Source organism: Motilimonas cestriensis (assembly GCF_021295315.1).
Classification (GTDB): domain Bacteria; phylum Pseudomonadota; class Gammaproteobacteria; order Enterobacterales; family CBDFNC01; genus Motilimonas; species Motilimonas cestriensis.
Map to the genome: position 1 here is coordinate 113,982 of NZ_JAIMJA010000005.1, position 115,343 is coordinate 229,324.

Here is a 115,343-nt window from a genome sequence, read left to right on the forward strand (position 1 = left end):
GTTGCCCTTATTGACAGTAGTCGCCCGTGAATTGGCGCAGCAGTATCGCGCCAAGCAAGATGTTAGCGCATTATGTTTTTTACTTTGGCATTGCTATCAAGATTCAGTGCGCGCCTTTAATGCTCGCACTGAATCTTAATGTTATTAGAAGCTATACACTACACCCACTGAGGCACCAGCGCCGTCTTCGTCATAGAAATTGATGTTGGAGTCTTGTTGGCCATAAAAGGCCATGGCGGTGAAAGTTGTGTTATCCCAATTAAAAGGCTGTGCGTAACTATAAAAAAGAAATGCGCCTAAGCTTTTATCTTCCCTTATTTTGTTAAAAATGGGATGGCTCTTATCATAGCTCGCTTGGCTGTAAGACAAGCTACTAACCAGCTGACTTTGTGGTGAAAGTTGACTAATGAATGAAGCCTGAAATTCGCCTTGATCAAAGGCCATGGCTTTACCGTCACTCTCGCCACGGGTGAAGGTTACGCTGGGTTGAATCGCGAACTGTTCATTAAGGGCGTAGGTATAATCTAGATATACTTGATGATAATCCGCATCGCGTTTAAGTAATGCTTGTTGCTGAGAAGAAAGGTTTAGGCTGTTATGCTGGCCGCTATGTTCGTGCTCAAAATTAGCCTCAGCCCATGTGTACTCAAAAGTGAGTGGTTGAGAAAATAGATTTTCAAACCTGACTCGTGCACCTTGTGATTCAACATCGGTTGTTGTGCGCTTAACATTAGTAATAAAGGGATCCTTCCAAGCCTCTGACTTCGCGAGCATTGGAATGTACGCGAGTGTGACGATGGTGCCATTATCAAATTCTTGGCTAATGCCTAATTCCGCTTTGAAATCACCAACCACAACACTGTCTTCGCTATTACCCAAAAAGAACTGCGTCTTCTTATTCATGAGGGTGTAGGAAAGTCTGCCCAGTACAAAAGCGGAAGCGGCAGTTTGCTTTTTACCTGCGTTATTTAAGTCTTTAGTGATGGCGTTATCTTTATCTGTGTTGCTTTGGGATTGGGCCTGACCGCCGCCGCCGTTGATGTTTAAAACAAAATCAACCCCTGGTTCAGCAAGGTCGGCAACACTTTGCTGTGAGGCCAATAATAAACTTGAAGCCAGTAGTGAATGAATTATCCGTGACATATTTTTTCCTTTGATTGGTTACCTTGGGTTGATTTAAAGATTACGCCAATGGAAAAAATATTCTGTCAGGGTATTTTATGCTTTGGTGATAATTTGTAAGTTAAATAATGCTTAGTTTGCTGATGCAAGGCAGTAAAGGGGTTATCTCATTACAATTTCTAACAAAATTATAGTTAAATAGCTCTGAACTAATTATTCTTCTCCCTTATAATCGCGGTATTAGGGTATTTTGTTTTGGTATTATTGACATTATGAATATAAACCAATGGATGGTGGTTGGGCTGTTTTTGTTGGCCATGCCAATGTCATTTTCTTATGCCGGTGAGCCGAATGGTGAACTTGGCTTTTGGGATGAATTTCGCTGGGACGCCAGTGTTGGCGCTGGGATTGATCTAACCGATAACTTTTTATATGTTAAAGATGAGCAAAAAATAAGTTGGTTTTTTGATGCCAACTTATCCATTGAGTATAAAGAATTTTACCTTGATCTTCAGCGCAGTAATTTGCCCGGGGGGGCCATCATGGGCTACCACTTGTGGCAAGGTGAAACATGGCAGGCCGATTTAGTCGCCGGTACGTATACCCTTGGCTTTAATGAAAATGGCAACTATTACACCAAAGAAGCGGGCCCTGCACTAGCTGGAATAAAAAGTCGTAGTGATGATTTTAATCTTGGAGTTAAATTTTTACGTGATTATGATTTTGCTGAATTTAGTACCGAAATCGTCACTGATTTCGGTCGCTCCCATCAGTCTTGGATGGTTCGCTCGGTTTTAAGTCGTCCTGTTCCTGCTGGCAATTGGGACCTGCGCGGTGGCGTAGGGTTTGATATTTATTCGGCTAAAATGGCCAATTATTACTACGGTGTCTCGGCTGATGAGGTCAGTGCCGTTAGGCCCGCTTACCAGCCAGGGTTATCCTTTGGCGGCTACGGCATGTTCGTGGCGGAATACCCTCTTAGTGAAAGCTGGGTGTTTTATTCAGCTGGTTTAGTTGGCGTGGCGTCCAGTAGCATCAAACAAAGCCCTTTAACAAACAGTAATGTAAGAGTTATTGGTTATGCAGGGGTGAAGTATGTATTTTAAACCCTTGTTTTTATTTTTAATGGCGTTCGCTTTAATGAGCTTTATGCCATCTCTTGCTTACTCAAAAACATTGCCAAGTACCGATTATATTAGTGTGAAACCAGAAAAATGTGTGGCGTTACGTGAAGGGCGTCAATGTTTAGCTGATGTCGCCTTTGATTGGCAAACGGCTGTGGTTGGTGATTACTGCTTAGTTGAAAAAGAGGCGCTTACTGTAGTTCGCTGTTGGCAAGGTACGTCTTCGGGGCGGTATCGACTGGCTTTTTCAAAGCAACAAACCACTCAGTTTTTGCTGGTGGTGAAAGATACAAATCGTGTGGTGCTAGAAACGGAAGTTGAAGTCAGCTGGGTCTATAAAACTAAGCACAAAAAACGTCGTTGGCGCCTGTTTTAATTTGGCACGAGTGAAACGTTTGAATGGGAGTGGCAATGGAAGAGTTAGCACGTATTTTGGTGGTTGAGGATGACGTTTCTTTAGCGCAATGGATCATCGAGTATTTAGATAATAAAGGTTTTCAAACTGCTCACTTAATGCGAGGGGATGAGGTGGCGCCTTATGTGCGACAACATCAAGTGGACTTGGTACTGCTTGATCTCATGTTACCGGGTTTAGATGGCCACCAAGTGTGCAAACAGCTTAGGCCTTTTTTTGATGCACCGATCATTATGTTGACCGCACGCGATGATGAATTTGATGAAGTACTTGGCTTAGAGTTGGGTGCTAATGATTACCTACTTAAACCGGTTCGCCCACGTGCTTTATTAACGCGGATTAAAACCGAGTTGCAACAATATAAAGATCAATGTCAGTTAAAGGGTAAAAAAGTTACGTCGCAGCTTAGTTTTGGCGGACTGGTATTAGATGCTCAATCGCAACGTGCGGAGTTACATCAAAACGATCTGGCCTTAACCACCACCGAGTTTGAGCTATTGTGGTTACTAGCAAGTGCGGCGGGTCAAGTGCTTGATCGTGATACTGTGTTTAAAAAAATGAAAGGCTGGGAATACGACGGTTTAGATCGGCGCATTGATGTTCTCATTTCAGGTTTACGGCGCAAAGTTTCCGATAGCCAAGGCAAGGCGAAAAGAATAAAAACGGTCTGGGGTAAAGGTTATTTATTTGTTGCAGATGCTTGGGATTAGTCATGCGTCGCTTATACCTCAGCATTGTAATTATGGCGCTAACATCCTTATTTTTTCTTGGCTGGATGCTAGATCAATTTGAAGCCGCCGACGACTCTCAGGTTAAACAAACGGAATACGCGCTTTATTTTCAATTAATGGAAGGCTTCGCTCAGCAAAGTGCAACACTAACTTTGTCGCAGTTACAATTAAAAGTACCCGAGTGGCATCGCGCTTTTAACTTACCGTTGTCGATGCACCATGTTGATGAGCTAGCATTACCCCAAGAGTTACAACCGCAACTATTGGCACCTGGTGGCTTGTTGTTAGAGTCTGATAGTCGCCCGTATTTGGTTAAGTCGTTAGCTTCTCATCCGCAATATCAGCTCTATCTTGATTTGCCTGAGGCTGACAACGCTTCCCCTCTTGACTTGTGGCTAACCTTAGCTTTTTATCTTGGCGCAGGGCTGTTGATGGCGCTTTGGCTATTTCCTTTGACTAGGCGATTAAGCTTGATCCATAAAATGGCCACAGAATTTGGCAAAGGGCAGCTAGACAGTCGTATTCCTGCCAGCCGTTTCTCTTATATCCATTGGCTTGAAGAAAGCTTTAACCGGATGGCTCAGCAGATTGAAGCCTTGATTGCGGAGAACCGCATGCTAGCAAGTGGCTTATCTCATGATTTACGTACGCCGTTAGCGTGTTTACGTTTTGGCGTAGAAGCTGCGCTCGATGCTGAAGAAGCCAAAGAAAAGGATCTGGTGCTTTTAAGAATGGAGCGTGATCTTGAGCAAATGGAGCAAATGGTCAGTGCCTTTTTGGATTATTCTAGTTTGGACAAACGAAAGGGTAAGCTCGCGATAAAACAGCAACGAATAGATAGCTTGTTAATTGATATTCAAAGGCAGGCACAAATGCTTGCCAAGCAACAAGGAAAAGACATTCGTTTTATTATTAAAACTCAGCAACAGTTAGTCTATGCCGATAAAGTTTGGTTGAGTCGTGCCCTATTAAACATCCTCTCCAATGGAGTGCGATTTGCAAAACATCAACTTGAACTTAGGGTCACGGTAGAAGAGGGGTATTGGGTGATTGAAGTGGAAGATGATGGTCCCGGGATCCCACCTGAAAAATGGCAAAGTGTGTTTAAGCCTTTTGTGCGATTAGAGGCCAGCCGCAGCCGAGAGCAAGGCAATTATGGTTTAGGCTTAGCGATTGCACACAAGGTTGCACTGTGGCATCAGGGCGACATTCAGTTAATGGTGCCAACGCATTTAACCGGGTGTTGCTTTAGGCTGCGCCTTAAGCTTACCGAATAGTTTCGATTTCGCTAAAAGCTGACGGAATACGTCAGCTTGTAATGACTATACCCAATCAACCTGGAGATGCTTGATTTCAGCAAGAATTTACAGGCGTTTAGGCAAGGCATTGATTGCAGGTAATGGCTTTCCCCTTATCAAAATCAATAACGCGGCATAAACGACTGTAAAGCTTGCCCTTTGGGAGCGCCACCGTGTTTCCACTACGTTGTTACGCTAATTTAAAAGGTGCCTACATTCCTGCATTAGCGTGCCTAGTATTGAAAACACGGTGGCGCTCTGAAACATGCATCTTCAAGTTGATTGGGTATAAGTGTAGCTGTGAGTTTTAAAACGTGTAAGCCATGCCTGCTGCAACACTGAGCATCTCTGATTCATAGAACTGAATATTTGAGTCGGTATTAGCCCAAGCGCCAAATAAAGTGAAGCTAGCATCTTGCCAACCAAATGGGGCTTTATAGCTATAAAAAGCGAATAGCCCCCATTTATTATCTTGGCGGTTACGGTTAAAAACAGGATTGCTGGCATCATACTTAGCTTGACTATAAAACGCATTACCCGTAATGCGGTGTTTATCCATTGTTTTAACTAGGCTCAAACGTGTACCGTATTCGTCGTAGCGCATTGCTTGTCCTGTTGCATCGCCTAAAGTATAAGTGAGTGCAGGCTCAAAAAATAAGCCACTGCCCAGTGGTATTAGCATGTCTAAAGTTACGCGGTGATAGTTTGCATTTCTATCGAGTAAACGCCTCTGTTCGTTAGTTAAGGCGAGCGCTGTGCCACTGGTTTCTTCATCCAATTGATTTTTTGCGAAACCGTATTTAAAGCTAAATAAACTGCCACCAATGTTTTCCCATGCCATCCTTACACCTTGCGAGTCTTGGTCAGTCTTGTTTCGAACTTGATTGACTCGATAGGGGTCTTGCCAAGTTTTACTAAAGCTAGGCAATTTTGGGAACCAAGCGAGGGTAAGTTTGCTGTTATCGGCAAATTGATGGGTGCCACCTAATTCCAATTGGAATTGACCTTGAGACACGTTTTCTAAACTATTACCCGCAAACAACTGCGTTTTTAAATCATCAAAGGTATAAGAAAGCCGAGCCAGAGGAAAGACAATGGCAGAATTAACTTGCTGACCAGAGTTGTTTAGATCGGACGTGACTTCATTGTCGTCATCGGTTTTCATTTGTGATGTTGATTGACTAAAGCCACCATTGATATTGAGGGTTAAGCCCCAGCCTGCTTCACTGGCAAGGGGTCGAGCCATGGCTTGGGGTAAATGAAATGCAGTCAAAATAGCCAAGGTGATGGTCGTTTTTGTGGCAAGCATTCTTTTGCTAAACATGGGAGTCGATCCTTGTTATCCGAGACGGGTTTAAAATAGTGTGAATACGCTTAATTTAGCTTCCTTTGAGTAAATAAAACATACTTAAGCGTCGGTTTTACGTTTAATGGATTAATTTAGTTCAAAATCAGGAACCATAATAAATTAACGACTTAACAACTCTATATTACCGCCAATGGCGGTGCAATTTTGGCTAATGCAGGTTTCACTGATAAACGGCAATAAACATTCTGGATGAAAAACCTGCTCTAAGCTGGCTTGGTGGGAAACACTGACTTGGCAGATGATGGGGCCTGTCCGTTGGCTGAGTAAGCGGCGAAACTGCGCTGTTTCATTTGGCTTCGAGTGCTCAATAAAAGCAACGCCAGTTAAACGGCTGTGTCGGTTCATCTGTAGCCAGTCTAAGCGACTTGTTAGTTGTAATAAGTCATTGGGCAGCGATTTAGATAATGAAATAAGTAAGCATTTTTGCCATTTTTCAAGTGGGTGAATGTAGTGCAATAGCACGCTGTTACCACATAACAACGCTGCCACGGTTAAGTTGATTAGCCGAGTAAAATTGCATAATGACGGTTTTGTCTGGTCTAGCTCGCCCACGGTAAAGATACCCTTGCCGTGAAAATGCAGCTCATTTCGTTCGCCAGTAATGCCTGTTAATGTTTGCATGTTGAAATTTAGCTCGGCTAAAGTGCAAAAATACTCACCGCACAGGCATATTTCATCGATGGCTTGTTGTGCTTCGCTGGATAGCTTGAGATGCTCAATGTGACTTGGCAGTTCACTGATCCAACTGCGCAATACATGATCCCTCTGATTTTGAGGGTATTTTCCCCAAATTTGAAATTGTGCGAATGCCGCTTGCCAAGGATCAGACATTAATAGGGCTCCAATTGACTAAATGCAGTTAAGTAAGTGGGTCCACCTGATTTAGGGCCTGTACCAGATAAACCTTTTCCACCAAATGGTTGACAGCCAATTGCGGCATCTGTTTGGCAGTTGTTGACATAAATATTGCCCATTTGTAATTGGCTGACTAATTGGTTAATGGTGGTTTGATTACGGCTATAGATCGCACAGGTTCGCGCATGTCCCATTTGGTTAATTTGTCTTATCAAATTAGGTAACTGGTGTTTTTCATAACGTAACACATGTAGGATGGGGCCAAAACTTTCGCCCCTAATATCGCTTATTTGTTCGATTTCATAAAGGGATGGCGCGATGAAGTAGCCGTTTAAGTCGTGATGCAATGGCGTTTGCCGTATTAAACGGGCATTGTTATTTAAGTGGTTCAAGTATTGTTGCAGTTGCAGCCACGTTTCTTTGTTTATGATTGGGCCTATATCTTGATGAATTTGCTCGGGGTTACCAACTGCAAGCTCTATCATGGCGTCGGATAGCTGCTTGATAATCGAATCGGCAACATCATCCTGCACACACAAGATCCGTAAGGACGAGCAACGCTGTCCTGCTGCGGAAAAAGCAGACCTGAGTGCATCTTTCACTACTTGCACATGAAGAGCTGTGCTGTCCACTAGCATACAGTTTACCCCTGAGGTTTCAGCAATCAGTTTCGCAAAGGGGGCTGCACTTCTATAACAAGCTTGTTGAATATTTTGCGCTGTTGTTAGGCGACCCGTTACCGCTATTCCGGCTAAGTTAGCCTGTTGCGTGAGTTGTTCAGCCACAGTATCAGCACCGGACAATAGTTGAATGGCATAAGGTGGGAAACCTATGCTCAGCATCAATTTGATTACCTGGTAGGCAATTAGGCTTGATTGTGGTGCGGGTTTGGCGATGACGGTATTGCCACAGACCAAGGCGGCGCAAATTTGACCGACAAAAAGGTCGAGCGGTGCGCTACATGGACTAATACATACCCAAACCCCTTGGCCTTTTCTACGCCAGTGAATGGGCGTTAAAGAGGGCATGGATACTGGTACTTGGTGAAATAGCGACAAGCCCTGAGAGGCATAGTAGCGACAGTAATCAACTGCTTTTCTTAACTCATTGTGAGCATCAAATAGCGTTTTTCCGGCTTCCATCATACACATTGCCGTTAATTTAGGAGCCTGTAATTCAAGTTTGTCCGCAAGCTTGTTAAGTAAGCTCGCCCGCAGTTCAATGCTGGTTTGTGACCAAAGGTGAAAGCCATTCAATGCTACCGTACAGGACTGGTTAATATCTTCCTGCGAAGCCTCAATTTGTTTACCGATCACCTCATCAAGTTGGTAGGGTTTTACTACTTCCTTGTGAGTTCGACCGGCGAGGTGGATATCGCCTTCAGCGTTAAGAAATACCGCTTCACCGTCAATGATCGGGCCACTAATGTATTGCTCATCAAAGTAGGGCGCGATACGTTGTTGCCAATGAGCCAGTGTGCGGCTGCAGGCAAAGTTAATGCCGACACTATTTTTTCGTACAGAGCCAAATATATCCGCGGGGAGGGGAAAGCCTGAGTGGCTGGTGTGATGGGAGGCAAAATACTGGTCAACCGGGTGTTCAATCAGCTCACTCATCGGTACGTTTTTATTGGCTATGGCACTTAAAAATGAGCTATTAGCACTATTTTCTAATAAGCGACGAACCAAATAGGGTAGCAGTCTTTGATAACTACCGACAGGGGCATAAACGCGCAAATGAGGTTGAGGGTGGTGGTGGTAAAGTGCTTCTCCCATGCCGAGGAGCTTTTGAAACTCGATATCTTGGCCATTGGCCATGACTTCGATTGCGGCCACTGTATGCGCGTTGTGAGTAGCAAATTGCGCCTGTAAGTGAGGTCGAACATGGCCCGATAACAAATATCTTGCGCAGCAAAGGTAGTTGATATCAGTCGCTGGCTTGCTGGTAAACACGGGATAGTTTACCAATCCTAAGTGCTGACTATTTTTGATTTCGCTGTCCCAATAAGCCCCTTTTACCAGCCTGATTTGAATCGGGGTATGGTGTTTTTTGGCTAGCGCTGTCAACCAGGCGAGTACGCTTAAGGCGCGTTTTGAGTAGGCTTGTACTGCGACACCTAGCTGGCCCCAACCCATTAAATTCGTGGTTTGGAATACTTCCTTAAATACCTGCAGTGATAAATCAAGCCGCTCTGACTCTTCGGCATCTAAAGTGACCGCAACATTGAGGTTTTTTGCCAGCGCGAGTAGCTGTAATAAGTTATCTTTTAGTTCGGTTAATACTCGCTGAGATTGGCTAGGCGCGAATCGGGGATGTAATGCTGAAAGCTTTATTGAAAGTGAATCTTGACGTTGGTTTTGTTGGTTGTGCTTCGCTATATGGTGGATCCCTTGAATATACGTACCCAAACAATGCTGCGCAGCTTCACTGGTAATGGCTGTCTCACCGAGCATATCGAAATTTAAATGTGGTTTATTACGAAAGCGTGAGTCATTTGCATATTTAAGGCCCTGTTGCAGGGCATTAGTAATATTTTGTCCCATGACGAATTGATGAGCCATTAACCGCATTGCATGATTTAGGGCTTTGCGAACAATGGGCTCCGTGAGGCTACTTACTAAAGACTTAATGGTTTGCTTAACACTTTGTGGTGGGTTGTCTAATGGCGTGATCCGGCCGGTCAGCAATAACCCCCAAGTAGAAGCATTAACTAGAAAAGAATCGGAGTGCTGTAAATGTGATGACCAGTCAGAGTGAGTAAGCTTATCTCTAATTAAGGCATCAGCCGTTTCTGGATCGGGAATGCGCATTAAGGCTTCAGCTAAACACATCAGCATCATCCCTTCCTGACTACTAAGGTGGTACTCCTGTAAAAAAGCTTCGGTGAGATTGGTGTGGTGGTGATCAGCTCTAATTTTACCTACGATAGTGGCAGCTAAATGGGTGGTTTTAGACATTTCCCAGCTACTGATGCTGGCATAATATTGCAGTTGTTTTACTAAATGGTGTTCTTCAGTCAGGTAATTATCAGCAATATTTTGCCAAAGGGTGTCGAGATCAAGGTCGACCGATGTCGGGGAAAAGTAATCATCCACTGATAGCATACAGTGCTCCGAATATGACCTAAGTTAACTCATAGTTTAGTACTAAATAGTTAAAATTGGCTGGATATCGGATTTATTTTTGTTTAAAAAACAGTAGCTTTACATCAAATTTAACTCACTCTTACACTGTGGCTCGTTGTAAGAGTGAGTGCTAAAGGCTACTTTTCTGATTTGGCTGCTTTTTTAGCCCAGTTGGGCTTGCCTTTGTCTTTTTTCGATTTACTTTTTACTTTAACGCCGGTTTTTTTCGTATCCACTTTTAGCGGTAAGCGTTTTTTCTTCGCTGGCACTGCGGCTTCTTTATTATTAGGACGTAAACCTTCAATAACACGGCGTTTAATTGGCTCTTTCATGTAACGCTCAACTTTTGCGAGCATTTCTACATCATGGGCTTCAATTAACGAAATTGCGGTGCCCTTGCGACCACCACGAGCGGTGCGACCAATACGGTGTAAGTAAATATCGGCAGTGCGCGGCATGTCATAGTTAATCACATGGCTAATTTCAGGCACATCTATACCGCGTGCGGCAACATCGGTCGCGACCAGTACATTTACCTTGCCGGTTTTAAAACGCATGATGGCAGTGGTGCGTTTTGATTGCTCCATTTCACCACGTAAGAAGCAACACTTTATGCCCGCTTCTTCTAATTTAGTTACCAGCTCAGTTAAGCGATCACGCGTTTTAACAAACACAATAGCGTGTTGTACTTCTTCTTTCTTTAAGGTTGCTTTTAGCAGTTCAAATTTATGGTTAATGTTGTCAGCTAAGTGAACCCATTGAATAATTTTTGCTCGTTCGCTGCGCGGCGCTGCAGATTCGATACTGACGGGCTCTTTTAAGATTTTCTCGGCAAATTGACGCAGCCCTTTGCCTTCTAAAGTTGCTGAGAACAAGAAGGTTTGTTTGCGCCAGCGCGCCTCTTCGGCGATGCGCTCCATGGTGCTGATAAAGCCCATGTCGAGCATGCGGTCAGCTTCATCTAAGGTAAGTATTTCGATTTCGCGGCAATCAAAAGCTTCTTGCTCGATGTATTCCATTAAGCGCCCGGGGGTGGCGACCACTAAATCCATGTTTTTAGTTAACACTTCTTCTTGAGTTTGGTAGCTGATACCGCCGATGATCGCACCGACTTTAAGGCTGGTATCTTTACACAGCTTAGTGGCTTCTACTTGAATTTGTACCGCTAACTCGCGCGTTGGCGTTAGGATCAAAACACGAGGAGAGCCAGGTTTGCGTCTTGGGAAGTTTAGCATGTGCTCGATAGCGGGTAATAAAAACGCTAACGTTTTGCCGGTACCAGTGGGTGAACTTGCCATTAGATCGCGGCCATCCAACGCATGGGGAATGGCTTCTTGTTGGATGGTCGTTGGCTTGTCGAGACCCATGCTGGTTAAGGCATCGACGAGTAGGGGATCTAACTCAAGATCGGCAAAAGACATAGTAATTTCCAGTGTAACTAAATTGGAGGGGGATTATAGAGGATCTCGCTGTACTTGGGTATGACAAGTTAGTGGTTGTTTAATAGCTTTGCTAGATTGTAGCGAAATTTTTATAGGAGCAAGCAAAATGGCTAAAAGTCGCGGATTCACTTTCAAACAATTTCACATTGAACATGACTTATGTGCAATGAAAGTAGGGACTGATGGTATTTTGTTGGGCGCTTGGTCTGAGGTAGGGCCGGCGGGTCGAATCTTAGATATTGGCACCGGAAGTGGACTGATTGCCTTACAACTGGCACAGAAAGCGCAGTCTGACAGTCACATTGTCGCTATTGAAATAGACTCTAACGCGGCTGCGCAAGCCAAAATAAATGTCGCTAATAGCCCTTGGCCTCATAAAGTTGAGGTGCGGTGTGAAACGCTGCAGACGTTTGCGAAACAGGCGCAGCATCAGCAGTCGTTCGACCTGATTGTTTCTAACCCGCCGTATTTTCCGGCTGGGCAAGATTTTCCCGACCAAGCCAGAGCAAAAGCGCGCCATACCGGCAGTTTAAACAAACAAGAATTAATGCAGGCTGTTGCACAACTTTTATCGGCAACTGGTCGCTGTGATTTGGTGTTGCCTTTTGATGTCGCGCTGGATTATATCGAGACGGCTAAAAGCGTTGGCCTGCATTTGCTGCATCGCGTTGATGTGCTGACTAAGAAAAATAGTCCACCTCATCGCATGTTGCTCAGTTTATCTAAGCAGACGAAAGAATCACGCTTATCTCAGTTATTAGTTCACAATGATCAAGGTGGTTATTCTGCTGATTTCATCCAGCTGACTAGGGACTACTATCTTAAAATGTAGTATTTATAGCTTTTATATTGGAAAAGTTTGATCTGAAGTATATTTTATTTCATCTATATGTATCTGCATACTTGAACCTGTGGCTTCTTTCTTTATCCTGTCACCTATATCAATATTAGTTTTTATAGCTGTGTAAACCTCATTGCGTGGTTTTTATGCACATTGGCTTGTGATTGACTAATTTATTATAAAAAATAGGAACACAACAAGATGAATAACAGGTTAAGTAGCCTAGATATACTCAGTCTAGGGCTCATGACGTTTGCCTTTTTTCTCGGGGCGGGCAATATTATTTTCCCTCCTTTAGCCGGCGCCCATGCGGGTGCAGAAATGGTCCCGGCGATGCTGGGCTTTTTAGCCACTGCAGTTGGCTTACCTTTACTCACCCTGATTGCGGTGGCAAAAGCGGGTGGGGGGATTAGCACCATGGCTAAATATTTACCTGCTTCGTTAGCAACCACGTTAGCGTTATCTGTGTATATCATTATTGGCCCTAGTTTCGCTACGCCTCGTACAGGTTTAGTTGCTTATGAAATCGGCGTAAAACCCTTTATTGAGCAAGACTACTTAGCCTCATTTTCTGTGGTATTTTTTGCCTTAGTGGCTTGGCTGTCGATCAAACCGGGCAAGTTACTTGATTATGTAGGAAAATTTATCACTCCTCTTTTGGTATTATTGCTATTAGCGCTGGCTGTTGCTGTCTTTACTGCTCCGTTAGGTGAACTGGGTGTACCTAATGCAGACTATGCCAACGATGCATTTGTTAAAGGTTTTTTGGAAGGCTACAACACCATGGATACCTTTGGTGCGCTGGTGTTTGGTATGTTGATTGTTAATGTATTAACCAGCAAGGGTGTGACAGAGAAGTCTTATATTTACAAATACTTAATCATTGCAGGTTGTATCGCTGCGGCGGGTTTGGCTTTTGTTTATATTTCCCTATTTTACTTAGGCGCAACGAGTCAAGTGGTGGCTGAAGGTGCTAAGTCAGGGTCAGATATTTTGACTATTTATGTGTTTGGCATGTTTGAAGAGCAAGGCGCTTATGCGCTAGCGGCTGTGGTGATGATGGCTTGCTTAACCACCGCTGTTGGCTTGGTCAGTGCAATGACGGCGTTTTTAACCAAGTTGAAGCCGAATTGGAACTACACCTATTTGGTATTAATTAACTGTGTTGTTTGCGCCTTGGTGACGAACGTAGGTTTAACTCAGCTTATAAGCTTGTCGATTCCCGTGTTGTTTGCAGTGTATCCTGTGGCGATCGCGCTTATCGCTTTAACACTAATGCAAGAGAAATTGGGCAACAAAGGCTTGTCATATAAGTTTGTGTTAACCGTTGCACTAATGTTTGGCGTGTTGGATGGTTTAAAAGTGACTGGCTTAGATATGCATACCTTTAACTTCTTACCGCTATTCGATAAAGGACTTGCTTGGGTATTGCCTACCGCTGTTGCGTTGGCAATTGCTTTATTGGCGTTTAAAAAAGCGCCTTGTCAGGCTACCCTGTCGCGCTCATAACTTCAGGCTGTAGGGCTAGGTTGTAATTCTTCTCCTTCGCCTTTAAGTGGTATATGCCAGTGCGCCTCTCGCAAGGCGCGCTGGTCTTCGTTTGTCAATAAGGGTTAGGTTGTTTGAGTATGTCGGCGTCAGCCGCCAGCGATTTATACCAACCTTGATTCCTGTATTTTTTATTCGCTTTATTTTGTGCCTTCATATTGGCTTTGCTGCACTTCACATACTCTTTTGCTGCGTCACTTTGGGTCCACCCCGTCTCATCGGGCTTAACACATTTACTATTTATCTCATCATATTCGGCTTTTGCTGTTTCATATTGCGTTTTGGTTTGGCTCATTACTGAGCTGTAGTACTTTTCTATCACGGCTTGGTTAATGGCGATCCGACACGCAGAGTCTGCCAAATTGCTTTTTAGCGCCGGAAAGCTGTCTCTATTTTCCATGTCTTGATAACGTTGATATTCTTGATGATAAAAGCGCCACTTTTCAGGTAAACCTGCAAGGGCATTCATTAAGGTGTATTTGGGCTCACTTTGGTTTTTAATGAGTACATCACCACATTGGCAAGATTGTGCGCCACATAAGGCTGTTGCCTGTTGCAGCGCAGGTCGCTTAAACCAAGAGGCGTGTAAACCTGTTGCATGTTGCGAAGATTTAAGCTGAATTTCCTTCCCTTCTAAACAGCCCGTTGATTGGTATATGGTTTTACCGCCTACTTGGCATTTATATACCGCACTAAGGGCGGGATAGGAAACGAGCAGTGTTAAGGGTACTAGGCATAATAATGCTGAGTTTAATTTTTTTATTGTTAATTTATTCAATTTCATAAGGATTTTTTAACTTTAATGTCGCGACTTGAGTTGGAAATTTCGGCGCGTTATTACTAGCTGCTTGCTGTTCAATTAGGCGGTCGTTGTCGCGTTTTTCATCGGCGACACATTGGTTAAAGAGCTGCTCAGCTTCATTTAAAGGCATATCATCATCTAATCCTTGTGAACAAAGTTCAGCTAACTTGGCGTTTAATTGTGCTTCCGTGAGGGGGGCTGTTACTTTTGGATTGATGACCTCAAGGTAGGATTGATTGAGTAACGTTTGATGCATGGCGATCATACAGGCGGTATCGGCGATATTGGCTCTTTGGTTTGATATTTTTTGCTCTTCAACCGGCAGTTTTAGGTAGACTTGGTAGAGCTTCTGGTGTTGTTGCCAGTCGTTGATTAAACCTGAGAGAGATTTTTCAACATTGGCTTGGCTATCGGCACTTAAAGGCAGTGTTTGATCGCCACATCGACATATGTCACCGCTGCATATGGCGGTATCGGGCAGCAGTGGTGGCCGTGAAAACCAAGAGGCATGTAATCCGGTGTCATGTTTGGTCGGCTTTAACACCGTTTGTTTACCTTTAAAACAGGTCGAGGATTGATAAACGGTTTTACCGCCTACTTGGCATTTATAGACAGCGCCTTGGGCTGTGTTGTGTATCAACATGCTCGCGATAAGTAAGGTGGTTAATAGCAATAAATGTTGTATTTTTGACAGTCGGTAAGCCATGGCTCTTCCTTGAAAATATCTCTCAATCCTAGTTTGAGTCCGAATCATAACGTTTAAGTGATTCATAGCTAACAAAGAAGTCATCAAAACAGGAGCTGGCTCGAAGATTTTTCAAGTAAAGAGGAGGCTCGCTTTAGTCAGGTGACTTAAAGCGAGTAAAGCAGACTATAACTGTTGCTGAATTTCAGTGAGTACTTGAATTGCCCAGTTTTGAATACGCTCGTCGGATAAATCGTATTGGTTATCTTCATCTAAAGCGAGGCCGACAAATTGACTGCCGTCTGCAGTGAGTGCTTTGGAGGCTTCAAATTCATAGCCGTCAACACTGGTGTAACCGATAAAAGTTGGGCCTTGTGGCAGAAGCTCATCATGCAGCATGCCGAGGGCATCTTGAAACCATTGGCTGTAGCCTTCTTGGTCGCCCATACCATATAACGCAATAATTTTGCCTTGCACTGTCAGGCCATTTAACTGTTGCCAAAGCTCAGCCCAGTCTTCTTGCAGCTCGCCGTAATCCCAAGTGGAAATACCTAAAATTAGCACGTCGTAATCTTGGGTTTTGCTCAGTGGGGTTTCTTTTATATTAAAAAGATCAACCAGCTCCTCACCGATGGCATCGCGAATTTTTTCTGCCGCGATTTCGGTGTAACAAGTTGTAGAACCATAAAACAAGCCAATTTTCATTTTTACCCCCCCTGTTAATATGAGCCGCATTCTAACAAGGAAAAGGCCGCGGAGGCGAGGGTATCGAGCCGACTAACTTTGTATTGAGGAGTATCTGGATTAGAATCTTGACTCATTCAATGATAACAGCGTGATTATGTCCTCATTAATAGACGATTTTTTAGATGCTATGTGGTTAGAGCGCGGGTTAAGTGATAACACTACCTCCTCATATCGTCATGATTTAAACCACTTGGCATTGTGGTGCGATCAAACTGGCCACGCTTTGCTGACATTACAACGTAGTGACATTCAAGACTATTTAACTGTGCGCCAAGACGCAGGTTATAAAGCCACTTCGAGCGCGCGTTTGTTAAGTGCAGTAAGGCGGTTTTACCAGTATTTATGCCGCGAAAAGCTGCGTGAAGACGACCCGACCGCGCTGATTGTGAATCCTAAATTACCCAAATACTTACCAGCCGATTTAACCGAGTCAGAAGTTGACGCGCTATTAATGGCGCCGGAACTATCAGAGGCGATAGGCCTGCGTGATAAAGCCATGTTAGAGCTGCTTTATGCCACTGGACTACGAGTGTCTGAGTTGGTTAATTTAAGTACCGACCGAGTCAGTTTGCGCCAAGGTGTGGTGCGCATTGTCGGTAAAGGAAATAAAGAGCGCTTAGTACCGATGGGCGAGGAAGCGGTGTATTGGCTAGAGCGATTTTTTAATGAAGCCAGAGCCAGCTTATTAAAAGAAACCAGCTCAGATGTGGTGTTTCCGAGTACGCGGGCGCAATTTATGACGCGGCAAACTTTTTGGCATCGGATCAAACATTACGCAAAAGTGGCGTGTATTAGTACCCATCTTTCGCCTCATACTTTGCGCCATGCCTTTGCGACTCATTTATTAAACCATGGTGCCGATTTACGCGTAGTACAATTATTACTCGGTCATAGCGATCTTTCTACCACGCAAATTTATACCCATGTCGCAGGCGAACGCTTAAAAAGCTTACATGAAACTCATCACCCAAGAGCATGATGTGATAATGTTGGCAGCAACAAACAGGAATAAACTACTTGGGCTTTTTATCTTGTTGTGCATAATTGTGCGATACCCATTTTTTGTTTAATGGCCATGAAGGCTCTTAAACTAAATCAACCAGTATTTGGAGTTGTTATGTGGAAGAAAACCTTGATTGCGGTAGCATTAATTGGCGGATTAAACGCCCATGTTATGGCAGAGACTACGGATGGTCAGACCAAGGCTTTACAAGCTCAGCTCAGTTCTGCTGAGCAACGTGTTGCGCAATTAGAGCAAGCACTGAATGAGCAAAATCAAAAAAATAGCGATCTCACCACTGAGCTGCGCGCATTAAAAGCCGAACACCCTGACTTAGAGGCTGCTCGTGAGCAATCACAACACTTTGAGATGATCCGCGAGCAATTAGCGACTATCGAAGTCAAGCCCTTCAGCTTGGAGCGCAGTATTATTCCAAGTATGTATGAAGTGAAAACGGATCGCGGCGTTATTTACAGTAACCCAACAGGTCGATATTTATTGTTTGGTAACCTGTTTGAAGTGGTCAACACAGAAGTCACTAACTTAACTGAGCAATCCCTAGCCAAGTTGCGCGCAGAGCAGCTTAAAGCGTTTGAAAAAGACATGATTGTTTACCCTGCGAAGGACGAAAAGTTTGTGGTTACCGTCTTCACTGATACCGACTGCGGTTACTGTCAAAAATTACATCATGAAATGGCTGATTACAATAAAGCAGGGATTACAATTAGATATCTTGCATTCCCACGTGGTGGTGAGCGTTCACAAACTTATCGTGACATGGTGTCTATTTGGTGTTCTGAGGATCAACGTGCTTCGATGAATGCAGCGAAAAATCGTGAAGATATCCCTGCTAAGACATGTGACAATAATGTGTTAAAACAATATGAATTGGGCGGTATGTTTGGTGTAAATGGTACTCCAGCCATGGTGTTATCGGATGGCACCATGCAGCCAGGATATGTACCAGCGGATCGCTTATCAGCTTTACTTGAGCAAATGGCCGCGAAAGAATTAGCCAACGCGGCGACAGAGACAACGACAGCAACCCAATAAAACCATTTTATTGTGACTTAAATAAGGCGACTTCGGTCGCCTTTTAGTTTTTATTCAAGAGCCCTTTAAATTCATGCCTAAGCTTAGTATTCAGCGCCGCGATCCAGTAGACGCTAGCTTTTTACCTGATGAACTTCACCCCGTGCTAAAGCAGATTTATGCTAATCGGGGCATTAAAGATGCGAGTGAGTTGAACATGGCTGCGAGCGCCTTGTTTACGCCTAAGGACATTATGGGTATAGACAGAGCGTGCGAGCTTTTATATCAGGCCATCAATGCTAAGCAGCGTATTATCATCGTGGGTGATTTTGATGCCGATGGTGCCACCAGTACGGCATTGTGTGTATTGGCATTAAAGATGTTGGGCTGTACTAACGTTGATTTCTTAGTGCCGAATCGTTTTGATTATGGCTATGGTTTAAGTCCTGAAACCGTGCAACTAGCCGCTGACATGGGCGCGGCCATGATTGTCACGGTTGATAATGGTATTTCCAGTATTCAAGGGGTGAGTGCAGCTAAAGCTCTGGGCTTACAAGTAGTGGTTACCGATCATCATTTACCGGGTTTAGAATTACCCAATGCCGATGCCATCGTCAACCCCAATCAACATGGCTGTGGCTTCCCGAGCAAAAATTTGGCTGGGGTTGGGGTCGCGTTTTACTTGATGCTGGCGCTGCGCCAGTACATCAGTCAGCGTGATGGTTTTCATGGTACACCGCCTAACTTGGCTTGCTTGTTAGATATTGTTGCCTTAGGCACGGTTGCGGACGTAGTGCCCCTTGACGCGAATAATCGTATTCTGGTTCATCAAGGTATTGGTCGCATTCGCGCAGGGCGCTGTCGTCCGGGTATTCAAGCGTTGATTGAAGTGGCGGGTAAAAACCAGCAGCAGTTAGTGGCGTCAGATCTAGGATTTGCATTGGGACCACGTATTAACGCCGCAGGCCGTTTAGATGAGATGAGCTTAGGTGTGTCACTATTATTGTGTGATGATTTACCTCAAGCGCGCAGCCTAGCAGTTGAGCTAGACACGCTAAACCGAGAACGCCGCGAGATAGAAACGGGCATGCAACAAGAAGCAATCAATAGCCTGCAAAAAATTGAGCTGGATGAGTCCGATATTCCAACGGCAATTTGCTTATATCAAGAAGACTGGCATCAAGGGGTGATCGGTTTAGTGGCATCGCGTATTAAAGAGCGCTACTATCGACCAACCCTTGCCTTTGCCAGTGCGGGTGAAGGAGAGATTAAAGGCTCGGCGCGTTCAATTCCCGGTATTCACATGCGTGATATGTTGGATCAGGTTGATACGCAAAACCCTGGCTTGATCCATAAATTTGGCGGCCATGCCATGGCGGCGGGATTATCATTGCCCCTTGCTCATTTTGCGGACTTTAAAGCCAAACTTAATCAAGTTATCGATCAGCATATTAGTCCCTCGGTGCTACAAGGTAGCTTATTAAGTGATGGCCCACTGGCGCCACAGGCCTTCAATTTAGAATTGGCTCAATTACTTAAATTTGCCGGTCCTTGGGGGCAAGCTTTTCCAGAGCCTTTGTTTGATGGCAAATTTAAGCTATTGCAGCAGCGGTTAGTGGGGCAAAAGCATTTAAAACTGGTGCTGGAGCCAGAAGCGGGTGGCGTGGCCATTGATGCTATTGCATTTAATGTAGATCTAGCCCTTTGGCCTAACCCTATGGTGCGTTGGGCTGAAATAGCTTATCGCCTTGATATTAATGAGTTTCGTGGTAATCGCAGCGTGCAGTTGATGGTCGATTTAATCAATCCACTTTAAGAGAGTAGTAACAGATGCAACAAATTTTAGTGATTGGTTATGTTTGGCCTGAGCCAAATTCGTCAGCGGCTGGCAGCCACATGATGTCGCTGCTGCGTTTATTTAAACGTCAAGGCTGGCAAGTTACGTTTGCGAGTCCCGCGCAGCGCAGCGAACACATGGTTGATTTAGCCGAAGAAGATATTGCCAGCGAAAGCATTGCCTTAAATTGCAGCTCGTTTGATGCGTTTATTAGTGAATTGCAACCTGACATGGTGATGTTTGACCGCTTTATGATGGAGGAGCAATTTGGCTGGCGGGTGGAAAAAAACTGCCCTAACGCGCTGCGCATTTTAGATACCGAAGATTTACAGTGCTTACGTAATGCACGCCATGAAGCGGTGAAAAAGCAACGCGAGTTGATGCCGCAAGACCTACATTCCGATCTGGCTAAGCGTGAAATCGCGGCCATTTACCGCTGTGACTTGTCTTTGATTATCTCTAGTTATGAAATGACGCTATTGGCGGAGACGTTTAAGGTGCCCAGCGCACTACTGCATCATCTGCCGTTTATGATTGAGCCAAAAACCACATCGCAACCTCGGCTTGGTTTTAACGAGCGCCAGCACTTTATTAGTATTGGCAACTTTCGGCATGCCCCTAACTGGGACGCGGTATTAGTGTTAAGCCAAATTTGGCCTGCGATTCGCAAGCAATGTCCAGATGCACAGCTGCATATTTATGGCTCTTACCCACCGCCAAAAGCCACCGCACTTAATAACCCGAAGGCGGGTTTTTTAGTAAAAGGCTGGGCCGATGATGCCTTTGCTGTGATGGCAAAAGCGCGAGTGTGCCTTGCACCGCTGCGTTTTGGCGCCGGTATTAAAGGTAAATTCATTGATGCTATGCAAATGGGCACGCCGAGTGTGACCACAGATATTGGCGCGGAAGGTATGACCAACGGCATGCCTTGGCCGGGTTTGATTGCCAATAACGATGATGAGTTGATAGCGGCTGCGGTCGCCTTATATCAAGATGAAGCGTTTTGGCAGCAAGCCCAAGATGCCTGCCAGCCATTACTTGAGCAAGTGTATGACGCTAGCGAGTTAGGTAAGAGGCTAATTGCGCGTATTAATGCACTACAAGCTAACTTGCCAGAGCACCGCTTAGCTAATTTTACTGGCGCGATGTTGCGTCATCACAGTATGAAAAGTACACAATATATGTCGCAGTGGATTGAAGAGAAAAATAAGCCTAAACAGTAGATGAGTGATATAAAAATGCCGTCACTAGGACGGCATTTTAATTGATGAAACAGTGGAATTAGTTAGGCAATGACGTTGCTTGGCGGTTGTAAACCGGTGCCCAAGAAGGGTTGTTTTGTTCTTGCATCACCATACCGCGGTTGTTACGCCAGATGATATCGCTATCCGCTGCCAACGAGGAGCCTTTTTCTTTGGCTTTACTGATTACTTTACAAGTATCAAAGCTACCAGCGGGTACGTTAACCGTGTATTTACCTTGGTAAGTTTCACTGAACTCAAATTCTTTTTGGCTCAGTTCTTCAAAGGAGCTGTCAGGCGCTGCGTTATAAAGATCAACGATATTGAAGGTAGCAAAGCTGTAATCATTTGTCTGGTTTAGCTTCATTTTATCTTGGCCTACCAGTGCTATTGGTGCAACTTTTGCCGCTCCCCAGTTCGCAAACTCGCCTTGGCTATCTACACCTTCATGTCCGTAATAAACAGACCCTTTGCTGTAGTTTTCTTCGTAGCCCACACTTTTCCCATCTAAAGTCTGGCCTGACCAAAGTGTTAGCTCAAGCTTTCCGGCTGTATCAGTTATCCATTGCGGAAGTCCGGTTACCTTGTTGTCATTGTGCGGCCACGAAGCAGTCTGGCTAACGAGTTCGAATCTTTCGTTGTATTGCGTAACGCTAGTTTCATTCGTTTTTTGTTTCTGCGCTTTATAGGTAAATACGTCACCTACTTTAAGTTGGTAGCCATTGTCAGGTAGGCTAGCTAAACAGCTGGCTAATGTTGTTGGGTGATAGTATTTATAATCAAATTGACTCAGGATCAGTTCTTGAGTGGCTTGATTAAATACATATTCCCCATCTACTTGATCTGGAATGATTTTCCAAATATTACGAACATAGCCTTCGACAACGGCAAAATAGGCTTTATGATCTTCAGAGCTGAAATTGTTCCACGTGAGATCATCGCGACTGGCGATGGTACCCGGCAGGGTTAGTTCACGTAAGGCTTGGCCGTAAACCGTAATATCTCGCCATGTGCCAGAGCCTACTTTAGTTAAAATGCCATCACTCCAGTTGGTTTTGTAGAAGTTGAGTTTGCCACCTTTTACCATCTCCACCAAGATACCGCCATTTGAGGTGCCCATCATAGGGAACAGATTACTGTTATCCTTAGATCCATCACGGTTAGCTTCGGTCTCAACCATAAAGCTATCTAATTTTTCGGCCCACACGCCTTGGGATTCAACCCCATTACACATACCATTAAGTGCGGTTTTTCTATTTTCATCACACCAGTCACCGGCATTAAAGCCAAAATAACTCGTTAAGGTTTTCTCTGATTTAAGTTGGTAAGCCATGGTGTTAGATGGGAACGTTTTGTCTTTTGGTAACACTTTAGCCCACGCGCCATTACCACTGACCTTACTCATCACCGTTGCTATATTGAGTTCACTAATATCAACCTGCTTAGCAGACACTTTCTCATTCAACGCTGGCGTCTTGGTAACAAGTTCAATTGAGCCATCTTCATTAATGGTAACACTGACAATGGTGTCATCCTCTGCAACCCAACCGTCAGCGGTTAACATACGTTGTAGGTTAGCTTCATCCTGCGCTTTTTGGTTCAGCTCAAAGCCATCCATAGCGTCATTAAGGTTGTATTCCATCTGTATTACGGTGCCATTCGCTTCCAGTTTTAACTTACCATAGTCCAGCTCTACGGCTTGATTAGGGTGTTTTTCACCCGAGAACCAATGAATACCCTCATTTTTGATCAGCTCGCCTAAGTTAGCGGCGGTAGCCACTTTTGCAGCTTCATTTTCTTTAACTTTATCACCAACATTATCGTCGTTAAGGTCGATGTGCTCGTCATCTATTTCTTTGGCAAGACTATCACTGTCAAAGTCTTCGTCGCTGTCTTCAGCCATTTCAACTTTTTGCACTATGTTTTTTAGTGCTTTATTCACTTCTTCGATGATCAGAGAAGTTAGCTTTTCTACCGATATTTGATTGTCTTGCGCGACTTGTTTTAGCGTATCGGTGTTATTTGCGATAACCTTGGCCGTTACCTGGGCAATGCGGTGTAAGCTGGCGAATTCTGCTTTGTCTTGTGCACTTAATTCTGTGGACTCTTTGCCTTCAATATAGTCCTTGGTTATATCTTGAGTTGTACCTAGCTTTTCTTTAACGGCTTCTTGAGCCACTTTTAGTGAACTACCTTTATCTATTTCATTTTGTATTAATGTACTGATTGGGCTGATAAAATCAGAGCCAGCAGGTGCCGTTAATTTATAGCTTTTCGCTAATTTAACGTTTGGGTTATCTTTGTCGATGGTCACGTCTTTGATGATTTCGACGACTATGCCAGCTGAATCAATTTGCGCTTGAGTGACGCCTTCAATCGTAAACTCACCATTGTTGCCAGTTGTCGCTGAAGGCTCACCGGCATCACATTCTTTATTGTTATTTAAGTCTAAACAGGCATTAGCCCCAATTAAGTAACCGTCAGCGGCTTTTGCTGTTAGGCTGGTTGTTACTGGTGCGGGCGTTACTTCAGGGCTTGGGGCAGGAGTGGGGTCTACAACGCTTGAGCTACCTGATCCGCCACATGCTGCCAGTGATGCGCAGACCAAGGTTGCGACTATTGAGCGTTTAAAATTCATGCTTGTTCTCCAAAAAAATAAATCAATTAATAGTAAACTTCTAATCATATTATTCCCGATTAAGGCATTAAATCTAACGCTTAAGTAGTAGGTTAAGAGCTTGGTCACATTGTTTATTTGATTACTATGAATTTTGTTCACAAGTTGCTCTCTTATCTATATAAGCCCACCGCTCACTGGCGATGTTCTGAACAATATCAGCTTTAACTGATGGGCTAGATAACCTACACTTGGAATATTATTGTGCTGAAGTTGTTAATGAATGAGCCAAAATCAAGTGTTGCCAGATGAAAAAAAACTAACGGTTTTATGCCGCGTAGAGCCTGGTTGTTTAGGGCCTGATGGAAAAAATTATATCGAGGAGTTTTGCCGCTTTGCTGAGCAAGCGTTTACGGAAATAGACCGTGACTTTGTCCATTGGTTAATCGTGCCACGTTACGATAAATCCTTGCCAGAGACTCAGTATCAACTTGCAACCAAGAATTTAACCTATCAACAAGCGTGTAAATACCTATCATTATTTGGTAAAGAATTAGATGAATTTGAAAGCCATCTTAATGAAAAACTCGCCGAGTTAATTGATCAACACTTAGGTAGATAAGTTAAGGCTTTGTCATTCTTCAAGCAGTAATTTTACCCCTAAAAGGAGTAACACTGTGCCCGTTATTCCTTCCATCCAAGCTAAAAAAGCCCGGCTTTGTAGTAAGTTTTTTGCCTTATTGAGTGTGCTAGCTAAGCCACATTGCCAAATCATTGCGATAATGAAATGAATGCCTGCCATCAGCAATGATTGCAACAATGGTGAGTATTCAGGATTAATAAATTGGGGTAGAAACGCTAAATAGAAAATACCGGTTTTTGGGTTTAATACATTTGATAAAAAGCCTTCACGGAAAGCTTTTTGGTGTTTTAAAGGCGTCTTTACTTGTTGCAAATGAATTGTATTTTTTTGACCTTGTAACAGCGACTTAAAGCTACTGAGGCCGAGCCAAATTAAATAGGCGGCACCAGCCCACTTGATGAGCTGAAATAACTCTGCTGATTGCATTAATATGGCCGAAATCCCGATAGCTGAAAAGGTAGCATGGACAAATAAACCGAAGCATATTCCTAGACTTGTCATGTATCCCGCGGTTACCCCTGCGCGACTGGTATTACGTATGACAAGTGCCGTGTCTAACCCCGGAGTTAGGGTCAATATTGTTATTGCAAGCAAAAAAGCTTCTAGGTTGATAATCATATGTTATTCAAATTTGGGTTAATGACAGTAATGTGCGCCCTTTGCGATGGACTTGTCAAGATAGGGCATGAGCATAGGGACCATACCTTTTAGCACCTGTACTGGCAACGCTGATGTAAAGGTAAAGTTATCAGATGCACTGCCCGGCACATAAGCCGTTAAGGTGCCAAAGAAATCATCACCAATATAAAATACTAAAGTCGCTGTGCGGTTACGTGCTATAGAGCTGGTGACTTGTCCACCTCGACCAAAGGTTTCAATACGGTTATCACCGGTGCCGGTTTTGGCGCCAACTTGTAACAATGAGCCGTCTGCTTGCTTAAACATTCCTGCTAAGCGCCTTGCGGTGCCAGCATTGACTACTTCTGCCAATGCACTTTTTAGCGCATGTGCCACTTCAGCTCGCATTACGCGCTCACCAGTAATGGGTTTGGGTTGATAGTGGCTCTGATAGGGTGTGTTATCAGCAAAAGCTAATCGCTCAATTCTTTGAGCTGGAAATTTTATTCCGCCATTTTGAATAATGCCAAGCAGTGTTGCAAGGGCAACAGGGCGGTCGCCCGAGCTGCCGAGCGCGGTTGCCAGCGAAGGCACCAAGTGGTCAAAGGGGTAGCCCACTTTTGCCCAGCGTTGATGAATATCTAAAAAAGCTTCTACTTCGAGCATGGTTCGTATGCGTGAGTCTCGAGCGGTGCGATGGCGGGTTTTAAATAACCAGCCATACACCTCTTGACGTTGAACTTGGCTCGCCGCTATGGCATCGGATAAGGTCACATTATCGGTTTGCATTAAATACCCCAAAAGCCAAAGTTCAAGTGGGTGTACTCTGGCGATATAGCCTTGATCGGGAAGTGAGTATTGGCCGGGCGCATAGCGTTTATACAATTGCACTAGGGTTTTATTATCGAGCTCTTTATAAGGTAGGCGTTGAAGAATAAAAGCATTAAATTCACCTTGACTGGCATGGGGTAAAATATAGCGATGTACTGCCGCTAACCTTGCTGGTGTTTGCTTTAAACCATTAAGAAAAATATCAAACTGTTCGGCATCTGTTTTACCGGTATATTTTTGCCAAAACCGACGTAAGAAGGTCTTGCCTTCTCGGTCGGCAAAGCGCGACAAATACTCTTGTCGCTGTGGGTTTTTATCATCTTCCAATAAGCGGGTGCGGTTTTCATCTTTGTAGGTGCTATAGCGCACAATATCACGCATCAAACGTACAAAAGGCAAGTTCAATGACTCACGTAGCGAGTCAATCATGGTCGCATGGCGCTGGTTATCTTTGGCGCTGAAATTGTTAAAGCTATGCATGCCGCCACCGGTGAAAAAGCGTTCATTGGGGTTGGCTGAGTATTTTCGATTGAGCGCGGCATGAAGCATTTTTGCTAGATCACGGTCTTTGGCTTTGCTGAGGTAATCAACAGCCCAGCGACTGAGTACATCTTGTTTCGGTACGTTAACTTTACGTAAACTGGCGCTGTCAACGTCAGCATAGGTTTCATATAGCTCTGCGATGATCTCCAAGTAGGTGGTCAGCACACGTATTTTAGCGGTAGAGCCTAACTCTAGCTTACTGCCTTCGTTTATATCAAAGGGCTGGTTAGTATTATCTGTTTGCACGCGCACCTTAAAGCCTTGCTCTGACTGCTGCATTAAGGTGAAGCTGTAATTCACGTCAGCGGTTTTCTCTGGGGCCAGAAGTCGATTGCCTAATAGACCAATTTTCTCGGCAAATTCAGGGTTCGCTAGCTGAGCCAGATAGCTTGATACGTCGCGCTGCAAGGGAATGTTTAAGCTAGTATCTGCGATCAAATCCATGCGGTCTAAATCATAAAATTGACTCCCTAGCATCTGACTTAAACGTGTTCGGGTTAGCTGTAAGCCTTTGCTGTTTTCTACCCGTAATAAGGCCGGATTTTTTTTAAAATCTCGATAGTTTACCTTGGCTTCCAAGGCGGCGGCCATTAACTGCCCAGAGATCATGCCTTGTTGCATGAAAATGCGTAAATAACTGTCTGTTAGCCTCGCTAAATCGTCTCGACCGGAGGCGAGATAATAAGAGGGGCGACGGTGGGCAATCATCAAAGAAACGATTTGGCGCAGCGCTAGGCCTATGTCTTTCAAGGTGTCATTTTGATTTTTACTTGGGTCTAATAAACGATTGACTTCAGCAACATCGGCGCCAAACCAGACCCATAGGCCATCGCCAATACCGTGAACCTCACCGTATCCCGGTGCGGCAGATAGTGGCACCGAATTTAAGTATGCCCATACCACTAACTTTCGCGCTTCGATGGTATTAGGGCCTAATCGGTAAGAACGCACGCTGGCAGACACCATTTGCCTGATTTTTTCAGCGGGAGAGTCAGTTAAGCCATCTTCAGAGTGGCGATATTTTTCTACTTGGGTCGCGAGAGTGCTGCCCCCAGCAGACTGACCCGGCAACCCCAATGCTTTGGTGACTTGGGTAAACGCTGCCATGGCAAATCGTGGCCAATCAACAGCCGGATTTGCGAGTGGATTTTCGTTACTAAGCAAGTGCTTATTTTCAATGAAGAGTAACGACTTAATAACCAAAGGCGGCACTTGGTCAAAATTTGGATAGTAATGATAAGGGTAGTTATAGCGATAAAACGGCGCGCCGCTACAATCTTGCAGCGTAAGTCCTGTCTGCACTTTCTCGGTATAGGGAAGGAATAAACCTTGCTTGGCATATTGTAAAAGTGAAGGACTAAAATGCGCTTGTTGAGTAACCTCAAAACCGCGCGCTAATAGCGTTGATTGCATCGCTGGCAATTTTACGTAGCCTAAGCGTTGATCAAAAGGCCCTTGATTGGGAAAAACGATACTGTCACTTGGTCCTGCTTTTACCTCAAAAGTTAATGTTTTGGCATAGTTTGAAATGAATTCAGATTGAAAGCGTGATGTTTGTGTTTCGTAAATAACCACTGCGACGACTAACAATACCAAGAAAATAAAAAGTAACTTGATGATTTGGCTGATTGAATATTGTGATTGAACGGGAATGGATGCCTGTTCGGCATCGGCTTGTGTGTTGTCCATGGAATCCACAGAGTGTATATCCCTTGCTAGCATCAAAGATAAAGTTAGGTTTTAGAGATGCTATTTAGCTAAGCATGCTCGATTACACAGTATGTTAGCAGTTGGCATGGCGCAATGGCAGAGGCTTTGAATAAATTAGTGGGATTGTTTTACGATGTTGCTAACTTTTACAATGGATTATCCCTCAATGGAAAAAGCCGTTACTCTAAAATGGTAGCCAAAAACGCGGGCGCCATGGGCGGATAGCAATCAGTGAGCGCTTGAAGGATTGTCGTGAGTTTAGGCTGTTTTATTGTAAATTACGGGCATTTGGCTTTTCCATTTTTGCCACATATCTTGGTTGCTCACCAGTTGCGACATAAAATGTGCTACGTTTATTCGGCTAGTTTTACCTGCGTTAAAAATGGCGCTACGAATGGGGCTTGGGTGTACTTCATAGTCAGTGACAGAGCCGTTATTAATTAAAGAATCTGGACGAACCACAACCCATTCAATGGTATCTGTGCAGTATAAATGTTGTTGTAAATAAGCAGCTGCATTTTCATTGTCAGCATGGGGTGGTAATAATGCTCTGATGAAACTCATGATTATTGTTTCTAAAATTGAGGTTTTTTCACCAGCTAATACGTTTCGATTGCCTGTCGTATTCAATAAAACAAACTTTACGGGGATACCTTGGCTAGGTGTTGAACTGATCGCATAACATAAACGTTGCGTTGCATCTGTTACTAAGTGGCGTGGCTGACCAAACACACCTTTGAAATTTAAATTATGGCCTAAGCATGAAATCACCGCTTGGCAACCAGTGACTTGCGCTTCTAATTCTGCATCAGTTAAACTCAATAAATCTGCTTGGGTAATGACGAGCCTCTTATCTTTTAAAACCTCAACAGGCAATAGTGCATTTAATGCCGTTATAGATCTGACGATAACTTTTACTCGTTCATCCCTTGCGAGTAACTGTTGAATTAATAAACGACCGGTTGCACCACTGGCACCTACGACAAGGGTTGTCATTGTTCGACCTTAAAAATGTTTTCATGTGTAGCTATTTTATCTATACAGAATTAATATGAATAGTTCACTCTTTGCATTAAAGGTATACGTAATTGTATGAAGTGGAGTGCGTTAGATTTTGATTGGAATCATATTAGGGCGTTTTTAGTCACCGCAGAAGAAGGCACGCTCTCAGCTGCAGCTAAAGCTTTAAACTCGACACAACCTACATTAAGCCGGCAAGTCGGGGCGCTTGAAGCCAAGTTGAAGGTGACCTTGTTTGAACGAGTTGGACAACGGTTAGTATTAACTCAAAGTGGATTAGAATTATTAGAGCATGCTCGTGAAATGGGCAGTGCGGCATTAACATTTTCAGTAGCTGCTTTGGGACAATCAAACCAAATAGAAGGCACGGTTGTGGTATCTGTTGGTGAGTTAACAGCAGCGTATATTATGCCGAAAATCATTTCAAAATTACGACATGAAGAGCCAGGCATTACCCTTGAAATTGTCGTGACAAATGAGCCGAGTGATCTTAAACGCCGAGAAGCTGATATTGCCATTCGCAGCTTCCACCCGAAACAAAATGACTTAATTGCAAAAAAAGTTGGAGATGAAGCAATCTGGCTGTACGGAACAGAAAAATATTTAAATACCCTGCCTAAAATATCTCATTTTTCTGAGCTTACGGATGTACAAATTATTGGCTTTGATTGCAGTAGTTTAGTTACTGATATACTAAACCAACAAGGTTGGAATTTATCTAAGCAAAATTTTTCAATTATCACCCCATTTCAATTATTACAGCTTGAATTAGCGAAAGAAGATCAAGGGTTAATTTTTTTCCCAGAAATTATGGGTGATATGGAACCTAAGTTAATGAAAGCATTTGAACATATCGGGCCGATAATGACGTTGCCCGTTTGGTTAGTTTGCCATAAAGAGCTAAGAACTAGCCTCAGAGTACGGCGTGTTTTTGATTTTATTTCAAGTAAATTACAGGAGACTTATCTTTAATCACTGTCGATGGCTTAACTGCCGCATCCTTGCGGCAGATATTCGTCTAAGAAAACACCACTAAACGCTCAAAAAATATTCATGCTTTTGCCCTGGTACCTGTCCAAGCTTGAATACTATTTGTGTTAGAGAAAAATGTTCCATTTCACTAGGAGTCTATAATTTTTATTTGTCAGTTGGTTAAGGTGATTTTATGCTGCAAACATAAGTTGTAACCGTTTTGGTTTGCAGCATAAAAATCTATTTAAAGTGGATTACCAGTTTATTGTTAAATCTAAAGCTTCTCCGATATTCGATTGGCACGGGGTCGTCATGGCACCATAATCGCCCGATATTCTCATATACTTTGGTGTGTTATCGTTGGGTAATCGTGATAGATCAACCTGTGCTTGAAATTGATACGACAGTTCATTTTCGGTCTCTTCCTTGATAACGAGTTCTTCATTTGTATCGCCAAAAATACCATTGTCATTGAGATCAATCCAAACCTTCCATGTTATTGCTTTAGAGCTTGATTGGTTATTACCTTTAATATCAATCACTAAATCTTGAACCCCATCTAATATTATTGGGGTTTCGGTATAATTTGCTTCATTTGGATCAAAGTTAATATCAAGATTGTTAATCGTGACATGGGCGATGCTATTTTCAGTCTCCAGTGAGCCTATTGCACAGTATTGATCGGTAACGGCTATGGTCCTGACAAAACTATCTTGGAAGTGTGTTTGGTTATTGGATTGATCCCTGACCGTTAATGTAACTTGATAATTACCCGGTTGCGCAAAGGTATGTTCAGGGTTTTGCTCATTAGATGTGTGACCATCGCCGAAATCCCAAAGCCATTCGGTCACTTGGTTAGTTGTTTGGCTGTTATCATAGAATTGAGTACGAAGTTTAAATTGTTCAGCCGTAAAGTGGCTAAGTACCCCCTCTTCGAATAACTTTATTTTAACTGTTTTGAACGCAGTAATAACGGTGTCTTCAGATAAACCTAAATCACCAGCTTGCTGCTTTATACATTGTGCAGCCTGAGGCAGTGTGACCGTGGTTGGCCAACAGTTCTTAGCAGCATGTATATAAACGTTGTAAGCTACTTCAACTCCCCATTCTTGTGATAATAAATAGAAGGGGTAAGTAAGCATTCCTATCCGCAAATAATAGTTGTCTCCAGCTTTTTCATAATCTAAAAAGCTGGTAATAGCATCAGGCTCTGTTTGTATTTGATTGAGCTGGCGAACAGGGCCGTGAGTTTCTTGGCCGTGAATCCAATTATCATTACCCGTCAATTCATATTTGGCCATCACACCAGAAATATCGCCAAACGCTTCATGAATGGTTCTTGCATCAACACTAATGTCTTCCTGAAAGATATTTAAAGGAGAAATTCGGCTTAAAACACCATGACTGATTTCATGAGCAACAATGTCTAGCGATACGGTAGAGTAAAACTGTAAATAAGCATCCGAAAAATTAGCGTAGGCGCCATCCCAAAATGCATTATTACTATATAAATCATCATAATGAACGCGAAGTCTAACTTTTTCGTCCCATGGTGGTTCATTTAAGTACTTTACAAATGCGTGATAAGCAACGGTGCCGTAAAACATCGCATCATTTATTGCTGAATAAGTCCATACGCCAACTTCATCGGTAATATGATCAGAGTTATGCACTGGCTGTTCATCACATAAAAATGAGAAAGGCGGAAACGCTTGGTCATCTGGCTCTTTAGGCTGTAGGTAATGATTAACGCTTTGATAGTTATTTTCTTTAGTGTTATTCATGTGTGTGACACTGACTAAACCATTGTCAAAAATACACAATCCATTAGATAAGCGTTGAATAGGTATTTTAGGACGTTGAATACCATATTCCCATGCGCTTTTTTCATTCCCCCCCATACCTGATAATAATACGTTGCTTGTAAAATCACGAAAGGTGACTAAGGTTCCTTCGCTCGCTTGACCAATAACATTCGAGGGGTAAAGCAGCAGACTTGATATATCTTTTGGTATGGTTGTGTTTATAGGTATTTCAAGTTGATAAATATCGTTAGAGTTAGTTTTTAACCAAGCTTCGCCGAATTTATTACCTTGAGCATCAGCCCAATATACCCATACAGATTCAGGTTTAGCTGGGGAGCTTTCGTCAACCTCAGGCGCTTGAAGCGTAACGGTTCCTGATATTTTTCCTGTCGCTCCATCTTGATCGAGAAAATAAGCGTGAGAAATTTGGTTCGTTGGTTTGTTTATGATCGGGTTGCTTGGCTCATCAGTGATGGGGTCTTTGGGCTCATCAATAATGGGGTCTTTGGGCTCATCAATAATGGGGTCTTTTGGCCCATCGGTAAATGATGGGGTAGAGCCTCCTCCACAAGCCGTTAATAAAAGAAATATTCCAGTAAAATAAATGTATCTAAATGTTATACGTTTTGAGTGAAGTAAATTCATGTACTTTCCGTAGTTACTGATAGATCCAGAAGATTTATCGAGATTGTATATAAATAATGGATAAAGCTAGGGCGAACCCATGAACGTACAATATTTGAGCATAGCCTTAAAGCAAGTAAGATCTTTTTTACGAAATGCCCTGAAATCATCCTTGATGGCTAAACTGTCGCTTCCTGCGACAGATATTCGTCTCTGAAAACGTCACTTATCGTTCAAAAATTGTTCATGTTTTTTACCCTGTGGATAAAGCTAATGATCAAGTTATTTGATTGGTTATTCACATAAAGTATAAATATTTTACTTATCGCGTATTTGCTTAGATACTTAGATTTATGAATATTTGCTATACAAAAATGTATGAGTCATAGGCTGCACATTTTGGAACGAACTGCGTTCGTTTGAAAATGACGGTCCCTTCATTGCTCTTGGGCATGGCGTCCCACCAGGCAGAACAGGAACTGTATATCAACGCTGTCAGTAACAAGGTATAGAAACGTTCTAGGCAGGAGGATTTACATGTCTAGCACAATAAGATGCTGGTTTTTTATTTTACCTTCACAAAAGCATGATAAGTAAATTGACTCGAACAATTGCTTTGATAATCTGCGCCTCAATTAGGTTTATTGCTTTAAACGATTGTTATTAATTCGTTAATATAAACTCCCCATGTGCTGTGAGGCGCTTAAATTTGTCCATTTATAAATTAAAATCACGCTTTCAGGATTTGCTGCGCCCGAGTGTGAGTTGGCTTTATCAGCGTGGCGTGACGGCTAATCAAGTCACGCTGCTGGCCATGGTTATTTCTTTGCTACTCGGCGGCTTTTTATGTTTACCCTCCTTAAATGCCAACTGGTTTTTTCTGTTACCGATTTGGATGTTCTTGCGCATGGCGTTTAATGCTATTGATGGCATGTTGGCGCGAGAATTCAAACAGCAGTCTAGTCTTGGCGCTTACCTGAATGAATTGTCTGATGTGATTGCTGACACCGCACTCTTTTTACCTTTCGCTTTGCTGGTTGGTATTGAACCCGCCTTGGTGCTAGGGATTATCTTCTTGGCTAGCTTAAGTGAGTTTGCCGGTGTGCTGGGTTTAATGGTTGGTGCTTCTCGGCGCTACGATGGCCCGATGGGAAAAAGCGATCGCGCCTTTGTATTTGGTTTATTGGCGACACTTTGGCCCTTAAATTGGCTTTCAACTTTTTGGTTTAACACCATTTTAGTTATTACTTTGTTATTACTGCTCATTACCATCGTCAATCGGGTTCGACGCGGTTTAGCTGAGTCAGCTACTCACGTTTAACGGAACCAACCTAGGTCATTATTTTTCAGCTGTTTATTTTAACAGCTTGCAAATTAGGAAACGCATTATGAATACCGTTACAGAACATGACGCAACCCTTGATAGACCAGAGACAGAGGATTTAGCTAATCAAACCGTTGCGGAGGTTGCCGAAAACTCAGAGAATGCTGCTGAGGCTATCAATGAAAAAGAAACCCTCTTAAGTTTTACAACTTATGATGGCGTCGCGCTGAAATACCGTTATTGGCCCGCAAAATCGCCAAATCAAGGGGTGCGTAAAACGGTGGTGATGTTTCACCGTGGCCATGAGCACAGCGGGCGAATGGCACATTTAGTTGATGAACTGGGCCTTGATGATTGTGACTTTTTTGCTTGGGACGCCCGTGGTCATGGTGAATCGCCTGGTGAGCGCGGTGACAGCCCAAGCTTTGGCACCAGTGTGCGTGATGTGCAAACCTTTATGGATCATTTAGCGGCGCAGCATCAAGTGGATATTGAGCAAACGATTGTATTAGCGCAAAGTGTGGGCGCGGTATTGGCCTCGACTTGGGTACATGATTACGCGCCGAATATTCGCGCGTTGGTGTTAGCATCACCGGCATTTAGCATTAAATTATATGTGCCGTTTGCCATACCGGGCCTGCGTTTGTTAAAGCAGTTTAAAGGCAACTTCTTTGTTAACAGTTACGTTAAGGCGAAGTTTTTAACGCACGACCCCGAGCGCATTGCGTCTTTTGATAACGATCCTTTGATTGCTAGACCTATCTCGGTGCAAATGCTTTTAGGGTTGCACGACGCGGCTAAACGCGTGGTGGCTGATGCTGCTGCGATCAATGTGCCCACTCAGCTATTGATTTCAGGCGATGATTGGGTGGTACGTCGCAAGCCACAGCAGCAATTTTTTGAACGCTTAAGCAGTGATTGTAAAGAGCAGCACATTCTGCCTGGCTTTTATCATGACACCTTAGGTGAGCTAGCGCGTCCGCAAGCATTAGCCCGCATTAAACGTTTTGTTGAGCAGCGTTTTGCCGAGCCGCGCAAAACCAATGATTTACTTAATGCCGATAAAAGCGGTTATTTTTGCGCCGAGGCTGAATCCCTTGCCGCGCCGTTGCCAAAAGGTTCATTACGTGCGCGTTTTTGGGATTTTTATCGCTCAACACTTGCGTTTACCAGTCGCTATTCTGCTGGGGTGAAGCTGGGCTTTGATACCGGATTTGATTCGGGCAGCACCTTAGATTACGTTTATCGCAACAAGCCGACAGGCACTAATAAAATTGGCGAGCTAATTGACCAAAACTATTTAAATTCAGTGGGCTGGCAGGGTATTCGCCAGCGCAAAGTCAATTTAGAAGAGCTACTCGCTAAGGCGATGGATAAGCTGAAAAATGAACAGCGCGAAGTGAAGCTGGTGGATATTGCCGCGGGCCATGGCCGCTATATTTTAGCCGCCATTGAACAAGCAGAGGTGAAGCCGCAAGCTGTTTTGCTGCGCGATTACAGTGATATAAATGTCCGCGATGGTAATGCCCTTATTGAAGAAAAAGGCCTTGGCGAAATCGTGCAATTTGTTAAAGGCGATGCTTTTGATAAAGCAGACCTTGCAGCGCTGGCGCTAAAACCTAACTTAGCCGTGGTATCCGGCTTGTATGAGCTATTTGGTGATAACACTATGGTGTCGGGCTCGTTGGCGGGCTTATCACAAGGCATGGAAAAGGGCGGTTACTTGATCTATACCGGTCAGCCTTGGCATCCGCAGTTAGAGCTGATTGCGCGCGCCTTGACCAGCCACCGTGAAGGCCAAGCTTGGGTGATGCGTCGTCGCAGTCAGGCAGAAATGGATCAGCTGGTTGCGGCTGCGGGCTTTAAAAAGATTGAGCAGCGCATTGATGAAATGGGCATTTTTACTGTTTCTATCGCGCAAAAAGTGGATTGATAGTGGGGATAAGCTTGCGACGGTGGAGCCGCTAAGGTGAAACCGAAGCAGCGAAATCCTGCACACTTAGAAAATGAAATGTTGCTAGCAAAAACGCTGCAAGTACGTCCTTGTAAGCTTGGCTTTTTCATCCATGAAAAAGACATTTTGCTACGCAATATCCCATTTTCTCATGGTCGATTCTTGATGACGCTTTTATTCAAATGTTAGGTTCGTGAATATGTCAAAACCGCTTTCGCACGTTCAGCCTGATCCAATTTTATGGTGGCGAGGGCTGGCTTGGCTAGCAATGCTAGGTCCGCTGTTTTTTATTACCTACAGCTTTGCTAATCAGTATGCCGCGAGCTTACCCGAAGTCAGCAGTGTGGTGTTCGCTTGGGAGCGTCATATTCCCTTACTGCCTTGGACTATCATTCCTTATTGGTCGATAGACTTACTCTATGGCTTAGCTTTTTTATTGCCGCGCCAGCGAAAATTAGTCGATGCGTTAGGGCTACGTTTACTCACAGCGCAAGTGGTTTGTATTAGCTGCTTTTTACTTTGGCCGTTGCATTTTAGTGTTGAGCGGCCAGAGTTAACTGGAGTGTTTGGCACTCTATTTGATATTTTGATGGGCTTTGATAAGCCTTATAATCAAGCGCCATCACTGCATATCACCTTGCTCATTGTGTTGTGGGCCTGTTTTGCTCAGCACCTTAAAGGGGTGTGGCGCTGGCTGACCCATGGCTGGTTTGCCTTAATCGGTTTATCCGTACTCACCACTTGGCAGCATCATTTTATCGACTTGCCAACAGGCGTATTAGCCGGTTTTTTCTGTATCTGGTGTTGGCCTAATGCAGGGCGCAGCCCACTGCTGTTTTGGCGTCATGGCAAGGTTAAACCACATTATGCTTTGGCTAGTTACTATGGTCTCGCTGGCATCTTGTGTGGCGTAGTCGCGGCGTATTCTTCCGGTATTGTCTTATTGCTGCTTTGGCCTTGTGTATCATTGTTGTTGGTGGCATTTAATTACGCTTGCTGCGGCGCAATGGGTTTTCAAAAACAAGACTCTGGGCGCTTAAGTTTAGCGGCGACAGTGTTATTTGCGCCTTATTTAGTGGGCGCTTGGCTTAATTCTAGGCTGTGGACCCGAGGACAAGCGACTGCGAACGAAGTGGTGAGCGGTGTTTGGCTTGGTCGTAAACCGAGTGCGAGTGAGGCGGCGCAATATGTTGGTTTAATGGATATGTGTCCGGAATTACCGATTCGATTATCCAAGCAGTTAAGTACAGGCAATCACTATCAACATCTTGATGTGCTCGACCTTACGCCCTTAAGTGCACAGCAATGTTGGCAGGCGGCAAAAGCCATCGACTCCCTTAATCATGCACATTATCAGCCTATCTTAGTGTATTGCGCGCTGGGTTATTCGCGCAGCAGTGTGGCGTTAATGGCGTGGCTGTTGTTAAGTGGTCAGGCGCAAACCCCTGAGCAAGCCAAAGGGTTGATTGAACAAGCGCGCCCGCAAGTGGTGATCAAGGCTTATCATTTGGCGGCATTGGCGCAGATGCAGCAGTTGCCCGAGTTTATTGATTATCAGCGTCATCGCGCCGAGGTCGCCAAACAAAACAAGCAACATTTTAAGCGTCAAATTGCGGTTGATAAGGACGCTTAAATGAGCTTACAAATGAAGTTAGGTGTTCACATTAGCTTGCTAAGACGCGGCGCAGAATTAGAAAAACTCTCCCTTACTATTACTGCGCTTGCCGTTGTATTGCTGATGTGTCATGGTTTTTTAATCTTGGCGCAGTGGCAGTTAATACTATTGCTTGCCTTGGTATTGTTGGGCTTGGTTGCGAAAATGTATGCGTTGCGGGTCAGCTTAGACGCCGATCTCTTTGCGCAATTAGCCAGGTTATTGCAAAGCCAAAACGCAACCACAGATCAAGGCGCAGCCACAGATCAAGCCATTGAGCCATTACTTCGCGAATTAGATAGCGAGCTGGCCGCGCTGAGCTTAATTAAAGCGCCACAACAAACGAGGGCATTACTTCCTCGTTGCCAAGGCGCGCTGCGTTTATTGCAGCGGCAGCTTTTATGTGTGTTGTTACAGCTGCTTTTGCTGCTTGGCTTACTGTTAAGCCAAGCATTGCCATTATGATTTAATTACGCGGTCGTATTGAGTCGATTGCTTCACCAAGGAAAATCATTCCGTGAGATTTTTTATTAAGTGTTTAGCTCGTTTGGTTAGTTGGCTAATTATTACCGCCGCCAAGTTAGTCACAGGCGCAAAAGCCTTAGGCCATGTACCTAATGTTGAAACCAAAGCCAAGGCGCGGGTGTATTTTGCTAATCACACCAGTCATGGTGATTTTGTTCTATTGTGGGCCGCGCTTAACCCCAAATTACGCTCAAGTGTGCGTCCGGTAGCCGGCGCTGATTATTGGCAATCAAGTAAAATACGTCGATTTATTATTCACCAAGTGTTTAACGGCGTGCTGATCGCGCGAGGTAGCAAGAATAAGAGCGAGCAAAGCGAGCCAGTTAATCCATTGCAGCCGATGTTAGATGCCCTAAGCCAAGGTGACTCGCTGATTTTATTTCCAGAAGGAACGCGCAACCTTGCCGAGCCAACGCCGGATCACGCTACCTTTTCAGCCTCGCAGGCAAATAACACGCCATTACTCCCCTTTAAAGCGGGTTTGTTTCATTTGTTACAGCAACATCCGCAAGTAGAGTGCGTACCGGTATGGATTGCTAACATTAACCGTGTGATGCCAAAAGGGCGCAGTTTGCCTTTGCCTTTATTGTGCACGGTGAATTTTGGTGAGCCGATCCTTTATGACGGCGACGAAGACAAAGCAGCATTTTTAGCCAGAGCGCAACGCGCACTATTAGCTCAAGCCCCGGGAGAAGCACAATGAGTCAAGATATGATTTGGTTGTTCTCGGGGTTGGCCATTTTTTTAAGTGTGGCCAGTCTCATCGGCAAAACCTTGCAACTGCGCAGCGCTCGCGCTTATCGCAAAGCAGGGCAGGCAGTAGTCGACAACCCAGTGCTGGAAAACCTCGTTGCGCGCATCAATGCTTGGTGGGTAATGATTGGCGTGCTGGGTATCGCCTTTTATTTTGGTCAGCTTGGCGTGACCATTTTGTTTTTCTTTATCTCGTTTTATGCGCTGCGTGAATTTCTCACCTTAGTGCCGACTCGTAATAGTGATTATCCTGCGCTATTCGCAGCGTTTTATTTTGCTTTGCCGATGCAATACTTTTTAATTGGCATCAGTTGGTACAGCTTGTGGGTGATTTTTATTCCAGTGTATCTGTTTCTATTACTGCCGATTTTATCATCTCTTGGTGGCGACACTGCGCGCTTTTTAGAGCGAACCAGCAAGGTACAATGGGGCTTAATGATTGCGGTATATTGTGTTTCTGCGATTCCTGCGTTGTTGCTGTTAGATATTAAGGGTTTTGAAGGGCGCAATTTATTGCTGATTGCGTGGCTGATTTTGGTGGTGCAGCTGTCGGACGTGTTGCAATATGTGTGCGGTAAATTATTTGGTAAAACCAAGATAGCCCCAACGCTGTCGCCATCTAAAACCGTGGAAGGCTTTGTTGGTGGTATTGCCCTTTCGATGTTAGTGGGCGCAGCCTTATATACAATGACACCATTTCAGCCTTGGCAAGCGGCATTATTTGCCTTGTTGGTAAACTTACTCGGTTTTGCCGGTGGTATCGTGATGTCGGCGATTAAACGCGATTGCGGCGTGAAAGATTGGGGCAATATGATAGAAGGTCACGGCGGCATGTTTGATCGTATTGACTCGGTGTGTTTTGCCGCGCCGGTGTTCTTTCATTTAGTGCGCTATTGGTGGACATAAGGTTAGCGTTGGCTTAAGCAAGGATAAGTAATGAAAAAATTAACGGGTAAATGGCGTTTACGTCTAGAGCAGTTTTCCGTGTCGGTGGAAGTACAAGAGTATATTAACCCTGCGCAGCCTTATTGGCGTGAAGCCCAAGGCAGCGACTTATGGTCGAGAATGCGCAACAAAGACAAGCTGAAGTGGCAGTGCGTCATGTAAAAGGTAAAGTTGAAAAATGGGCCGATAAGCTAGGTTGGGGTTTACTCATTTTGCTAATTGGCCTGATGGCGTTGGCTGTTAGCGCGCCAGATCGCGCGCAAAGCAAGCTCACTCTGGGCATGACTCAAGCGCAAGTGTTAAGTGTATTGAATGCGCAATCCCATAAAACCATGTTATTGACTGAATATTGCGACCAGTTAGTTCAAATTAAATACCCGCAGCGATGTGGCGCTTTCGTGGCGAAGCAAACCCACCGTTTATTGATTATACCTGTCGCACTGGATGCAAGTTTATTGGTCGGCTTAAGCCAAACTGGCTTGGTGGTGCATTCAGAAATAGCTAATAATTAATGGAAAATTTTTTAAATCAAGGGTGTTAACGTGCGTCTCTGTTATTTAACCAGTCTCTTACTGATATTCATGGCACCGTTAGTATGGGCCAATTCTTTTGCCGATAACTTGGTCGATGCAGCACTATATCGCACCACACAAGAAGTGCGTTATGACGGCCGTTATATCAGCATTCCTTATCCCAATGGCGATGTACCTGCCAATATCGGTGTCTGTACCGATGTGTTAGTGCGCAGCTACCGCGCCCTCGGCATCGATTTACAGCAATTAGTGCATCAAGATATGGCGGCTAATTTTAGCGCGTATCCGTCCAAGCGTATTTGGGGCTTAACGCGCACCGATCGCAATATTGATCATCGCCGCGTGCCTAACCTGCAAACCTTCTTTAGCCGTCACGGCCAAGAGTTACCTATCAGTCAAAATAGTGCAGATTATCAAGCGGGCGATATTGTCTCTTGGATGTTGCCGGGCAATTTACCCCATATTGGCATTTTAGTGCCTGCGCCTGATAGCGACAGTAACACGCCTTGGGTGGTGCACAATATCGGCTATGGACCACGACGGGAGAGCATGCTGTTTGATTACCCCATTACTGGGCACTATCGCTTTCAGCCTTAAGGCAAGATTTGACCGAAAATAAGCTTGGCGGCGTAATGTTATAAATGATGAGGTTTCACCTCAATTCGTCAGTTGCATGGGAGTCTTTGTTGTGAAAAAAGCGTTGTTGATTGCCTTGGTACTAGTAATGACTGGTTGTTCAACTAAGTTTACCTACAACAATTTAACTTGGTTGGCTTACTGGTATCTTGATGACTATGTTGAATTAACATCAGAGCAAAAAAAGGTAATTGACCAAAAACTTTACGACTGGCAGCTGTGGCATCGCTATCAAGAATTACCTAAATACCAAACCCACCTCAACCAGTTACAACAGGATGTTGCTGAGCACAAGTTGACTATGGCTAGGCTGGAATATCATCATCAACAAATAAGTGAGCATTGGCAAAGACTTAAACAAAAAGTGGTACCGGAGTTGGTGGCATTGGCACCTATGTTAAGCAAGGAGCAGGTGGAGCAGCTTTTTGCCGAGCTGGCTAAGCGTAATGCTGAGAAGCGTGATGAATTGTTAAAAGAGCTCGCTAAGTCACCGCAAAAACAAAAAGAGCAAGCCCTTGATGAATTAACAAGTGATCTGAATGATTGGCTTGGCTCCCTAAATGTTGCGCAAGAACAACTAGCCAGTCGCGCACTTGATGACTATTTGGATAACCGCATGTTGTGGCTTGACTATCGCTCAGGCTATCAAGCAGCGTTGAAAACTCAGTTGCTTGAACTCATCCAAGCACCCGATCAGCAAAAGCAATTACGTTTAGCAGAAGACTTACTCACTCCCGAGGGTTATCGCAGTGAGCAGCTTAAGACTCGCCATCAAGCGAATGTGCTTAAGTATCGCCAATTTCTACTCAGTATGAATAATCTGTTAAGTCAGACGCAGCGACAACACCTTGTTAATGAAATCAACGAATATAATAAGGAAATCGCTGCGCTTCTACGTGAGTAATTGGATGGATTAAGCGACCTCTAGTCGTTCATGATGCCAATGACCAAGGCGTGGTATAGCCATCGTAAGTAATAAGGTGATCGCGCCACCACCTAGCATTAAAACATTGGCATAGGGGGCGCTTAAATCGGTTAATTGTACCAGCCCGGTTAACAGTGCTGCGCCGCTCATTTGCATACACCCAAGCATCGCGGTCGCAGTGCCTGCACGTTCGCCAAAGCCACTTAATGCCATGCTGGTGGCAGGGCCTAACAGCAGCGCAAAGCCAATACATAGCAGCAACATCGGCGTCATAAAATAAATAGCAGAGAGTAAGCCGCTTGAGCTAGGTAATATTTGCGTCACTACTTGCGCTATCGCCGAGTCGACTATTAGCCATAACGCTAACACCACCGTGCTGCGGTTGCCCAGCTTTTTAATCACTTTAGGCGCAGTAAAACAGGCGGCGATATTAATCAGCGCGTTAATGCCAAATAGGGTGCTGAAGGTCATTTCGGATACCCCTAAGTGCTTGATCACCCAGCTTGGCGCATAAGAAACGTAAGTTAAAATAGCGGCCATCGCAAACATACATGTCAGGGCATAAAACACAAAATGGCTGTTAGCTAGCACAGGTTGATAGCGGCTCCAACGGTATAAAGGGCCGTTTGTAATGGTGTTAGTTGGGCGCGTCTCAGGTAATTTAAACGCCACCACCACTAGTACCATAATGGCGTAAGCCATCATAAACATAAAGGTGGAGCGCCAGCCAAATTGTAATGCTAGCAAGCCGCCTAAAGTGGGCGCTAACGCGGGGATCACACATATTACGCCATTTAAATAACTGTAATACTGCGCACTTTGTTGATTGGAAAAACTATCACGCACCGCGCTAAACACCACAATTGAGGTGGCGCAAGCGGCAATGCCTTGTAGTACTCGGGCCAGTTGCAAGAATTGAAAATCACTGACATACACGGCTAATAAGCTGCTCAGAATGTATAAGCTGATACCAAATAGCGCGATGGGTTTGCGGCCAAAGCGGTCGGCTAGGGGGCCAATCAATATTTGCCCGATCCCCATGGACAAGATAAATAGCACTAAAGTCGACTGAATTTGGGTGTCAGAAACACTGAACTCCGCTGCCATTTCAGGCATTGAAGGTAAGTAAATGTCGATGGCTAACGGGCTTAATACCACCATTGACATTAAAATAGGTAATAACTTGCGGCTCATAACATGCTCTTTTTAGGTGTAGGCGCGCAGTTTAATAGATGCATGGTATGAACAGAAATGGCATTATTTCAATAAAGATTTTCTGATTTGGAATAACTGAGTTTAAAAACTAAGTTGAAATAAAACTGGATCCCATAGGCATTACAATGAATACAGATCACTTGTCTCGAATAGACCTTAATTTATTAGTCATACTACAAGTGCTGCTTGAAGAAGAGAGCGTTACTCGCGCCGCGATCCGCTTGCATTTGAGCCAATCAGCTCTGAGTAAAAGCCTTAATCGTTTACGCAGCAGCTTAGAAGACCCGCTGTTCACTCGCACGGCTTATGGTTTAAAACCCACCGCTCATGCCTTGCAATTAAAACAGCAGCTGCCGAGCTTGCTGCAAAGTTTACATCAACTAACCCTTGCGCCCAGCTTTGATCCCGCCAGTAGCGAGCGGCACTTTTCCATTAGCATGGTCGAAAGTGCCTATGCCACTTTGCTGCCTGACTACATCGGCCCGTTATTACAACAAGCGCCTAATATTCGTCTTGATACTTTTGGCTGGGCAGAAAACTCGATGCAAGGGTTGCTGCAGGGCAAGTTGGACTTTGCCATCACTGGGCGAGATCTCACTGATGATAGCCGCTTGAAGGTCGATGACTTACCTGAAGGCATTGCTTGTGCGACTCTATTTGTTGATCGGCAAATTTGCTTAGTGCGTGAAAATCATCCCGTACTCGCCTTAGTCGAGCAGGGCTTATGGACGCTTGAGACATATTTAGCGCAAAATCATGTGCAAGTGCGCTGTGAAGGTAAAGAATGGTGGGCGCTGGATTATTTCTTAGCAGCGCAAAATAAACAACGCAATATTATTAGCACCTTACCGGATTTTTACGGCGCCGCCAGTGTGTGTGCCTATAGCGATTTGGTGTTTACCTTGCCATCCAGCTTTGTTGCGCACGCACAAAAAATTTACCCACTAAAGCAAATCCCCCTGCCGTTTGACTTTGCCCCAATGGCCTATGTTTTACTGTGGCACGAGCGCAACAACGATGAGCCTGGCCATCAATGGATCAGAGAGTTGATTTGTAACAGCGTGTCGAAGGCGCAGCAGAGGAAGTGATGCTTAGAGTGCTAAAACGGATCAGTAACCAATGAAAAAGTTAATACTGAGTCTCTTATTTTTTACCTTTATTCTTGCTACTTCACCGCAGCTAATATATTGGTGGGGGCTGTCTAAAATAAATGGGTTGCCTGTGCCTTCTAAGGTGAAACTGAGCAAGGAAAGAGAGCTGGAAATTTGGTTAACTAACCATAACACTGGTACACCAACGAGCAAACCTATCTCTCCCTATGGCTATGCAGCATTATTTTACTGTGTAGGGAACAATTCTGTCGAAGATGAGATCTGTTTTCAAAATTATCCAAGCTTGAAGATAAGCTATCTGGTGGCGAGGGAGCATGTTTACAATAAGCTAGAAGATCGAAGCTAATTCAATTGGCACCTATCTTGTGTCGCATATACAATTTGGATCACGAAAAACTGGGATATACATCAAATATTATCTGCTTACGATGGAATTAATAACAAGAGCAGGGCATCTTTTACTTTCTAATTTAGTTAGCTGGTGCACTCCGCTTAAGAAACGGGAGCTAGTTTGGATTGTAGATTTAAGAGTGTGTCCTCGTCTTATTAGCCACTTTAACAGCATTATGTTCCTTGTTTTTGACCAAAAGGTTAGGCTAAGCAACAAAAACATAAGAGCGTACAAGATGCACAAATAAGCATGAAAGCCTTCTTTCTTAAAAAGCTCTAGTGAGCTTTCAATCTTCAATTTAAGAGGCATAACTATGTCTAGAAATAATGGGAATAGTCGTGTATTTACTTAAAATTGAAGTATGTTGTACCTTCGCTCCAAGTACCAACTGCACAAGTTACTGAATGATATAAAGCAGCCTTATCACCTCAAGCGTATTACTGCTCAAGGTGATAGGGGCTTATTATTGACTGTCTGCAAACAACATCTTTAAGTCGATTACAGCTTAAAGCGGCTGATTTCTTGTTCTAACTCATGTGACAACTCTGATAGCTGGGTTGCTTGGCTAGCGGCTTCTTGTGCTTCTTGCGCCAGATCGTTAGAAACATCGCGAATGCCTTCAGTATTACGGGTGATCTCAGAGGTAACAGACGCTTGCTCTTCCGCTGCTGAGGCAATTTGTGTTGCCATATCACTGATACGCTCAACCGCACTGTGGATCTGCGTTAAGCTGGCCATGGCAGCGTTCGCATCATCGACACTAGTTCCCGCTAGTTGGTGGCTGTCATTCATAATGCCAACTGCTTTTCCGGTGGTGGATTGCAGGGTTTCAATCATCTGCTGGATTTCTTTGGTTGAGGCATGAGTACGCTGACTTAACACGCGAACTTCATCAGCAACCACGGCGAAACCGCGACCTTGATCGCCAGCACGAGCGGCTTCAATGGCAGCATTGAGGGCGAGTAGGTTGGTTTGTTCAGCAATGTTTTGAATGGTCGAAAGGATCGTGCTGATATGTTTGCCATGAGTGTCTAATTCTTGAATGACATCAGTGGCCACTTGCACTTCTTGCGCTAAGTTCTGAATTGAGCCTTGCGTTTGCGCAACTTGATCCGAGCCGTGTACACAAGCGCTAACGGCTTCCGTTGAATTATGAGCAGTATGCTCGGCATTGCCAGCCACTTCTTGTGTGGCTGCTGCCATTTCATTAATCGCCGTAGCGACCATGTTAATTTCATCTTGCTGCATTCGAATGCGGGCACTGCGCTCTTTGGCACTGTTGGCGGTATGTGCTGATTGCTCTGATAAAACGGCAGAGATATGGCTGAGTTTCGTCACCATGGTATGCATGTTACCGACAAAGGTGTTGAAGTTAAGGGCGAGTTGACCAACTTCATCGTTACTTTTTGGCTCTAAACGTTGGGTTAAATCGCCTTCGCCTGATGCTATCTCTTCTAACGCTTTTGATACTCGGCCCAAATCGCGGAATAAAAAGCTCACCAGCCACGATACCAACACAACTACCGCAATGGTGATAAGAATAGCGGTAATGATCAAATCAATTAATAGCTTAGTATGAGATGCCTCTTCTGTTGCCCGGTCCATTTCGATGGCAAAAATCCAATTCGTGTTAGGCACCTTGTTAAAGTAAAATAGCTTTTCTTGGCCTTGCAGCACAATCGTTTCAATAGAGCCTTTATTGATGGCTTGTTCAATTGTGCTCATCGTCAGAGATGATGCAAGCGAAGAGACAGGCTTAAGGGAATAGTTTTTATCTGAATGCGCTAAGAAAGTACCGTTTTGAGCATCAATTAGCATTGCCTGTGCATTCTCACCAGCATCAACACTGATCACATCCTCAATTAATTGATCAATCAGTACATCTGCGCCTACTACGCCAACAAATTGTCCATTTTGGCGAACGGGCTCGGCAATAGTGATCAGCAGCGAGCGAGTGATAGCATCTTGATAAGCGGTGGTGATGATCTGTTTTCCGGCCGAGGCTGCATCTTTATACCAAGGGCGCTGGCGCGGATCGTAGTCGGCTCGATTTCGCTCAGGGTGTGAGCGAAACATCTCTCCAGCTGGCGTGCCCAAAAAGACATCGTCGAAACCACCGGCATTGCGTGCTTGTTGTAAAAATGGCACGACATCGGGTTGCTTGGCGTAGTCATTAAAGGCTGCCGTAATATTCTTTCGAATGGCAATCCAATCAGAAATACCTTTTGAAGCGGTGGTCGCTAAGCTTGCCGCTCGGGCATAAACGCCGTTTCGAGTTTGGGCAAAGAGCTGATCTGCTGAGAGCCAAGTTAAGGCCATCGCCATAATCACGACAGCCGAGAGGCTGGCACCAATAAGCTTCTGTTTTAATGTTAATTTCATGTTTTCGTAATATGAGTTGAATATTGATTGAGATATTATCTACTTATTGTTGCCATTTCATGTGTTTTATCCTGATATTTTGTGATTAGTCACTGTAATATCAATTGCTATGTTTAATCTGCAATATATTGCGTTGTGGTATTTTAATCCTGCCAACGTTCGCCATAAGCGCTGCTGTAATCAGGGAGGTCGATTCTTTCGGCTAAACCTTGCACTGCTTGCAGTGGCCCCACTTTGGTTTGGTAGGGTAGATAGCCTGCCCATGTCGGCAACTCAAGATCGGCGAGATCATCATTCACTTCGCCTTTGCTAATTTTTACTGATGCTTCGTTGAGAGGGATGCGCAGTAAACAAGTTGCATTGAGCTCTTTTTCGTTACTTAGGCGCACTTCTTCAGTCCGACCGGGCGCGATTTGTTCAAGAAAATGATTGAGTAGCGTGTCCTTTTCTTGATTATCAGTAATTTCGGTAAACTCACCGAGTACTACCACCGAGCGATAATGAGCGCTGTGATGAAAGGCAGAGCGCGCCAGTACCCAGCCATCAAATAGTGTGAAAGTGAGACAAGTGCTAACGCCTGTGCGCAAACCTCGCAATAGACGACTGTTATTGGCGCCATGAATATAAACGTGCTCATCCACGCGCCATGCCAGCATCGGGATCACTATTGGGCCGTGTTGGCTTGGTGACAGCTTGTCATTAATGGCGATATGAGCAATCAGACTCTCATCAATAATTTGATGTAAAGCGGTTTGCTCGAACACGGCCTTATGTGCTCCCTTTTTAATCTGTGTGCGTGGTGTACTGGATAACATTTGGTGCTCCTTGATTACTTTTTTCTTATTTGCTTTTGGCTGTGACTTGCAATGTAATCCCAAACTGGTAGTTTATTTAGAGCCAATTTTGTATAAAAGAGAGATCCAATTTGTCGTGTCGTGTGATCGATATCGGGGACTTAGCCTTAGCTGAAGGGGCCAATTCAAAGCAAGATAAGTTGTTTCATGCTATTCGCGATAAAATTGTGTTGCAGCTTTGGCCTAAATCGGCGCGGTTACCGTCAACGCGCGCGCTGGCGCAGCATCTGGCTGTCAGCCGCAATACGGTGATTGCTACCTATGAACAATTGGTTGCTGAGGGCTATCTGGAAAGTAAGGTCGGCTCTGGCTTTTATGTCGCGGTGGCCCTGCCGCAACATTACTTTAATGCTCAAATTGAAACGCCGTTGGTAAGAAAAGCTAACCCCGCTTTTTCGTTAGATATCAATGCCCCTTTTGCGCCCGGCGTACCGGATTTAGCGCAGTTTCCAATCAAGCTCTGGCAAAAATGCCTGCTGCACCACGGCTCGCGCACGATCTTATTAGGTAACCAATGTTTGCAAGGCGATAAAGATTTACGCGCTGCCTTGTCAGATTACTTGGCCTCCAGTCGCTCAGTGCATTGCGATCCTGAGCGGATAATCATTACCAATGGTGCACAGCAAGCCCTTATGATTGCGCTGATGATCACAGTTAAAGCTGATGAATCTATCATGACTGAGCAACCTGGCTATGCGCAGCTTAATAAGGTGGTGAACTTTTTCGGCTATCAGCACCAAGAGCTAAGGGTGTCGTCTTACCAAGGCATTGATATGGCGCAGCTATTAAGCAGTGATGCGCAAGCAGTTTACATGACGCCCAGTAATCAATATCCAATGGGCACCAGTTTAAATACCGAGCAACGATTGCAGATCATTGATTGGGCAAACACTCACTCGCGTTGGGTAATAGAAGATGACTACGACAGTGAATTCCAGTTTGCGCATCGGCCTTATAGCAGTATGCAAGGGTTGGCTGGGCAAATGGGCATTTCGCGTATTTTGTATGTCGGCTCTTTTAGTAAGGTGATGTTTAACGGTTTACGTTTGGGCTACTTAGTGTTGCCTAAGACACTTATGGCAACGGCTTTGGCGGCGAAAGATGCTTTATCGGGTGAGCTGCCAAGCCACAATCAGGCGGCGTTGGCTGAGTTTATTAGTGATGGGCACCTACTGCGCCATATTCACAAAATGCGCCGCTTATACAAGTTAAAACACCAAGCTATGCTGATGGCAATCGATGCGCATTTTGCCAAAAAAGTCGAGGTGGTGAGCCAAGCCGCAGGGCTTCACGTTACCTTAAAGTGGCAGCAAGGCATTGCTGAACAAACGTGGACACAGCGCGCCATGGCAGTGGGTATTATCATTCGCCCCCTTAGTTATTACGAACGAAGTGAATATACACAGAAAAGGGATTGGCATGGCGCGGTACTGGGGTTTGGCAATATCGCATTGGAGCAAATTGATAGCAAAATCGAGCAGATAGCCAAGCTGTTCTTTGCTAAAGAATAATCTTTGCCACAGTACAATGTTACTTCAATTACAGAGCGGGCCCATCAGGTTTTAAATCCTTTTTCTTCCTACTTATGGTTAAGTAGTCCGGGCATCTTTGAGTGGTATTTTAGTAATTGTTCAAGTTGCCCTGAGGCTTCAAGGTTGGTTATGCGTTTATTAAACAGCGACAAAATGACTTCTTTATGAGGCGAAAGTCGGGAAACCAGCATGTGAAATGGCTCTGGCGGTAGGTTGGGAATCACCTTCTCTATTAAGGCGAAGTCAAAGTGGGAAAGATTTCTTAATTGCAGGGTGGCTGCAAACACTTCACTGCGCGCTAAGAATACACGACAACGTTTTTGCTCTAGCATTTTTGGCAATAAATACAGGTCTTTAATTCGAAATATTTCTTTAATGTCATGATAGCCAAAGTTGTCATAATTGAATCCGCTGATGCCACATACAGGTTTATAGTGAGCAAGCTCAGAAGCTTTGTTAATAGTTAAGCCATTCGGAAAGTCAGTTTCAAGGTAGTAGTAACTGGGCTTTAGTGCGTAATAAGCTTTAGATGGAATATAACGATGTTTGCGCTGCCCATTCAGTGAGGCGCTCATCGCGCCGTCAATCAAACCATTTTCAACTTCTTTTAGGCAACGACGCCATGGCAGCGCAACCACTTCGTACTCGATATTTTCTGGTTCAAACACAAGTTTAAGAATATCAATATCATAACCAACAATATTGGGAGTGGCGGAATCACTTTTTTGCAGATAATTAAAGGGCGGGTATTCACTTAGCTCAACACAAAATGTCAACTTGCTTTGTGCAAAGCAAGCGCCATGGAAAAACAAGCAAAATAGACACATGGGCAGCGATAATTTGGGCATAGACATAGATGCTAAGGGATCTTGTTTTGAAGTATAGCAGGGCGGGTATTTTATCGGCTAAATCATGTCATGAATCCTTTGCTGTCAATACCGCTTGTAGGCTAAACTAGCATCACAGTTTATAACAAACTGAATTCATCTAAATACTCTTTAAGCACGCAAGTGTAGGACAATAAATACATGGCCAACGGCAAAAAATACGATTTTAAATTAACGCAAGAAACTAACGGTTGGAAAGCCGAAATCGTAAGACAAGTGACCTCAAAAAGAACGCAAGTATCAAAAGCCCAAGACGGTTTTGCGACAGAAGAAGAGGCACAAACTTGGGCTGAAGCGGAGCTAAAAGGCTTTTTAGCCAAACAGGCTGAGCGCAATAAGCGTAAAAAAGCGTCAAGTGCAGAATAAGTAAGCGCAATGATGATACGGTCTATTCATCAAGTAGGCCGTTTCATTTCAAACTCACTACGATGTTACCTTCAATAAGTTATCTTCTAAAATAGCCTAGGCTTGGCAGTGCCGCTGGCTCAAGATCTGGTAAAAGCTCAGTTAAGCATTCTTTAGCAATCAGGCGTAGCAAAAATAACTCGCGCGCTAGCGACATGCCTTTTTTATCACTGTTATCTAAGGTGTGTTGATTATGAGCAATAGCATCATAGATATTTATCCACACTGCTTTCATGCCATTTTTTATTTCATAGTCTTCGTAATTAGTGACGCCTAGCTCAGCGTCAATTTCACAAGTGAAGCAATAAGATTTCATCTGCATTAGGTCGGCGTCATCTTTGTACCAAGGACGAAATTCTTCATAGCAACCAAATGCTTGTAAATTAGTTATGTTGGTGGCGCCGGTTTCTTCCTGTAGTTCTCTGATTAAACCTTGCTCAATATTTTCGCCCGCATTGATACCGCCGCCAGGCAAGGTGTAGTCATCATATCTTTGCGTGTAAAGCATTAAAATGTCTTCACCTCTAAGCACAATCGCGCGCGCGGCAAGACGTTCAAAGCGGCGGCCTTCAAGTGAGGTTAAACTGGCGTGGATATGAGTAGTTAGGTGACGCATAACAACCTTTAAAACAAGCAGGGAAATTAAGGGACGAGATTATAGCGTGATTGTGTGAGATATGAATTTTAATGACACTTTTGTTTCAGTTTTATGAACTTTTTTATATTGTGTTGATGTCTTGGCGAGGGGTAGGTAAAGTAGGTGTTGTATATACATCTGATGTGCAAGAGATAGGCGTTTATGGCTATCTTTACTCTTTCTAGCTAACTTGTTTAGCTAATTATTGGTTCAACATTATGTTAGATAATAAGAAAGTAAAGAAGAAAAACAGTCAGTTGGTGATTCGAATTAATGACATTGAGCGGGATCAGTTCGTTAGCTTATGTGAGCAATTAGACACCAGCGCAGCTCGGGAAATACGTCGGTTTATACGCAATTTTGTGGCTGAAAATACCTCTCATGAATAAGTGAGAAATGTCACAAGTTAACTAACTTATTATTTTTTAAGGAAACTGTCATCATGGCAAAAGCTAAGCAAATCAAAAAAGAAATCAAAGCACGTCAAGCTAAAATCGCTAAGCAAGAAGGCAAGCTGAAAAAGCTAGCTAAGCAACTTAAAAAAGCAAAGTAATTTGCCTTTAAGTTGACTTAATGGGGGGAGCGGCGTAAGCCATTTTCCCCTTACCTCCAAGCGATGACAATCACCATTGTGCTTCATTTACTTCTTATTCATCATTTCACGTAAATTTGCGAACGGGTTACTGGTCGCCACTTCTTGATTTAAATCTGCTCCTGCTTGTACCGATGAGCCATATTCACGTGCTTCGGTGTATTTAGCGTGTTCATTGTCATGGCAATATAAGCATAACAGTTCCCAGTTTGAGCCATCGTTGGGGTTATTATTGTGGTCGTGATCGATGTGGTGAACCGTTAGCTCACGTAAGTTAGAAAAGGTAAATTCACGGGCGCAGCGACCACAGATCCAAGGGAACAGCTTTAGTGCTTTGTCGCGGTAGCCTTGTTCAAATTGCTTATAGTTATGAGGAATATTTGCCATGTTGTTTCTCAGATTGCTCAAGTATATTTTGTTTCACTATACCATGGCTTTTCCGCTGGATAGAATATCTTGCCTGAGACAAATCGTTTGTTACGCCCAGTTTAATTCATTTTTCAGGTCAATCTTGTATAGTGCCTCGTAATCTTTTTGAAGGAACGAATCTATGTACAGTGATGATGACATTAATTCTGCAGTGGGTGCCGGCATTTTTAGCCCAGAAACGGCGACGGCATTTCGCGAGCACGTGGCAAATTTAAAGCATAGCAGCAGCGCCGATGAGGAGCGCTTTCGCTTGATCACCGGCTTTAATGATATTTTTGTGGTGATTGCCTGTGGCTTGTTACTGATTTCGGCCAATTTTATTGCCAGCAGTGTTGGCGTTGGTTTTGGTCCGCTGGTGGTGGCTGTGACGGCATGGGGGCTGAGCGAGTTCTTTATTCGCCAGCGCCGTATGGCGTTGCCTGCCATCGTGTTGATGTTTTGCTTTGTTTGGGGCGCAGCGACCACGGCATTTGAATGGCTACCCTTTATTGGCTTATCTAACGATTTATCGGTGTTTGGTGACGGGGTGTTTCAAGACCTTGCCTTGTACGTGGCTTTGAACGTCGCGCTCACTTGTGTGGTAGCGGGCGTATCGGCTTGGTTACATTGGCTGCGCTTTTCGGTGCCCATTACCATCGCAGCTATTACGGCATCTGTGGTGGCGTTGGTGTTAAGTTTGATCTTAGGCTTCTTCCCCGATTCCTACGGTTTGTTACTGGTCATGCTACTGCTAAGTGGTTTATCTGTGTTTGCGTTTGCTTTGTATTGGGATTTTTCAGATCAGCAAAGAGAAACACGCCGCGCTGATGTCGCTTTTTGGCTGCATTTATTGGCGGCGCCGTTAATGGTACATCCTGTTTTTGCGCTACTCGGCGCGTTTAGTGGCGACAGCAGCAGCGCTCAGTCTGCCATCATTATAGGTGTGTACTTGCTGATAGGCCTAGTGTCTTTGGCGATTGATCGCCGTGCACTGATGGTATCAGCACTGGGCTATGTGATTTATGCGCTGTCGACCTTGTTCTCACATCATGGCAATATCAGCATGGGCTTTGCCACCACCGCCTTACTGATCGGCGCAGCATTATTATTGTTATCTGCGTTTTGGAATCCGTGTCGTAAAGTGGCATTGGCTTTATTACCCAGTAGCGTAAAAGCGCATTTAGCGCCGGTTCGCGTTAACTAACAAAGAGGGAAAGAAGGAAAAGATGGATATTAAAGTAGTAAAAGTAGATTACAACCATCCGCAACAAGCAAAAGATTTAACGGATTTACTGAATGCCTATGCCCTCGATCCAATGGGAGGGGGGGAGGCGCTCAGCGAGTCAGTGGCCACTAATCTGACTACTGAGCTAGCGAAGTTGCCTCATGCGTTTAGCTTGATTTGTTATGTTGATGGTAAGCCTGCTGGCTTAACCAATGCTTTTTTTGCTTTTTCCACGTTTAAGGCCAAGCCATTAGTTAATATTCACGATATTGCAGTTAAAGCTGAATATCGCGGCCTAGGTTTGAGTAAAAAACTGATGGATAAAGTGGAAGAGATTGCCCGCGAGCAGGGCTGCTGTAAGGTGACACTAGAAGTGTTAGAAGGCAATACACCAGCCAAACAAGCTTACTTAAAAGCGGGCTTTGCCGGTTATGAGCTTGATCCTGAAATGGGCAGCGCGATGTTTTGGCAAAAAAATCTTTGATTTAAATCGTTGAAATTTACCCCCTTAAGATACCGTTAAGAAAAGACCACTAACTTAGTCGATAAGGTGATACATCAAGGGATGTGTCACCCCGAGACTAAGGAGTGGCCATGAAATTAACAACATCTCGTTATGACGCTGAGTTAGCTTATTCCGAGCGACCTTCTGCTGAGCGACCATGTTCTGAGTTATCGCGTGCAAACGCAGTTCACCCAGAAATACTGCTGTTATTAAATGAAGATAATCGAGATTGTGTGCGACACTTTATCCAGTCTCGTTTTTATCAAGCTTATGGCGCTAAAGTCGCGGATTTTCTGCCCCACTTATTAGCCTTGGTTGACCGTGAAACCAATATTAAAGCGTCACTCGGCTTTGCGCCTGCGAGCCAACGTCCGCTGTTTCTAGAGCAATATCTCTCCCAGCCAGTCGAGCTTTGTATCGCTGATGCGCTAGGCGTCACGCCGCCAAAGCGTGAGCAAATTATTGAAATGGGCAACCTAGCCTCCGATTCATATGGCGCCACGCGCCGCCTTATTCTTAATTTGGCCAGTTACTTTCTGCAACAAGGTTATCGTTGGTTAACCATTACCGCCACCAGTCAAGTTCGTAATAGCTTTTCTCAACTGGGCCTGAATCCTTATTCTCACCTTTTGGCTGACGCCAAGATCAGTGCGCTGACTGAGCCAACCTCTGATTGGGGGCGTTATTATGAATTTGAGCCACAGGTGTTGGTAATAGATATTGTTGCTGGGGTGGCGTCATTAATGGCAAACCCACTGCTGAATAAGTTATTACAACAAATTAATAGCCCAATCACCGATGTGATGGCGGATCTTCATTGTCAGTGGGGTGAAGTATGTTAGTGCTAGACCAAATAGCTCACTATGCCACTCAAGCGCCAACTAACATCGCCGTGTTTGGCGGCGCGGCTGAGCGACACGATTCAGATCTAACTTACAGCCAACTGCATCAGGAAATAGGGCTGCTAGCACAGCAATTTAGCGAACAAGCCATTCGCCATATTGGTATTAGCTTAAGTAACAGCTGGCAATGGCTGGTGGTTGAGTTAGCCGCGATGCAAGCGGGGGTGACGGTGACGCCAATCCCGCCCTTTTTCAGTGAGCAGCAAGTTAAACACTTAGTTAGCCAAGGCCAAATAGAGTATGTGTTTGTTGACAAGCTTGCTGGTGGGGATGGCTTTCCTTGGCCGAACCAGGTTGAGGGCGTATGGCTTGAAGGCACCCAAACCTTAAAGCTAGCCGATACCGACATCAGCCTTGCCAATATGCCCGCCAATACCTGTTTGATCACTTATACCTCGGGCACAACAGGTGCGCCGAAAGGCGTTTGTATTAGCCAGCAGCTGATTGATCAAGTGTGCCAGAGCTTGATGTCCGTTGTGCAGGAATTAGAAGTCAGTCAAACCTTAGAGCGACACTTATGTTTGTTGCCTTTAGCTGTGATGCTGGAAAACATCGCAGGTGCGTTTGTCACCTTATGTTTAGGTAAATCCTTGGTGCTAGTGGATCAGCAGCAAACGGGGCTCAGTGGCTCTAATGGCATTGATGTGCCTACCTTGATCAGCTGTTTAACTACCTTTGGGCCAAATAGCCTGATATTAACGCCTGAGTTACTCAAACTCATGCTGATGCTAGTGGCGAGTAAAGCTTATCAGCATCAGCTGCATTTTATCGCCGTTGGCGGCGGGCATGTTCCGCAAGCAATATTACAGCAAGCTGCAGGTTTAGGTTTACCGGTTTATCAAGGCTATGGCTTAAGTGAATGTGGCTCGGTGGTGGCGCTGAATACGCCCAGCGCACAGCGTTTTGGCAGTGTTGGCAAGCCTTTAACACATATTGAACTGAGTTTTTCACCAAGTGGTGAAGTGTGCGTTAAAGGCGCTAATGCGCTGGGCTATTTAGGCGCTGCAGGTGAGCCTTATCAGCCATTTGATGACTCGATTATTCATACCGGCGATCTCGGCTGGCTAGATGAGCAGGGATTTTTACACCTCAGTGGCCGACAAAAAAATGTGCAAATAAACAGCTTTGGCCGCAATTTTTCACCGGAGTGGATTGAGTCAGAAATTAATGGGCTAGCGGGCGTAAGCCACAGTGCCATTTTTGGTGATGGGTTGCCCTTTATTACCGCGGTGATCGCGCTGCTACCTAATGTAAGCCAAGTGCAACTTGCCACAGCATTAGTCCAATTGAATCAGCAGTTACCTGACTATGCACAAATACATCATTGGCTAGTGGCGACCACGCCATTTAGCTTTGAAAATGGATTGTTAACCAGTAATGGCCGGCTGCGCCGTGAGCAAGTTTGGCACGTTTATCAACACGATATTGCAGCGGTTTATTCGTCTAGCCAATACGTATCAGCAAATTAGAATTTTAGGGAGAATGGATATGAGCTTTTTTCAGCGTTTAATCAGTGAAACTCAAGCAGAGCAGCAGGCTTTTTTGAGCCGAGACGTATTTAGAAAAACCCGTGAGGCGGATGTTAGCTTAGGTGATTATCAGGCCTTTTTAACTCAGGCCTATCATCATGTTAAGCACACGGTGCCACTACTGATGGCATGTGGTTCACGCTTACCTCAGCAATATCATTGGCTACAAAGTGCGGTGGCAGAGTACATAGAAGAAGAGATTGGCCATGAGCAATGGATATTAAATGATTTAGGTGCGGCGGGCGGCGAGCGCGACCGAGTCCCTTATATTAAGCCGCACCCGAGCACTGAGGTGATGGTGGCGTATGCTTATCATCAAATTGAACGGGTTAATCCATTGGCTTTTTTTGGCATGGTGCATGTGCTTGAAGGCACCAGCACGGCAATGGCCACGGAAACCGCCGCTATTGTGCAGCAAGCGCTAAATTTGCCAGATAACGCATTCAGTTATTTGCGCTCTCACGGCTCCCTCGACATTGAACATGTCGCCTTTTTTGAACGCTTAATGAACAAGATCACCGACCCAGACGATCAAGATTGCATCATTCACGCCACCAAGATGTTTTACCGTTTGTATGGCGAAGTGCTTTCTTCGGCGGTAGAGGTGAAAGATGAATGAGCAAACATCGACTATTTTACTGACCGGGGCGACTGGTGGCATAGGTCAAGCCGTAGCAAAAGCGTTGGCTAAGCAGGGCGCCAATTTAGTATTGCAAGGACGCAGCAAGGAGCGACTTGCGCTGCTATTGTCTGAGCTTGACACTACATTGGGCCAGCAACATCAGATTGTCAGTGCCGACCTGACTTTGGCCGCTGATCGCCAGCGTTTAATTGCACGGGTTAATTCACTGCCCTTAACCGGCTTAATTAATTTAGCCGGGGTGAACCAGTTTGTTTTATTTGAACAGCAATCAGCCCAGGCGATTGAAGACACTTTGTTCACCAATGTAACGGCGACCATGCTGTTAACACAAGGACTCATCAGCAAACTAAAGCTTGCAGATAAAGCCGTGATTATCAATGTCGGTTCGATTTTAGGGGCAATAGGCCACCCCGGCTATGTCACTTATTGCACCAGTAAATTTGCCTTGCGAGGTTTTAGTGAAGCCCTTGCAAGGGAGTTAGCGGATAGCAATATCAAGGTGAAATATCTTGCGCCAAGAACCACGTCGACCACCCTTAACTCAGACGCTGCCAGTGCGATGAACCAAGCACTGGGCAACCATACCGATAGTCCCCAGTGGGTGGCGAGTCAATTGCTGGCGCTATTACAAGGCCAAGGCGCTCGGCAAAATTTAGGCTGGCCAGAAAAGTTATTTGTTGCCATTAACGGTTTGCTGCCCAACGTGGTCGACAAATCCATTAATAAAAACTTGGCGTTGATTAAACGCTTTTTAGTCACACAGTAGCGCTGAGCTTGCTCAGCGAACATCACAAATTCTCTGAGCAGCTCAGGCCTACAGAAAACACGAATCAACCAGTTCAACATACAAGGAGTATGACCATGAAATACCTAATTGCATTAATGATGTTATTTTCTAGCCAACTATGGGCTGCCAGTGCTGATGATATGATGGTTTCACTGCAGCAAGATTGGGCGCATATTAAATATGAAGTCGATGAAAAAGAACGAGAAAAAGGCTTTGAAACCTTAGTTAAACAAGCAGAAGAGGCCCTAAAAGCGCATCCGAAGTCAGCGAATTTAATGATTTGGAACGCAATTATACTAAGCACGTATGCCGGTGAAAAAGGCGGTTTGGGCGCGTTGAGCTTAGTTAAGCAAGCAAAAAGTTTGCTTGAGCGTTCGTTAGAAATAGACGATAAAGCCCTTGATGGCTCTGCTTATACCAGTTTAGCGAGCTTGTATTATCAAGTACCCGGTTGGCCAATCGGTTTTGGCGATGACGATAAAGCGCGCAGTTATTTTAAAAAAGCCTTGCAACTTAACCCTAATGGCATAGATAGTAACTTTTTTTATGGCGACTTTTTAATTCAGCAGAAGAAAAAGCAAGAAGCGAAAAAAGTACTGCAACAAGCGTTAAAGGCGGCGCCTCGTCCGGGTCGTGAAGTGGCTGACAAAGGCCGTAAAGACGAAATATATCGTTTGTTGGTGACGCTGTAAGGTGACGGCGAATTAAAACTAAGGTAATGAATGAAAATACTGCTCGTTGAAGATGATCCATTACTCGGTGAAGGCGTCGCTGACGCCTTCAAATATCAGGGCCATGTGGTGGAGTGGGCCAGTAGTGGACAGCAAGCACTGATACTGGCTCAAGGCAGCGTGTTTGATGTGGTGGTACTTGATTTAGGCTTACCCGACATGGAAGGGTTAGCTGTGCTCAGTGCGCTGCGTAAGGTTAAAATTAATACGCCAGTGTTAATTTTAACGGCACGAGATAGTTGTGATGAGAAAGTGTTAGGGCTAGATCGCGGCGCCGATGATTACATGGCTAAGCCTTTTGATTTACCTGAGCTATTAGCGCGATTACGCGCTTTGGTTCGCCGCCATGCTGGACGAGTCGAGCCGGTGTTGTCCTATCAAGGTATTGAGGTTAATCCGGCCGAGCATAGCGTGATGTACCAAGGGCAACCTGTCGCAATGTCACGTCATGAGTTTGAGTTGTTATCGCATTTTATGACTTATCCCACTCGGGTGTTTAGCCGCGAGGTTTTGGTTGAGCAGCTGTACAGCTGGAGTGAAGATATTGGCAGTAATACAGTTGAGGTTTATGTGCATCACCTGCGCAAAAAACTGGGTAAATCGGTGATTGAAACGGTGCGCGGCGTGGGTTATCGGTTAGGAAAAATGTCATGAAGTCGATTCGTTTTTGGCTAATCGTGATGTTAACCAGTGCGATTTTAACGTCTATGCTCGGTGCTATTTTCATTAGTTATAATAAAGTTTCTCATGAGACTGAAGAGCTTTATGACGCTGAACTCGCACAACTTTCTCGAGTGTTGGAAAGCTTGTTATCCATTCAACTGGACTATACACAAGACGCAAACCTTGCCTCTTTAGCTGAAAAAGATCGTGTTATCAATACACCTGATGTGCATGCTAGTGGAGAGTTTGATTTATACGGTCATAAGTATGAAAAAAAGCTCAGCTTTCAAATTTGGACCAGCCAAGGTGTGTTTCTATTAGGCTCGGGCCATGGTTTAGACATGACTGAGTTTGTGCGTAAACCCGGTTATCAAATTGAGCAAGATACCGCAGGCGAGCAGTGGCGCAGTTTTACCCGTTACAGCGAACCGTTGAAGGTATGGATAAAAACCGCGCAACAAATGGAAATTAGAGAAGAGCTCACCCATGAAATCGCGAGCTTGAATGTACAAAGTTTGTTGTTAATGTTGCTGGTGATGATAGTGCTGATGGTGATCATTATTCAAATGGGGTTTCGTTCCCTGTTGCGCGTCAGTGAAGAAATTGAGAGCCGTAATCCAAGTCATTTAGCACCACTGGATGAGCGTGAAGTGCCGTCTGAAATAATGCCGGTAGTGCATGCCCTCAATCAACTGTTAGGTGAAATAGACCATTCTATTGAACGCCAACAACGTTTTACCAGTAATGCGGCTCATGAGTTAAGAACGCCGCTGGCCGCCATTAAGGTACATGCGCAAAACTTATATCCGCAAGACGAGCGTACCCAAACGATTCAGCAGAAAATAGTACAAGGGGTGGATAAGCTGACTCATTTATTCAATCAGCTGATTACCTTAAGTAAAATGGAGACAGAGTTGCAAGAGGAAGGAGGGCGTGAAAGCAGTAAAAAGCTGCTGTTACACGGGTTAGTAGACCAACAATTGTTTCCTTTGTCTGAGCAAATTAAGGTTAAGAATTTACAGGTAGATAATGCCGTTGCAACAGATCTTGTCTGCACTTGTCCGGAAAACTCCATGTCAATTTTGCTGCGTAATTTGATTGATAATGCGGTGCGATACAGTGATGAGAATGGCATGATACGGGTAACTGCGACGGATTCTGCTGACGGAATGAGTATTTCGGTGATGGACACCGGCCCCGGTTTAGATGAGCAACAAAAACAGCGTGTGTTTGAGCGCTTTTATCGCGCGGCTCACCAGCAAGTGACGGGGTGTGGCTTGGGTTTATCTATCGTTAAAGAGATTGTTGAACGTCAGCAATATCGCATTCTGTTACATGACTCGCCCCTTGCTGAGCATGGATTATGGGTTGAGCTGTTTATTCCCAAAGAAATTAATATGAAATAAAAATCAATAAAGTGTGATTTCTGCTCTTTGCGCCTACTTAAAAATGCTTACACTGGTCGCCTAATTAATTTGCTAGGAAGTAACAACATGATTATTTGGCGAGGCTGGGGGTGGTTAACTATCGTTGTGGCGGTTGTGAGCTTTTTTATTAGCGGGTTTACTGTAAATGCAATTACAGGCGGCTCATCAACATATCTATCAACGGTTATTACATTATTGATGACGGGGGCATTTATCGGCTTGTTTGGTTACTACATTAACGTTAAAAAACGTAAGGTAGTGCTTGATGAAGCTGGTAATGTGGTCGCTAAAGCCCCTTCACACAGCCTGTTTTTTATTCCTGTACAGTATTGGGGGATTATTTTACCGGCTGTTTTTATTTGGGCGGACTATAACAATCAACAAACTGAGAAAGATGACCTTGTATTTTTATCAGCTCCTGCCGTGAATGATAAGTACTTAGTGGATTTCTCTCATTTCTATCAAAACACTGACGATAAATATAAATACGGTGTATTTAAAGTGACAGAAGTGAATGGCGAGCAGGTTAGCGGCTGGATGAGTGAGAATGCTTACAGTAAAAAATCCGCCGTGCGTAAAGAAATTAACAAAGACAATGCCGACCAAGATAGCTTTTATGAGCAAGAACTTGTTTCCCTTGAAATCAGTAAACTGTTACCGCTAAAAGAGGCGGGAGCAATTGAACATGTTTATCGCGACTAGGATGGGTTAAGTAAAACTTTTGAACCATTGAGAGCTAATTGACGTACCCCTCTTGTAATTTAAAAGGGGTATTTTTTTATCCCCTAATATGTACTTTAATGCCACAACTTGGTGCTTAATGTTACATTCATTTCTGTGTATTAATAAGGTCGTCCTGATTATGTCTCTTGTTAATATTGCTAGTTGATGTTTCTGATTTTTTACTTATTAATAGGCTATTAAACTGTGGCTATTCAAAATTGGGAACCCTATAATTTGTCCTCGATTTTTATAGTTGTTGTTTCCATTTTTTGGTTCTTCGGTTTGGGTAGGAGTATATATGCGGCAAATAGCGAAAGTTGCCTCACTGGTAGGTTTAGCACTTTTCATTACAGCGTGTGATAAAGGTAGTGCACAACAAGGCTCGCCAAAAGAGCGTCCGCCTGCAGAGGTGGGGGTTGTTGAGGTAAAAACCATTGAGCAGAACATTAGCGTTGAACTGCCAGGCCGCAGTAAAGCCCACTTGGTTGCCGAAGTGAGGCCTCAGGTAACAGGTATCATTATAGAGCGCGGTTTTGTTGAAGGTTCAAGTGTGGATGCTGGTGACTCCCTTTATCAAATTGATTCGGCGACATACAAAGCAGCATTAGTGAGTGCCAACGCTGATTTAACCCGAGCTAACGCGAAGTTAGAATCGGCCAAAGCGAAAGCGGCACGCTATCAAGCACTGGTAAAGAAAAGCTCGATCAGTGAGCAAGACTTTGATGAAGCAAAGGCGGCTTATAAAGAAGCGCTAGCAGATGTAACTGTGGCGGAAGCGGCGATTAATACGGCCAAAATAAACCTTGAATACACTAAGGTAAAAGCACCTATTTCGGGTCGTATTGGTAAATCAAATGTGACGGCTGGGGCCTTGGTTACAGCAAATCAAACTCAAACATTAGCCACTATCCAACAACTTGATCCCATCAATGTAGACATAGTGCAATCAAGTGCGCAGCTATTACGATTAAAAGCTAAGTTAAAACAAGGTCAGCTACAAGCATCAGAAAACGCGAATGTTAGATTGGTGTTAGAAGACGGCAGTACCTACAACCAAGAAGGTACCTTGCAGTTCTCTGAAGTGAGTGTGGATGAAAATACTGGGTCGGTAACTTTACGTGCAGAGTTCCCAAATCCTGATGGCATTTTATTACCCGGCATGTACGTTCGCGCGATATTAAATGCAGGCAGCGATCCGATGGCGATCCTTGTGCCGCAAAAGGCGATTACGCGTAATACAAAAGGTCAAGCGGTTGCTATGGTGGTAGGTGCTGAAAATAAGGTTGAGTCTCGTGTAGTCACTACCGCAGAAGCTATTAATAACGAATGGCGCATTACTTCTGGTCTTGCTGCCGGCGATGTATTAATCGTGGAAGGCTTACAGAAAATCCGCCCCGGAGCAGTGGTTACTCCCAAACCACTAACTGATTCTTCAGCCCAACAGTAAGGTTTTTTTAATGGCTCGATTTTTTATCGATCGCCCTATTTTTGCATGGGTGATCTCGATTCTTATCATGGTGGCCGGTATTTTGGCTATCAAAGGTTTACCCGTGTCGCAATACCCCAGTATTGCGCCAACCAGTATCGTCGTTAATGCCTTTTATCCAGGTGCATCAGCTAAGACCATGGAAGATACGGTGACTCAGGTTATTGAGCAGCGCATGACCGGTCTTGATAACTTGCGTTATATTTCTTCGACCAGTGATAGTTTTGGTAATGCACAAATTACTCTGACATTCAATGCTGAAGCAGATGCTGATATTGCGCAGGTACAAGTGCAGAACAAACTCTCTCTTGCTATGCCTTTACTGCCGCAAGAAGTTCAAAGCCAAGGGGTTAAAGTTAGTAAATCTAGCTCAGGGTTTTTAATGGTGGCGGCGTTTGTATCTTCAGATGGTTCGATGAATAAAAATGACGTAGCAGACTATGTTGCGTCAAACATTCAAGACCCATTAAGCCGTGCTGAAGGGGTTGGTGAGTTACAATTATTCGGTGCCCAGTATGCGATGCGTATTTGGCTCGACCCTCTTAGATTGACTCAATATAACCTGACCAGTCAGGATATCATGGCGTCGATTCGTGAGCAGAATGCACAAGTTTCTGCGGGGCAACTTGGTGGCTCTCCTTCTCTACCGGGTCAAGAGCTTAACGCGACGGTGTCAGCGCAGAGCCGCTTGCAGACGGTTGAGCAGTTTGAAAAAATTATCATCAAAGCCGATGTATCTGGCGCTAAAGTTTACTTGGCCGATGTAGCGCGAGTAGAGCTGGGTGCTGAAAGCTATGCGGTTGAGTCTTATTATAATGGTAAGCCTGCTGCTGGCTTAGCGGTTAAGCTGGCGACCGGCGCTAATGCCTTGGATACAGCTGATGCAGTGAAAGAAAAGTTGGCTGAAATGCAACCTTTTTTCCCGCAAGGTTTAGAGGTGATGTATCCTTATGACACCACTCCATTTGTTGAAAAATCCATTGAAGGGGTTGTGCATACTCTGTTAGAAGCGGTAGTACTGGTATTTATTATCATGTACCTTTTCCTACAGAACTTCCGTGCCACCTTGATCCCCACCATTGCTGTTCCTGTGGTTTTATTGGGAACCTTCGCGATTTTATCGGCGACAGGGTTCTCTATTAACACCTTAACCATGTTCGCCATGGTGCTTGCCATCGGCTTGCTGGTGGATGATGCCATTGTGGTGGTCGAAAACGTTGAACGTGTGATGCAAGAAGAGGGCTTAAGTCCGGTTGAAGCAACCCGTAAATCAATGGATCAAATTACAGGCGCCTTGGTTGGTATCGGTTTGACATTATCGGCGGTATTTGTGCCGATGGCCTTTATGAGTGGCTCAACGGGTGTGATATATCGGCAGTTCTCAATTACGATTGTGTCTGCGATGGCGCTGTCTGTATTTGTGGCTATGGTATTAACGCCAGCGTTATGTGCCACAATGCTTAAGCCTATTCCGAAAGGTCATAGCCATATTCAAACTGGCTTTTTTGGTTGGTTTAACCGTAGCTTTGACAAAATGACATCAGGTTATCAGTCAACTGTCGCAGGCATTTTAAAGCGCTCTATTCGGGTAATGCTTATTTACCTTGCTTTAGTTGGTTTAGTTGCTTGGATATTCTTGCGTATGCCAACAGCCTTCTTACCTGACGAAGACCAAGGGGTATTATTCACTCAGGTTATTTTGCCGACTAACTCGACGCAAGAAAGTACCATTGAAGTACTGCGCAAAATCGACAAGGTTTTCCTTGAGGATGAAGCGGCTAGTGTTCAGTCTGTGTTTAGTGTTGCTGGCTTTAGTTTTGCTGGTAGTGGTCAAAACATGGGTCTTTCATTTGTTAATTTAAAAGATTGGTCTGAGCGTGAAGCGCCGGGTCTGGATGTTAAATCAGTGGCTGGGCGAGCCATGGCGAGCTTTTCTCAAATCCAAGAAGCCTTTGTTTTTGCTTTTGTACCGCCCGCGGTGATTGAGCTAGGCACAGCTAACGGCTTTGACTTATATCTGCAAGATAAAAATGGCCTAGGGCATGATGCTTTGCTTGCTGCGCGAAATCAGCTATTGGGCATGGCAATGCAAAATCCTAATTTGGTCGGCGTAAGGCCCAATGGTCAAGAAGATGCACCTATGTATCAGATTGATATTGATCACGCCAAACTGCGGGCACTGGGCATTAATATTAATGATGTGAACAGTGTACTCGGTACCGCTTGGGGTGGCGCTTATGTGAATGACTTTATCGATCGCGGTCGAGTGAAGAAGGTCTATATGCAAGGTGAAGCAGGTTATCGTATGCAACCTGAAGATCTTGATTCTTGGTATGTTAAAAATGCAAACAATGAAATGGTGCCTTTTTCTGCGTTTGCTACGGGTCATTGGAACTTCGGCTCGCCGCGACTAGAGCGCTTTAATGGCTTACCCGCGATGAATATTCAAGGTGGCACTGCGCCCGGTTACAGTACGGGTGATGCGATGGTTATCTTAGAAGACATGGCGAAACAGTTACCACCGGGCTTTGGTATTGAATGGAATGGTTTATCCTATGAAGAGCGGTTATCGGGTAACCAAGCGCCATTCTTATATGCCTTGTCTATCCTGGTAGTGTTCTTGGTATTGGCTGCCTTATATGAAAGCTGGTCGGTGCCATTCTCTGTGGTATTAGTTGTGCCGTTGGGGATCATTGGTGCGCTATTAGCGATGAACGGTCGTGACTTACCTAATGACGTGTTCTTCCAAGTAGGTCTATTAACAACGGTTGGCTTAGCAACGAAGAACGCCATTTTGATTGTAGAATTTGCCAAAGAATTCTATGAAAAAGGTGCCGACTTGATAGATGCAACCTTACATGCTGTACGGGTTCGTTTACGTCCTATTCTAATGACGTCACTAGCATTTGGTTTAGGTGTGGTGCCTCTTGCTATTAGTACGGGTGTAGGCTCAGGTAGCCAAAATGCCATCGGTACGGCGGTATTGGGTGGCATGTTAAGTTCAACTTTCTTAGGTATTTTCTTTGTGCCGCTGTTCTTTGTCATAGTAGAGAAAATATTTAGTAAGCGAGAGCGTAAAGCCCACGTAGAATAAATGTTACTTAACCGATTTCCTATCTAGAAAAAGCCCAGTTTAGACTGGGCTTTTTTTTATCTAGTTTTTATATATTTCTTTACTATCGATTTTTCGACTTTTATTTTGTTGATTTTGTTATCAAATATGTTCCTAATTTCTATATATTGGTTCATTATTCTGTCATATTTGTCTGGATCAGCTTAGGGGGGAATTAGTTCGATTTATCGCTATGCTTAACAGGTATTAAACATACTTTTCACAAGGTTAATTATGACAACGAATTCCATCAATCGAGATCCACAAGAAGTGAGTTACTCAGCTCAAGATCAATTGGTATCAACTACGGATCTACGTGGTGTCATTAATTATGCCAACCCGATTTTTTGTCAAGTAGCGGGTTACACCTTAGAAGAGCTGAATAATAAGAATCATAATATTGTGCGTCATCCGGATATGCCGTCCGCAGCATTTGCTGACTTATGGGGCAACATTAAAGCCGGTAAACATTGGCGTGGTATGGTGAAAAATCGCTGTAAAGATGGGCGCTACTATTGGGTGGATGCTTATGTTACGCCTATGCTCGAGAAAGGTAAGGTGGTTGGGTATCAGTCGGTTCGAGTATTGCCAACAGACACACAGAAGCGGCAAGCACAGCAGTTGTATAAAAGATTAGCTATTGGTAAATCGTTGCCTTGGCGTTTAAGTGAGCATGCTCGTATTAAATGGGCACTGGTTGCTATTTCCGTGTTGTTGCTGCTGATTGCGCCAATATTTTTTTCTGGTCTGACACTAACCGGAGTTAATGGGGTTTTGCTTGCCATCTTCGCGGTGTTGCTTAAGCCCGAGTTATTCGATGTTCCGCGTTATATTGCTAAATTAAAGCTAAGCAATGACAGCGTTTCTCGCCACGTTTATTCCGGCTATGGGCCGGCATCGGTATTGGACTTTTCGATTGGTTTATATCAAGCAAAAGTACGCACTATACTTGGTCGCAGCAATGACTCAGCCAATAATGTCAAAGAGGTGGCCTGCTCGCTACAGGTTACCGCGGAGCACAGCCAAGCGGCGATTGAGAAGCAGTCATTTGAGTTGCAACAAGTAGCGGCGGCAATCAACCAAATGTCGACGGCCACGGCGGAAATAGCCCATACCACAGTAAGCAGCGCTGAGCGCATTAATGTGGTTAATGATCATTGTAAGCGGTCATTGGTGCAAGTGGATGAAACATTTCGTACGGTAACGAATCTTGCAACACAGATGCAAAATTCAGCCGATTCAGCGCCTAAATTAGCCGCAGAAGCTGACAAAATTAGTGGTTTTATGGGGGAGATTTTATGGGTGGCCGACCAAACCAATTTACTGGCGCTAAATGCTTCTATTGAAGCGGCAAGAGCGGGTGAACATGGTCGTGGTTTTGCCGTGGTTGCTGATGAAGTGCGCAGTTTAAGTATGCGAACCCATAAAGTAACGAAGCAGATCGGCACGTCAATCGCGGGTATGCAGGAAATGTTAGAAAGTTGGGTGAAAGCAATGGCTGATGGGGCACAAGAAGCGCAATTAACACTTAAGAGTACCGAACAAAGTAAATTGATGATTAATGATATTAGCGAACAAATGGCGGTGTTATCTGATTTGGCGATTCAAATTTCAGCTGCCAGCGAAGAGCAAAGCGCGACGATTGAGGAAATTAATCGCAACATCACTAATCTTAATGATGGCGCTAATGAAAGTGTGCGCTTATCTAATGCAGTCAGTCATGATATTGAATCACTTAATAAAAGTGCCGACAAATTGAGCGCATTAGCCCACACTTTTAATTAAGCGACCTTAGGTCTGATCTTTTTAGGTATGTATGCCATCAGCTTTTGACGGCGAAGCAATAGTAGCAATGCCGCGATAATTAAGTAGATAGTTGGCTCAAACACCGCTGACTTCACCGACCAGTAATAATGGATGGGCACTAACAGCACGATGAGGTAAACCCAATTGTGAAGTTTTTGCCAGTTTCTGCCCATTTTGCGTCGGATGCGGTTGGCCGAGGTAATACCCAACGCAATCAGTAACAGTAGGGCAATTAAGCCCAAGGTAATATAAGGGCGTTTTATCACTTCTTCGACGAAGAGATCAATGCGTCCTGCTAAATCAAGTAGCCAAAAAATTCCCACATGGATTAGGGCGTAGGCTAACACCCAAAGCCCTAAAAGCCGCCGGGTTTGCAGTAGGAATCCCCATTTTATCCACTTGGCAACGGGGCTGATCAGTAAAGTAATAAACAATAAGTTTAATGCCCCTTTCCCTGTAAAGTGAGTAAGGTACTGCACCGGGTCGCCCCCGAGCTGCTGACTAAAAGTCTGCCATGCTAGCCAGCATAAAGGTAATAACGCTGCCCCATGCAGCATCACTTTAACAGTGCTGATATGTCTAGCAACCCAAGTTTTAACCATTAATAAAATTTCCTTAAATCCATCCCTTTATATAAAGATGCCACTTCGTCGCCATAGCCATTAAACATTAAGGTATCAATGCGCTCGGCGCGAAAGCCATCAGCGATACGGCGCTCGGTGGCCTGGCTCCATCTTGGGTGATCAACTTGTGGGTTAACATTGGCATAGAAGCCATACTCGTTGGACGCTAATGCTTGCCATGTGGTTGGAGGCTCTTTCTCGGTAAGTGTGATTTTGACAATACTTTTAATGCTTTTGAAGCCGTATTTCCATGGCACCACTAAGCGGATTGGTGCGCCGTTTTGTGCTGGCAATGTTTTACCGTAAAGGCCCACTGATAACAAGGTGAGTGGATGCATTGCCTCGGCGATGGTTAAACCCTCGACATAAGGATAGGGAATGCCACCACCAAGGCGAGAGGCTTGGCCTGGCATTTGTTTAGGGTCGTACAAGGTTTGAAACGCAACATATTTGGCTTTGGAGGTTGGATTGACTTTTTTGATTAAGTCAGCCAAAGAAAAGCCCAGCCATGGGATCACCATAGACCAAGCTTCAACGCAGCGTAAGCGATAGATGCGCTCTTCAATAGGGTGGTTTTTCAATATTTCATCCATTGAAAAGGTGCGGGGGTTCTCCACTTCACCATCAATCCTGATTGACCAAGGCTCAGGATTAAAACCCTTTGAATTTTCTATTGGATCGGTTTTGTCGGTGCCAAATTCATAGAAGTTATTATGACTGGTTACTTTGCTCTCTGGTGTCAGTACTTCGGATAAATTATTCGGCACCTTCTTGGCAATGGTTAATGGTTTAGGCTGGTAAACCGCTTGCTCTGGGACCACAACTTCATCTTCAAATAAGCCAAAAATACCGGCGTGCGCGGCTGGGCTGACGGCTGCACTTCCCGCAATTAAGCCTGAAGCTTTAATGATATTACGTCGGTTTAGGTAAACCGATTCGGGAGTAATGTCTGAGCTGAGAATTTTTTTTGTCATCGTTAGAATGCCTTAATCAATAAGCGTTAATGCGCTGTCGCCACTATAAAATGGCGGCGCTTAAATGATGAGACCGAGTCGATAGGGTTTGTATTTCATTTTTTCTATTCCGTTTTGCAGCTTAGATTTATAACCAAGTATCGCATACTGGAACAACACATCTTGAAATTGTAAGGTTATATACGACCTGATGATGAAAAAGATCCTTCTCAATTAAGCCTAATTTTATTCATGCCACTGTCTATTGGCGCGCGTTTCAGGTAAAATTTCGCGCCTATTTTATAATCCAATTCGAGTAACGACATGTTCGAAGTAAATCCAGTAAACAATTTAATTAAGGAGCTGTCTGAGCGGACTGAGCTTCTTAGGGGGTACCTTTGACTACGAGGCCAAGAAAGAACGCCTTGAAGAAGTCTCCCGTGAGTTAGAGTCACCTGAAGTTTGGAATGAGCCAGAGCGCGCCCAAGCACTGGGCAAAGAGCGCAGTGCCCTTGAAGCCGTGGTGGAAACCATTGATGTGATGGAGTCAGGTCTTGAAGATGTTGCTGGCTTAGTCGAGTTGGCGGTTGAAGCAGAAGATGAAGATACTTTTAACGAAGCGCAAGCAGAACTCGCTGAGCTTGAAGCTAGGTTAGAAGTGCTTGAATTTCGTCGCATGTTCTCTGGCCCTCATGATAGCAGTGATTGTTACTTGGATTTACAAGCTGGCTCGGGTGGTACAGAAGCCCAAGATTGGGCCAGTATGTTACTGCGCATGTATTTGCGTTGGGGTGAGGCTCATGGCCTTAAAACCGAGCTGATTGAAGTATCAGATGGCGATGTTGCCGGCATCAAAAGTGCCACCATTCGCTTTGAGGGTGAATACGCCTATGGTTGGCTGCGCACCGAAACGGGCGTGCATCGCTTAGTGCGCAAATCGCCGTTTGACTCAGGTGGCCGCCGTCATACCTCATTTGCGTCGGCATTTATTTACCCTGAAATAGACGACAATATTGCCGTGGATATCAACCCGTCAGACCTACGTATCGATGTTTATCGTGCCTCAGGTGCGGGTGGTCAGCACGTAAACACCACCGAATCAGCGGTGCGTATTACCCACGTGCCAACCAATATTGTGGTGCAATGTCAAAACGACCGTTCGCAGCACAAGAACAAAGATCAGGCGATGAAGCAACTTAAAGCTAAGTTGTATGAGCATGAGCTACAAAAGCAAAACTCAGAAAAACAAGCCAATGAAGATAACAAGTCTGATATCGGATGGGGCAGCCAAATTCGCTCTTATGTATTAGATGATTCGCGTATAAAAGACTTACGCACCGGTATCGAAAACCGTAATACTCAAGCAGTATTAGACGGTGACTTAGACAAATTTATAGAAGCTAGTTTGAAATCTGGCCTTTAATCACTTTTTGAGAATGACATCATGACTGAACAAGTACAAGACGAAAACAAACTGATTGCTGAGCGTCGCGGCAAACTAGATCAAATTCGCGTTAACTGCCCAGCCAATGGCCACCCGAATACTTTTGATCGTGAGCATTACACCCAAGACTTACAAGCTGAGCACGGTGAAAAAAGCAAAGAAGAGCTAGAAGGTGCGGGTATTATCGTTGCCATTGCGGGCCGTATTATGGCTAAGCGTGGCCCTTTCCTTGTGTTACAAGATATGAAAGGTCGTATTCAAGCTTACGCAGACAAGAAAGTGCAAGCTGATCTGAAAGAAAAGTATGGCTTACTGGACGTGGGTGACATCATTGGCGTGAAAGGCCAGCTACATAAATCGGGTAAAGGCGATTTATATGTGAACATGGGTGAGTATGAATTACTGACTAAATCACTGCGTCCACTGCCAGAGAAGTTTCATGGGCTAGCGGATCAAGAAACCAAGTACCGTCAGCGTTACATCGATTTAATGATGAGCCAAGAAACGCGCGATACTTTTAAAATCCGCTCTAAAGTCGTTGAAGGTATTCGTCGTTACTTAAGCGACCGTGATTTCATGGAAGTTGAAACGCCGATGCTACAAGTGATCCCAGGTGGCGCGAGTGCGCGTCCATTTGTGACACATCATAATGCCCTAAGCATCGACATGTTCTTACGAATTGCACCTGAGCTATACCTAAAGCGCTTAGTCGTAGGTGGTTTTGAGCGTGTATTTGAAATTAACCGAAACTTTCGTAACGAAGGTTTGAGTGTGCGCCATAACCCTGAATTCACCATGATTGAATTCTACCAAGCATACGCAGATTACAAAGATCTGATGAACTTAACGGAAGATATGTTGCGTACCTTGTCACAAGACATCTTAGGTACAACTTCGATCCGTAATACCAAAAAAGACGCTGAAGGCAATGTGATTGAAGAAGTGTTCTACGACTTTGGTCAGCCATTTGCACGTATTTCGATGATTGACGCGGTTATTCAGCATAACCCTGACTTTGATGAAGCGGTTATCCGTGACCCACAAGGCAACTTTGAGCAACTCAAAGCGTACGCCAAGCAAGTGGGCGTTAAGTTCCCTGAAAGCGCTGATGTATGGGGCCCAGGCCGCGTATTGTGTGAAATCTTTGAAGAAACCGCTGAGCACTTACTGATCCAACCAACCTTTATCACTGAATATCCGTGGGAAGTATCGCCATTAGCGCGTCGTAACGATGACAATGAATTTATTACTGACCGTTTTGAGTTCTTCATCGGTGGCCGTGAACTGGCTAACGGTTTCTCTGAGCTTAACGATGCACAAGATCAAGCAGAGCGCTTCCGTAAGCAGGTAGAAGAGAAAGATGCCGGTGATGATGAAGCAATGCACTTCGATGAAGACTACATCACTGCACTCGAGTTTGGTCTACCACCAACAGCAGGACAAGGTATCGGTATCGACCGTTTAGTGATGATTTTCACTGACAGCCCATCGATTAAAGATGTACTCTTGTTCCCTCATATGCGTCCGCTAGCTTAAGTTAGGCAAGTGTGCATGGAGGCCCCAAGCGGTGACGACCGCTTGGGGCTTTTTCGTTTTTGTCAGCTTAGCTGTATGTAGTGGCATAGTTGATTTTGTGTGTTTTTGTTTAAAGTTGAGGGGATATTGTGGAGCCGAGTATCATACTTGCTGTGGTCGTGATTGCGATGGGGTCATTTATTCAGTCCGCCACAGGTTTTGGTTTGGCGATTGCCACCGCGCCCATTCTTATCTTTATTTCGATTGATTATGTGCCCGCGCCAATCACTATTATTGGCTTGATCTTGTCCTTGTTTAACGCTTGGCAATATCGCAGTAACTTTTCATTACAAGGGCTATTGCACGCCTTGGTAGGCCGTGTGCCGGGCTCGTTAGCCGGTGGGGCAGTGCTGATGTGGGTCAATGCGGCGCAGTTAACCTTGTTGATTGGGCTATCGGTGATTGCGGCGGTGTTGGTCAGTTTACTGCCAATTAAAATCGAGCCAACGCCAAAGCGTCTAGCCATTGCGGGATTTTTCTCTGGCTTATTTGGCACCAGTGCCGGCATTGGCGGGCCGCCGATGGCGCTATTAATGCAACACGGTGAAGCGAATGTGATCCGCGCTAATTTATCCGCTTTTTTTGTCGTCAGTTCCATTCTATCTTTGCTAGTACAAGGCGGTGCCGGCTATTTAAATTGGCATCATTTTAGTCTCACTTTACCGCTGATCCCTGCTTGTTTAGTCGGCTATTATGTCGCTAAAAAAACCAATCATCTATTGTCGAAACAGCAGATCAGAATGATGTCACTGACCTTATGCAGTGTGTCAGGAGTATCAGCGGTGGTGAGTTATTTGTATTAGTGGTGAGTGGGCTTTGAATGCTTTGTTCAAAGCCCTGCAACTCAACGAAGATAGCTTGGTTATAAGTTTTATTAGTGATGTGAACAACAGTGGCCGGCCGCTTTTTTGAATGCGCTTTCCGATCCTTCAAATTTGCCTTTGTTTTTTAAAAATTCAATGGCTTCCACAACATTCATTCCTTGCACTTTACAGCTGCGGTACTGCGCTTGTTCGCCAAATGCCTGATTCAAAGCTGCCGCTAAAGATTCATTATTGTAGGTTGCTTGAGAGGCTTCCATTAGGTTTAAAATATCGTGAACGTGGACGTTGTTGCTCATGGCGTTAGCTCCTAAATATTAATAGCAGCAAAGTCCCACAACCGTGATTGAGTGGCAACTGACATTTTGGTTTGTGATGATGTAAATCAAATTAGGCTCTGCAATTATTACTTTAGAGGTGTTTTTCACCTCAGGTAATTTTGTCATTAGATGGTAATCTAATTCTGTTGTTACTGTTAACTTTCATCATTATCGGAAGGAATGTTTATGTACACTTTGTTTTATGCCCCAACTCCTAATGGTCACAAAATTACCTTGCTGCTAGAAGCTCTTGATGTGCCTTATCGTATTGTGCCTATTAACATTCAATTGAATGATCAGTTTCTTCCTTCGTTTTTAGAAGTTGCGCCGAACAATCGTATGCCAGCGCTCATCGATCAGGAGAATGGTCAAAGTGTATTTGAATCGGGCGCTATATTGACTTATTTAGCGGAAAAGCATTTAGCCTTTTTACCCGAAGTTGGCCCTGAGCGCTATGAAGTATTACAGTGGCTTAATTGGCAAATGGCTGGTTTAGGGCCAATGGCGGGGCAAAATCACCACTTTAATCATTATGCGCCAGACCAAGTGCCTTATGCTATTAAGCGCTATACCGAAGAAACCACGCGTTTATATAGTGTGTTAGATAAGCAGCTGAGTGAGCAAGATTACGTAGCGGGGGAGTATTCCATCGCTGATATGGCTATTTACCCTTGGGTGCGGTTACACGAGAAGCAAAAGCAAGACATCACCCAGTTTCCGAATATTATGCGATATTTAGCAACCATGGATGCGCGTGCAGATGTGCAAGCTTCATTACAAAAAGAAGCTGAATTTGATTGGCAAGCGAGTTTGACGGAACAGCAATTGCAGCAGTTGCTTGAAGTGTAGCGATTAGCTGTTAATGCCGCAGTATTGGCTGCGGCTTGCTGTTAACTTATTAAATTAGAAAATAAACGGGTTGGTTTTCTTTTCTTTACCAAAGGTTGATTTAGGGCCGTGACCACTGACGAATTCCATATCATCGGGCAATGGCCAGAGTTTGGTTTTGATCGCGGTGATCAGTTGATCATGATTGCCGAGTGGAAAATCAGTCCGACCAATTGAGCCACGAAATAACACATCCCCAACAAGGGCTTGGTTACTTTGGTGGTCAACAAAAACGACATGTCCTGGGGTGTGGCCTGGGCAATGTAACACTTCTAGCTCAACCTCGCCAAAGCTTACTTTGTCATCTTGTTTTAGCCAGCGGTCAGGGGTGAATTGTTCAACTTTTGGGAAGCCAAACATTTGGCTTTGCATTGGAAAACCTTCCAGCCAAAAAATATCATCTTGATGGGGGCCTTCAATGTGCACATTAAGAGCTTGCGCTAATTCTTGCGTGCCACCGGCATGGTCTAAATGAGCATGGGTGATGAGTATTTTTTCGACCGTTACTTGCTCTTCGCTAATCGCGGCTAAAATCCTTGCTACATCACCACCGGGATCGACAACCGCGGCCTTGTGAGTTTTCTCACAGATTAACAGGGTGCAGTTCTGTTGAAAGGGGGTTACTGGAATAATACGAATGCGCATACACTAAATCCTCATGAGTCTATGGCTATTCTACCCAATATCAAGCAAATAGAAACATGCCGTCGCATCTGTTGCTAAATAATCGCTTCAGTTGGCACAAATCATAATTCCTCTTGGTCTGTCATAAAATTGCAATCAATTTCTCGCTAGAGTAAGTATTCATCAACTAAGCTGACAGTAGGGCTCCATTGGATTGTGTTGATTTGCACGGCCTAAATTTGGAGTTTAAGGAGAATGCCTATGGCTAACCGTGACCTGAGTAAGTACTTTATTTTAGACACTAATGTGTTGTTACATGAACCTCTAGCAATTTATTCCTTCCAAGAGCACAACGTAGTTATTCCCATGACGGTCCTTGAAGAGCTTGACCGTATCAAAGATAGGCAAAAAGACGTCAGTCGTGATGCCCGTGTCGCGATCCGTTCCCTTGAAGACATTTTTAAAGACGCGACGCCCGAGGATATTGTTGAGGGGGTGCCCCTATCCAAATTAGAAGATACAGCGGTGGGGCACATTAGTATTTTTGCTGATCATAATATGACGCAAGAAAAAGAGCTGTTTACCGAAGATGAGCCAGATAACCGCATCATCAATGTTGCGTTATTTCTACAGCGCATAAAGGCGCCTGCGCAAGTTATTTTAGTCACCAAAGACATTAACATGCGTCTTAAAGCGAAGGGCGCAGGCCTTAAGCAAGTGGAAGATTATCGAACGGATCAACTGATTGATGATATTAAGTTATTGTCGAAGGGATTTAGACAATTGCCGGGGAGTTTTTGGGAAAACGTTGAAAACTGTGAAACCACTACAGATGGCCGTGATACTTGGCATGAGCTAGATGAACACTTAATTGAAAACGCTTATATAAACGAGTATCTGATTGATGAAACAAAACTGTTTGCTGCGAAAGTGGTTGGACATGAAAATGGCAAGGTAAAGCTATTAGATATTGGCCGCGATCGCATGCTGGCTCGCCATGCTTGGGGCATTCACCCAAAAAATGTTTATCAGAGCATGGCGTTAAATGCATTGCTTGACCCGAGTGTTGATCTGGTTATTCTTACGGGCCCGGCCGGATGTGGTAAAACCTTGCTAGCAATGGCCGCAGCCCTTGAATTAGTGATTGAAAAGGGCATTTACGATAAGGTCATCGTCACTCGAAATACGCCTGATATTGCTGAAAATATCGGTTTTTTACCGGGTACTGAAGAAGAAAAAATGATGCCTTGGCTGGCGGCGGTAACCGACACATTAGAAGTGCTGCATAAAAACGATGAATGCCCGAACGGCTCATTAGAGTACATTATGGAAAAGGCGAATATTCAGTTTAAGTCAGTAAACTTTATGCGTGGCCGCAGTATTCAAAACTCGTTTGTCTTGCTGGATGAGTGCCAGAACTTAACCGCTTCACAACTTAAAACCATCATTACCCGTTGTGGCGAGGGCACCAAATTGGTTTGCTCGGGTAACTTGGCGCAAATAGACAGTAATTATTTAACGCCAGTGACGTCTGGCTTAACGTATATTGTAGAGCGATTTAAGCACTTTGAAGGCAGTGCGAATGTCTATCTAAATGGGGTAGTGAGAAGCCGTCTGGCTTCATTTGCCGAGGAAAACTTATAATTTAGCTTTGCTTGTTTATTATGTTGTGGGCTCGGTTGTTACTTGGCTGAGTTCACCTCGTTTACTTTTTCTTTTACCCTTCTCTCAAAGTTACTGCCTAAGCTTAAATAATCCTTGACCCCAGCAGGGCTGTGCATCATTTTTAATGAACAGCGTATTAATAGTGGACAGTGTAAGGAGCTAATGTGATCACTCCCATTAATGACCGCCGTGCTTTTCGACGCATGGCGATAGAGTCACCGTTACAGATTGTTTTTAAAGGCCAGACTCGACAGGGTATTTGTTTAGACTTAAGTGCAACAGGCATGTCTATTGAAGTTACAGACAGTGAATTTCAAGTTGATGATGTAATAGAAGTTCACCTAGGTAATGGTACCGCTACTGCGCCACCTTTAAGTGGTGAGGCTAAGATCATTCGTGTCAGCGCTCAGGGCAATAAATACATTCTTGCTGTTGAGCTGACGGTGCTTAAGTAGTTTGATGCGCGGTTACTAAGGCAACGTTGGTTTGATGAATCTTTCAATCCGCGTTTGTTGTTGCGCAATCGCTACAGCACTTGCGTTGTCTATTTCACCTAATAAAAAATTAGCTGGTCCGGTCGGCTCGGCTAACACATAGGTGCGGCCTTGCACCGTTAAGCTTCTTTGTCGCCCTTGCTTGGGTAAATCGATTCCAATTAAGGCATGGCCCGGTACGATCACCATAATCGCTTCTCTCTTTGGGTAAAGTTGCATCATCAAACTTGCCATCAATGTTACCTTGCTATCACAATCGCCTTGATTGTTGATTAGCAATTGCGCGGGAGGTGAAAACCCAGTTCCCCGCTGGGTGTTGTCAGCCCCTAAGGCTGAGTAAGGGATTGATTGGATAAAACTCAACAATAATGCCGTGCCTTCCATTTCGGTTTTATCGGCGATCAGGGGTTTAAATGCGTTGGCTAAGGGGGTGATATCAGCTTGGCTAAGTAGTGCAATCGCAGTGTGATCCGGTTTAATGGCCCATTGGTTGGAAAAGTTCTTAAACATCTGAAAATGATGCTGAGTAAGATAATCTTGGTAGGCTTGGTTTTGCTGTTGTCGCAGTGCGTTACTTATTTCCTTTACCCGCTCGGGGTCTGAGCCGATGATTTGTAATTCGTAGTTGAGCCCAACACGCTCACGTTTGAGCTGCACATCGGTAATTTGCTGTTGCTGAAACCATTGCATGACTTGCTGCTGCAATGCTTGTTGCATCAATTTTGGTGAATAACGTTTAAATGTGGTCAGCGTAAACTGGATTTGGCTTGTGTCTACTGTAACTTGGTGCCGAGTTTGCTCGGAGTCAGTCCAAACATAGTGCAATATTCGGTCTTGTTGACTAAAGCTCAGCTGTGTTGCTACGGCTGTAGAGCAAAGAAAGTATAGCAACCAAATAACGTAGTTTAGCTGTATCAGTTGCTTCATCATTAACTTAATATTAGTCATCTTGGCTCCTTAATCAAAAACGCGCCAATAAAAAAGGGCGCATTGCGCCCTCATTAAATAAAAGTTAAGTGTTGAATTAAAAAGTAAATATCACACTTGATCGTTAATCTCTAAGCGAGCTTGTTTTTTCTCTTCAACGGCTTGCGCCCTATAAATATGGTTGAAAACATGCACCATTGCGAGGGCTGATGATTCAACGATATCCGTGGCAAGGCCAATGCCATGAAACTTACGACCTTGATAGCGGGCGACGATGTCCACTTTACCTAATGCATCTTTGCCTTCGCCTTTCGATGAGATTTTATAATCATCTATCGTCACCTCATAGCCCGCAATACGGTTTAAACACTGATAGACCGCGTCAATCGGACCATTGCCTGTAGCTGCTTCGACGGTGTGCCCACTATCACCCGTTTTGAGCTTAACGGTCGCCGTTGCCAGCACGCCAGAGCCAGATTGAACACTTAAATAGTCTAAGCTGTAGTGCTCAGGCTCTTCATGAATATTATTAAAGAACATCAAGGCTTCAAGATCATAATCAAACACTTGGCCTTTTTTGTCGGCCAATTTTAAGAAATCAGCATAAAGCTCATCAAGGTTATAGTCAGCTTCGCCATAACCAAGCTGCTCCATACGATGCTTGATCACGTGGCGTCCAGAGCGTGAGGTAAGATTAAGGTTGTTTTGGGTCAGGCCGATGCTTTCTGGCGTAATGATTTCATAAGTATTCTTTGATTTAAGCACGCCATCTTGGTGGATTCCCGAGGAATGTGAAAATGCGTTGCCACCAACAATCGCTTTGTTCGGTTGAATCGGCATGTTACACAGTTGGCTGACCAATTGACTGGTGCGGTGGATTTCAACGGGGTTGATATTGGTATGCAACCCTAAGTGATCTTTGCGGGTATTTAAGATCATGGCAATTTCTTCGAGAGAACAGTTACCTGCGCGTTCACCGATGCCATTGATGGTACATTCGATTTGTCTCGCGCCATGTTGTACCGCCGCAATAGAGTTAGCGACCGATAGGCCTAAGTCATCATGACAGTGCACAGAAATAACGGCTTGGTCGATATTAGGCACGCGATTAAATAGGGTTTGAATAATGCCGCCAAATTCACTCGGCACCGTATAACCTACGGTATCGGGTATATTCACTGTGGTGGCGCCAGCTTTGATGGCTGCTTCTACCATACGACATAGATTGTCGATGGGGGTACGGCCAGCATCTTCACATGAAAATTCGACATCCGGGGTGTATTTTTTCGCATGGGTCACCGCCTTTACCGCCATTTCTAACACATCATCAAAGCCGCGACGTAATTTGTTTTCTACGTGGATGGTCGAGGTTGATATAAAAGTGTGAATGCGAAAGCGCTCTGCAACGCGCAGCGCTTCTCCTGCGGCGTCGATGTCTTTGGTCAGGGCACGAGCTAAGGCGCAAGGAATACTGGTGGTGAGCTGTGAGGCAATGGTTTGAACAGATTTGAAATCACCAGGAGATGAAATGGGAAAACCCAGTTCCATCACATCAACCCCTAAGCGTTGCAGCGCTAATGCTATTTGCAGTTTTTCTTTTACTGTTAGGCTTGCGGCAAGGGCTTGCTCACCGTCGCGTAAGGTTGTATCAAATATGATCACCTGATCTGTCATTTATCTTCCCTCGTGTCCCTTCTTGGGCCGGCATCATTGTGATACGACCGAGAAAAATATCCCTCTTTAGGACTTTTTCGTTGTTTTATAAAGAATGTATGTTGTTATAACTAAGCTATTTGTAGTGTTTAACCTACTTGATCGCAACGTTATTTCAAGCCAGACTTCGCTACAAAGCTACACACCTTTAGATATGTATTCGCGAGAACAACTTGAGTATCTAGGGCGTGATGATTACTTTTTTTTCAACGTTTAGTCAAGCTGCAGAGATAGTGGTAAGTCGGTATGTTTGTTTTGATTTATATTTGATAGCATCACGTTTTGGTGATTTTTGTTCTATTTTTAATGCATGACGCATCACGCAATCGGAGATGACACTCTATATGGCAGCACTAAAGGAACAATACGTGGCAAAACGTAAGCCAGGACGTCCAGAAGGCGCATCAGATACCAGAGATATGTTATTGCAAAGTGCCCGTCATTGCTTTGTTAATGAAGAGTATCGCAAGGTGACTACGCGCGCTATCGCGGAGCATGCGGGCACTAACCTCGCGATGATCCATTATTATTTTGGCAATAAAGAAAACCTATACTTGACCATGTTGTCGGAAACATTAAAACCGTTTGACGATGATTTAAACCGTCGCTTAGCGAAACCAAATGATAATAACTTGGCGAGCCTTATTCGGGCTTTTTACAAAACCATGGCGCGCTTTCCTGAGTTTCCACCTTTGTTGATAAGGATCATGCAAAATGAATCGGAAGTGGGTCAAGCCTATTTAAAAAGCATTCTGGGTGACGGTATTTTGCCACGTTTTAATCGCATGCTACATGATTTACAACGCAATGGAGAGATAGCGGACAATTTGGATATTGAGAAGCTACAAATTGTATTGCTCAGTTTAATGGTTCATCCCTTTGCAATGACGGGATATTTTAATGATCACTTTGGTGGCAAACCAAAATCTCAAGATTACATTTCCCTTGGTGAGTTCGTTGCCGAGTTCGCTGTTCGCGCGGTACAAAAGCCATAACAAAGCCATAACATTGTCATGGTTTTGTCGAGATTCCGTCATGTAAGTGTCACGACCTGCTTTTATTCTTTATTTAGTCAATAAAGAGGAAAGGTTGATGAAGCTTCAACAGATTGCAGATCTTGACTATGCGTTATCTAACTATTGTTTAGCTCATAAATTTAATCACCAAGTGGCGTTTTGTAGTAAAGGTATTTCCCATACTGGTGATGGCCATTTTTATGTTGTGCTTGGCTTATTGCTGCTGTGTTTTGAGACTGAATTCGGTCCCTCCTTCTTTAAAAGCTGCTTATTGGGTTTTGCTATGCAACTCCCTGTTTATGTCTTACTCAAGCACACGTTTAAACGTAATCGACCGACTAATTTACCCTGTTTTATTCGTCCTTCGGATCAGTACAGTTTGCCGTCTGGCCACAGTGCAGCTGCGTTTATGATGGCAAGTCAATTAGCCTGGTTTTATCCACTCGTGCTGCCCTTGGTGTTTATTTGGGCCAGTTGCATTGCTTTGTCGAGGGTCTTATTGGGCGTTCATTTTGTTAGCGATATCATCGCCGGCGCTGGGCTTGGCATTACGTTTGCGTATTTTACGTTTGTTTTAACGGGAGCCGTTTAGTGATCTCAAACTCTTTTATAAAGAAGTGCGTATGCGTGACTTTTACTTTCTTTACTTGTGACCGAGCAGGGGCAATTTAATGCGCATTCTTTATGGCGTTCAAGGTACTGGCAATGGACATATTACCCGCGCCAGAAAAATGTCTCAGGCGTTAGCTGAGGTTGGACTAGAAGTCGATTATTTATTTACTGGTCGTCAATCTGATGCCTATTTCGATATGCTGCCTTTTGGCGAATACAGAACAAAACCGGGACTAACGTTTAATTCTTCAAATGGTGAAATCAATCCCGTTAGAACCCTGTTTAATAGCCAGCCTAGGCAATTATGGCGTGACATAAAAAGCCTCAATGTCAAAGATTATGATTTGGTGCTTAATGACTTTGAGCCAGTTTCTGCTTGGGCGGCAAAAAAGCATGGTGTGCCAACCATCGGTTTATCTCACCAGAATGCCTTTCGTTATCAAGTTCCGAAACAAGGCTATCATTCTGGTAATGCATTATTAATGAAATACTACGCACCCACTGAATTGCCGATTGGGGTACATTGGTATCACTTTGGTTTTCCAATTTTACCGCCTATTGTCGAAATTCTGACAACTGATAAGCAGGTAGACAACAAAATTTTGGTGTATTTACCTTTTGAATCGCTCAATAAGGTGGTTGACTTGTTACGCCGCTTTTCAACCCATCATTTCTATTGCTATCACCCAGATGCTAAAGACATGGACGTTGAAAATGTAAAGTTACGCAAGTTATCAAGGTTGGGTTTTCAAGCTGATCTAGAAGATTGTGCTGGGGTGATTGCTAATGGTGGCTTTGAACTCCCCTCGGAAGCGATGCAAATGGGGAAAAAAATGCTGCTTAAGCCATTATCAGGCCAATTCGAGCAGCAAAGTAATGTGGCTACTTTAGAGATGATGGGGTTAGCGACTAAAATGCATGGTTTAGATCAGTCAGAGGTTGCGGCTTGGCTACCAACGGAAAGTGCAGGGAAGGTAAGATTTCCCGATGTTGCGAAAGCATTGGCGTTGTGGCTCAAAAATGATAGACAAGAAAACTTTCAAAACCTTGTCGATCGGCTCTGGCAGGCGACCGTGTTCCCGGAAAACGTATTAGATCAATTGCCTGAGCAAAGCTTGAATAAATCAGCGTCTTTGGCATGGGATATCGCACTGCGTGATTAAAACAGACGAAGTATCAACGCAGCGTAAATGCTGTGTTATTGATTTTGATAAGGGGAAGCCATTACCTGCAATCAATGCCTTGCCTAAACGCGTGTAAAATCTTGCTGAAATCAAGCCTCTCCAGGTTGATTGGGTATATGCATCAGATTAAATGGTTATAAGCCTTTTACTGAGTACGATGGAAATATCAGCACGCTGTGCCATCATTATATACGCAGGCGCTAGCAAACAGGGGGTAGCAGATGCAATTTAGTAATGAAAACGGCGAGACAATGGACTTAGCTGATAATCTTACATTGCAAGAGTTGCAAGAGATGGGGGTGAGTATTTCTATTTCTGAAGAATTAGATCCAAATCATTCAATATGGCTGTCAGAGCCAGAAGTTCCAGATCAGTAAAACGCAAGAATGAAAAGTTAATCTGGCTTGTTTTGCTGATTAAATATACTTTCCTAGGGCTACTTTCTTGTAGCCCTTGTCATACCTAAGCTACTTTTGCAGAGCGGGTACCTTAAAGTTGTGTGGGTATACATCTGTTAGTAAGTTAATCTTGGTTTTTAAAGCGAATTCTGCAAAAAGCATAGACGTGTAAAGTAAAAAATTATTAAACTGACACTCAATCATATTGCGCCCTTGTTTTTGCAAGGAAGCTGTTATTAATAAAAATATAAACAGGAAGTCAGCTGGGAGAGCTTATGGAAATGTTATCGGGCGCCGAAATGGTGATCAGATCACTGCAAGACGAAGGTGTGAAACACATCTTTGGCTACCCTGGTGGATCAGTATTGGATATTTATGATGCATTATTCCAATGCAGTGACATTGAACACTTTTTAGTACGCCATGAGCAAGCCGCTGTGCATATGGCTGATGGCTATACACGTGCAACAGGGAAGGTTGGTTGTGTTTTAGTGACCTCTGGTCCGGGTGCCACTAACTGTATTACCGGTATCGCGACTGCTTATATGGATTCGATCCCCATGGTGGTGTTATCGGGTCAGGTACCGACCAATTTTATTGGCGATGATGCGTTTCAAGAAACGGACATGATTGGTGTCTCACGCCCTGTGGTTAAACACAGCTTTTTATGCAAAAAAGCTGAAGATATCCCGATTGCTATCAAAAAAGCATTTTATCTAGCTGCCAGCGGTCGCCCCGGCCCGGTGGTGGTAGATTTACCCAAAGATGTGCAAAACCCGAAGTTAAAGTTTCCTTATCAATACCCTGAATCGGTGCATATGCGTTCGTACAACCCAACGCTAAGTGGCCATAAAGGTCAAATTAAGCGTGCGGTGAAAGCCTTAATGGCGGCGAAACGCCCTGTACTATATGTCGGTGGCGGTGCGATTAATGCCAATGCTTCGGCTGATGTTATTCATTTAGCAGAGCAATGTAACTTACCCGTAGCCACAACACTGATGGGACTTGGCGCCTTCCCAGGAACACATAAGCAATCAATTGGCATGCTAGGGATGCACGGTACTTATGAAGCCAATATGTCGATGCATAACGCTGATTTAATCTTCGCAGTAGGCGCGCGATTTGATGACCGTGTGACCAATGCGGTGGATAAATTTTGTCCTAATGCAACTATCATGCATATCGACATCGATCCGACCTCAATTTCAAAAATCATTAATGCCGATATTCCTATCGTTGGCTCAATTGAAGTGGTTCTTGGCCAAATGCAAGAGATGATCGCTGAAATGGATGCTTTAAAAGATCAAGAAGATTTGTCTGCTTGGTGGCAATTGATTGATACATGGCGTGAACGAGAGTGCTTGGTGTATGAAAAATCGGATACGGTGATCAAACCCCAGCAGGTTATTGAAGCGCTATACAAAGTGACCAAGGGCGATGCGATTGTCACTTCCGACGTTGGTCAGCATCAAATGTTTGGCGCGCTTTATTATCCATTTAAAAAACCTCGTCAGTGGATCAACTCAGGTGGCCTTGGCACCATGGGCTTTGGTTTTCCGGCTGCTATGGGATGTAAGGTCGCTTTACCCGATGAAGAAGTCGTGTGTATTACGGGAGATGGCTCAATTCAAATGAATATCCAAGAGCTATCTACTTGTATGCAATACAATATTCCCGTGAAGATTGTATCGCTAAACAACCGCTCCCTTGGCATGGTTAAGCAATGGCAAAAAATGTTTTACGAAGGCCGCCAGTCTCACTCTTACATGGACTCCGTACCTGATTTTGTTAAGTTGGCAGAAGCCTATCATCATGTTGGGATTCGTGTAGACAAACCAGAAGAGCTTGAGCCAGCACTTGAAAGGGCTTTTGCCATGAAAGACCGCTTGGTATTTTTGGATATTGCAGTGGATCCGGAAGAGCACGTGTATCCGATGCAAGTGAAATTTGGCAGCATGCAAGATATGTTTTTAAGTAAAACGGAGAGAACCTAATGCGCAGTATCCTTTCTATCTTAATTGAAAACGAAGCCGGCGCATTGTCTCGAGTCGTTGGTCTGTTTTCACAACGTGGCTATAATATTGAGTCGCTAACGGTAGCGGTAACGGATGATCCCACTCTGTCGCGAATGACGATTACAACCCATGCTGATGAGCGAAAGATTGAGCAAATTTTAAAGCAGCTACACAAGCTGGTGGATGTGCTTAAAGTATCGGAATTAACCGATGGTCCGCATATTGAGCGTGAGTTAATGTTGGTGAAAGTGAAAGCCAGCGGCACCAAACGCGATGAAGTGAAACGTAACGCGGATATTTTCCGCGGTCAAATAGTAGACGTCACCCAGAGTTTATACACGGTTCAGCTAAGTGGGACCACAGATAAGCTTGATGCATTTATTGCTGCATTGGGTGAAGCAACTGAAATTATTGAAGTGGTTCGGTCTGGGGTGTGTGGCATCGCTCGCGGTGAGCGTTCGTTACGCCCTTAGTGATAAGCCTGATAAATTGCACTTCGTTTTAAAACCAGACTTGTTCTGGTTTTTTTTGTGGTCAAAATAACGATTAATACTGGTTAATTTAACCAATAATTCTAATTGTAACTTAATGGACATTTTTTGTTCTATAAAAACAGTGGGTTATACTTTGCTTTAGTTGGCATGAACCTTGATTAACTCAAACTAGCATATTTTCAATTACGTTAAAGGTGATGTTATGTTTGAATTTTTATTTTTGTTGCTCATGTTAGGAGCGATGGCGTTTACAGGTTTTACCTTGGTTGGTTGTATTGTGGTGGTTTGTATTGCCGCGGTAATATTGCTGGTTTTTGGTGCAATTGGTTTACTAATCCAATGGGCACCATGGATTTTGGCCGCTGCTATTATTTATTGGTTAGTGAGTGATAAACGTTGCAAACAAAGCTAGTGCGTTGCAGTTCAACTGGCTTTAGATTAAATTGATGCTATCTAAGTGGTTACGTTAAGGATTTAAATTTGAAAAAGTTTTTTGTATTTGCTGGTTTAGGGCTAGCCTTATTAAGCAGTGCATCTCAAGCAGAGATAATGGTCGATGGGGCATATGTGCGAGCAACCCCGCCAAACGTGCAAAACAGTGCGGCTTTTTTACAATTAATGAATCACTCTAACGCGCTAGCCACACTGGTATCCGCTAAGAGTGACATTGCAGAAAAGGTTGAGTTGCATAATCACATTATGGCTGATGGCATGATGAAGATGCGCCAAGTTGATGCTATAGAAATCAAAGGTATGGAAACCCTATCACTGCAACCGGGTGGTTACCATATTATGCTATTGGGGTTAAAAGGGCCTTTAACTGAGGGACAAGAGGTCAGTTTTACCTTAGGTTTCTCGTCGGGGGAGCAGCTATCTTTTGTGGCTCCGGTGAAATCAATTAAAGGTAATAAACCTAAAATGAAACAGAACCATTAAGGCTTATCATGGAAAATTTTACCGCAAAACGTGTGCTGGGTGTTTTTCTCGTACTTTTTTTTATCGGTTATGGTACATCGGTATATTGGGGGCTTGAGCCCAATGTGATGGATATCTCTGAACTGGAGGTTAAATCAAAAGATGAGGCGGCTCAAGAAGGCAAAAAACTAGTAGTGGGTTACATCACCACGACAACGCTAATCACTGTTGCAGAAACCTTACTGGATAAACCCGGTGGCTATTTGAGTAATGATGTTATGCCGCCGAGCCTCTTTATGGATAACATGCCAGCTTGGGAGCTGGGGGTGCTAGAGCAAGTGCGCGATTTATCTTTGATCATGCGTAAAGACTTTAGCCGCTCACAGAGCCAATCGGTGGAAGACAAAGATCTAAAAGTTGCTCAGCCAAAATTTAATATTGACAATAAAAGCTGGCACTTACCCAGTGCAGAAGCGGAATATCGTGAAGGGATTAAGGCTATTTATAGCTACCGTTCCCGGTTAGCGGACCCTAATCAGCCTGATGCGCAATTTTATGCGCGAGCCGATAATTTAGCGGCTTGGTTAAAAGAAGTACAAAGTCGCTTGGGCAGCTTATCGCAAAAACTGAGCTCAAGTGTGGGTCGCCATGCCATTAATGATGGTTTGGCTGGGGACTCTGCGGCAGAGCAGTCAACTTATGCCCCAGATGAAGAGCTGATTAAGACATCATGGTTTTTAACTGATGATGTATTTTATGAGGCGCGCGGGGCAAGTTGGGCGTTATTGCACTTTATGAAAGCCATCGAGGTTGACTTTAAAGGCGTCTTAGAAAAGAAAAATGCTACCGTGAGTGTTCGCCAAATTATTCGAGAGCTGGAAGAAACGCAAGAAACGGTGTGGAGCCCAATGATTTTAAATGGCAGTGGCTTTGGTTTGATGGCTAACCATTCCTTAGTGATGGCGAACTATATTTCGCGTGCTAATGCAGCGGTGATCGATTTATCTGAGTTGCTCAATAAGGGCTAAATTACATCAATTGTTACCAAGCTGAACCACAGCTTAAGCAGGCAAACATTCAATGGCAATCAAGGAAAACCTTGATTGCCATTGTTTTTTTAGTGGATACAATGCTCGCCTAACTATAAGGGCGTGACGAAATGAAAAAATATCTTGCAGCAACTCTATTTACTTTAGCGATCAGTCACTCAGCATCAGCAGATGATTGGGGCATCTTTGCGGGTGTTGATATCGCTAAACCCGTTACCGATGGTAAGCTGAATAGCGATTCTCTTAGTTTGAAAAATGATTGGCGTGGAAGTGGTTATGTGGCCATTGAACACGGTATTATTTTATTACCTAATGTGAAATTCGCCTACACGAATTTAGACAGTAAAGGCTCTTCAAGTACCAGTGATGTAACGCTAGACATGAGTAGTTTTGATACCATCTTATATTACCAGTTATTTGATAATGGCTTGTTCGAGGCCGATCTTGGTTTAAATGTAAAATACATCAGCGGCGATTTGCATACTTTATCTAACAATCATTTTAACAGTACTATCCCACAAGCTTACGGTGCCGCAAAGTTTCACATACCAAATACTGGCCTAAGTGTGTTCACAGATGTGACTGCGGGCTCTGTAACCGATGATGAAGTGGTGGATGCTTTGATTGGCGTGAGTTATGCGTTTAACCCTGAAGGTTTAACCAAAGTTAACTTACGAGGTGGCTATCGTTACCAAGAAGTTAAATTGAAAGATGAGGTTAAGCTCAATACTGAGTATGACGGTATCTTTGTTGGAGTTGAAGTTAACTTCTAAACGCGTTTTTTGTTAACTGCTTGTCAAGGGGAGGCTTTCTCCCCTTATATTGAATTATTAGCTCTCCTCTCCTTATTCCTTTTTCTTATAAAAAATCCCTATTTATTCTTTGTTGTTATTCTTTCCACCCAGTAAACTGTCTGTAATTCATTTTGGGATAGTGGAAATCTTAGGCATGCTGTTAAAGGAACTCTCTTCATTAACCAGCCCTTTGTCGGACTTACAGCTTAATCAGCTGCAGCAGGCAATCGCTGAGTTAAATCCAAATCAACTCGCTTGGGTGAGTGGATATCTTTCGGGTATTAGTCAAGGCGGCGCCGTTGTTGCAACGGGTGCGGTTAGCGCAGCTGCGGTTAGCGCTGCACCAGCTGGCCAGTTGACTGTGTTATTTGGCTCACAGACAGGTAACTCTAAGGGCGTTGCCGAAGAGTTAGCTGCAAGTGCTAAGGCGCAAGGGTTGCCAGTTCAAGTTAAATCAATGGCCAACTACAAGGCAAAAGATTTAAAAACGGAAACCCACCTTATTATCGTAGTGAGTACCAATGGTGAAGGTGAAGCGCCTGATGATGCCATTGAGCTGCATGAGTTGTTAGGCTCTAAAAAAGCGCCTAAGCTACCTGATCTCAAGTACGCGGTGCTGGCATTAGGCGACTCTAGTTACGAGTTTTTCTGTCAAACCGGTAAAGATTTTGATGAGCGTTTAGCTGCAACTGGTGCGCAGAGTTTCCTTGAGCGTCTTGATTGTGATGTTGATTACGAAACGCCTGCTAAAGAGTGGGGTGATAAAGCCCTTAAACTCGTTTCTGAGACGTTAACCCTTAGTGTACAAGCTGCTCCTGTTGCGCAACCGTTTGCTGCGCCAGCGTCATTCGCGACCAGCCAGTACGATAAAAAGAACCCGTATACGGCAACCCTAGTTACGAACCAAAAAATCACGGGGCGTAATTCGCAAAAAGATGTACGTCACTTTGAAATCTCACTTGAAGATTCAGGTATTCAATATCGCGCTGGTGATGCGCTAGGTGTTTGGTTTGAAAATGACAGCGAATTAGTTGACCAAGTGGTGAAACAAGTCGGCCTTAGCGGTGATGAACAAGTTGAGGTTGATGGCGAGAAGGTATCACTACGCCAAGCCTTGATTAGCCATTATGAGTTAACCCAGTCATACCCTGGATTTGTGGAGAAATACGCCGAAATTTCAGGTAGCAAAAAGCTAGCGAAAATCGCAGCCGATAAAGCACAAGCGCGTGAATACGCTAATAGCCACCAAATTCTTGATATTTTAGCGGTGAAGAAAAATGTTTCGCTAACAGCGGAGCAACTTATCGCAATGTTACGCCGTATTACGCCGCGTTTATATTCAATTGCTTCCAGCCAAGCGGAAGTGGAAGAAGAAGTTCACTTAACTGTTGGCATGGTTGAGTTTGAAAGTGAGCAAGGTGATGCGCGTAGCGGCGGTGCAACGGGCTTTTTGAAACGTCTAGAAGAAGGCGGCGAAGTGAAAGTGTTTGTTGAGCACAATGATAACTTCCGTCTCCCTGCTAACCCTGAAACCCCAGTGATCATGGTGGGCCCTGGTACAGGCGTAGCACCTTTTAGAGCCTTTATGCAAGAGCGTGATGCCCAAGGCGCGGGTGGTAAAAACTGGATGTTCTTTGGTGACCAAACCTTCACAGAAGATTTCCTATACCAAGTGGAATGGCGTGGTTACTTAGATTCAGGCCTGCTGACTAAAATGGATGTGGCTTTCTCTCGTGACCAAGAAGAAAAAATCTATGTTCAGCACCGTTTACTAGAAAACGCTGCGCAAGTTTATCAATGGCTTGAAGACGGTGCACACTTCTATATTTGTGGTGATGCCAATCGCATGGCTAAAGATGTCAACGATGCATTAGTTAAAATAGTACAAGAGCAAGGTAATAAGAGCTTCGAAGAAGCCGAAGAATACGTAAGTGAGTTACGTCGTGCTAAGCGTTATCAGAGGGATGTTTACTAATGAGCTATCAGCCAAAACCCAGTCCAGACAATAGTCTTGATGGACGCGCGTTATCAGACAACGAACGCATTAAAACCGAAAGCAATTTTTTACGTGGCACTATCGCCGAAGCATTAGATGACCAAGTGTATGGTGGTTTTAGCCCAGACGATATTCAGCTAATCAAATTCCATGGCTTATATCAGCAAGATGATCGTGATTTACGTGGTGAGCGCAAAAAGCAAAAACTAGACCCGCGTCATAGCTTCTTACTGCGCGCGCGTATGCCCGGCGGTATTTGTACGCCAGAGCAATGGCTACAAATTGATAAGTACGCGCAAGAGCGCACCATGGTAGGCAGCATTCGTTTAACCACGCGTCAAACGTTTCAATACCATGGCATTTTAAAGCGTAACTTACGGCCGATTTTCCAAGGTTTAGATGAAGTTGGCATCGACTCTATCTTTACCGCGGGTGACGTAAACCGTAATACCTTATGTACGTCTAACCCAGTGGAATCTGAATTCCATGCCGAGATGTACGAGCTGGCAAAACAAACCAGTGAGCACTTTTTACCAAATACCAAGGGCTTTGCTGACCTTTGGTTAAACGGTGAAAAAGTAGCGAGTAACGAAGCCGAAAGTGAGCCTTTGTATTCAAATGTTTACTTGCCGCGTAAGTTTAAAATCGCGTTTGTTATGCCGCCGCAAAACGATATTGACGTGCATGCAAACGATATTAGCTTCGTTGCTATCGTGCGTGATGGTGAGTTAGTGGGTTACAACGTTTTAGTGGGTGCGGGCCTTGGCCATACTCACGGTGATAAGCGTACTCATCCTCGTAAAGCCGATGATTTTGGTTTTATTGACAAAAAAGACGTCATTGCTATCTCTGAAGCGATTGTTAGCGTGCAACGTGATTGGGGTAACCGCAGTGATCGTCACTTGTCTAAAACTAAATACACCATCGAGCGTGTCGGTGTTGCAGCGTTTAAAGCTGAAGTAGAAGGCCGCAGTGGAATTACATTTGCTGAGAGTCAAGATTACAAATTTGAATACCGCGGCGACCGTATTGGCTGGATCAAAGGCATTGATAAGAAGTGGCACTTAACACTGTTTATTGAAAATGGCCGAATTTTAGACTTCCCAGGCAAACCGCTTAAAACCGGTATGCGTGAAATAGCCAAAGTACACAAAGGCGATTTCCGTTTCACTGCTAACCAAAACTTAATTGTTGCCGGTGTGGCAGAAAAAGATAAGGCAAAAATTGAACAGTTAGCGGTTGAACACGGCTTAAAAACCGAAGACTTGAGCAAACAACGCGAAAACTCGATGGCGTGTGTATCGTTTCCAACGTGTCCATTAGCGATGGCCGAGGCAGAGCGTTACCTACCGGGCTTAGTGACTCAGGTTGAAGGCATGCTTGATAAATACGGCGTTGCTGATGAACATTTAGTACTTCGCGTGACCGGTTGTCCAAATGGTTGTGGTCGCGCCGCGCTGGCAGAATTTGGTTTAGTAGGAAAAGGCCCTGGTCGTTACAATATTCTATTGGGCGGCAATCGCGAAGGGACGCGTATTCCAAAAACTTACTTGGAAAATGCGGACGAAACACAAATTCTAGATGAGCTAGATAGCTTGATAGGTCGCTGGGCAACTGAGCGCAATCCAAATGAAGGATTTGGTGATTTTACTGTTCGCTCCGGCATTGTTGAAGAAGTAGTAGTGGCTTCACGGGATTTTTATGCCTAATTTGAATTTAGCCGAGTTACTTAAGCTTAATGCTGCAGAGCGTGTTTTAGCGTTGGCTGAGGTAAATGCTGAGCTTGAGACAATGACTGCTGTTGAACGCATTCAATGGGCGTTTGAAAACTTAGAGGGTGAATTTGCCTTATCTTCTAGTTTTGGTATTCAAGCGGCAGTGTCATTGCACATGGTCAGTTCACAACGTGCGGATGTGCCAGTGATCTTAACGGATACTGGCTACTTGTTTCCTGAAACGTACCAATTTATTGATGAGCTAACTGAGCGTTTGGGCCTCAACCTTAAAGTGTATCGCGCAGCGCAAAGTGCTGCTTGGCAAGAGGCGCGTTACGGTAAACTTTGGGAGCAGGGCGTCGAAGGGTTAACCCGTTATAACCAGATCAATAAAGTCGAGCCAATGAAGCGCGCTATTAGCGAGCTTAAAGTAAAAACTTGGTTCTCTGGCTTACGTCGCTCACAATCGTCAAGCCGAGAAGGCCTGCCGGTACTGAGTGTGCAAAATGGTTGTTTTAAGTTTTTGCCAATTATTGATTGGACCAATAAAGACGTACATTACTACTTAAAAGACTTTGATTTGCCTTATCACCCATTGTGGGATCAAGGTTATGTTTCAGTTGGTGATGTGCAAACATCACGGCCATTAGAAGTGGGTATGAGTGAAGAAGATACCCGTTTCTTTGGATTAAAACGTGAATGTGGTTTACATGAAGCTGACATTGAAGTTGATGGTAGCGGTATTTAACGACCTATTCTTAAACAAGCGCCTAAGGGCGCTTTTTTGTTGTTAAGCAAATGGTTGTCAGGTTATTGCGATTTCATTTTCAGCACAATGGCTCGGATAAAAGCTAAAATCATCACAGCAACTAGCATTAAAGCCCATTGGAATGGCCATGTAATGGGCTCAAAGTGCATCACCAAACCAACAACAAAAGCCGCTCCGCCGACAACAAACGACCAACCTTTTAAGCGGCATAATTCCATGAGTAACATAAACAGCGCGAAAGCGAGCCAATGCCATTGATTTACATGGTATAACAAGTCTGGCACAGGTAGTATCCTCTAATAAAAAAAGCAGCTGATTATAAAAAAAAGTATTTTTATTCCTTTATGGAATAAAGAAGACCTTTATATTATTTTACGGGATATAGATCTCAATTTATAGTTGCACGAATTAAAGCAGTAAGGACGTCTATATGGATTATTTGCCCATTTTCACTAAGCTTAACCAGCGCCGATGTTTGGTCATTGGTGGTGGCGAAGTGGCCGTTAGAAAAGTGCGCTTTTTATTAAAAGCAGGGGCAAAAGTCACGGTGCATTCGCCTGTGTTTTGTAATGAGCTGTTAAATTTAGAAAATGACAACTTATCGCTCATTACACAAACCTATACGGCTGAATCACTGTCGGGAGCTTGGCTAGTGATTGCTGCGACAGATAATCGCGCAGTGAACCAACAAGTGGCACAAGATGCCGAACAGTTGGGGATCTTTGCTAATGTGGTGGATGCACCTGAGTTAGGCTCGTTTATTATGCCCTCAATAGTGGATCGCTCGCCGATTATCGTGGCGGTTTCAAGTGGTGGGAATACGCCTGTATTAGCCAGACTTGTTCGCGCTAAATTAGAAGCGGTATTGCCAAACTATTTAGGACCGCTAGCGCGTTTGGCCGGCGAGTTTCGTCATAAAGTGCAAAAATTGTTGCCCACGGTAGAAAGTCGCCGACGTTATTGGGAACAAATATTCAATGCGGGTGAAGTGGCAAGCTTGTTGGATAAAGGCAAACAAGATCAAGCTCGCGCTGTGATGACTGAGCAGTTAGCCGACTTTAAACCGAAAGGGGAAGTGGCATTAGTGGGGGCGGGGCCTGGTGATCCCTCCTTGATCACATTAAAAGCCTTACAATTGATGCAGCAAGCAGATGTGGTGTTATATGACCAGCTTGTGTCGCAAGAAACGCTATCATTAGTGCGACGCGATGCAAAGTTAGTCAATGTTGGCAAAGAAGCAGGCCGACATAGTGTGATCCAAGAAACCACCAATGAATTACTGGTGAAATACGCGCAGCAAGGTAATAAAGTCGTTCGCTTAAAAGGGGGCGACCCGTTTATTTTTGGTCGCGGCGGCGAAGAATTAGAAGTTCTGGTTGAGCACGGCATTGATTTTCAAGTGGTACCGGGCGTAACCGCCGCATCAGGCTGTGCCAGTTACGCAGGCATACCTCTGACGCATCGAGATTATGCGCAGTCAGTGGTTTTTGTGACAGGGCATTGTAAAGAGCAAGGCCAGCCGATTGATTGGTCTTCTTTAGCGCGACCGCATCAAACCACAGTGTTTTATATGGGCTTGATGCAATCGGAAAAAATTAAACAAAACTTAATGTTGAACGGACGTAGCGGTGAAACACCGGTGGCTATCGTGTCAAAGGGCACACGTACCGACCAACATGTTATTACGGGGCAACTTACACAGTTGGCTGACATGGCTCAAGGGGTGCAACCACCTGCTTTGATCATTGTTGGCGAAGTGGTGAGTTTGGCTGACAAGCTGACTTGGTTTGGTGAACAAGCACCAACATCATATGCCCAATCTTTAGTTAATCTTGCCTAACGGAGTAGAAAATGGACCAACAAAGGTTAACACACCTTAAGCAGTTGGAAGCTGAAAGTATCCACATTATTCGTGAAGTGGCTGCCGAGTTCGACAACCCTGTGATGATGTACTCAATCGGTAAAGATTCATCAGTGATGCTGCATCTTGCCCGTAAAGCCTTTTATCCAGGTAAGATCCCGTTCCCACTGTTGCACGTGGATACTACGTGGAAATTCAAAGAAATGATTGAGTTTCGCGATCGCACCGCAGAGAAGTACGGTTTTGACCTGATTGTTCACAAAAATCCTGAAGGGTTGGCGATGAATATAAACCCTTTCGTGCACGGCAGCTCTAAGCATACCGACATCATGAAAACTCAAGGTCTAAAGCAAGCATTAAATCATCATAAGTTTGATGCCGCATTTGGTGGTGCCCGCCGTGATGAAGAAAAATCACGTGCTAAAGAGCGAGTATATTCGTTCCGCGATAAGAATCATCGTTGGGATCCAAAAAACCAACGTCCTGAGTTATGGCGCACTTATAACGGTCAAGTTAACAAAGGTGAAAGCATTCGTGTTTTCCCATTATCTAACTGGACCGAGCTGGATATCTGGCAATACATCTACTTAGAAAACATCGAAATTGTGCCACTTTATTTGGCGGCAGAGCGCCCAGTGGTTGAGCGTGACGGTACTTTAATCATGGTTGATGATGAGCGTATGCCACTAGAGCCTGGTGAAGTGCCTGAGATGAAAAAAGTACGCTTTCGTACCCTTGGCTGTTACCCACTAACGGGTGCCATTGAGTCAGAAGCGGGCTCGTTAACTGAAATCATCGAAGAAATGCTACTGGCGAAAACCAGTGAGCGTCAAGGTCGACTTATCGACAGTGACCAATCGGCATCGATGGAGCTGAAAAAGCGCGAAGGTTATTTCTAAGGGATCAGAATATGAATACAGTAATTGCAGAAGAAATTGGCAGTGTTGGTATTGAAGAATATTTAAACCAACAACAAAACAAAAGTTTATTACGTTTATTAACTTGTGGCAGCGTAGATGATGGTAAAAGTACCTTAATTGGTCGTCTGTTACACGACAGTGCGCAAATTTATGAAGATCAGTTAGCATCGCTGCATACCGATAGCCAAAAAATGGGCACCACAGGTGAAGAGCTAGACTTAGCATTGCTGGTTGATGGCCTCGCTGCCGAGCGTGAGCAAGGTATCACCATTGATGTTGCGTACCGTTACTTTTCAACGGCTAAGCGTAAGTTCATTATTGCTGACACACCAGGGCACGAGCAATACACGCGTAACATGGCAACGGGTGCATCAACCTGTGAGCTTGCAGTTATTCTGGTAGATGCGCGTTACGGCGTGTTAACGCAAACTAAGCGTCACAGCTTTATAGCCTCTCTTCTTGGTATTAAGCATTTTGTGGTGGCTATCAACAAGATGGACTTAGTTGAATTCTCAGAGGCGCGCTATGAAGAAATCAAAGCAAGCTATTTAGAATTCGCTAAAGGCTTAGGTGAGCGCGATATTAAATTTGTGCCGTTGTCAGCCTTAAAAGGTGACAACGTAGTCACACAAAGCCCTGCGATGCCTTGGTACAAAGAAGCGCCATTACTGAGCATTCTTGAGAATGTACAGGTACAAGGTGAGTTGGTTGCACAAGATTTCCGTTTTCCGGTGCAGTATGTGAATCGTCCAAACCTGAACTTCCGCGGTTTTGCCGGTACGGTTTCTAGTGGCACCATTGCTAAAGGCGATGCGGTTACTGCTTTGCCTTCAGGTAAAAAATCAACGGTTAAGTCGATTGTGACTTTCGACGGTGAGCTAGATTCGGCATTTGCGGGTCAAGCAGTCACCATCACACTAAACGATGAAATTGATATTAGTCGTGGTGATGTGATTGTTAAATCGGGTGCTGAAGCTGAATTAAGTAATGCGTTTGAAGCGAACTTGGTTTGGATGGCTGATGATGCCATGGTGCCTGGTCGTCAATATGACTTCAAATTAGCCAGTAAGAAAACGCCTGGCTATATCGAAAGCATCGCATATAAAGTGGATGTGAATACCCTAGAAAAGTCAGATGCGAGCCAGCTTGAGCTTAACGAGATTGCATCTTGTACGGTTCATCTTGAAGAGCAAGTGGCGTTTGACTTGTATCAAGACGTACGCGACACCGGTGGTTTTATTGTCATTGACCGTTTAACCAACGTGACTGTTGGCGCGGGTATGATCACTAAATCAGCCACAGCGAAAGAGCAGAATCACGAGTTCAGCGAATTTGAACTTGAGTTTAACTCACTGGTACGCAAACACTTTCCTCATTGGCAAGCGTTAGACATCAGTAAGTTAGCGGAGTAATGGACAATGGCGCTAGACCAGATAGGGATATTAGGTGTTTTAGCTGTACTGATAACGTTACTGATAACGTCTAGGTTAAAGCCTGCTCTGTTGTTTGGCGCAGCCATTATTTTGTGTTACTTGGCCGGCATGATCGAATTATCGAGCATGATGGCCAACTTCTCCAACAGCTCATTGCTGGTGTTGGTATTGCTGATGATTATTTCAGCTGCCATTGAAAAAACACGTTTAATTTCTTGGATTAGCCAGCAAATTTCTTCAGGAAGTTTGCTCCAAGTGCTGTTCAAGCTCGGTATCTCGACGGCATTTTTGTCGTCGTTTACCAATAATACCGCGGTGGTGGCCTCGTTAATTGGTGCCATCAAGCGCAACGGTAATCATGCCCCTTCACGCTTGCTCATTCCGCTGTCTTATTTTGCAATTTTTGGTGGCACATTAACCCTTATCGGCACCTCAACAAACTTAATCGTTAACAGTTTTGTGGTTGATGCTGGCTTACCAAGCATCGGTTTTTTTGACTTTACTATCGTTGGCTTAGCGGCCTTTACTGTGGGGTTAGTCATGATCATGCTGTTAAGCCCATCACTGCCTGATACCAAGGCCGAGATAGTAGAAGAAGCGGATTATTTTCTCGAAGCGAAAGTGAACCCTGGCTCGCCCTTGATCGGTAAAACGATTACGGAGAACAATTTAAGAAATTTACAGCAACTCTATCTAGCGGAAATTATTCGAAAAGGCCAACGTATTTGTCCGGTTTCACCTGATGAGGCGTTGCAAGAGAGCGACATTCTACTATTTTGCGGCGCAGTGCATAGTGTTGGCATCTTGCAAGATATCCCGGGTTTAGATTTATTCGCAGAGAATCAGCTCAAAGGGCAAAATTTGGTTGAGGTGATTGTTAGCCACAGCGCGGATATAAAAGGTAAAAGCATTAAAGAGTGTCACTTTCGTGAAGAATTTGACGCAGTAGTGGTGGCGATCCGACGTGGTCACACGCCCTTACAAGGTGGCCTTGGTAACATTATTTTACGCGAAGGCGATACTTTAGTATTAGCGCCGGGACGAGATTTTTATAAAACTAAGCGATTGAACCGTGAGTTTGTCGTCGTTAGTGGTGTTGATGCCAGTACCCGTTTAGATAAATACCGCAGCGGCGGCGTGATGCTAGGTTTTGCCGCTGTGATTGGTTTGGCTGTCTTCGATGTTGTTCCTTTGCTTAAAGGGCTATTAGTGTTACTGATCGCTTGTTTAGTAACAGGCACTATCACTTGGAATGAAGTTAAGCGCCGCTTTCCATTTGAAATATGGGTTGTTGTAGGCTCTGCATTAACCTTAGCTCAGTTAATGACCAGCAGTGGTTTGGCTGACATGATGGGGCACTTCATGCATACCTATTTTGCCAACTGGGGGCTTATTGGCGCCTTGATAGCGGTTTATGTGTTAACTTGGTTGCTGACTGAAGTGATCACTAACAACGCTGCAGCAGCCTTGGCTTTCCCTATTGCTTATAGTATTCCCGTTGGTTATGGTGTTGACCCCACCGCATTTATTATGGTGGTTATTTTTGCCGCCAGCTGTAGCTTTATTTCTCCTTACGGTTACCAAACTAATTTAATGGTCTACAGCGCAGGTAATTACCGTTTAAAAAATTACTTAAAAATAGGGATCCCTATTTCGATTGGGTATTCCATCACGGTATTGTCGATGATTATTTGGCTATTTCCCTTTTAACTTTTTCAATTATAAACAAGGACGCCCATGGCTGATGAAAACGTAGTGTGGCATGAACATGCCATTGATAAAAATACACGAAGCCAACAAAAGAATCAGCAGGCTTGTGTATTATGGTTTACTGGCTTAAGCGGTGCAGGTAAGTCCACCGTGGCAGGTGCAGTTGAGCAGCGTTTACATCAATTGGGCGTGCATACTTATTTACTTGATGGTGACAATGTGCGCCATGGTCTATGTTGCGACTTGGGTTTTTCTGATGATGATCGCAAAGAAAATATCCGTCGCGTGGGTGAAGTGGCTAAACTGATGGTGGATGCGGGCCTGATTGTGCTGACTGCATTTATTTCACCGCACCGCGCTGAGCGCCAAATGGTGCGTGAGTTATTACCTGAAGGCGAGTTTGCAGAAGTTTATGTCGATGTGCCACTGGATATTTGTGAGCAGCGCGATCCTAAGGGATTGTATAAGAAAGCTCGTGCCGGAGAGATTACGAATTTTACCGGTATCGATTCTGTGTATGAAGCGCCGCAGAATCCAGAAATTCAAGTAGAGAATGGCGAGCGTCCATTGTCTGAAGCAGTCGATCAAATCATTCAATATTTGGAGCAACATGGCTACATTAATCGATAAACCCATTGCTGATATTTGCGATATTGCACGTTTAGCTGGTGAGGCGATCCTTGAGATTTATCAGCGTGATTTTGAAGTGCAAACTAAGTCTGATCAATCACCATTAACAGAAGCCGACTTGGCCGCACATAATGTAATTGTTAAGGGGCTTCAGGCGGCGACACCTGATATTCCAATATTGTCTGAAGAGGCGGCAGATATTAGCTGGCAAGTGCGCCAAACATGGCAGACCTTTTGGTTGGTTGATCCCCTTGATGGCACCAAAGAGTTCATCAAGAAAAACGGCGAGTTCACGGTCAATATTGCACTGATCCATAACAATAAACCGGTGTTAGGTGTGGTATATGCGCCAGTATTAGATAAGCTGTACTTTGCTGATGAAAATGGTTCGTTCTTAACGGAAAATGGCGCGACACGTCGCCTGAAAGTTGAAGCTCCAGCAGTGGGTGAAACGGTTAAAATTGTTGGTAGCCGCTCGCATCCCAGCCCAGACTTAGCTGAATATCTAACCCGTTTTGAAAACTATGAGATGGTACCTGTAGGCAGCTCGCTAAAGTTTTGCATGGTAGCAGAAGGGGCGGCACACATTTATCCTCGTTTAGGACCTACCATGAATTGGGATACAGGTGCTGGGCATTGTGTGGCAGAGCAAGCAGGTGCAACGGTGTGTCAACTAGATGGCAGTGCATTGCTTTATAATCATCAGGAATCTCTATTAAACCCTTATTTTGAAGTAAAATAAGGGTTAGTCCGAATTTAAAATAATTCAGGCACAAAATTCTGACTGTCTAGAGGCGCACGGAGATATTTCTCTTGCGCCTTTTTGTTTAATGGCGGTAAAACAATTTCTTTGGCGGGTAAAGCTTGATAATCAATTTGACTCAGTAAGTGGCTAATGCAATTGAGTCGCGCGCTTTTTTTGTTATCTGAATTGACTACCCACCATGGATTAGATGTGGTGTCGGTATAAGCGAACATCTCATCTTTGGCTTCTGAATAAGCGGCCCAGCGGCTGCGTGATTCAAGATCCATGGGGCTAAACTTCCAACGTTTTAAGGGATCATTAATACGATCAAGAAAACGTTTCTCTTGCTCCTCATCGGAAACTGAAAACCAATATTTAATTAAAATAATACCAGACTGAGTCAACATACGTTCAAACTTAGGGCAGGCGTGTAAGAAGTCACGGTATTGCTCCTCATCACAAAAACCCATTACTTTCTCTACGCCTGCTCGGTTATACCAACTACGGTCAAATAGCACTATTTCACCTCCGGCGGGTAAATGCGCCACGTAGCGTTGAAAATACCACTGACTTTTTTCGCGGTCATTAGGCGCGGGCAGGGCGGCAATGCGGCATACCCTAGGGTTAAGCTTTTCTGTAATACGCTTGATTGCGCCGCCTTTACCCGCTGCATCGCGGCCTTCAAACAACACTACCACTTTGAGTTGGTGTTCAACCACCCACTGCTGCAGTATCACCAACTCAGTCTGTAACTCGAGCAGTGCTTGTTCATATTTTTTCTTGGATAGTTTTTTCATCTCACTCCCTAACGCTGATAACTGACTGTTTAGTCTGATATTAACTATACTGTAAATAAATATTTCAGTTGCTATATTTATCTTAGTATAGGTAATGGCATCAAGCTGTTAGGCTAAGTTAAGTAAGATAGGTGATTATGAGGATTCTATTGCAGCGTTTTTGGTGTTTCGCTTGTTTGTTAGCCCTGTTATCGAGTGAGATAGGCTCTGCTCAAACATTGTTTTCATGGATTGATGAAAAGGGTGTGATCCACTATACCGATAAGCCACCTGCGCCTGAGGTGCGGTTAAATAAACGTTTTATGGAATTTGAGATCAGCTTAGAAACACAGCCCATTACTGCAAATTCAACGAGACAGTCACAACAGGTTTATCAGCCTGTTGGTGAGTTAGATGATGTGTTTTCATTGCATCAAGGTTTATCCCCTAGCTGTCGCTGGATCGCCAAGCGCATTGCTTTACTTGAAGCATTGATGGAACAGCAGGCGAGTGAATATGATCAGATCCTTAAGCTTGAGGTTTCAAAGCGGCACCAAGATTGGCTCGAACAGGGATGTTTTTCAGCATTTAAATAACTTGGTGGTAGTGCATTTGTAATAGCGGAGTCGTCGTTAGAAACTAGATGAAACGGTTTAAGTGATTATTTTTAAGGTAAAAAAAACCCTGCTTAGTTAAGCAGGGTTAAAAAACAAGGAATAGTTTAACAAGTATCGTCTACTCATTAGCATTAAGCACTCACATCCTATGCAGCTTAATGGAAAACTCATCTTACCAGCACTGCAATTCACTTCATGAGTGCTTGTATTGGCTTGCTAAGCAATACATCGATAAATGATATGGGCGCATGTTAATGTGATGGATCTCACAATGCAAGCCAAAAATGTAATTTAATCACTTATTAAGTGTTCATTCTCAGCAATTAATAAGGTCGGATGAGCTAAGTTAGCGAAAACTCATGCTTTATGATGAAACTATATTACAAGTTAAACTTCATCAGAAGCGTGCAGCTCTTCGATTTCTAATAAATTAATGGCCACAGCAACAAAGTCTGTATCTGTAATAATACCTAATAATTTTTCTTTTTTTACAACTGGTAGACAACCAAATTTGTGCTGTTGTATGTAAATGGCTGCACTTTTAACACTGGCTTTTGGATCAACCGTGGTTAAATTTTTAGTCATAATTTGAGCTATTGTCACTTTAGTCCAAGGCGTATTCTCACCGGTGTCTTTAATTACGCTTGATTGTTTAGCTGCAAGTAGGTCTCGTTCCGAGATTAAACCAACCAGTTGGTCGGCTTCGTCAAGTATCGGTATGTGCCGTATGCGTTTATCTGCCATTAGTTGGGCGGCGCTGGCAAGGGTATCTTGAGGGCTAAGGGTGTGTAAACTCGTGCTCATGATATCGGCTACAGTGATCATAGTGAACCCTCCTGTTTTATTACTTTAAATCTAGTCAACGGCAGACATTTTGCCGTTGATCTTTATCATGTTTATATAATTAATTGTTTTTAAAATCATTCACCTTGATTAATTGGTGAGTCTATAGGGGAGCCCTTATCGATTATTGACCTTTAAATTATGTTAGCTCGATACCGCTATTTCACTTTACGCCTAAGCTTAAAGATAGGCAGACAAGGGAGATTAGCTAATGGTTAAGTGTTTAAGCCACAGGGCACTGATACGAGTTGCGGCAGTCTTAACGATTAGTTTTTGTTTAGCCGGTGCTGGCGTGATTGCGCCAAGAATTGTCGGGGGACAAACGGTGGCACAACCCAACACAGGAATTGTCAGTTTACAGGTTTGGCGAGATGGCATTCTGTATCACTTTTGTGGTGCCACCTTAATCTCTCCCCATTGGCTACTAACGGCTGCCCACTGCGTTAACGCAGAATCGCAGGATGCTAATCGAGATGGCATTGAAGATTATCCGCTCGAAATATTCTATAGCGGGGTTAATTTAAGTGATTCAGGTGATTACAGTCGGCGTGCTAAAATTAGTCGGGTGCTGATTCACCCGAATTTTAATGCCAGCCGCTTGAATGATGATATTGCCTTACTTTATGTAGCTGAGCCTATCGATAGTCTTATTACTACTCTTGGCACAGGCAGTTTAACCCAGTTCAGCATTGGCAATAGTCTTTTTGAAGCGCAAGGTTGGGGGGCCGATAATCAAGCAGGAAATCACTATCCCAATCAGCTCAAATCGGTGTTTTTACCTTACCAACCTTGCCCTTATGGTTATATTTCTGATTCAGTATTTTGCGCTGGAGGAGAGGCTCTGCAAGATACTTGCTTTGGTGACTCTGGCGGCCCCGTATTGGCCGAAACCAGTGCTGGCCGACAACAATTTGGCATTGTTAGTTTTGGCGCAGCAGACGCGTGTGGGCTAGCAGGTCTGCCCGCGGCGTTTACTTTTGTACCTGATTATTTAAGCTGGATTAATGCGCAGCGCCAAGGATTGTTATTCAGTAATGCGCCTATTTTTAGCGCCTCGCAATTAGTGCAAAAGGTGGCAATATACAATCCGACGAATGAGGCGTTAACCATTAGCCAAATAGTACAACAGGGCTGCACCGCGTTGTCATTGGATAATCAGGCCTGCCTTGGTCAGGTGTTGGCACCCGCGCAAAGCTGTGATTTGACATTAACGTTAACAGGTAGTCCTAATGATGTTCACCAAGTCAATCTATCGGCTTACGCAGATGATGGCTCTGTTGCGCAGTTAGCATTTAGTGTTGCGATTAATGCGGATAACAGTATCGCTGAAAAGCAGACATCATCGAGTGGCGGGGGCGCGATTAACCTGATTTGGCTGAGCTTACTCATTTTACTAGGCTTCTACCGTCGTTCAGTGTGATATCTCGGCCTATCGAAGCTGAGAATACTTGATATTAAGCGAGCTGCAGCCTAGACTAGCGGCCTTCTTTTGTGATGGTATGCAGTAATGAAAGTAGCCGATTTTTCTTTTGAACTCCCCAATGAGTTAATAGCGCGATATCCTAATCCTGAGCGCAGTTCTAGCAGATTATTAGCTTTAGACGGTAATTCGGGCGTTGTCGCGCATAAAAACTTCACTGACATTGTAGATTTACTGTCTGCTGGAGACCTTTTAGTCTTTAACGATACTCGCGTTATCCCCGCGCGGATGTTTGGCCAAAAAGAGTCAGGCGGAAAATTGGAAGTATTGGTTGAACGTGTGCTCGACGAAAAACGCTTTCTTGCCCATGTTCGCTGTTCAAAATCGCCAAAGCCCGGTAACAAGCTACTGCTTGAAGGCACCGTCAATGCAACGATGCTGCAACGTCATGATGCGCTGTTTGAGATTGAAATTAATGACGAGCGTAATGTTCTGGAAGTATTGGAAAGTATCGGCCATATGCCGCTACCACCCTACATAGACCGTCCAGACGAAGACTCAGATAAAGAGCGTTATCAAACCGTTTATAACAAAAAACCCGGTGCTGTCGCTGCGCCAACAGCAGGCTTACATTTTGATGACAAGTTATTGCAAACCTTGAAAGACAAGGGGATTGAGCAAGCGTTTGTTACCTTACATGTTGGCGCGGGCACGTTTCAGCCAGTGAAGGTTGACAATGTGCTTGAGCACCAAATGCATTCTGAATATGCTGAAGTGCCAGCGGAAGTGGTTGAACAGATATTAGCGACTAAAGCACGTGGTGGCCGCGTGATTGCAGTTGGTACCACATCGGTTCGATCTCTTGAAAGTGCCGCGCAAGTTACTCTTGCTCAAGGCAAACCTTTGGCTCCGTTTTTCGACGACACGCAAATTTTTATCTACCCCGGCTATGAATTTCAACTAGTGGACGCCATGATCACTAATTTTCACTTGCCTGAGTCGACCTTGATCATGTTGGTGTCTGCTTTTGCCGGCTTTGAAAATATCATGCCCGCTTATGCTACAGCGATTGAACAAAAGTACCGCTTCTTTAGTTATGGCGATGCCATGTTTTTAACTCGCAAAACCCTAAAATAATCGAGAGGTAACACTCTCTTAACTCACCAAGTTTCGATCGGACTGTTTTTCTGATTTGAAGAGGTAATAATGAAATACGAACTATTAAACACTGACGGCCGCGCTCGTCGAGGCCGTTTGGTCTTTGAACGTGGCAGCGTAGAAACCCCCGCTTTTATGCCTGTAGGCACTTATGGCACGGTAAAAGGCATGACGCCGGAAGAAGTGGCAGAAACCGGTGCGCAAATTTTATTGGGTAACACCTTCCATTTATGGTTACGCCCAGGCCAAGCGGTGATGCGCAAACATGGTGACTTGCACGACTTTATGAACTGGCAGGGGCCAATATTGACGGATTCGGGCGGCTTTCAAGTGTTTAGCTTAGGCGATATCCGTAAGATCACCGAAGAGGGCGTACATTTTCGTAACCCAGTTAATGGTGAAAAAATCTTTTTAAGCCCTGAAGGCTCAATGGATATTCAATACGATCTCGGCTCTGACATCGTGATGATTTTTGACGAGTGCACGCCATATCCGGCTACTGAAGCGGAGGCTGAAAAGTCGATGCAATTGTCATTGCGTTGGGCTAAACGTAGTCGCGATCAATTTAACGCGAAACAAAACCCTAATGCGTTATTTGGCATTATTCAAGGTGGCGTGTACGAACACTTACGTGACGTTTCTTTAGAGGGGTTAACCAAGATTGGTTTTGATGGCTACGCCATCGGTGGCCTTGCTGTTGGTGAACCCAAAGAAGACATGCACCGCATTCTTGAGCATATCGCGCCTAAAATTCCAGCAGACAAACCACGTTACCTAATGGGCGTAGGCAAGCCTGAAGACCTGGTAGAAGGGGTTCGCCGCGGCGTTGATATGTTTGATTGCGTGATGCCAACGAGAAATGCGCGCAATGGACATTTGTTTACCAGTGAGGGTGTGGTAAAAATCCGCAACGCTAAGCACCGTGAAGATATCAGCACATTAGATAAAGAATGTGACTGTTACACTTGTAAAAACTATTCTCGGGCATATTTATATCATTTAGATAAGTGTAATGAGATTTTAGGTGCACGCTTAAATACTATTCATAATCTGCGTTATTACCAACGTTTAATGGAAGGTTTGCGCAACGCCATTGAGAAAGGTAAATTAGACGAGTTTGTGATTGAATTTTACGGGAAGATTGGTAAGCCGGTCCCCCCTTTAGAAGAAAAATAATTTTTAAATAAGAACGAGGAATAAAAATGAGCTTTTTGATTTCAAATGCCTATGCAGCTCCCGCCGCCGGTGCCGAGGGTGGTGGTATGTCGATGATTTTTATGTTGGTAGTCTTTGCTGCTATTTTCTACTTCATGATCTTTCGTCCACAAAACAAACGTGTAAAAGAGCATAAAAACTTGATGTCGTCACTGTCAAAAGGAGACGAAGTGTTGACGCAAGGTGGTTTGGTTGGTCGTATTGTCAAAGTATCAGATGAAAATGATTACATCACAATTGAATTAAACGAGAACAATCAAGTTGTTATTAAAAGAGACTTCGTTAGTGCGATCTTGCCTAAAGGTACGCTAAAGTCTCTATAAGTCTACAAGGACGTTTACTGTGTTAAACAAATATCCGTTGTGGAAGTACATTATGGTGATCGCAGTGATTGCCATAGGTTTACTTTATGCAACTCCCAACCTTTACGGCGAGGATCCTGCCGTACAAGTATCGGGCAAACGTGGCGCAGAAGTTGAACTGAGCACCGTTGGCCAAATTAACGATGCACTCTCTCAAGCTAATATTGCTGTAAAAAGCGCTGCTCTTGAAGAAGGTAAATTTTTAGTTCGCTTAGTGAACCGTGATGATCAGCTAAAAGCAAAAGAGCTTATCTCTGAGTTATTAGGTGCTCAATTCACTACTGCATTAAACTTAGCGCCAGCCACGCCAGCTTGGCTAGAAGCATTTGGTGCAGGCCCGCTGAAACTGGGCTTGGATTTACGCGGTGGTGTTCACTTCTTAATGGAAGTGGACATGGATGCGGCAATCGCAAAAGCCAAAGAACAAATGGTCAGTGATTTTCGCTCTGAACTGCGTGAAGAAAAAATTCGCTATCGCGGCGTGCGAGAAGATGCACAAACGAATGGTGTTATTTTACGTTTTGCCGATGAAGCAACACGCGGCGAAGCTGAGACATTCTTAAAGCCAAAGTACCCAGGTTTTGTGTTTGATGATGATGAAAGTGAAGGCGTTTACTTATTAAAAGTTTCAATGAGTGAAGATAAGCTTAAAGAAACCAAGAATTACGCCCTTGAGCAAAACATTACTATTATTCGTAACCGTGTAAACCAACTGGGTGTGGCTGAGCCACAAGTGCAACGTCAGGGCTCTGATCGCATCGTAGTTGAATTACCAGGGGTGCAAGACACGGCACAAGCGAAAGAAATTCTTGGCGCAACCGCCATGCTAGAGTTTCGTTTAGTTGATGAAAAAACCGATGTTCGTGATGCGGTTGCAGGTCGTTTACCATCTACCTCACAGGTTTATAAAAACCGTGATGGCCAGCCATATGTATTGCAAAAGCAAATTATGCTGACCGGTGATCATATCGTTGGTGCACGCTCTAGCATGGATGAATACAGTCGCCCGCAAGTAAATATTGATTTGGACTCACAGGGCGGCTCAAAAATGTCCCGTGTGACTAAAAACAATATTAACAAGCCGATGGCGACGTTGTTTATTGAATGGCTACCAACGGGTAAAGAAGACGAAAACGGCAAGCGTAAGCTGGTTAAACACGAAGAAATTATCAACGTGGCAACTATTCAAGCGCAACTGGGTCGTAGCTTTCGTATTACCGGTATTGATAATCCAGCTGAAGCACATAACTTAGCGCTACTATTGCGTGCGGGTGCCTTGATTGCGCCTATTCAAATTGTTGAAGAACGCACTATTGGTCCAAGTATGGGCCAGCAAAATATCGATAACGGTATGGCGGCGATGATGTATGGTATGGCTGCTGTGGTTATCTTTATGGCGCTTTACTACCGTGCATTTGGTTTGGTAGCTAACGTGGCGCTGTTGGTCAATATCGTGATGATTGTCGGTATTATGTCGATGGTGCCGGGTGCAACATTAACCTTGCCAGGTATTGCCGGTATTGTATTAACTGTCGGCATGGCAGTGGATGCAAACGTGCTGATATTTGAACGTATTCGGGAAGAGTTACTGGAAGGTAAGAGCGTACAACAAGCCATTAATCAGGGTTATGGTAATGCATTCTCAACCATTGCAGATGCCAATATTACCACCTTGATCACTGCGTTTATTCTGTTTGCTGTTGGTACGGGCCCTGTCAAAGGCTTTGCTGTTACCTTGATGATTGGTATTGCGACCTCAATGTTTACCTCTATTGTGGGTACTCGCGCTATCGTTAACCTGCTTTGGGGCGGTAAACGTCTGAAGAAGCTATCGATTTAACAGGAAGTATCAATTATGTTTCAAATTTTAAAACCAGGCGATACGATCCGCTTCATGAAATACGCTAAACCAGCGTCATTTTTGTCGTTGTTTTTAGTGATTCTTGCAATCGGTATTATCGCAGTTAAAGGATTTAACTGGGGCTTGGACTTTACCGGTGGTACGTTGATTGAAGTGGGCTTTGAACAGCCTGCTGATTTAGATCAAGTGCGTGATGTGCTTACTGATAATGGGTTCCCTGGCGCTATCGTGCAGCACTTTGGCAGTACCAAAGAGGTGATGGCGAGGGTAGCGCCACTCGAAGGCGTTAAAGGTGAAGTCATTGGCCAGCAAATTCTGACCGCACTGAAGACCAACATAGATCAAGGCGTTGAAATGCGTCGTATTGAATTTGTCGGTCCCAATGTAGGGGCTGAGCTGGCAGAAAATGGTGGCCTTGCGATTATTGTCGCGTTAGCGTGTATCTTGCTTTACGTGAGTATGCGCTTCGAGTGGCGTTTAGCACTGGGCTCGGTAGCGGCATTGGGCCATGACGTTATTTTAACACTTGGTGTTTTTTCACTGTTTCAATTAGAGTTTGATTTAACGGTGTTAGCTGCGGTGTTAGCGGTAGTAGGTTATTCACTCAACGATACCATTGTTGTATTTGACCGTATTCGAGAGAACTTTCGCCGTGTGCGTAAGGGTGGACCAAAAGAGATTGTGGATATTTCGCTGACACAAACCCTTAGTCGTACCTTAATTACATCAGGCACTACATTATTCGTATTGATTGCCTTGTTCTTGAAAGGCGGTGCGATGATCCATGGTTTTGCTACGGCATTACTAGTGGGTATCTTTGTCGGTACTTATTCATCGGTTTACGTTGCTAGTGCATTGGCCGTTGCTTTGGGCATTTCCCGTGAACATATGATCCCCGTCGAAATTGAAAAAGAAGGCGCTGATCAAGAGCCAGTGGTTTAGGCCAATAAGTATCAGTTTCTGACAAAACCCGCTGCGGCGGGTTTTTTTGTCATTGCTATTCGAGGTAATATCAGGATTAATATACTATTTCATCTACTTACTGGGTTCGGGCTGGCAACATGAGCATCTTACGTTTATGGGCAATGTCATTGACGTATTGCTTAACCCTAATCTAGGTTAGCCCCCATATTCAACACCTTGTCGTAGTTTAGGGATATTTTAAATAAGGACTTTTTTATGCAGCACAGCACACGATTTTTAACGTTAGTGGATCAAGCACGCGCGCAAATTCAAGAAACAGATGTAGCGACTGTTAAATCTTGGCTTGATGCCGGTAAAGAATTTGTACTGATTGATAATCGAGAAGAGAGTGAATGGGCTAAAGGACATATTCCCGGTGCTATTTATTTAGGTCGCGGCATATTAGAGCGCGATATCGAACAACGCTGTCCCGATTTAGCAACAGAGATTGTGGTCTATTGTGGTGGTGGCTATCGGTCTGCGTTGTCGGTCGAAAACTTGCAGAAAATGGGTTACACCAAGGTGATCAGCATGGACGGTGGCTTTCGTGGTTGGAAAGAAGCGGGCCATGAGATAGCTGAATAAGTTCAACGATTAACTACAGGCATAAAAAAAGGCGCGATTGCGCCTTTTTGTTCATCATCAGTAATATTGGTAATTAACGGCTGATTGATTCAGTTAAATGTGGGCGGATTTTGCCCAATATTTGCTTCACTACCTTAGGGTTACCTGCTACTAGGTTACCTGATTTTAGGTATTCATGGTTACCAGCAAAGTCAGTTACGATAGCACCCGCTTCTTTAGCAATCAGCTCACCCGCGGCGAAATCCCAAGGCTTAAGGCCAAGCTCCCAGAAGCCATCATAACGGCCAGCAGCCACATAAGCGAGGTCAAGAGCGGCAGAGCCTGCACGACGCATATCGGCTACATCAGTGAATAAGTCAGCGAAAATCGCCATGTATGATTCGCTGTGGTGTTTTTGTTTAAATGGGAAGCCTGTAGCGAGCAAGGTGCCTTTAAGATCTTTAGCATTGGTCGTGCGGATACGATAACCATTTAATTGGGCACCCGAGCCACGAGTGGCTGCGAATAATTCATTATTGATTGGATCGAACACAACACCTTGTTCGGTTTTACCTTTTACACGAAGTGCAATAGAAACGGCAAAATGTGGGATACCACGAACGAAATTGGAAGTGCCATCTAGTGGATCGATAACCCATTGGTAGTCAGTTTCGCTACCGGCTAGTTCGCCGCTTTCTTCTGCCACAATGCAGTGGTCAGGGTACGATTTGCGAATGGTATTGATAATTGCTAATTCAGCCTCTTTATCAACATTGGTTACAAAATCGTTTGAACCTTTTTGTTCTACTTCAACTTTTTCAAGTTGCTCATAAGCTTTAGCAATTACATTACCTGCGTTACGTGCTGCACGTACCGCGATATTTAGCATAGGATGCATATCGGATTCACCACTAGATGTTAAAGAACGTTGTATAAAATTACGGCGGCGGATCTTATCAATACAATAGCGCATAGTAAAGTAATAAAAGGCGTTTTTTACGCGCTACGCTGTGGTAGAATCCGCATTTTTAATCGCAGTAGAGTGGTCTCATGTTAGAAAATGTACGTATCGTGCTTATTGGCACATCTCATCCTGGTAATATTGGCAGTGCGGCGCGTGCAATGAAAACCATGGGGATCCACGATTTAGTACTGGTAACACCTGACTGTGAAGTGGATAGTCACACTATCGCGCTATCTGCGGGCGCATCAGATGTGGTTAAAAATATTATTACTTATGAAAATTTAGAAGATGCGATTGCTGATTGCCAGTTAGTGGTTGGTGCCAGTGCCCGTTCGCGAACGTTAAATTGGCCGATGTTTGGTCCCCGTGACATGGCGGCAAAAGTGGTGCAAGAGGGCCAAGACAAAAAAGTAGCAATGGTGTTTGGTCGAGAGCGCACCGGTTTAACCAACGATGAATTACAACGTTGTCATTTCCATGTCAATATTCCTGCCAACCCTGATTATTCATCGCTCAATTTAGCAATGGCAGTGCAAACGTTATGTTACGAAGTGCGCATGACATTTTTAGCTCAAGAAAGTTGGCCCAAACAAGAACAAGAATACCCACTCAGCGCGGATCTTGAACGATTCTACCAGCATTTAGAAGGCACCTTAGCCGAGGTTGAATTTATTGTGCCATCACATCCTGGCCAAGTGATGAACAAGTTACGTCGTTTCTTCAATCGCGCTCGCCCCGAAGTGCAAGAATTGAACATTTTGCGTGGCATGTTGACATCGATTGACAAAGCGGTACAGGGCATCAGAAGGCCAGAAAAACGGGTTAAAGGTGAACCTAAGAATACCTGAGTGTTTTAGTTGGTTTTATACTTGACTAATTTAGTCGGTTATTTGATAATGCATCTTAAGTTTACAACAGAGATGCGCAATGAGACTGACTTCTAAAGGCCGCTACGCCGTAACCGCAATGTTAGATGTAGCGCTACATACAGGTAAAGGCCCAGTGCCATTAGCAGAGATTTCTGAACGCCAAGGTATCTCTTTGTCTTACTTAGAGCAGCTGTTTTCTAAGTTAAGAAAAGAAGGCCTTGTTTCGAGTGTGAGAGGCCCTGGTGGCGGTTACTTACTCGGTAAAGGTGGCGATGAAATTTCCATTGGCATGATTATCGATGCCGTAAATGAGTCAGTTGATGCCAGAAAGTGTATGGGGACTGGAACTTGCCAAGACGGTGTACAGTGCCTTACTCATTCCCTTTGGAATCAGCTTAGCAATCGGATCAGTGATTTTCTTAATGGCATTAGCTTGGCCGAACTGGTCAATAATGCAGAAGTAAGACAGATTGCCGTTGCGCAAGATAATAAAATGAAATCAGCCAGCACTGAAAGTAAGCTGGTTAATAAATTAGAACAGTTGGAAGTGAATTTTCGCTTATAGCAATGTGCAGCACTATACGACAGACGTGCTTATATGGAGAACAAAATGAAGTTGCCAATTTATCTTGATTATTCTGCAACAACCCCAGTGGATCCTCGGGTCGCTGAAAAGATGATGCAATACCTAACCTTAGATGGCAATTTTGGTAATCCGGCCTCTCGCTCTCACCGTTTTGGTTGGCAGGCTGAAGAAGCGGTAGATATCGCCCGTAATGATATTGCCGATCTTGTTAATGCTGATCCTCGTGAAATCGTGTTTACTTCAGGTGCGACCGAAGCAAACAACCTTGCTATTAAAGGTATTGCTGAATTCTACGGCAAAAAAGGTAAGCATATCATCACCTCGAAAACTGAGCATAAAGCGGTGCTAGACCCTTGTCGCCAGTTAGAGCGTGACGGTTTTGAAGTGACTTATTTAGAGCCAGATACCGACGGTATTATTAGTGTTGAACAAGTGAAAGCAGCACTTCGCGATGACACTATCTTAGTGAGCATTATGCATGTAAATAACGAAATTGGTGTGATCCAAGATATTGCTGCCATTGGTGAGTTATGTCGTGCCAACAAAATTTATTTCCACGTTGATGCTGTGCAAAGTGTTGGAAAGTTACCGATTGATTTACAAGAATTAAAAGTCGATTTGATGTCATTTTCTGCACATAAAATTTATGGCCCTAAAGGCATTGGTGCTTTGTATGTACGTCGCAAACCACGTATACGCTTAGAAGCGCAAATGCACGGTGGTGGTCATGAGCGTGGCATGCGCAGCGGTACACTGCCTACTCACCAAATTGTGGGAATGGGTGAAGCTTTTCGTATCGCAAAATTAGAAATGGCTGAAGAGTCAGATCGCATTTTAGCTTTGCGTGAACGCTTATGGAATGGCGTTAAGGACATGGAAGAAGTCTATATCAATGGCTCAATGGAGCACCGTATTGCCGGTAACCTAAACGTGAGCTTTAACTACGTTGAAGGCGAATCACTGGTCATGGCACTGAAAGATTTGGCCGTTTCATCAGGCAGTGCTTGTACTTCTGCAAGCCTTGAGCCTTCTTATGTGCTTCGCGCCCTTGGTCGCGATGATGAATTAGCGCACAGTTCTATTCGCTTCAGTATGGGCCGTTTCACGACTGCTGAAGAAATTGACTACGCAATTGAAATTATAAATAAAAATATAGGCCGCCTACGTGAAATGTCACCACTTTGGGACATGTTCAAAGAAGGTATTGATTTGAGCAAAGTTGAATGGGCTCATCATTAATTTCACGTTAACACCATTAAAGCACTGGAGTAATATATTATGGCTTACAGCGATAAAGTAATTGATCACTACGAGAACCCACGTAACGTTGGTTCTTTTGCAAAAGATGACCCAACAGTTGCAACCGGTTTAGTTGGCGCACCAGCGTGTGGCGACGTAATGAAGTTACAATTAAAGATCAGCGATACCGGCATTATTGAAGATGCAAAATTTAAAACTTACGGCTGTGGTAGCGCGATTGCCTCAAGCTCACTGATCACAGAGTGGGTTAAAGGTAAGTCACTTGAAGAAGCGGCAGCAATAAAAAATACCGATATTTCAGCTGAACTTGCGCTTCCACCGGTTAAAATCCACTGTTCAATTCTTGCAGAAGATGCAATTAAAGCAGCGATTGATGACTATAAGAGTAAGAAAGCGTAATTTAAGCGAGGCAGTAACATGGCAGTAACGATGACACCACCGGCTGAAGCACGTGTACGTGACTTTTTGGCCAATCGAGGTAAAGGATTAGGGCTTCGCCTAGGGGTGAAAACCTCAGGATGTTCCGGACTTGCCTATGTATTGGAATTTGTTGATGAACTTAATCCAGATGATGAAGTTTTTGAGCAAAATGGGGTGAATGTCATCGTTGATGCTAAAAGCTTGGCTTTTTTAGACGGCACCCAATTGGATTTTGTTAAAGAAGGCTTAAATGAAGGCTTTGAATTTAACAACCCCAATGTAGATGGTGAATGTGGTTGTGGTGAAAGCTTCAGTGTATAAGGGGGGCATGTGAACTATTTCGAGTTATTTGGTTTAGCCCCAGATTATACCGTTGATACCCAATCCCTTGCTGTTACTTATCGGGAATTGCAGAAGCAATTCCATCCCGATAGGTTTGCAACTGCCGGTGAAGGTGAGCGCTTAGTTGCGCTGCAAAAAGCGTCAGAAATCAATGATGCGTTTCAAACATTAAAATCCCCATTGCGCCGTGCTGAGTATTTATTAAGTCTTGCCGGGATTGAGTTAAAAGCAGAGCAACAAACACTGCGTGACCCAAGCTTTTTAATGCAGCAAATGGAATGGCGAGAGCAACTTGAAGATATAGCGCAAAGCAATCAAGTAGAAGCGGATATCGCTGAATTTGAACAGACCTTGAAGCAGAGTCAACAACAGCTGCAAACCGAGTTAGAAGCGCAACTCTCGCAACAAGCCTATGAATCCGCGGCTGTCTCAGTGCGAAAATTAAAATTCATGTTCAAGTTACAGGATGAACTTGAACGTTTAGAAGAATCCCTCCTGGAATAAATTAGATTATGGCGTTACTTCAAATAGCTGAGCCAGGCCAAAGTGCTGCGCCTCACCAGCGGAAGCTGGCGATTGGCATTGATTTAGGTACGACAAACTCATTAGTGGCGAGTGTGCGCAGTGGCGTGGCTGAAACCTTAGTTGATGAATCGGGGCAGGATATTATCCCTTCGGTGGTGCATTATGCAGAGTCGGGCATTTTAGTTGGTCGAGATGCAATGGAATTTGCGGTTAAAGATGCGGCCAATACCTTAGTTTCAGTGAAGCGATTAATGGGGAAATCCCTTGCCGATATCAAACAAAGTCAACTGCCTTATCATTTTGGTGAGTTAGACAGCATTGCAATCAAAACCCGTCAAGGGGAAGTCAATGCGGTACAAGTGAGCAGCGAGATCCTGAAAAGTTTATCGAACACGGCCATCAAAACCTTGGGTGATGAGCTTAGTGGTGTGGTGATTACCGTACCGGCTTATTTTGATGATGCCCAGCGTCAAGCGACTAAAGATGCTGCTGTCC

At 44.2% G+C, this 115,343-nt stretch carries 110 protein-coding genes (2 of these 110 cut by a window edge); 81 read left to right on the plus strand and 29 right to left on the minus strand.

Translation table 11 applies throughout. The annotated features are described in order from the left end of the window. Nucleotides 1-139 carry the 3' portion of a hypothetical protein gene (locus K6Y31_RS06565; protein ID WP_233052009.1) on the plus strand. It extends 1,418 nt beyond the left edge of the window, so only the last 139 of its 1,557 coding nucleotides appear in the window; its start codon lies beyond the left edge, outside the window; the stop codon is at nucleotides 137-139. A 5-nt stretch (nucleotides 140-144) separates the two neighbouring features. On the opposite strand, the gene K6Y31_RS06570 is transcribed toward K6Y31_RS06565, so the two are convergent. After that, nucleotides 145-1,143, minus strand: coding sequence for a DUF2860 family protein (locus K6Y31_RS06570; protein ID WP_233052010.1), 999 nt, complete (start codon nucleotides 1,141-1,143; stop codon nucleotides 145-147). A 251-nt stretch (nucleotides 1,144-1,394) separates the two neighbouring features. Here K6Y31_RS06570 and K6Y31_RS06575 point away from each other — a divergent pair, with 251 nt between their 5' ends. The 4 genes from K6Y31_RS06575 to K6Y31_RS06590 are packed head-to-tail and all read left to right on the plus strand — an operon-like array spanning nucleotide 1,395 to nucleotide 4,669. Beyond that, nucleotides 1,395-2,228 (plus strand): MipA/OmpV family protein, encoded by an 834-nt coding sequence (locus K6Y31_RS06575; RefSeq protein WP_233052011.1) that lies wholly within the window; start codon nucleotides 1,395-1,397, stop codon nucleotides 2,226-2,228. Beyond that, on the plus strand, nucleotides 2,218-2,622 hold the full coding sequence (locus tag K6Y31_RS06580) for a DUF3019 domain-containing protein (RefSeq protein WP_233052012.1): 405 nt from the start codon (nucleotides 2,218-2,220) through the stop codon (nucleotides 2,620-2,622). The genes K6Y31_RS06575 and K6Y31_RS06580 overlap by 11 nt, the downstream gene beginning before the upstream one ends. 35 nt (nucleotides 2,623-2,657) lie before the next feature. Beyond that, nucleotides 2,658-3,371 carry a response regulator gene (locus tag K6Y31_RS06585; RefSeq protein ID WP_233052013.1) on the plus strand — a complete coding sequence of 238 codons (714 nt, stop codon included), beginning with the start codon at nucleotides 2,658-2,660 and terminating at the stop codon, nucleotides 3,369-3,371. A gap of 2 nt (nucleotides 3,372-3,373) precedes the next feature. Then, nucleotides 3,374-4,669 carry an ATP-binding protein gene (locus K6Y31_RS06590; RefSeq protein ID WP_233052014.1) on the plus strand — a complete coding sequence of 432 codons (1,296 nt, stop codon included), beginning with the start codon at nucleotides 3,374-3,376 and terminating at the stop codon, nucleotides 4,667-4,669. A gap of 328 nt (nucleotides 4,670-4,997) precedes the next feature. Here the strand turns inward: K6Y31_RS06590 and K6Y31_RS06595 are convergent, their stop codons facing one another. From K6Y31_RS06595 to srmB, 4 genes are all read right to left on the minus strand, one after another. Next, the gene (locus K6Y31_RS06595; protein ID WP_233052015.1) at nucleotides 4,998-6,014 is read right to left on the minus strand and encodes a DUF2860 domain-containing protein; all 1,017 of its coding nucleotides are present in this window, start codon (nucleotides 6,012-6,014) and stop codon (nucleotides 4,998-5,000) included. Nucleotides 6,015-6,158: 144 nt separating this feature from the next. Next, a complete protein-coding gene (locus K6Y31_RS06600; RefSeq protein ID WP_233052016.1) occupies nucleotides 6,159-6,890 on the minus strand; it encodes an aldehyde dehydrogenase family protein in 732 nt (243 codons plus the stop codon). Further along, the gene (putA, locus tag K6Y31_RS06605; RefSeq protein ID WP_233052017.1) at nucleotides 6,890-10,018 is read right to left on the minus strand and encodes a bifunctional proline dehydrogenase/L-glutamate gamma-semialdehyde dehydrogenase PutA; all 3,129 of its coding nucleotides are present in this window, start codon (nucleotides 10,016-10,018) and stop codon (nucleotides 6,890-6,892) included. The genes K6Y31_RS06600 and putA overlap by 1 nt, the downstream gene beginning before the upstream one ends. 158 nt (nucleotides 10,019-10,176) lie before the next feature. Continuing rightward, nucleotides 10,177-11,460, minus strand: a complete 1,284-nt coding sequence (gene srmB / locus K6Y31_RS06610) for an ATP-dependent RNA helicase SrmB (protein ID WP_233052018.1) — start codon at nucleotides 11,458-11,460, stop codon at nucleotides 10,177-10,179. Between the two features lie 127 nt (nucleotides 11,461-11,587). Here srmB and K6Y31_RS06615 point away from each other — a divergent pair, with 127 nt between their 5' ends. Then, entirely contained in the window at nucleotides 11,588-12,313 is a 726-nt protein-coding gene (locus K6Y31_RS06615; RefSeq protein WP_233052019.1) for a tRNA1(Val) (adenine(37)-N6)-methyltransferase, read from the plus strand. 210 nt (nucleotides 12,314-12,523) lie between these two features. Beyond that, on the plus strand, nucleotides 12,524-13,831 hold the full coding sequence (brnQ, locus tag K6Y31_RS06620) for a branched-chain amino acid transport system II carrier protein (RefSeq protein ID WP_233052020.1): 1,308 nt from the start codon (nucleotides 12,524-12,526) through the stop codon (nucleotides 13,829-13,831). 94 nt (nucleotides 13,832-13,925) lie between these two features. Here the strand turns inward: brnQ and K6Y31_RS06625 are convergent, their stop codons facing one another. The 3 genes from K6Y31_RS06625 to fldB all read right to left on the minus strand — a co-directional run bounded on the left by K6Y31_RS06625 (nucleotide 13,926) and on the right by fldB (nucleotide 16,062). Next, entirely contained in the window at nucleotides 13,926-14,654 is a 729-nt protein-coding gene (locus K6Y31_RS06625) for a hypothetical protein (RefSeq protein ID WP_233052021.1), read from the minus strand. Continuing rightward, complete coding sequence (locus K6Y31_RS06630) at nucleotides 14,641-15,378, minus strand: hypothetical protein (RefSeq protein WP_233052022.1); 738 nt, start codon at nucleotides 15,376-15,378, stop codon at nucleotides 14,641-14,643. Before K6Y31_RS06630 ends, K6Y31_RS06625 begins: the two co-directional genes overlap by 14 nt. A 165-nt stretch (nucleotides 15,379-15,543) precedes the next feature. After that, complete coding sequence (fldB, locus tag K6Y31_RS06635; protein ID WP_233052023.1) at nucleotides 15,544-16,062, minus strand: flavodoxin FldB; 519 nt, start codon at nucleotides 16,060-16,062, stop codon at nucleotides 15,544-15,546. Nucleotides 16,063-16,198: 136 nt separating this feature from the next. Between fldB and xerD the strand changes: the two genes are divergently transcribed. From xerD to K6Y31_RS06655, 4 genes are all read left to right on the plus strand, one after another. After that, nucleotides 16,199-17,083 carry a site-specific tyrosine recombinase XerD gene (gene xerD, locus K6Y31_RS06640; RefSeq protein WP_233052024.1) on the plus strand — a complete coding sequence of 295 codons (885 nt, stop codon included), beginning with the start codon at nucleotides 16,199-16,201 and terminating at the stop codon, nucleotides 17,081-17,083. Nucleotides 17,084-17,221: 138 nt separating this feature from the next. Continuing rightward, a complete protein-coding gene (gene dsbC / locus K6Y31_RS06645; protein ID WP_232801892.1) occupies nucleotides 17,222-18,157 on the plus strand; it encodes a bifunctional protein-disulfide isomerase/oxidoreductase DsbC in 936 nt (311 codons plus the stop codon). A gap of 73 nt (nucleotides 18,158-18,230) precedes the next feature. Beyond that, complete coding sequence (gene recJ / locus K6Y31_RS06650) at nucleotides 18,231-19,952, plus strand: single-stranded-DNA-specific exonuclease RecJ (protein WP_233052025.1); 1,722 nt, start codon at nucleotides 18,231-18,233, stop codon at nucleotides 19,950-19,952. A 14-nt stretch (nucleotides 19,953-19,966) separates the two neighbouring features. Next, nucleotides 19,967-21,196: a glycosyltransferase gene (locus K6Y31_RS06655; protein ID WP_233052026.1), complete on the plus strand. Its 1,230-nt coding sequence runs from the start codon at nucleotides 19,967-19,969 to the stop codon at nucleotides 21,194-21,196. A gap of 58 nt (nucleotides 21,197-21,254) precedes the next feature. Here K6Y31_RS06655 and K6Y31_RS06660 read toward each other — a convergent pair whose 3' ends face one another. Then, nucleotides 21,255-23,852 carry a hypothetical protein gene (locus tag K6Y31_RS06660; protein WP_233052027.1) on the minus strand — a complete coding sequence of 866 codons (2,598 nt, stop codon included), beginning with the start codon at nucleotides 23,850-23,852 and terminating at the stop codon, nucleotides 21,255-21,257. Between the two features lie 262 nt (nucleotides 23,853-24,114). On the opposite strand from K6Y31_RS06660, the gene K6Y31_RS06665 reads away from it, so the two are divergent. Beyond that, nucleotides 24,115-24,453, plus strand: coding sequence for a hypothetical protein (locus K6Y31_RS06665; RefSeq protein ID WP_233052028.1), 339 nt, complete (start codon nucleotides 24,115-24,117; stop codon nucleotides 24,451-24,453). Nucleotides 24,454-24,465: 12 nt separating this feature from the next. Here K6Y31_RS06665 and K6Y31_RS06670 read toward each other — a convergent pair whose 3' ends face one another. The 3 genes from K6Y31_RS06670 to K6Y31_RS06680 form a co-directional block, all read right to left on the minus strand. Further along, nucleotides 24,466-25,092, minus strand: a complete 627-nt coding sequence (locus tag K6Y31_RS06670; RefSeq protein WP_233052029.1) for a LysE family translocator — start codon at nucleotides 25,090-25,092, stop codon at nucleotides 24,466-24,468. 18 nt (nucleotides 25,093-25,110) lie between these two features. Further along, nucleotides 25,111-28,155: a transglycosylase domain-containing protein gene (locus K6Y31_RS06675; protein ID WP_233052030.1), complete on the minus strand. Its 3,045-nt coding sequence runs from the start codon at nucleotides 28,153-28,155 to the stop codon at nucleotides 25,111-25,113. A 279-nt stretch (nucleotides 28,156-28,434) separates the two neighbouring features. Continuing rightward, entirely contained in the window at nucleotides 28,435-29,172 is a 738-nt protein-coding gene (locus tag K6Y31_RS06680; RefSeq protein WP_233052031.1) for an NAD(P)-dependent oxidoreductase, read from the minus strand. Between the two features lie 96 nt (nucleotides 29,173-29,268). Between K6Y31_RS06680 and K6Y31_RS06685 the strand changes: the two genes are divergently transcribed. Beyond that, nucleotides 29,269-30,168, plus strand: a complete 900-nt coding sequence (locus K6Y31_RS06685) for a LysR family transcriptional regulator (RefSeq protein WP_233052032.1) — start codon at nucleotides 29,269-29,271, stop codon at nucleotides 30,166-30,168. A gap of 254 nt (nucleotides 30,169-30,422) precedes the next feature. On the opposite strand, the gene K6Y31_RS06690 is transcribed toward K6Y31_RS06685, so the two are convergent. After that, nucleotides 30,423-32,618 carry a PKD domain-containing protein gene (locus tag K6Y31_RS06690; protein WP_233052033.1) on the minus strand — a complete coding sequence of 732 codons (2,196 nt, stop codon included), beginning with the start codon at nucleotides 32,616-32,618 and terminating at the stop codon, nucleotides 30,423-30,425. A gap of 688 nt (nucleotides 32,619-33,306) precedes the next feature. Here K6Y31_RS06690 and K6Y31_RS06695 point away from each other — a divergent pair. The 10 genes from K6Y31_RS06695 (at nucleotide 33,307) to K6Y31_RS06740 (ending at nucleotide 41,825) form a co-directional block, all read left to right on the plus strand. Beyond that, nucleotides 33,307-33,918: a CDP-alcohol phosphatidyltransferase family protein gene (locus K6Y31_RS06695; protein ID WP_232801899.1), complete on the plus strand. Its 612-nt coding sequence runs from the start codon at nucleotides 33,307-33,309 to the stop codon at nucleotides 33,916-33,918. 67 nt (nucleotides 33,919-33,985) lie between these two features. Continuing rightward, a complete protein-coding gene (locus K6Y31_RS06700) occupies nucleotides 33,986-35,854 on the plus strand; it encodes a bifunctional alpha/beta hydrolase/class I SAM-dependent methyltransferase (protein ID WP_233052034.1) in 1,869 nt (622 codons plus the stop codon). A 220-nt stretch (nucleotides 35,855-36,074) separates the two neighbouring features. Then, nucleotides 36,075-37,508: a phosphatase PAP2/dual specificity phosphatase family protein gene (locus tag K6Y31_RS06705; protein ID WP_233052035.1), complete on the plus strand. Its 1,434-nt coding sequence runs from the start codon at nucleotides 36,075-36,077 to the stop codon at nucleotides 37,506-37,508. Continuing rightward, entirely contained in the window at nucleotides 37,509-37,994 is a 486-nt protein-coding gene (locus K6Y31_RS06710) for a hypothetical protein (protein ID WP_233052036.1), read from the plus strand. It abuts the gene before it with no gap. Nucleotides 37,995-38,046: 52 nt separating this feature from the next. Beyond that, nucleotides 38,047-38,757: a lysophospholipid acyltransferase family protein gene (locus K6Y31_RS06715; protein WP_233052037.1), complete on the plus strand. Its 711-nt coding sequence runs from the start codon at nucleotides 38,047-38,049 to the stop codon at nucleotides 38,755-38,757. Then, on the plus strand, nucleotides 38,754-39,713 hold the full coding sequence (locus K6Y31_RS06720; RefSeq protein WP_233052038.1) for a phosphatidate cytidylyltransferase: 960 nt from the start codon (nucleotides 38,754-38,756) through the stop codon (nucleotides 39,711-39,713). The genes K6Y31_RS06715 and K6Y31_RS06720 overlap by 4 nt, the downstream gene beginning before the upstream one ends. A 30-nt stretch (nucleotides 39,714-39,743) precedes the next feature. Further along, nucleotides 39,744-39,914, plus strand: a complete 171-nt coding sequence (locus tag K6Y31_RS06725; protein ID WP_233052039.1) for a hypothetical protein — start codon at nucleotides 39,744-39,746, stop codon at nucleotides 39,912-39,914. Further along, on the plus strand, nucleotides 39,863-40,264 hold the full coding sequence (locus K6Y31_RS06730) for a hypothetical protein (RefSeq protein WP_233052040.1): 402 nt from the start codon (nucleotides 39,863-39,865) through the stop codon (nucleotides 40,262-40,264). Before K6Y31_RS06725 ends, K6Y31_RS06730 begins: the two co-directional genes overlap by 52 nt. A 69-nt stretch (nucleotides 40,265-40,333) precedes the next feature. Then, the gene (locus K6Y31_RS06735) at nucleotides 40,334-40,882 is read left to right on the plus strand and encodes a DUF1287 domain-containing protein (RefSeq protein WP_233052041.1); all 549 of its coding nucleotides are present in this window, start codon (nucleotides 40,334-40,336) and stop codon (nucleotides 40,880-40,882) included. Between the two features lie 91 nt (nucleotides 40,883-40,973). Then, nucleotides 40,974-41,825 (plus strand): DUF6279 family lipoprotein, encoded by an 852-nt coding sequence (locus K6Y31_RS06740; protein ID WP_233052042.1) that lies wholly within the window; start codon nucleotides 40,974-40,976, stop codon nucleotides 41,823-41,825. A 9-nt stretch (nucleotides 41,826-41,834) separates the two neighbouring features. On the opposite strand, the gene K6Y31_RS06745 is transcribed toward K6Y31_RS06740, so the two are convergent. After that, entirely contained in the window at nucleotides 41,835-43,040 is a 1,206-nt protein-coding gene (locus tag K6Y31_RS06745; RefSeq protein ID WP_233052043.1) for a multidrug effflux MFS transporter, read from the minus strand. A 146-nt stretch (nucleotides 43,041-43,186) separates the two neighbouring features. Between K6Y31_RS06745 and K6Y31_RS06750 the strand changes: the two genes are divergently transcribed. Both K6Y31_RS06750 and K6Y31_RS06755 read left to right on the plus strand, forming a co-directional pair. After that, nucleotides 43,187-44,149, plus strand: a complete 963-nt coding sequence (locus K6Y31_RS06750; protein WP_233052044.1) for a LysR family transcriptional regulator — start codon at nucleotides 43,187-43,189, stop codon at nucleotides 44,147-44,149. Between the two features lie 31 nt (nucleotides 44,150-44,180). Continuing rightward, on the plus strand, nucleotides 44,181-44,519 hold the full coding sequence (locus K6Y31_RS06755; RefSeq protein WP_233052045.1) for a hypothetical protein: 339 nt from the start codon (nucleotides 44,181-44,183) through the stop codon (nucleotides 44,517-44,519). Between the two features lie 543 nt (nucleotides 44,520-45,062). Here K6Y31_RS06755 and K6Y31_RS06760 read toward each other — a convergent pair. Next, nucleotides 45,063-46,946, minus strand: coding sequence for a methyl-accepting chemotaxis protein (locus K6Y31_RS06760; protein WP_233052046.1), 1,884 nt, complete (start codon nucleotides 46,944-46,946; stop codon nucleotides 45,063-45,065). A 143-nt stretch (nucleotides 46,947-47,089) separates the two neighbouring features. Further along, on the minus strand, nucleotides 47,090-47,761 hold the full coding sequence (locus K6Y31_RS06765) for a pyridoxamine 5'-phosphate oxidase family protein (RefSeq protein ID WP_233052047.1): 672 nt from the start codon (nucleotides 47,759-47,761) through the stop codon (nucleotides 47,090-47,092). Nucleotides 47,762-47,871: 110 nt separating this feature from the next. On the opposite strand from K6Y31_RS06765, the gene pdxR reads away from it, so the two are divergent. Further along, nucleotides 47,872-49,311 carry a MocR-like pyridoxine biosynthesis transcription factor PdxR gene (gene pdxR / locus K6Y31_RS06770; protein ID WP_233052048.1) on the plus strand — a complete coding sequence of 480 codons (1,440 nt, stop codon included), beginning with the start codon at nucleotides 47,872-47,874 and terminating at the stop codon, nucleotides 49,309-49,311. 68 nt (nucleotides 49,312-49,379) lie between these two features. On the opposite strand, the gene K6Y31_RS06775 is transcribed toward pdxR, so the two are convergent. Next, nucleotides 49,380-50,180 carry a substrate-binding periplasmic protein gene (locus K6Y31_RS06775; RefSeq protein ID WP_233052049.1) on the minus strand — a complete coding sequence of 267 codons (801 nt, stop codon included), beginning with the start codon at nucleotides 50,178-50,180 and terminating at the stop codon, nucleotides 49,380-49,382. Nucleotides 50,181-50,360: 180 nt separating this feature from the next. On the opposite strand from K6Y31_RS06775, the gene K6Y31_RS06780 reads away from it, so the two are divergent. Continuing rightward, entirely contained in the window at nucleotides 50,361-50,585 is a 225-nt protein-coding gene (locus K6Y31_RS06780) for a DUF3622 domain-containing protein (RefSeq protein WP_232802774.1), read from the plus strand. Nucleotides 50,586-50,664: 79 nt separating this feature from the next. Here the strand turns inward: K6Y31_RS06780 and K6Y31_RS06785 are convergent, their stop codons facing one another. Then, nucleotides 50,665-51,240, minus strand: coding sequence for an NUDIX hydrolase (locus K6Y31_RS06785; RefSeq protein ID WP_233052050.1), 576 nt, complete (start codon nucleotides 51,238-51,240; stop codon nucleotides 50,665-50,667). A 239-nt stretch (nucleotides 51,241-51,479) separates the two neighbouring features. Between K6Y31_RS06785 and K6Y31_RS06790 the strand changes: the two genes are divergently transcribed. Next, the gene (locus K6Y31_RS06790) at nucleotides 51,480-51,650 is read left to right on the plus strand and encodes a hypothetical protein (protein ID WP_233052051.1); all 171 of its coding nucleotides are present in this window, start codon (nucleotides 51,480-51,482) and stop codon (nucleotides 51,648-51,650) included. Nucleotides 51,651-51,901: 251 nt separating this feature from the next. Here the strand turns inward: K6Y31_RS06790 and K6Y31_RS06795 are convergent, their stop codons facing one another. Further along, a complete protein-coding gene (locus K6Y31_RS06795; RefSeq protein ID WP_233052052.1) occupies nucleotides 51,902-52,240 on the minus strand; it encodes a YajD family HNH nuclease in 339 nt (112 codons plus the stop codon). Between the two features lie 163 nt (nucleotides 52,241-52,403). Here K6Y31_RS06795 and K6Y31_RS06800 point away from each other — a divergent pair, with 163 nt between their 5' ends. The 13 genes from K6Y31_RS06800 to K6Y31_RS06860 all read left to right on the plus strand — a co-directional run bounded on the left by K6Y31_RS06800 (nucleotide 52,404) and on the right by K6Y31_RS06860 (nucleotide 67,779). After that, nucleotides 52,404-53,465, plus strand: coding sequence for a hypothetical protein (locus K6Y31_RS06800; protein WP_233052053.1), 1,062 nt, complete (start codon nucleotides 52,404-52,406; stop codon nucleotides 53,463-53,465). A 22-nt stretch (nucleotides 53,466-53,487) separates the two neighbouring features. After that, nucleotides 53,488-53,970, plus strand: a complete 483-nt coding sequence (locus tag K6Y31_RS06805; RefSeq protein ID WP_233052054.1) for a GNAT family N-acetyltransferase — start codon at nucleotides 53,488-53,490, stop codon at nucleotides 53,968-53,970. Between the two features lie 110 nt (nucleotides 53,971-54,080). After that, nucleotides 54,081-54,833, plus strand: coding sequence for a thermostable hemolysin (locus K6Y31_RS06810; RefSeq protein ID WP_233052055.1), 753 nt, complete (start codon nucleotides 54,081-54,083; stop codon nucleotides 54,831-54,833). Then, nucleotides 54,827-56,362 (plus strand): AMP-binding protein, encoded by a 1,536-nt coding sequence (locus K6Y31_RS06815; RefSeq protein WP_233052056.1) that lies wholly within the window; start codon nucleotides 54,827-54,829, stop codon nucleotides 56,360-56,362. The genes K6Y31_RS06810 and K6Y31_RS06815 overlap by 7 nt, the downstream gene beginning before the upstream one ends. A 19-nt stretch (nucleotides 56,363-56,381) precedes the next feature. Beyond that, nucleotides 56,382-57,041, plus strand: a complete 660-nt coding sequence (locus K6Y31_RS06820; protein ID WP_233052057.1) for an iron-containing redox enzyme family protein — start codon at nucleotides 56,382-56,384, stop codon at nucleotides 57,039-57,041. After that, entirely contained in the window at nucleotides 57,034-57,831 is a 798-nt protein-coding gene (locus tag K6Y31_RS06825) for an SDR family oxidoreductase (protein ID WP_233052058.1), read from the plus strand. Before K6Y31_RS06820 ends, K6Y31_RS06825 begins: the two co-directional genes overlap by 8 nt. Nucleotides 57,832-57,926: 95 nt before the next feature. After that, nucleotides 57,927-58,544, plus strand: coding sequence for a tetratricopeptide repeat protein (locus tag K6Y31_RS06830; protein WP_233052059.1), 618 nt, complete (start codon nucleotides 57,927-57,929; stop codon nucleotides 58,542-58,544). A gap of 30 nt (nucleotides 58,545-58,574) precedes the next feature. Next, a complete protein-coding gene (locus tag K6Y31_RS06835; RefSeq protein ID WP_233052060.1) occupies nucleotides 58,575-59,237 on the plus strand; it encodes a response regulator in 663 nt (220 codons plus the stop codon). Next, a complete protein-coding gene (locus tag K6Y31_RS06840; protein ID WP_233052061.1) occupies nucleotides 59,234-60,652 on the plus strand; it encodes an ATP-binding protein in 1,419 nt (472 codons plus the stop codon). Before K6Y31_RS06835 ends, K6Y31_RS06840 begins: the two co-directional genes overlap by 4 nt. A gap of 87 nt (nucleotides 60,653-60,739) precedes the next feature. After that, entirely contained in the window at nucleotides 60,740-61,375 is a 636-nt protein-coding gene (locus K6Y31_RS06845; protein ID WP_233052062.1) for a hypothetical protein, read from the plus strand. Nucleotides 61,376-61,694: 319 nt separating this feature from the next. Beyond that, on the plus strand, nucleotides 61,695-62,843 hold the full coding sequence (locus tag K6Y31_RS06850) for an efflux RND transporter periplasmic adaptor subunit (RefSeq protein ID WP_233052063.1): 1,149 nt from the start codon (nucleotides 61,695-61,697) through the stop codon (nucleotides 62,841-62,843). A 10-nt stretch (nucleotides 62,844-62,853) separates the two neighbouring features. Next, on the plus strand, nucleotides 62,854-65,976 hold the full coding sequence (locus tag K6Y31_RS06855; RefSeq protein ID WP_233052064.1) for an efflux RND transporter permease subunit: 3,123 nt from the start codon (nucleotides 62,854-62,856) through the stop codon (nucleotides 65,974-65,976). Between the two features lie 252 nt (nucleotides 65,977-66,228). Then, nucleotides 66,229-67,779: a methyl-accepting chemotaxis protein gene (locus K6Y31_RS06860; protein WP_233052065.1), complete on the plus strand. Its 1,551-nt coding sequence runs from the start codon at nucleotides 66,229-66,231 to the stop codon at nucleotides 67,777-67,779. Here the strand turns inward: K6Y31_RS06860 and msrQ are convergent. Together msrQ and msrP are read right to left on the minus strand one after the other, a co-directional pair. Then, nucleotides 67,776-68,402 (minus strand): protein-methionine-sulfoxide reductase heme-binding subunit MsrQ, encoded by a 627-nt coding sequence (msrQ, locus tag K6Y31_RS06865; protein ID WP_233052066.1) that lies wholly within the window; start codon nucleotides 68,400-68,402, stop codon nucleotides 67,776-67,778. The genes K6Y31_RS06860 and msrQ overlap by 4 nt on opposite strands. Then, on the minus strand, nucleotides 68,402-69,397 hold the full coding sequence (gene msrP / locus K6Y31_RS06870; RefSeq protein ID WP_233052067.1) for a protein-methionine-sulfoxide reductase catalytic subunit MsrP: 996 nt from the start codon (nucleotides 69,395-69,397) through the stop codon (nucleotides 68,402-68,404). Before msrP ends, msrQ begins: the two co-directional genes overlap by 1 nt. A gap of 303 nt (nucleotides 69,398-69,700) precedes the next feature. On the opposite strand from msrP, the gene prfB reads away from it, so the two are divergent. The 3 genes from prfB to K6Y31_RS06885 all read left to right on the plus strand — a co-directional run bounded on the left by prfB (nucleotide 69,701) and on the right by K6Y31_RS06885 (nucleotide 73,198). Further along, a protein-coding gene (prfB, locus tag K6Y31_RS06875; protein ID WP_233052068.1) for a peptide chain release factor 2 occupies nucleotides 69,701-70,799 on the plus strand; the annotation gives its coding sequence in 2 pieces (ribosomal slippage) (nucleotides 69,701-69,775 and nucleotides 69,777-70,799; 1,098 coding nt in all). A gap of 21 nt (nucleotides 70,800-70,820) precedes the next feature. Then, entirely contained in the window at nucleotides 70,821-72,356 is a 1,536-nt protein-coding gene (gene lysS, locus K6Y31_RS06880) for a lysine--tRNA ligase (RefSeq protein WP_233052069.1), read from the plus strand. Between the two features lie 128 nt (nucleotides 72,357-72,484). Next, nucleotides 72,485-73,198 carry a sulfite exporter TauE/SafE family protein gene (locus tag K6Y31_RS06885; RefSeq protein ID WP_233052070.1) on the plus strand — a complete coding sequence of 238 codons (714 nt, stop codon included), beginning with the start codon at nucleotides 72,485-72,487 and terminating at the stop codon, nucleotides 73,196-73,198. Between the two features lie 71 nt (nucleotides 73,199-73,269). Here the strand turns inward: K6Y31_RS06885 and K6Y31_RS06890 are convergent, their stop codons facing one another. Beyond that, nucleotides 73,270-73,515: a YecH family metal-binding protein gene (locus tag K6Y31_RS06890; RefSeq protein WP_233052071.1), complete on the minus strand. Its 246-nt coding sequence runs from the start codon at nucleotides 73,513-73,515 to the stop codon at nucleotides 73,270-73,272. A gap of 207 nt (nucleotides 73,516-73,722) precedes the next feature. On the opposite strand from K6Y31_RS06890, the gene K6Y31_RS06895 reads away from it, so the two are divergent. After that, complete coding sequence (locus tag K6Y31_RS06895; protein ID WP_233052072.1) at nucleotides 73,723-74,385, plus strand: glutathione S-transferase N-terminal domain-containing protein; 663 nt, start codon at nucleotides 73,723-73,725, stop codon at nucleotides 74,383-74,385. A gap of 54 nt (nucleotides 74,386-74,439) precedes the next feature. Here K6Y31_RS06895 and K6Y31_RS06900 read toward each other — a convergent pair whose 3' ends face one another. Continuing rightward, a complete protein-coding gene (locus K6Y31_RS06900; RefSeq protein WP_233052073.1) occupies nucleotides 74,440-75,069 on the minus strand; it encodes an MBL fold metallo-hydrolase in 630 nt (209 codons plus the stop codon). A gap of 240 nt (nucleotides 75,070-75,309) precedes the next feature. On the opposite strand from K6Y31_RS06900, the gene K6Y31_RS06905 reads away from it, so the two are divergent. Together K6Y31_RS06905 and K6Y31_RS06910 are read left to right on the plus strand one after the other, a co-directional pair. Further along, the gene (locus tag K6Y31_RS06905) at nucleotides 75,310-76,692 is read left to right on the plus strand and encodes a PhoH family protein (protein WP_233052074.1); all 1,383 of its coding nucleotides are present in this window, start codon (nucleotides 75,310-75,312) and stop codon (nucleotides 76,690-76,692) included. Nucleotides 76,693-76,877: 185 nt separating this feature from the next. Then, a complete protein-coding gene (locus tag K6Y31_RS06910; RefSeq protein ID WP_233052075.1) occupies nucleotides 76,878-77,168 on the plus strand; it encodes a PilZ domain-containing protein in 291 nt (96 codons plus the stop codon). Nucleotides 77,169-77,183: 15 nt separating this feature from the next. Here K6Y31_RS06910 and K6Y31_RS06915 read toward each other — a convergent pair whose 3' ends face one another. Together K6Y31_RS06915 and leuA are read right to left on the minus strand one after the other, a co-directional pair. Then, nucleotides 77,184-78,155, minus strand: coding sequence for a hypothetical protein (locus tag K6Y31_RS06915; protein ID WP_233052076.1), 972 nt, complete (start codon nucleotides 78,153-78,155; stop codon nucleotides 77,184-77,186). A 90-nt stretch (nucleotides 78,156-78,245) separates the two neighbouring features. Continuing rightward, nucleotides 78,246-79,808, minus strand: coding sequence for a 2-isopropylmalate synthase (leuA, locus tag K6Y31_RS06920; RefSeq protein ID WP_233052077.1), 1,563 nt, complete (start codon nucleotides 79,806-79,808; stop codon nucleotides 78,246-78,248). 407 nt (nucleotides 79,809-80,215) lie between these two features. Between leuA and K6Y31_RS06925 the strand changes: the two genes are divergently transcribed. From K6Y31_RS06925 to K6Y31_RS06985, 13 genes are all read left to right on the plus strand, one after another. Beyond that, complete coding sequence (locus K6Y31_RS06925) at nucleotides 80,216-80,842, plus strand: TetR/AcrR family transcriptional regulator (protein ID WP_233052078.1); 627 nt, start codon at nucleotides 80,216-80,218, stop codon at nucleotides 80,840-80,842. Between the two features lie 97 nt (nucleotides 80,843-80,939). Continuing rightward, a complete protein-coding gene (locus K6Y31_RS06930) occupies nucleotides 80,940-81,455 on the plus strand; it encodes a phosphatase PAP2 family protein (RefSeq protein WP_233052079.1) in 516 nt (171 codons plus the stop codon). A 79-nt stretch (nucleotides 81,456-81,534) separates the two neighbouring features. Continuing rightward, a complete protein-coding gene (locus tag K6Y31_RS06935; protein ID WP_233052080.1) occupies nucleotides 81,535-82,638 on the plus strand; it encodes an MJ1255/VC2487 family glycosyltransferase in 1,104 nt (367 codons plus the stop codon). Between the two features lie 242 nt (nucleotides 82,639-82,880). After that, nucleotides 82,881-83,036, plus strand: a complete 156-nt coding sequence (locus K6Y31_RS06940; protein ID WP_233052081.1) for a hypothetical protein — start codon at nucleotides 82,881-82,883, stop codon at nucleotides 83,034-83,036. 296 nt (nucleotides 83,037-83,332) lie between these two features. After that, a complete protein-coding gene (locus K6Y31_RS06945; RefSeq protein ID WP_233052082.1) occupies nucleotides 83,333-85,051 on the plus strand; it encodes an acetolactate synthase 3 large subunit in 1,719 nt (572 codons plus the stop codon). Continuing rightward, entirely contained in the window at nucleotides 85,051-85,545 is a 495-nt protein-coding gene (ilvN, locus tag K6Y31_RS06950; protein ID WP_233052083.1) for an acetolactate synthase small subunit, read from the plus strand. Before K6Y31_RS06945 ends, ilvN begins: the two co-directional genes overlap by 1 nt. Nucleotides 85,546-85,768: 223 nt before the next feature. After that, entirely contained in the window at nucleotides 85,769-85,978 is a 210-nt protein-coding gene (locus K6Y31_RS06955) for an envelope stress response protein PspG (RefSeq protein WP_233052084.1), read from the plus strand. A gap of 68 nt (nucleotides 85,979-86,046) precedes the next feature. Continuing rightward, nucleotides 86,047-86,502 carry a copper chaperone PCu(A)C gene (locus K6Y31_RS06960; protein ID WP_233052085.1) on the plus strand — a complete coding sequence of 152 codons (456 nt, stop codon included), beginning with the start codon at nucleotides 86,047-86,049 and terminating at the stop codon, nucleotides 86,500-86,502. A gap of 8 nt (nucleotides 86,503-86,510) precedes the next feature. Beyond that, nucleotides 86,511-87,509: a DUF2333 family protein gene (locus K6Y31_RS06965; RefSeq protein ID WP_233052086.1), complete on the plus strand. Its 999-nt coding sequence runs from the start codon at nucleotides 86,511-86,513 to the stop codon at nucleotides 87,507-87,509. Nucleotides 87,510-87,640: 131 nt separating this feature from the next. Then, on the plus strand, nucleotides 87,641-88,303 hold the full coding sequence (locus K6Y31_RS06970; RefSeq protein WP_233052087.1) for a TIGR04219 family outer membrane beta-barrel protein: 663 nt from the start codon (nucleotides 87,641-87,643) through the stop codon (nucleotides 88,301-88,303). 175 nt (nucleotides 88,304-88,478) lie between these two features. Continuing rightward, entirely contained in the window at nucleotides 88,479-90,299 is a 1,821-nt protein-coding gene (locus tag K6Y31_RS06975; protein ID WP_233052088.1) for an assimilatory sulfite reductase (NADPH) flavoprotein subunit, read from the plus strand. Further along, nucleotides 90,299-92,029, plus strand: a complete 1,731-nt coding sequence (cysI, locus tag K6Y31_RS06980; protein WP_233052089.1) for an assimilatory sulfite reductase (NADPH) hemoprotein subunit — start codon at nucleotides 90,299-90,301, stop codon at nucleotides 92,027-92,029. Before K6Y31_RS06975 ends, cysI begins: the two co-directional genes overlap by 1 nt. After that, nucleotides 92,022-92,783 (plus strand): phosphoadenylyl-sulfate reductase, encoded by a 762-nt coding sequence (locus K6Y31_RS06985; protein WP_233052090.1) that lies wholly within the window; start codon nucleotides 92,022-92,024, stop codon nucleotides 92,781-92,783. Before cysI ends, K6Y31_RS06985 begins: the two co-directional genes overlap by 8 nt. Nucleotides 92,784-92,845: 62 nt before the next feature. On the opposite strand, the gene K6Y31_RS06990 is transcribed toward K6Y31_RS06985, so the two are convergent. Then, nucleotides 92,846-93,088, minus strand: a complete 243-nt coding sequence (locus tag K6Y31_RS06990; RefSeq protein WP_233052091.1) for an NfeD family protein — start codon at nucleotides 93,086-93,088, stop codon at nucleotides 92,846-92,848. 146 nt (nucleotides 93,089-93,234) lie between these two features. Between K6Y31_RS06990 and cysG the strand changes: the two genes are divergently transcribed. From cysG to cysQ, 6 genes are read left to right on the plus strand one after another with little or no spacing between them, the layout of a single operon-like run. Next, nucleotides 93,235-94,644, plus strand: coding sequence for a siroheme synthase CysG (gene cysG / locus K6Y31_RS06995; RefSeq protein ID WP_233052092.1), 1,410 nt, complete (start codon nucleotides 93,235-93,237; stop codon nucleotides 94,642-94,644). Nucleotides 94,645-94,655: 11 nt separating this feature from the next. Next, nucleotides 94,656-95,564: a sulfate adenylyltransferase subunit CysD gene (cysD, locus tag K6Y31_RS07000; RefSeq protein WP_233052093.1), complete on the plus strand. Its 909-nt coding sequence runs from the start codon at nucleotides 94,656-94,658 to the stop codon at nucleotides 95,562-95,564. 11 nt (nucleotides 95,565-95,575) lie between these two features. Next, nucleotides 95,576-96,997: a sulfate adenylyltransferase subunit CysN gene (cysN, locus tag K6Y31_RS07005; protein ID WP_233052094.1), complete on the plus strand. Its 1,422-nt coding sequence runs from the start codon at nucleotides 95,576-95,578 to the stop codon at nucleotides 96,995-96,997. Between the two features lie 6 nt (nucleotides 96,998-97,003). Continuing rightward, entirely contained in the window at nucleotides 97,004-98,728 is a 1,725-nt protein-coding gene (locus K6Y31_RS07010; protein ID WP_233052095.1) for an SLC13 family permease, read from the plus strand. A gap of 27 nt (nucleotides 98,729-98,755) precedes the next feature. Next, nucleotides 98,756-99,358 (plus strand): adenylyl-sulfate kinase, encoded by a 603-nt coding sequence (gene cysC / locus K6Y31_RS07015; RefSeq protein ID WP_233052096.1) that lies wholly within the window; start codon nucleotides 98,756-98,758, stop codon nucleotides 99,356-99,358. Continuing rightward, on the plus strand, nucleotides 99,339-100,100 hold the full coding sequence (gene cysQ / locus K6Y31_RS07020) for a 3'(2'),5'-bisphosphate nucleotidase CysQ (protein WP_233052097.1): 762 nt from the start codon (nucleotides 99,339-99,341) through the stop codon (nucleotides 100,098-100,100). Before cysC ends, cysQ begins: the two co-directional genes overlap by 20 nt. A 14-nt stretch (nucleotides 100,101-100,114) precedes the next feature. On the opposite strand, the gene ppk2 is transcribed toward cysQ, so the two are convergent. After that, on the minus strand, nucleotides 100,115-100,900 hold the full coding sequence (gene ppk2 / locus K6Y31_RS07025; RefSeq protein ID WP_233052098.1) for a polyphosphate kinase 2: 786 nt from the start codon (nucleotides 100,898-100,900) through the stop codon (nucleotides 100,115-100,117). Between the two features lie 137 nt (nucleotides 100,901-101,037). On the opposite strand from ppk2, the gene K6Y31_RS07030 reads away from it, so the two are divergent. After that, nucleotides 101,038-101,475 carry a DUF4124 domain-containing protein gene (locus K6Y31_RS07030; protein ID WP_233052099.1) on the plus strand — a complete coding sequence of 146 codons (438 nt, stop codon included), beginning with the start codon at nucleotides 101,038-101,040 and terminating at the stop codon, nucleotides 101,473-101,475. A 408-nt stretch (nucleotides 101,476-101,883) separates the two neighbouring features. Here K6Y31_RS07030 and K6Y31_RS07035 read toward each other — a convergent pair whose 3' ends face one another. Then, nucleotides 101,884-102,321: a CBS domain-containing protein gene (locus tag K6Y31_RS07035; protein ID WP_233052100.1), complete on the minus strand. Its 438-nt coding sequence runs from the start codon at nucleotides 102,319-102,321 to the stop codon at nucleotides 101,884-101,886. A gap of 229 nt (nucleotides 102,322-102,550) precedes the next feature. On the opposite strand from K6Y31_RS07035, the gene K6Y31_RS07040 reads away from it, so the two are divergent. From K6Y31_RS07040 to K6Y31_RS07070, 7 genes are all read left to right on the plus strand, one after another. After that, a complete protein-coding gene (locus tag K6Y31_RS07040; RefSeq protein WP_233052101.1) occupies nucleotides 102,551-103,759 on the plus strand; it encodes a S1 family peptidase in 1,209 nt (402 codons plus the stop codon). Nucleotides 103,760-103,846: 87 nt separating this feature from the next. Then, nucleotides 103,847-104,896, plus strand: coding sequence for a tRNA preQ1(34) S-adenosylmethionine ribosyltransferase-isomerase QueA (queA, locus tag K6Y31_RS07045; protein WP_233052102.1), 1,050 nt, complete (start codon nucleotides 103,847-103,849; stop codon nucleotides 104,894-104,896). Between the two features lie 69 nt (nucleotides 104,897-104,965). After that, nucleotides 104,966-106,093, plus strand: coding sequence for a tRNA guanosine(34) transglycosylase Tgt (gene tgt / locus K6Y31_RS07050; protein ID WP_233052103.1), 1,128 nt, complete (start codon nucleotides 104,966-104,968; stop codon nucleotides 106,091-106,093). Nucleotides 106,094-106,119: 26 nt separating this feature from the next. Further along, nucleotides 106,120-106,455 carry a preprotein translocase subunit YajC gene (gene yajC, locus K6Y31_RS07055; RefSeq protein ID WP_232802719.1) on the plus strand — a complete coding sequence of 112 codons (336 nt, stop codon included), beginning with the start codon at nucleotides 106,120-106,122 and terminating at the stop codon, nucleotides 106,453-106,455. A gap of 19 nt (nucleotides 106,456-106,474) precedes the next feature. Continuing rightward, a complete protein-coding gene (secD, locus tag K6Y31_RS07060; RefSeq protein ID WP_233052104.1) occupies nucleotides 106,475-108,334 on the plus strand; it encodes a protein translocase subunit SecD in 1,860 nt (619 codons plus the stop codon). A 15-nt stretch (nucleotides 108,335-108,349) separates the two neighbouring features. Next, on the plus strand, nucleotides 108,350-109,297 hold the full coding sequence (secF, locus tag K6Y31_RS07065; RefSeq protein ID WP_233052105.1) for a protein translocase subunit SecF: 948 nt from the start codon (nucleotides 108,350-108,352) through the stop codon (nucleotides 109,295-109,297). Nucleotides 109,298-109,534: 237 nt separating this feature from the next. Further along, complete coding sequence (locus K6Y31_RS07070; protein WP_233052106.1) at nucleotides 109,535-109,903, plus strand: rhodanese-like domain-containing protein; 369 nt, start codon at nucleotides 109,535-109,537, stop codon at nucleotides 109,901-109,903. A gap of 73 nt (nucleotides 109,904-109,976) precedes the next feature. Here the strand turns inward: K6Y31_RS07070 and suhB are convergent, their stop codons facing one another. Continuing rightward, nucleotides 109,977-110,780, minus strand: a complete 804-nt coding sequence (gene suhB, locus K6Y31_RS07075) for an inositol-1-monophosphatase (protein ID WP_233052107.1) — start codon at nucleotides 110,778-110,780, stop codon at nucleotides 109,977-109,979. A 152-nt stretch (nucleotides 110,781-110,932) separates the two neighbouring features. On the opposite strand from suhB, the gene trmJ reads away from it, so the two are divergent. The 7 genes from trmJ to hscA all read left to right on the plus strand — a co-directional run. Then, complete coding sequence (gene trmJ, locus K6Y31_RS07080; RefSeq protein WP_233052108.1) at nucleotides 110,933-111,694, plus strand: tRNA (cytosine(32)/uridine(32)-2'-O)-methyltransferase TrmJ; 762 nt, start codon at nucleotides 110,933-110,935, stop codon at nucleotides 111,692-111,694. A gap of 79 nt (nucleotides 111,695-111,773) precedes the next feature. Continuing rightward, nucleotides 111,774-112,280, plus strand: a complete 507-nt coding sequence (iscR, locus tag K6Y31_RS07085; protein WP_233052109.1) for a Fe-S cluster assembly transcriptional regulator IscR — start codon at nucleotides 111,774-111,776, stop codon at nucleotides 112,278-112,280. A 45-nt stretch (nucleotides 112,281-112,325) separates the two neighbouring features. Next, complete coding sequence (locus tag K6Y31_RS07090; protein ID WP_233052110.1) at nucleotides 112,326-113,540, plus strand: IscS subfamily cysteine desulfurase; 1,215 nt, start codon at nucleotides 112,326-112,328, stop codon at nucleotides 113,538-113,540. Between the two features lie 39 nt (nucleotides 113,541-113,579). Beyond that, nucleotides 113,580-113,960, plus strand: coding sequence for a Fe-S cluster assembly scaffold IscU (iscU, locus tag K6Y31_RS07095; protein WP_233052111.1), 381 nt, complete (start codon nucleotides 113,580-113,582; stop codon nucleotides 113,958-113,960). An 18-nt stretch (nucleotides 113,961-113,978) separates the two neighbouring features. Then, nucleotides 113,979-114,302 carry an iron-sulfur cluster assembly protein IscA gene (gene iscA, locus K6Y31_RS07100; RefSeq protein ID WP_232802710.1) on the plus strand — a complete coding sequence of 108 codons (324 nt, stop codon included), beginning with the start codon at nucleotides 113,979-113,981 and terminating at the stop codon, nucleotides 114,300-114,302. A 9-nt stretch (nucleotides 114,303-114,311) separates the two neighbouring features. Further along, complete coding sequence (hscB, locus tag K6Y31_RS07105; RefSeq protein WP_233052112.1) at nucleotides 114,312-114,827, plus strand: co-chaperone HscB; 516 nt, start codon at nucleotides 114,312-114,314, stop codon at nucleotides 114,825-114,827. 8 nt (nucleotides 114,828-114,835) lie between these two features. Then, nucleotides 114,836-115,343 carry the 5' end (the start) of a Fe-S protein assembly chaperone HscA gene (gene hscA / locus K6Y31_RS07110; RefSeq protein WP_233052113.1) on the plus strand. The gene runs 1,340 nt beyond the window's last position, so 508 of the gene's 1,848 nt are visible here — the first part of the coding sequence; its start codon is at nucleotides 114,836-114,838; its stop codon lies beyond the right edge, outside the window.

Excerpts from the sequence above, each read along its gene's own strand:
- K6Y31_RS06570 (WP_233052010.1), bottom strand. The coding sequence starts at position 1,143 with ATGTCACGGATAATTCATTCACTACTGGCTTCAAGTTTATTATTGGCC.
- K6Y31_RS06575 (WP_233052011.1), top strand. The coding sequence starts at position 1,395 with ATGAATATAAACCAATGGATGGTGGTTGGGCTGTTTTTGTTGGCCATG.
- K6Y31_RS06580 (WP_233052012.1), top strand. The coding sequence starts at position 2,218 with ATGTATTTTAAACCCTTGTTTTTATTTTTAATGGCGTTCGCTTTAATG.
- K6Y31_RS06585 (WP_233052013.1), top strand. The coding sequence starts at position 2,658 with ATGGAAGAGTTAGCACGTATTTTGGTGGTTGAGGATGACGTTTCTTTA.
- K6Y31_RS06590 (WP_233052014.1), top strand. The coding sequence starts at position 3,374 with ATGCGTCGCTTATACCTCAGCATTGTAATTATGGCGCTAACATCCTTA.
- K6Y31_RS06595 (WP_233052015.1), bottom strand. The coding sequence starts at position 6,014 with ATGTTTAGCAAAAGAATGCTTGCCACAAAAACGACCATCACCTTGGCT.
- K6Y31_RS06600 (WP_233052016.1), bottom strand. The coding sequence starts at position 6,890 with ATGTCTGATCCTTGGCAAGCGGCATTCGCACAATTTCAAATTTGGGGA.
- putA (WP_233052017.1), bottom strand. The coding sequence starts at position 10,018 with ATGCTATCAGTGGATGATTACTTTTCCCCGACATCGGTCGACCTTGAT.
- srmB (WP_233052018.1), bottom strand. The coding sequence starts at position 11,460 with ATGTCTTTTGCCGATCTTGAGTTAGATCCCCTACTCGTCGATGCCTTA.
- K6Y31_RS06615 (WP_233052019.1), top strand. The coding sequence starts at position 11,588 with ATGGCTAAAAGTCGCGGATTCACTTTCAAACAATTTCACATTGAACAT.
- brnQ (WP_233052020.1), top strand. The coding sequence starts at position 12,524 with ATGAATAACAGGTTAAGTAGCCTAGATATACTCAGTCTAGGGCTCATG.
- K6Y31_RS06625 (WP_233052021.1), bottom strand. The coding sequence starts at position 14,654 with ATGAAATTGAATAAATTAACAATAAAAAAATTAAACTCAGCATTATTA.
- K6Y31_RS06630 (WP_233052022.1), bottom strand. The coding sequence starts at position 15,378 with ATGGCTTACCGACTGTCAAAAATACAACATTTATTGCTATTAACCACC.
- fldB (WP_233052023.1), bottom strand. The coding sequence starts at position 16,062 with ATGAAAATTGGCTTGTTTTATGGTTCTACAACTTGTTACACCGAAATC.
- xerD (WP_233052024.1), top strand. The coding sequence starts at position 16,199 with ATGTCCTCATTAATAGACGATTTTTTAGATGCTATGTGGTTAGAGCGC.
- dsbC (WP_232801892.1), top strand. The coding sequence starts at position 17,222 with ATGTGGAAGAAAACCTTGATTGCGGTAGCATTAATTGGCGGATTAAAC.
- recJ (WP_233052025.1), top strand. The coding sequence starts at position 18,231 with ATGCCTAAGCTTAGTATTCAGCGCCGCGATCCAGTAGACGCTAGCTTT.
- K6Y31_RS06655 (WP_233052026.1), top strand. The coding sequence starts at position 19,967 with ATGCAACAAATTTTAGTGATTGGTTATGTTTGGCCTGAGCCAAATTCG.
- K6Y31_RS06660 (WP_233052027.1), bottom strand. The coding sequence starts at position 23,852 with ATGAATTTTAAACGCTCAATAGTCGCAACCTTGGTCTGCGCATCACTG.
- K6Y31_RS06665 (WP_233052028.1), top strand. The coding sequence starts at position 24,115 with ATGAGCCAAAATCAAGTGTTGCCAGATGAAAAAAAACTAACGGTTTTA.
- K6Y31_RS06670 (WP_233052029.1), bottom strand. The coding sequence starts at position 25,092 with ATGATTATCAACCTAGAAGCTTTTTTGCTTGCAATAACAATATTGACC.
- K6Y31_RS06675 (WP_233052030.1), bottom strand. The coding sequence starts at position 28,155 with ATGGACAACACACAAGCCGATGCCGAACAGGCATCCATTCCCGTTCAA.
- K6Y31_RS06680 (WP_233052031.1), bottom strand. The coding sequence starts at position 29,172 with ATGACAACCCTTGTCGTAGGTGCCAGTGGTGCAACCGGTCGTTTATTA.
- K6Y31_RS06685 (WP_233052032.1), top strand. The coding sequence starts at position 29,269 with ATGAAGTGGAGTGCGTTAGATTTTGATTGGAATCATATTAGGGCGTTT.
- K6Y31_RS06690 (WP_233052033.1), bottom strand. The coding sequence starts at position 32,618 with ATGAATTTACTTCACTCAAAACGTATAACATTTAGATACATTTATTTT.
- K6Y31_RS06700 (WP_233052034.1), top strand. The coding sequence starts at position 33,986 with ATGAATACCGTTACAGAACATGACGCAACCCTTGATAGACCAGAGACA.
- K6Y31_RS06705 (WP_233052035.1), top strand. The coding sequence starts at position 36,075 with ATGTCAAAACCGCTTTCGCACGTTCAGCCTGATCCAATTTTATGGTGG.
- K6Y31_RS06710 (WP_233052036.1), top strand. The coding sequence starts at position 37,509 with ATGAGCTTACAAATGAAGTTAGGTGTTCACATTAGCTTGCTAAGACGC.
- K6Y31_RS06720 (WP_233052038.1), top strand. The coding sequence starts at position 38,754 with ATGAGTCAAGATATGATTTGGTTGTTCTCGGGGTTGGCCATTTTTTTA.
- K6Y31_RS06725 (WP_233052039.1), top strand. The coding sequence starts at position 39,744 with ATGAAAAAATTAACGGGTAAATGGCGTTTACGTCTAGAGCAGTTTTCC.
- K6Y31_RS06730 (WP_233052040.1), top strand. The coding sequence starts at position 39,863 with ATGGTCGAGAATGCGCAACAAAGACAAGCTGAAGTGGCAGTGCGTCAT.
- K6Y31_RS06735 (WP_233052041.1), top strand. The coding sequence starts at position 40,334 with ATGGCACCGTTAGTATGGGCCAATTCTTTTGCCGATAACTTGGTCGAT.
- K6Y31_RS06745 (WP_233052043.1), bottom strand. The coding sequence starts at position 43,040 with ATGAGCCGCAAGTTATTACCTATTTTAATGTCAATGGTGGTATTAAGC.
- K6Y31_RS06750 (WP_233052044.1), top strand. The coding sequence starts at position 43,187 with ATGAATACAGATCACTTGTCTCGAATAGACCTTAATTTATTAGTCATA.
- K6Y31_RS06755 (WP_233052045.1), top strand. The coding sequence starts at position 44,181 with ATGAAAAAGTTAATACTGAGTCTCTTATTTTTTACCTTTATTCTTGCT.
- K6Y31_RS06760 (WP_233052046.1), bottom strand. The coding sequence starts at position 46,946 with ATGAAATTAACATTAAAACAGAAGCTTATTGGTGCCAGCCTCTCGGCT.
- K6Y31_RS06765 (WP_233052047.1), bottom strand. The coding sequence starts at position 47,761 with ATGTTATCCAGTACACCACGCACACAGATTAAAAAGGGAGCACATAAG.
- K6Y31_RS06775 (WP_233052049.1), bottom strand. The coding sequence starts at position 50,180 with ATGCCCAAATTATCGCTGCCCATGTGTCTATTTTGCTTGTTTTTCCAT.
- K6Y31_RS06780 (WP_232802774.1), top strand. The coding sequence starts at position 50,361 with ATGGCCAACGGCAAAAAATACGATTTTAAATTAACGCAAGAAACTAAC.
- K6Y31_RS06785 (WP_233052050.1), bottom strand. The coding sequence starts at position 51,240 with ATGCGTCACCTAACTACTCATATCCACGCCAGTTTAACCTCACTTGAA.
- K6Y31_RS06790 (WP_233052051.1), top strand. The coding sequence starts at position 51,480 with ATGTTAGATAATAAGAAAGTAAAGAAGAAAAACAGTCAGTTGGTGATT.
- K6Y31_RS06795 (WP_233052052.1), bottom strand. The coding sequence starts at position 52,240 with ATGGCAAATATTCCTCATAACTATAAGCAATTTGAACAAGGCTACCGC.
- K6Y31_RS06800 (WP_233052053.1), top strand. The coding sequence starts at position 52,404 with ATGTACAGTGATGATGACATTAATTCTGCAGTGGGTGCCGGCATTTTT.
- K6Y31_RS06805 (WP_233052054.1), top strand. The coding sequence starts at position 53,488 with ATGGATATTAAAGTAGTAAAAGTAGATTACAACCATCCGCAACAAGCA.
- K6Y31_RS06810 (WP_233052055.1), top strand. The coding sequence starts at position 54,081 with ATGAAATTAACAACATCTCGTTATGACGCTGAGTTAGCTTATTCCGAG.
- K6Y31_RS06815 (WP_233052056.1), top strand. The coding sequence starts at position 54,827 with ATGTTAGTGCTAGACCAAATAGCTCACTATGCCACTCAAGCGCCAACT.
- K6Y31_RS06820 (WP_233052057.1), top strand. The coding sequence starts at position 56,382 with ATGAGCTTTTTTCAGCGTTTAATCAGTGAAACTCAAGCAGAGCAGCAG.
- K6Y31_RS06825 (WP_233052058.1), top strand. The coding sequence starts at position 57,034 with ATGAATGAGCAAACATCGACTATTTTACTGACCGGGGCGACTGGTGGC.
- K6Y31_RS06830 (WP_233052059.1), top strand. The coding sequence starts at position 57,927 with ATGAAATACCTAATTGCATTAATGATGTTATTTTCTAGCCAACTATGG.
- K6Y31_RS06835 (WP_233052060.1), top strand. The coding sequence starts at position 58,575 with ATGAAAATACTGCTCGTTGAAGATGATCCATTACTCGGTGAAGGCGTC.
- K6Y31_RS06840 (WP_233052061.1), top strand. The coding sequence starts at position 59,234 with ATGAAGTCGATTCGTTTTTGGCTAATCGTGATGTTAACCAGTGCGATT.
- K6Y31_RS06845 (WP_233052062.1), top strand. The coding sequence starts at position 60,740 with ATGATTATTTGGCGAGGCTGGGGGTGGTTAACTATCGTTGTGGCGGTT.
- K6Y31_RS06850 (WP_233052063.1), top strand. The coding sequence starts at position 61,695 with ATGCGGCAAATAGCGAAAGTTGCCTCACTGGTAGGTTTAGCACTTTTC.
- K6Y31_RS06855 (WP_233052064.1), top strand. The coding sequence starts at position 62,854 with ATGGCTCGATTTTTTATCGATCGCCCTATTTTTGCATGGGTGATCTCG.
- K6Y31_RS06860 (WP_233052065.1), top strand. The coding sequence starts at position 66,229 with ATGACAACGAATTCCATCAATCGAGATCCACAAGAAGTGAGTTACTCA.
- msrQ (WP_233052066.1), bottom strand. The coding sequence starts at position 68,402 with ATGGTTAAAACTTGGGTTGCTAGACATATCAGCACTGTTAAAGTGATG.
- msrP (WP_233052067.1), bottom strand. The coding sequence starts at position 69,397 with ATGACAAAAAAAATTCTCAGCTCAGACATTACTCCCGAATCGGTTTAC.
- lysS (WP_233052069.1), top strand. The coding sequence starts at position 70,821 with ATGACTGAACAAGTACAAGACGAAAACAAACTGATTGCTGAGCGTCGC.
- K6Y31_RS06890 (WP_233052071.1), bottom strand. The coding sequence starts at position 73,515 with ATGAGCAACAACGTCCACGTTCACGATATTTTAAACCTAATGGAAGCC.
- K6Y31_RS06895 (WP_233052072.1), top strand. The coding sequence starts at position 73,723 with ATGTACACTTTGTTTTATGCCCCAACTCCTAATGGTCACAAAATTACC.
- K6Y31_RS06900 (WP_233052073.1), bottom strand. The coding sequence starts at position 75,069 with ATGCGCATTCGTATTATTCCAGTAACCCCCTTTCAACAGAACTGCACC.
- K6Y31_RS06905 (WP_233052074.1), top strand. The coding sequence starts at position 75,310 with ATGGCTAACCGTGACCTGAGTAAGTACTTTATTTTAGACACTAATGTG.
- K6Y31_RS06915 (WP_233052076.1), bottom strand. The coding sequence starts at position 78,155 with ATGACTAATATTAAGTTAATGATGAAGCAACTGATACAGCTAAACTAC.
- leuA (WP_233052077.1), bottom strand. The coding sequence starts at position 79,808 with ATGACAGATCAGGTGATCATATTTGATACAACCTTACGCGACGGTGAG.
- K6Y31_RS06930 (WP_233052079.1), top strand. The coding sequence starts at position 80,940 with ATGAAGCTTCAACAGATTGCAGATCTTGACTATGCGTTATCTAACTAT.
- K6Y31_RS06935 (WP_233052080.1), top strand. The coding sequence starts at position 81,535 with ATGCGCATTCTTTATGGCGTTCAAGGTACTGGCAATGGACATATTACC.
- K6Y31_RS06940 (WP_233052081.1), top strand. The coding sequence starts at position 82,881 with ATGCAATTTAGTAATGAAAACGGCGAGACAATGGACTTAGCTGATAAT.
- K6Y31_RS06945 (WP_233052082.1), top strand. The coding sequence starts at position 83,333 with ATGGAAATGTTATCGGGCGCCGAAATGGTGATCAGATCACTGCAAGAC.
- ilvN (WP_233052083.1), top strand. The coding sequence starts at position 85,051 with ATGCGCAGTATCCTTTCTATCTTAATTGAAAACGAAGCCGGCGCATTG.
- K6Y31_RS06955 (WP_233052084.1), top strand. The coding sequence starts at position 85,769 with ATGTTTGAATTTTTATTTTTGTTGCTCATGTTAGGAGCGATGGCGTTT.
- K6Y31_RS06965 (WP_233052086.1), top strand. The coding sequence starts at position 86,511 with ATGGAAAATTTTACCGCAAAACGTGTGCTGGGTGTTTTTCTCGTACTT.
- K6Y31_RS06970 (WP_233052087.1), top strand. The coding sequence starts at position 87,641 with ATGAAAAAATATCTTGCAGCAACTCTATTTACTTTAGCGATCAGTCAC.
- K6Y31_RS06975 (WP_233052088.1), top strand. The coding sequence starts at position 88,479 with ATGCTGTTAAAGGAACTCTCTTCATTAACCAGCCCTTTGTCGGACTTA.
- cysI (WP_233052089.1), top strand. The coding sequence starts at position 90,299 with ATGAGCTATCAGCCAAAACCCAGTCCAGACAATAGTCTTGATGGACGC.
- K6Y31_RS06985 (WP_233052090.1), top strand. The coding sequence starts at position 92,022 with ATGCCTAATTTGAATTTAGCCGAGTTACTTAAGCTTAATGCTGCAGAG.
- cysG (WP_233052092.1), top strand. The coding sequence starts at position 93,235 with ATGGATTATTTGCCCATTTTCACTAAGCTTAACCAGCGCCGATGTTTG.
- cysD (WP_233052093.1), top strand. The coding sequence starts at position 94,656 with ATGGACCAACAAAGGTTAACACACCTTAAGCAGTTGGAAGCTGAAAGT.
- cysN (WP_233052094.1), top strand. The coding sequence starts at position 95,576 with ATGAATACAGTAATTGCAGAAGAAATTGGCAGTGTTGGTATTGAAGAA.
- K6Y31_RS07010 (WP_233052095.1), top strand. The coding sequence starts at position 97,004 with ATGGCGCTAGACCAGATAGGGATATTAGGTGTTTTAGCTGTACTGATA.
- cysC (WP_233052096.1), top strand. The coding sequence starts at position 98,756 with ATGGCTGATGAAAACGTAGTGTGGCATGAACATGCCATTGATAAAAAT.
- cysQ (WP_233052097.1), top strand. The coding sequence starts at position 99,339 with ATGGCTACATTAATCGATAAACCCATTGCTGATATTTGCGATATTGCA.
- ppk2 (WP_233052098.1), bottom strand. The coding sequence starts at position 100,900 with ATGAAAAAACTATCCAAGAAAAAATATGAACAAGCACTGCTCGAGTTA.
- K6Y31_RS07030 (WP_233052099.1), top strand. The coding sequence starts at position 101,038 with ATGAGGATTCTATTGCAGCGTTTTTGGTGTTTCGCTTGTTTGTTAGCC.
- K6Y31_RS07035 (WP_233052100.1), bottom strand. The coding sequence starts at position 102,321 with ATGATCACTGTAGCCGATATCATGAGCACGAGTTTACACACCCTTAGC.
- K6Y31_RS07040 (WP_233052101.1), top strand. The coding sequence starts at position 102,551 with ATGGTTAAGTGTTTAAGCCACAGGGCACTGATACGAGTTGCGGCAGTC.
- queA (WP_233052102.1), top strand. The coding sequence starts at position 103,847 with ATGAAAGTAGCCGATTTTTCTTTTGAACTCCCCAATGAGTTAATAGCG.
- tgt (WP_233052103.1), top strand. The coding sequence starts at position 104,966 with ATGAAATACGAACTATTAAACACTGACGGCCGCGCTCGTCGAGGCCGT.
- yajC (WP_232802719.1), top strand. The coding sequence starts at position 106,120 with ATGAGCTTTTTGATTTCAAATGCCTATGCAGCTCCCGCCGCCGGTGCC.
- secF (WP_233052105.1), top strand. The coding sequence starts at position 108,350 with ATGTTTCAAATTTTAAAACCAGGCGATACGATCCGCTTCATGAAATAC.
- K6Y31_RS07070 (WP_233052106.1), top strand. The coding sequence starts at position 109,535 with ATGCAGCACAGCACACGATTTTTAACGTTAGTGGATCAAGCACGCGCG.
- suhB (WP_233052107.1), bottom strand. The coding sequence starts at position 110,780 with ATGCATCCTATGCTAAATATCGCGGTACGTGCAGCACGTAACGCAGGT.
- trmJ (WP_233052108.1), top strand. The coding sequence starts at position 110,933 with ATGTTAGAAAATGTACGTATCGTGCTTATTGGCACATCTCATCCTGGT.
- iscR (WP_233052109.1), top strand. The coding sequence starts at position 111,774 with ATGAGACTGACTTCTAAAGGCCGCTACGCCGTAACCGCAATGTTAGAT.
- K6Y31_RS07090 (WP_233052110.1), top strand. The coding sequence starts at position 112,326 with ATGAAGTTGCCAATTTATCTTGATTATTCTGCAACAACCCCAGTGGAT.
- iscU (WP_233052111.1), top strand. The coding sequence starts at position 113,580 with ATGGCTTACAGCGATAAAGTAATTGATCACTACGAGAACCCACGTAAC.
- iscA (WP_232802710.1), top strand. The coding sequence starts at position 113,979 with ATGGCAGTAACGATGACACCACCGGCTGAAGCACGTGTACGTGACTTT.